General features: G+C 54.1%; 108 protein-coding genes and 3 tRNA genes (2 of these 111 running past the window's edge). 62 read left to right on the top strand and 49 right to left on the bottom strand.

What is annotated here, in order from left to right; translation table 11 throughout:
• The 3 genes in view from lgt to RG807_RS10675 are tightly spaced (at most 46 nt apart) and all read left to right on the top strand, a layout consistent with a single transcriptional unit that may run on beyond the window.
• Positions 1-85, top strand: the 3' end of a protein-coding gene (lgt, locus tag RG807_RS10685) for a prolipoprotein diacylglyceryl transferase (protein ID WP_309044903.1). The gene continues 704 nt to the left of window position 1, outside the view; the window shows 85 of its 789 coding nt (coding positions 705-789); its start codon lies beyond the left edge, outside the window; the stop codon is at positions 83-85.
• Positions 82-921, top strand: coding sequence for a thymidylate synthase (locus tag RG807_RS10680; protein ID WP_309044902.1), 840 nt, complete (start codon positions 82-84; stop codon positions 919-921). Before lgt ends, RG807_RS10680 begins: the two co-directional genes overlap by 4 nt.
• Positions 922-967: 46 nt before the next feature.
• Complete coding sequence (locus RG807_RS10675) at positions 968-1,483, top strand: dihydrofolate reductase (protein ID WP_309044901.1); 516 nt, start codon at positions 968-970, stop codon at positions 1,481-1,483.
• Here RG807_RS10675 and RG807_RS10670 read toward each other — a convergent pair.
• Complete coding sequence (locus tag RG807_RS10670; RefSeq protein WP_309044900.1) at positions 1,462-2,994, bottom strand: DEAD/DEAH box helicase; 1,533 nt, start codon at positions 2,992-2,994, stop codon at positions 1,462-1,464. The genes RG807_RS10675 and RG807_RS10670 overlap by 22 nt on opposite strands.
• A gap of 196 nt (positions 2,995-3,190) precedes the next feature.
• On the opposite strand from RG807_RS10670, the gene RG807_RS10665 reads away from it, so the two are divergent.
• Positions 3,191-3,979, top strand: coding sequence for an acyl-CoA thioesterase (locus RG807_RS10665; RefSeq protein ID WP_309044899.1), 789 nt, complete (start codon positions 3,191-3,193; stop codon positions 3,977-3,979).
• A 7-nt stretch (positions 3,980-3,986) separates the two neighbouring features.
• Here the strand turns inward: RG807_RS10665 and RG807_RS10660 are convergent, their stop codons facing one another.
• Both RG807_RS10660 and RG807_RS10655 read right to left on the bottom strand, forming a co-directional pair.
• Positions 3,987-4,886 carry a haloalkane dehalogenase gene (locus RG807_RS10660; protein WP_309044898.1) on the bottom strand — a complete coding sequence of 300 codons (900 nt, stop codon included), beginning with the start codon at positions 4,884-4,886 and terminating at the stop codon, positions 3,987-3,989.
• Between the two features lie 145 nt (positions 4,887-5,031).
• Complete coding sequence (locus RG807_RS10655; protein WP_309044897.1) at positions 5,032-5,385, bottom strand: hypothetical protein; 354 nt, start codon at positions 5,383-5,385, stop codon at positions 5,032-5,034.
• A gap of 115 nt (positions 5,386-5,500) precedes the next feature.
• Between RG807_RS10655 and RG807_RS10650 the strand changes: the two genes are divergently transcribed.
• Positions 5,501-6,580: an AI-2E family transporter gene (locus RG807_RS10650; protein WP_309044896.1), complete on the top strand. Its 1,080-nt coding sequence runs from the start codon at positions 5,501-5,503 to the stop codon at positions 6,578-6,580.
• Positions 6,581-6,703: 123 nt separating this feature from the next.
• Positions 6,704-7,096, top strand: a complete 393-nt coding sequence (locus tag RG807_RS10645; protein WP_309044945.1) for a peptidoglycan-binding domain-containing protein — start codon at positions 6,704-6,706, stop codon at positions 7,094-7,096.
• 82 nt (positions 7,097-7,178) lie between these two features.
• Here RG807_RS10645 and ilvD read toward each other — a convergent pair whose 3' ends face one another.
• Positions 7,179-9,014, bottom strand: a complete 1,836-nt coding sequence (gene ilvD, locus RG807_RS10640; RefSeq protein WP_309044895.1) for a dihydroxy-acid dehydratase — start codon at positions 9,012-9,014, stop codon at positions 7,179-7,181.
• A gap of 163 nt (positions 9,015-9,177) precedes the next feature.
• On the opposite strand from ilvD, the gene RG807_RS10635 reads away from it, so the two are divergent.
• Entirely contained in the window at positions 9,178-10,431 is a 1,254-nt protein-coding gene (locus RG807_RS10635; protein ID WP_309044894.1) for an HDOD domain-containing protein, read from the top strand.
• A complete protein-coding gene (locus tag RG807_RS10630; protein WP_309044893.1) occupies positions 10,428-11,006 on the top strand; it encodes an LON peptidase substrate-binding domain-containing protein in 579 nt (192 codons plus the stop codon). Before RG807_RS10635 ends, RG807_RS10630 begins: the two co-directional genes overlap by 4 nt.
• Positions 11,007-11,011: 5 nt before the next feature.
• On the opposite strand, the gene RG807_RS10625 is transcribed toward RG807_RS10630, so the two are convergent.
• Genes RG807_RS10625 through RG807_RS10615 form a run of 3 tightly spaced genes read right to left on the bottom strand, consistent with a single transcriptional unit; the run spans position 11,012 to position 14,471 of the window.
• On the bottom strand, positions 11,012-12,463 hold the full coding sequence (locus RG807_RS10625; RefSeq protein ID WP_309044892.1) for a bifunctional DedA family/phosphatase PAP2 family protein: 1,452 nt from the start codon (positions 12,461-12,463) through the stop codon (positions 11,012-11,014).
• Positions 12,460-13,458 (bottom strand): GGDEF domain-containing protein, encoded by a 999-nt coding sequence (locus RG807_RS10620; RefSeq protein WP_309044891.1) that lies wholly within the window; start codon positions 13,456-13,458, stop codon positions 12,460-12,462. Before RG807_RS10620 ends, RG807_RS10625 begins: the two co-directional genes overlap by 4 nt.
• Positions 13,455-14,471 carry a GGDEF domain-containing protein gene (locus RG807_RS10615; protein ID WP_309044890.1) on the bottom strand — a complete coding sequence of 339 codons (1,017 nt, stop codon included), beginning with the start codon at positions 14,469-14,471 and terminating at the stop codon, positions 13,455-13,457. Before RG807_RS10615 ends, RG807_RS10620 begins: the two co-directional genes overlap by 4 nt.
• A gap of 133 nt (positions 14,472-14,604) precedes the next feature.
• Here RG807_RS10615 and RG807_RS10610 point away from each other — a divergent pair, with 133 nt between their 5' ends.
• From RG807_RS10610 to lipB, 10 genes are all read left to right on the top strand, one after another.
• A complete protein-coding gene (locus RG807_RS10610; protein ID WP_309044889.1) occupies positions 14,605-15,861 on the top strand; it encodes a glutamate-5-semialdehyde dehydrogenase in 1,257 nt (418 codons plus the stop codon).
• A gap of 5 nt (positions 15,862-15,866) precedes the next feature.
• The gene (gene nadD / locus RG807_RS10605) at positions 15,867-16,517 is read left to right on the top strand and encodes a nicotinate-nucleotide adenylyltransferase (RefSeq protein ID WP_309044888.1); all 651 of its coding nucleotides are present in this window, start codon (positions 15,867-15,869) and stop codon (positions 16,515-16,517) included.
• 70 nt (positions 16,518-16,587) lie between these two features.
• Positions 16,588-16,938, top strand: coding sequence for a ribosome silencing factor (gene rsfS, locus RG807_RS10600; protein ID WP_200202042.1), 351 nt, complete (start codon positions 16,588-16,590; stop codon positions 16,936-16,938).
• A 2-nt stretch (positions 16,939-16,940) separates the two neighbouring features.
• On the top strand, positions 16,941-17,411 hold the full coding sequence (gene rlmH / locus RG807_RS10595) for a 23S rRNA (pseudouridine(1915)-N(3))-methyltransferase RlmH (RefSeq protein ID WP_309044887.1): 471 nt from the start codon (positions 16,941-16,943) through the stop codon (positions 17,409-17,411).
• Positions 17,412-17,420: 9 nt separating this feature from the next.
• Positions 17,421-19,316, top strand: a complete 1,896-nt coding sequence (mrdA, locus tag RG807_RS10590) for a penicillin-binding protein 2 (protein ID WP_309044886.1) — start codon at positions 17,421-17,423, stop codon at positions 19,314-19,316.
• Positions 19,316-20,458: a rod shape-determining protein RodA gene (gene rodA / locus RG807_RS10585; RefSeq protein ID WP_309044885.1), complete on the top strand. Its 1,143-nt coding sequence runs from the start codon at positions 19,316-19,318 to the stop codon at positions 20,456-20,458. Before mrdA ends, rodA begins: the two co-directional genes overlap by 1 nt.
• Positions 20,459-20,559: 101 nt before the next feature.
• A complete protein-coding gene (locus RG807_RS10580; protein WP_309044884.1) occupies positions 20,560-21,483 on the top strand; it encodes a septal ring lytic transglycosylase RlpA family protein in 924 nt (307 codons plus the stop codon).
• A 47-nt stretch (positions 21,484-21,530) separates the two neighbouring features.
• The gene (locus RG807_RS10575; protein WP_309044883.1) at positions 21,531-22,712 is read left to right on the top strand and encodes a D-alanyl-D-alanine carboxypeptidase family protein; all 1,182 of its coding nucleotides are present in this window, start codon (positions 21,531-21,533) and stop codon (positions 22,710-22,712) included.
• 29 nt (positions 22,713-22,741) lie between these two features.
• Positions 22,742-23,011 carry an HP0495 family protein gene (locus RG807_RS10570; RefSeq protein ID WP_298449728.1) on the top strand — a complete coding sequence of 90 codons (270 nt, stop codon included), beginning with the start codon at positions 22,742-22,744 and terminating at the stop codon, positions 23,009-23,011.
• 5 nt (positions 23,012-23,016) lie between these two features.
• Positions 23,017-23,679, top strand: a complete 663-nt coding sequence (lipB, locus tag RG807_RS10565) for a lipoyl(octanoyl) transferase LipB (RefSeq protein ID WP_309044882.1) — start codon at positions 23,017-23,019, stop codon at positions 23,677-23,679.
• Here the strand turns inward: lipB and RG807_RS10560 are convergent.
• Positions 23,658-24,752 carry a GGDEF domain-containing protein gene (locus RG807_RS10560; RefSeq protein WP_309044881.1) on the bottom strand — a complete coding sequence of 365 codons (1,095 nt, stop codon included), beginning with the start codon at positions 24,750-24,752 and terminating at the stop codon, positions 23,658-23,660. The two genes, lipB and RG807_RS10560, sit on opposite strands and share 22 nt — an antisense overlap.
• 344 nt (positions 24,753-25,096) lie before the next feature.
• On the opposite strand from RG807_RS10560, the gene RG807_RS10555 reads away from it, so the two are divergent.
• Positions 25,097-26,542 (top strand): ABC1 kinase family protein, encoded by a 1,446-nt coding sequence (locus tag RG807_RS10555; protein ID WP_309044880.1) that lies wholly within the window; start codon positions 25,097-25,099, stop codon positions 26,540-26,542.
• On the opposite strand, the gene RG807_RS10550 is transcribed toward RG807_RS10555, so the two are convergent.
• The gene (locus RG807_RS10550; RefSeq protein WP_309044879.1) at positions 26,482-26,925 is read right to left on the bottom strand and encodes a YqaA family protein; all 444 of its coding nucleotides are present in this window, start codon (positions 26,923-26,925) and stop codon (positions 26,482-26,484) included. The genes RG807_RS10555 and RG807_RS10550 overlap by 61 nt on opposite strands.
• 195 nt (positions 26,926-27,120) lie before the next feature.
• On the opposite strand from RG807_RS10550, the gene RG807_RS10545 reads away from it, so the two are divergent.
• Positions 27,121-27,372, top strand: a complete 252-nt coding sequence (locus RG807_RS10545; protein WP_298449736.1) for a GrxA family glutaredoxin — start codon at positions 27,121-27,123, stop codon at positions 27,370-27,372.
• Between the two features lie 84 nt (positions 27,373-27,456).
• On the opposite strand, the gene RG807_RS10540 is transcribed toward RG807_RS10545, so the two are convergent.
• Positions 27,457-28,719 (bottom strand): 6-phosphofructokinase, encoded by a 1,263-nt coding sequence (locus tag RG807_RS10540; protein WP_309044878.1) that lies wholly within the window; start codon positions 28,717-28,719, stop codon positions 27,457-27,459.
• A gap of 155 nt (positions 28,720-28,874) precedes the next feature.
• Here RG807_RS10540 and mpl point away from each other — a divergent pair, with 155 nt between their 5' ends.
• The 4 genes from mpl (at position 28,875) to RG807_RS10520 (ending at position 34,223) form a co-directional block, all read left to right on the top strand.
• Positions 28,875-30,269, top strand: coding sequence for a UDP-N-acetylmuramate:L-alanyl-gamma-D-glutamyl-meso-diaminopimelate ligase (gene mpl / locus RG807_RS10535; protein WP_309044877.1), 1,395 nt, complete (start codon positions 28,875-28,877; stop codon positions 30,267-30,269).
• 24 nt (positions 30,270-30,293) lie between these two features.
• Entirely contained in the window at positions 30,294-30,977 is a 684-nt protein-coding gene (locus tag RG807_RS10530) for a flavin prenyltransferase UbiX (RefSeq protein ID WP_410804884.1), read from the top strand.
• 85 nt (positions 30,978-31,062) lie between these two features.
• On the top strand, positions 31,063-32,202 hold the full coding sequence (locus RG807_RS10525) for an acyl-CoA dehydrogenase family protein (protein ID WP_298449742.1): 1,140 nt from the start codon (positions 31,063-31,065) through the stop codon (positions 32,200-32,202).
• Positions 32,203-32,345: 143 nt separating this feature from the next.
• Positions 32,346-34,223 (top strand): hypothetical protein, encoded by a 1,878-nt coding sequence (locus RG807_RS10520; protein WP_309044943.1) that lies wholly within the window; start codon positions 32,346-32,348, stop codon positions 34,221-34,223.
• Between the two features lie 98 nt (positions 34,224-34,321).
• Here RG807_RS10520 and RG807_RS10515 read toward each other — a convergent pair whose 3' ends face one another.
• Complete coding sequence (locus RG807_RS10515) at positions 34,322-36,691, bottom strand: arylsulfatase (protein WP_309044876.1); 2,370 nt, start codon at positions 36,689-36,691, stop codon at positions 34,322-34,324.
• A 160-nt stretch (positions 36,692-36,851) separates the two neighbouring features.
• Between RG807_RS10515 and RG807_RS10510 the strand changes: the two genes are divergently transcribed.
• Positions 36,852-39,176, top strand: a complete 2,325-nt coding sequence (locus RG807_RS10510; protein WP_309044875.1) for a tetratricopeptide repeat protein — start codon at positions 36,852-36,854, stop codon at positions 39,174-39,176.
• A gap of 201 nt (positions 39,177-39,377) precedes the next feature.
• Here the strand turns inward: RG807_RS10510 and RG807_RS10505 are convergent.
• Positions 39,378-39,464: transfer RNA gene (locus tag RG807_RS10505), tRNA-Leu, on the bottom strand.
• A 254-nt stretch (positions 39,465-39,718) separates the two neighbouring features.
• Here RG807_RS10505 and rnr point away from each other — a divergent pair.
• From rnr to alr, 8 genes are all read left to right on the top strand, one after another.
• Entirely contained in the window at positions 39,719-42,241 is a 2,523-nt protein-coding gene (gene rnr, locus RG807_RS10500) for a ribonuclease R (protein ID WP_309044874.1), read from the top strand.
• Positions 42,242-42,256: 15 nt separating this feature from the next.
• Complete coding sequence (gene rlmB / locus RG807_RS10495; protein WP_309044873.1) at positions 42,257-42,994, top strand: 23S rRNA (guanosine(2251)-2'-O)-methyltransferase RlmB; 738 nt, start codon at positions 42,257-42,259, stop codon at positions 42,992-42,994.
• A 228-nt stretch (positions 42,995-43,222) separates the two neighbouring features.
• Positions 43,223-43,666, top strand: a complete 444-nt coding sequence (gene rpsF / locus RG807_RS10490; protein ID WP_309044872.1) for a 30S ribosomal protein S6 — start codon at positions 43,223-43,225, stop codon at positions 43,664-43,666.
• Positions 43,667-43,691: 25 nt separating this feature from the next.
• A complete protein-coding gene (gene rpsR / locus RG807_RS10485) occupies positions 43,692-43,922 on the top strand; it encodes a 30S ribosomal protein S18 (protein WP_114613426.1) in 231 nt (76 codons plus the stop codon).
• 26 nt (positions 43,923-43,948) lie between these two features.
• Positions 43,949-44,815 (top strand): YybS family protein, encoded by an 867-nt coding sequence (locus tag RG807_RS10480; protein WP_309044871.1) that lies wholly within the window; start codon positions 43,949-43,951, stop codon positions 44,813-44,815.
• Between the two features lie 20 nt (positions 44,816-44,835).
• Positions 44,836-45,282 carry a 50S ribosomal protein L9 gene (gene rplI / locus RG807_RS10475; RefSeq protein ID WP_309044870.1) on the top strand — a complete coding sequence of 149 codons (447 nt, stop codon included), beginning with the start codon at positions 44,836-44,838 and terminating at the stop codon, positions 45,280-45,282.
• Positions 45,283-45,513: 231 nt separating this feature from the next.
• The gene (gene dnaB, locus RG807_RS10470; protein ID WP_298449762.1) at positions 45,514-46,920 is read left to right on the top strand and encodes a replicative DNA helicase; all 1,407 of its coding nucleotides are present in this window, start codon (positions 45,514-45,516) and stop codon (positions 46,918-46,920) included.
• Positions 46,920-47,996, top strand: a complete 1,077-nt coding sequence (gene alr / locus RG807_RS10465) for an alanine racemase (RefSeq protein ID WP_309044869.1) — start codon at positions 46,920-46,922, stop codon at positions 47,994-47,996. The genes dnaB and alr overlap by 1 nt, the downstream gene beginning before the upstream one ends.
• A 5-nt stretch (positions 47,997-48,001) precedes the next feature.
• On the opposite strand, the gene RG807_RS10460 is transcribed toward alr, so the two are convergent.
• The gene (locus tag RG807_RS10460) at positions 48,002-48,358 is read right to left on the bottom strand and encodes a hypothetical protein (RefSeq protein WP_298449767.1); all 357 of its coding nucleotides are present in this window, start codon (positions 48,356-48,358) and stop codon (positions 48,002-48,004) included.
• Between the two features lie 173 nt (positions 48,359-48,531).
• On the opposite strand from RG807_RS10460, the gene RG807_RS10455 reads away from it, so the two are divergent.
• Positions 48,532-49,410, top strand: a complete 879-nt coding sequence (locus RG807_RS10455) for an SDR family oxidoreductase (RefSeq protein WP_309044868.1) — start codon at positions 48,532-48,534, stop codon at positions 49,408-49,410.
• Between the two features lie 27 nt (positions 49,411-49,437).
• On the opposite strand, the gene fnr is transcribed toward RG807_RS10455, so the two are convergent.
• Positions 49,438-50,193 (bottom strand): fumarate/nitrate reduction transcriptional regulator Fnr, encoded by a 756-nt coding sequence (gene fnr, locus RG807_RS10450; RefSeq protein WP_309044867.1) that lies wholly within the window; start codon positions 50,191-50,193, stop codon positions 49,438-49,440.
• A 98-nt stretch (positions 50,194-50,291) separates the two neighbouring features.
• Positions 50,292-51,227: a ribosome biogenesis GTPase YlqF gene (gene ylqF / locus RG807_RS10445; protein ID WP_309044866.1), complete on the bottom strand. Its 936-nt coding sequence runs from the start codon at positions 51,225-51,227 to the stop codon at positions 50,292-50,294.
• Positions 51,228-51,441: 214 nt separating this feature from the next.
• On the opposite strand from ylqF, the gene RG807_RS10440 reads away from it, so the two are divergent.
• Entirely contained in the window at positions 51,442-51,888 is a 447-nt protein-coding gene (locus RG807_RS10440; RefSeq protein ID WP_309044865.1) for a Spy/CpxP family protein refolding chaperone, read from the top strand.
• Between the two features lie 86 nt (positions 51,889-51,974).
• Here the strand turns inward: RG807_RS10440 and RG807_RS10435 are convergent, their stop codons facing one another.
• The 3 genes from RG807_RS10435 to RG807_RS10425 all read right to left on the bottom strand — a co-directional run bounded on the left by RG807_RS10435 (position 51,975) and on the right by RG807_RS10425 (position 55,138).
• On the bottom strand, positions 51,975-52,484 hold the full coding sequence (locus RG807_RS10435; protein ID WP_309044864.1) for a hypothetical protein: 510 nt from the start codon (positions 52,482-52,484) through the stop codon (positions 51,975-51,977).
• Between the two features lie 178 nt (positions 52,485-52,662).
• On the bottom strand, positions 52,663-53,706 hold the full coding sequence (gene lipA, locus RG807_RS10430; RefSeq protein WP_309044863.1) for a lipoyl synthase: 1,044 nt from the start codon (positions 53,704-53,706) through the stop codon (positions 52,663-52,665).
• 154 nt (positions 53,707-53,860) lie between these two features.
• Positions 53,861-55,138, bottom strand: a complete 1,278-nt coding sequence (locus RG807_RS10425) for an O-acetylhomoserine aminocarboxypropyltransferase/cysteine synthase family protein (protein WP_309044862.1) — start codon at positions 55,136-55,138, stop codon at positions 53,861-53,863.
• 161 nt (positions 55,139-55,299) lie between these two features.
• Between RG807_RS10425 and RG807_RS10420 the strand changes: the two genes are divergently transcribed.
• Entirely contained in the window at positions 55,300-55,632 is a 333-nt protein-coding gene (locus RG807_RS10420) for a DMT family transporter (protein ID WP_298449783.1), read from the top strand.
• Here the strand turns inward: RG807_RS10420 and RG807_RS10415 are convergent.
• Both RG807_RS10415 and RG807_RS10410 read right to left on the bottom strand, forming a co-directional pair.
• Entirely contained in the window at positions 55,626-56,069 is a 444-nt protein-coding gene (locus RG807_RS10415; RefSeq protein WP_309044861.1) for a PACE efflux transporter, read from the bottom strand. The two genes, RG807_RS10420 and RG807_RS10415, sit on opposite strands and share 7 nt — an antisense overlap.
• 91 nt (positions 56,070-56,160) lie before the next feature.
• Positions 56,161-56,237, bottom strand: a tRNA-Met gene (locus RG807_RS10410).
• Between the two features lie 265 nt (positions 56,238-56,502).
• Here RG807_RS10410 and RG807_RS10405 point away from each other — a divergent pair.
• Both RG807_RS10405 and RG807_RS10400 read left to right on the top strand, forming a co-directional pair.
• Positions 56,503-56,886, top strand: coding sequence for a nuclear transport factor 2 family protein (locus RG807_RS10405; RefSeq protein WP_309044860.1), 384 nt, complete (start codon positions 56,503-56,505; stop codon positions 56,884-56,886).
• A gap of 10 nt (positions 56,887-56,896) precedes the next feature.
• Positions 56,897-57,673 (top strand): pseudouridine synthase, encoded by a 777-nt coding sequence (locus RG807_RS10400; protein ID WP_309044859.1) that lies wholly within the window; start codon positions 56,897-56,899, stop codon positions 57,671-57,673.
• On the opposite strand, the gene ychF is transcribed toward RG807_RS10400, so the two are convergent.
• The 8 genes from ychF to RG807_RS10360 all read right to left on the bottom strand — a co-directional run bounded on the left by ychF (position 57,663) and on the right by RG807_RS10360 (position 64,670).
• Positions 57,663-58,754 carry a redox-regulated ATPase YchF gene (ychF, locus tag RG807_RS10395; RefSeq protein WP_200202009.1) on the bottom strand — a complete coding sequence of 364 codons (1,092 nt, stop codon included), beginning with the start codon at positions 58,752-58,754 and terminating at the stop codon, positions 57,663-57,665. The genes RG807_RS10400 and ychF overlap by 11 nt on opposite strands.
• Before the next feature lie 114 nt (positions 58,755-58,868).
• A complete protein-coding gene (gene pth / locus RG807_RS10390) occupies positions 58,869-59,462 on the bottom strand; it encodes an aminoacyl-tRNA hydrolase (protein ID WP_309044858.1) in 594 nt (197 codons plus the stop codon).
• A 21-nt stretch (positions 59,463-59,483) separates the two neighbouring features.
• Positions 59,484-60,131 carry a 50S ribosomal protein L25/general stress protein Ctc gene (locus tag RG807_RS10385; protein WP_298450495.1) on the bottom strand — a complete coding sequence of 216 codons (648 nt, stop codon included), beginning with the start codon at positions 60,129-60,131 and terminating at the stop codon, positions 59,484-59,486.
• Positions 60,132-60,317: 186 nt separating this feature from the next.
• Positions 60,318-61,268: a ribose-phosphate pyrophosphokinase gene (locus RG807_RS10380; protein ID WP_309044857.1), complete on the bottom strand. Its 951-nt coding sequence runs from the start codon at positions 61,266-61,268 to the stop codon at positions 60,318-60,320.
• 52 nt (positions 61,269-61,320) lie between these two features.
• Positions 61,321-61,395: transfer RNA gene (locus RG807_RS10375), tRNA-Gln, on the bottom strand.
• Between the two features lie 19 nt (positions 61,396-61,414).
• Positions 61,415-62,278, bottom strand: a complete 864-nt coding sequence (gene ispE, locus RG807_RS10370; RefSeq protein WP_309044856.1) for a 4-(cytidine 5'-diphospho)-2-C-methyl-D-erythritol kinase — start codon at positions 62,276-62,278, stop codon at positions 61,415-61,417.
• Complete coding sequence (gene lolB, locus RG807_RS10365) at positions 62,275-62,910, bottom strand: lipoprotein insertase outer membrane protein LolB (RefSeq protein ID WP_309044855.1); 636 nt, start codon at positions 62,908-62,910, stop codon at positions 62,275-62,277. Before lolB ends, ispE begins: the two co-directional genes overlap by 4 nt.
• The gene (locus RG807_RS10360) at positions 62,910-64,670 is read right to left on the bottom strand and encodes a tetratricopeptide repeat protein (protein ID WP_309044854.1); all 1,761 of its coding nucleotides are present in this window, start codon (positions 64,668-64,670) and stop codon (positions 62,910-62,912) included. Before RG807_RS10360 ends, lolB begins: the two co-directional genes overlap by 1 nt.
• Positions 64,671-64,918: 248 nt before the next feature.
• Between RG807_RS10360 and hemA the strand changes: the two genes are divergently transcribed.
• Genes hemA through RG807_RS10340 form a run of 4 tightly spaced genes read left to right on the top strand, consistent with a single transcriptional unit; the run spans position 64,919 to position 68,888 of the window.
• Positions 64,919-66,208 carry a glutamyl-tRNA reductase gene (hemA, locus tag RG807_RS10355; RefSeq protein ID WP_309044853.1) on the top strand — a complete coding sequence of 430 codons (1,290 nt, stop codon included), beginning with the start codon at positions 64,919-64,921 and terminating at the stop codon, positions 66,206-66,208.
• Positions 66,205-67,293: a peptide chain release factor 1 gene (gene prfA / locus RG807_RS10350; protein WP_309044852.1), complete on the top strand. Its 1,089-nt coding sequence runs from the start codon at positions 66,205-66,207 to the stop codon at positions 67,291-67,293. Before hemA ends, prfA begins: the two co-directional genes overlap by 4 nt.
• Positions 67,283-68,149, top strand: a complete 867-nt coding sequence (gene prmC, locus RG807_RS10345) for a peptide chain release factor N(5)-glutamine methyltransferase (RefSeq protein ID WP_309044851.1) — start codon at positions 67,283-67,285, stop codon at positions 68,147-68,149. The genes prfA and prmC overlap by 11 nt, the downstream gene beginning before the upstream one ends.
• Positions 68,139-68,888, top strand: a complete 750-nt coding sequence (locus tag RG807_RS10340; RefSeq protein ID WP_309044850.1) for a HesA/MoeB/ThiF family protein — start codon at positions 68,139-68,141, stop codon at positions 68,886-68,888. Before prmC ends, RG807_RS10340 begins: the two co-directional genes overlap by 11 nt.
• 143 nt (positions 68,889-69,031) lie before the next feature.
• Here the strand turns inward: RG807_RS10340 and phrB are convergent, their stop codons facing one another.
• On the bottom strand, positions 69,032-70,438 hold the full coding sequence (gene phrB, locus RG807_RS10335) for a deoxyribodipyrimidine photo-lyase (RefSeq protein WP_309044849.1): 1,407 nt from the start codon (positions 70,436-70,438) through the stop codon (positions 69,032-69,034).
• Positions 70,439-70,594: 156 nt separating this feature from the next.
• On the opposite strand from phrB, the gene RG807_RS10330 reads away from it, so the two are divergent.
• From RG807_RS10330 to RG807_RS10305, 6 genes are read left to right on the top strand one after another with little or no spacing between them, the layout of a single operon-like run.
• Positions 70,595-71,404: a DUF432 domain-containing protein gene (locus tag RG807_RS10330; protein WP_309044848.1), complete on the top strand. Its 810-nt coding sequence runs from the start codon at positions 70,595-70,597 to the stop codon at positions 71,402-71,404.
• Between the two features lie 51 nt (positions 71,405-71,455).
• Positions 71,456-72,316 carry a mechanosensitive ion channel family protein gene (locus RG807_RS10325; RefSeq protein WP_309044942.1) on the top strand — a complete coding sequence of 287 codons (861 nt, stop codon included), beginning with the start codon at positions 71,456-71,458 and terminating at the stop codon, positions 72,314-72,316.
• Entirely contained in the window at positions 72,297-72,794 is a 498-nt protein-coding gene (locus RG807_RS10320; RefSeq protein ID WP_309044847.1) for an ATP-dependent zinc protease family protein, read from the top strand. The genes RG807_RS10325 and RG807_RS10320 overlap by 20 nt, the downstream gene beginning before the upstream one ends.
• Positions 72,791-73,696, top strand: a complete 906-nt coding sequence (rimK, locus tag RG807_RS10315) for a 30S ribosomal protein S6--L-glutamate ligase (RefSeq protein ID WP_298449807.1) — start codon at positions 72,791-72,793, stop codon at positions 73,694-73,696. Before RG807_RS10320 ends, rimK begins: the two co-directional genes overlap by 4 nt.
• Before the next feature lie 3 nt (positions 73,697-73,699).
• A complete protein-coding gene (locus RG807_RS10310; RefSeq protein ID WP_309044846.1) occupies positions 73,700-74,764 on the top strand; it encodes a succinylglutamate desuccinylase/aspartoacylase family protein in 1,065 nt (354 codons plus the stop codon).
• Between the two features lie 15 nt (positions 74,765-74,779).
• The gene (locus RG807_RS10305; RefSeq protein ID WP_309044845.1) at positions 74,780-75,205 is read left to right on the top strand and encodes a secondary thiamine-phosphate synthase enzyme YjbQ; all 426 of its coding nucleotides are present in this window, start codon (positions 74,780-74,782) and stop codon (positions 75,203-75,205) included.
• Positions 75,206-75,220: 15 nt separating this feature from the next.
• Here the strand turns inward: RG807_RS10305 and amn are convergent, their stop codons facing one another.
• From amn to betI, 10 genes are all read right to left on the bottom strand, one after another.
• Complete coding sequence (amn, locus tag RG807_RS10300) at positions 75,221-76,696, bottom strand: AMP nucleosidase (RefSeq protein WP_309044844.1); 1,476 nt, start codon at positions 76,694-76,696, stop codon at positions 75,221-75,223.
• Between the two features lie 8 nt (positions 76,697-76,704).
• On the bottom strand, positions 76,705-78,102 hold the full coding sequence (locus RG807_RS10295; protein ID WP_309044843.1) for an MFS transporter: 1,398 nt from the start codon (positions 78,100-78,102) through the stop codon (positions 76,705-76,707).
• 95 nt (positions 78,103-78,197) lie between these two features.
• Positions 78,198-79,634 (bottom strand): sensor domain-containing diguanylate cyclase, encoded by a 1,437-nt coding sequence (locus RG807_RS10290; RefSeq protein ID WP_309044842.1) that lies wholly within the window; start codon positions 79,632-79,634, stop codon positions 78,198-78,200.
• 239 nt (positions 79,635-79,873) lie between these two features.
• The gene (locus tag RG807_RS10285) at positions 79,874-81,505 is read right to left on the bottom strand and encodes an alkaline phosphatase (RefSeq protein WP_309044841.1); all 1,632 of its coding nucleotides are present in this window, start codon (positions 81,503-81,505) and stop codon (positions 79,874-79,876) included.
• Positions 81,506-81,563: 58 nt separating this feature from the next.
• Positions 81,564-82,745 (bottom strand): choline ABC transporter ATP-binding protein, encoded by a 1,182-nt coding sequence (gene choV, locus RG807_RS10280; protein ID WP_309044840.1) that lies wholly within the window; start codon positions 82,743-82,745, stop codon positions 81,564-81,566.
• A complete protein-coding gene (gene choW, locus RG807_RS10275; RefSeq protein ID WP_309044839.1) occupies positions 82,742-83,590 on the bottom strand; it encodes a choline ABC transporter permease subunit in 849 nt (282 codons plus the stop codon). Before choW ends, choV begins: the two co-directional genes overlap by 4 nt.
• A 100-nt stretch (positions 83,591-83,690) precedes the next feature.
• Positions 83,691-84,620, bottom strand: coding sequence for a choline ABC transporter substrate-binding protein (locus RG807_RS10270; RefSeq protein WP_298449832.1), 930 nt, complete (start codon positions 84,618-84,620; stop codon positions 83,691-83,693).
• Between the two features lie 34 nt (positions 84,621-84,654).
• A complete protein-coding gene (locus tag RG807_RS10265; RefSeq protein WP_309044838.1) occupies positions 84,655-86,322 on the bottom strand; it encodes a choline dehydrogenase in 1,668 nt (555 codons plus the stop codon).
• 63 nt (positions 86,323-86,385) lie between these two features.
• On the bottom strand, positions 86,386-87,849 hold the full coding sequence (betB, locus tag RG807_RS10260; RefSeq protein WP_309044837.1) for a betaine-aldehyde dehydrogenase: 1,464 nt from the start codon (positions 87,847-87,849) through the stop codon (positions 86,386-86,388).
• The gene (gene betI / locus RG807_RS10255) at positions 87,846-88,445 is read right to left on the bottom strand and encodes a transcriptional regulator BetI (RefSeq protein ID WP_309044836.1); all 600 of its coding nucleotides are present in this window, start codon (positions 88,443-88,445) and stop codon (positions 87,846-87,848) included. The genes betB and betI overlap by 4 nt, the downstream gene beginning before the upstream one ends.
• Positions 88,446-88,563: 118 nt before the next feature.
• On the opposite strand from betI, the gene RG807_RS10250 reads away from it, so the two are divergent.
• The 6 genes from RG807_RS10250 to RG807_RS10225 all read left to right on the top strand — a co-directional run bounded on the left by RG807_RS10250 (position 88,564) and on the right by RG807_RS10225 (position 97,231).
• Positions 88,564-88,842, top strand: a complete 279-nt coding sequence (locus tag RG807_RS10250) for a hypothetical protein (protein WP_309044835.1) — start codon at positions 88,564-88,566, stop codon at positions 88,840-88,842.
• Positions 88,843-88,868: 26 nt separating this feature from the next.
• A complete protein-coding gene (locus tag RG807_RS10245) occupies positions 88,869-89,846 on the top strand; it encodes a TAXI family TRAP transporter solute-binding subunit (protein ID WP_309044834.1) in 978 nt (325 codons plus the stop codon).
• A gap of 98 nt (positions 89,847-89,944) precedes the next feature.
• Positions 89,945-92,125 (top strand): TRAP transporter permease, encoded by a 2,181-nt coding sequence (locus tag RG807_RS10240; protein ID WP_309044833.1) that lies wholly within the window; start codon positions 89,945-89,947, stop codon positions 92,123-92,125.
• A gap of 85 nt (positions 92,126-92,210) precedes the next feature.
• Positions 92,211-94,025, top strand: a complete 1,815-nt coding sequence (locus tag RG807_RS10235) for a sensor histidine kinase (RefSeq protein WP_309044832.1) — start codon at positions 92,211-92,213, stop codon at positions 94,023-94,025.
• Positions 94,022-95,374, top strand: a complete 1,353-nt coding sequence (locus RG807_RS10230) for a sigma-54-dependent transcriptional regulator (RefSeq protein WP_309044831.1) — start codon at positions 94,022-94,024, stop codon at positions 95,372-95,374. The genes RG807_RS10235 and RG807_RS10230 overlap by 4 nt, the downstream gene beginning before the upstream one ends.
• 162 nt (positions 95,375-95,536) lie before the next feature.
• Positions 95,537-97,231, top strand: a complete 1,695-nt coding sequence (locus RG807_RS10225; protein ID WP_309044830.1) for a methyl-accepting chemotaxis protein — start codon at positions 95,537-95,539, stop codon at positions 97,229-97,231.
• Positions 97,232-97,284: 53 nt separating this feature from the next.
• On the opposite strand, the gene RG807_RS10220 is transcribed toward RG807_RS10225, so the two are convergent.
• The 3 genes from RG807_RS10220 to RG807_RS10210 form a co-directional block, all read right to left on the bottom strand.
• Positions 97,285-98,640 (bottom strand): PhoH family protein, encoded by a 1,356-nt coding sequence (locus tag RG807_RS10220; RefSeq protein ID WP_435404668.1) that lies wholly within the window; start codon positions 98,638-98,640, stop codon positions 97,285-97,287.
• A gap of 68 nt (positions 98,641-98,708) precedes the next feature.
• Positions 98,709-99,206 carry a CBS domain-containing protein gene (locus RG807_RS10215; protein WP_309044828.1) on the bottom strand — a complete coding sequence of 166 codons (498 nt, stop codon included), beginning with the start codon at positions 99,204-99,206 and terminating at the stop codon, positions 98,709-98,711.
• Between the two features lie 66 nt (positions 99,207-99,272).
• On the bottom strand, positions 99,273-100,013 hold the full coding sequence (locus RG807_RS10210; RefSeq protein ID WP_309044827.1) for an START domain-containing protein: 741 nt from the start codon (positions 100,011-100,013) through the stop codon (positions 99,273-99,275).
• Between the two features lie 136 nt (positions 100,014-100,149).
• On the opposite strand from RG807_RS10210, the gene RG807_RS10205 reads away from it, so the two are divergent.
• On the top strand, positions 100,150-101,157 hold the full coding sequence (locus tag RG807_RS10205) for a DUF2804 domain-containing protein (protein ID WP_309044826.1): 1,008 nt from the start codon (positions 100,150-100,152) through the stop codon (positions 101,155-101,157).
• A 66-nt stretch (positions 101,158-101,223) separates the two neighbouring features.
• Here the strand turns inward: RG807_RS10205 and minE are convergent, their stop codons facing one another.
• The 5 genes from minE to RG807_RS10180 form a co-directional block, all read right to left on the bottom strand.
• Positions 101,224-101,475, bottom strand: coding sequence for a cell division topological specificity factor MinE (gene minE, locus RG807_RS10200; protein ID WP_298449854.1), 252 nt, complete (start codon positions 101,473-101,475; stop codon positions 101,224-101,226).
• A gap of 3 nt (positions 101,476-101,478) precedes the next feature.
• Positions 101,479-102,291, bottom strand: coding sequence for a septum site-determining protein MinD (gene minD / locus RG807_RS10195; protein ID WP_298449855.1), 813 nt, complete (start codon positions 102,289-102,291; stop codon positions 101,479-101,481).
• Positions 102,292-102,371: 80 nt separating this feature from the next.
• Positions 102,372-103,121 (bottom strand): septum site-determining protein MinC, encoded by a 750-nt coding sequence (gene minC / locus RG807_RS10190; RefSeq protein WP_309044825.1) that lies wholly within the window; start codon positions 103,119-103,121, stop codon positions 102,372-102,374.
• Positions 103,118-103,504, bottom strand: a complete 387-nt coding sequence (locus RG807_RS10185; protein ID WP_309044824.1) for a HopJ type III effector protein — start codon at positions 103,502-103,504, stop codon at positions 103,118-103,120. The genes minC and RG807_RS10185 overlap by 4 nt, the downstream gene beginning before the upstream one ends.
• Positions 103,504-103,782: a DUF1244 domain-containing protein gene (locus RG807_RS10180; RefSeq protein WP_309044823.1), complete on the bottom strand. Its 279-nt coding sequence runs from the start codon at positions 103,780-103,782 to the stop codon at positions 103,504-103,506. Before RG807_RS10180 ends, RG807_RS10185 begins: the two co-directional genes overlap by 1 nt.
• Positions 103,783-103,897: 115 nt before the next feature.
• Here RG807_RS10180 and dinB point away from each other — a divergent pair, with 115 nt between their 5' ends.
• The gene (gene dinB, locus RG807_RS10175; protein WP_309044941.1) at positions 103,898-104,962 is read left to right on the top strand and encodes a DNA polymerase IV; all 1,065 of its coding nucleotides are present in this window, start codon (positions 103,898-103,900) and stop codon (positions 104,960-104,962) included.
• Positions 104,963-104,984: 22 nt separating this feature from the next.
• Here the strand turns inward: dinB and RG807_RS10170 are convergent, their stop codons facing one another.
• On the bottom strand, positions 104,985-105,536 hold the full coding sequence (locus tag RG807_RS10170; protein WP_309044822.1) for a phosphatase PAP2 family protein: 552 nt from the start codon (positions 105,534-105,536) through the stop codon (positions 104,985-104,987).
• Between the two features lie 217 nt (positions 105,537-105,753).
• On the opposite strand from RG807_RS10170, the gene RG807_RS10165 reads away from it, so the two are divergent.
• From RG807_RS10165 to RG807_RS10140, 6 genes are all read left to right on the top strand, one after another.
• Complete coding sequence (locus RG807_RS10165) at positions 105,754-106,791, top strand: NADP(H)-dependent aldo-keto reductase (RefSeq protein ID WP_309044821.1); 1,038 nt, start codon at positions 105,754-105,756, stop codon at positions 106,789-106,791.
• 244 nt (positions 106,792-107,035) lie between these two features.
• A complete protein-coding gene (locus tag RG807_RS10160; RefSeq protein ID WP_298449864.1) occupies positions 107,036-107,365 on the top strand; it encodes a hypothetical protein in 330 nt (109 codons plus the stop codon).
• 205 nt (positions 107,366-107,570) lie between these two features.
• Positions 107,571-109,781: an acetyl-CoA hydrolase/transferase C-terminal domain-containing protein gene (locus tag RG807_RS10155; protein WP_309044820.1), complete on the top strand. Its 2,211-nt coding sequence runs from the start codon at positions 107,571-107,573 to the stop codon at positions 109,779-109,781.
• A complete protein-coding gene (locus RG807_RS10150; protein WP_309044819.1) occupies positions 109,781-110,254 on the top strand; it encodes an FKBP-type peptidyl-prolyl cis-trans isomerase in 474 nt (157 codons plus the stop codon). Before RG807_RS10155 ends, RG807_RS10150 begins: the two co-directional genes overlap by 1 nt.
• Before the next feature lie 179 nt (positions 110,255-110,433).
• Entirely contained in the window at positions 110,434-111,162 is a 729-nt protein-coding gene (locus RG807_RS10145) for a response regulator (protein ID WP_309044818.1), read from the top strand.
• A 64-nt stretch (positions 111,163-111,226) separates the two neighbouring features.
• Positions 111,227-112,795, top strand: a complete 1,569-nt coding sequence (locus tag RG807_RS10140; protein WP_309044817.1) for an ATP-binding protein — start codon at positions 111,227-111,229, stop codon at positions 112,793-112,795.
• Between the two features lie 234 nt (positions 112,796-113,029).
• Here the strand turns inward: RG807_RS10140 and RG807_RS10135 are convergent, their stop codons facing one another.
• A protein-coding gene (locus tag RG807_RS10135) for an ABC transporter ATP-binding protein (RefSeq protein WP_309044816.1) crosses the window boundary here: on the bottom strand, positions 113,030-113,460 show its end. The gene runs 643 nt beyond the window's last position; 431 of the gene's 1,074 nt are visible here — the last part of the coding sequence; its start codon lies off the right edge, out of view — the gene reads right to left on this strand; its stop codon occupies positions 113,030-113,032.

The raw sequence follows: 113,460 nt of genomic DNA, 5'->3' as shown, positions 1-113,460 counted from the left end.
CACCATGGGGCAGGTGCTGTCCTTACCCATGCTTCTGGCCGGCCTGGCCTTGATGTTCATTGCTTACCGGAGAAACGCGGAATGAAAGCCTATCTCGACCTGATGCGCGACGTAGTGGACAACGGATTCGACAAAGGCGACCGCACCGGCGTTGGCACCCGCTCGGTTTTCGGACGCCAGATCCGCTTTAATCTCCAAGACGGCTTTCCCTTGGTCACCACCAAAAAAGTCCACCTGCGCAGCATCATCTATGAGCTACTCTGGTTCCTGAAAGGCTCCACAGACAACAATTGGCTGAAAGAGCGCAAAGTCTCCATCTGGAACGAGTGGGCACTGGAAAGCGGCGACCTCGGGCCGATTTACGGCAAGCAATGGCGAAGCTGGGAGTGCCCGGACGGCCGCGTGGTAGACCAGATCAGCGAAGTGATCGACCAGATCCGCAAAAAGCCAAACTCCCGCCGCCTGATCGTATCCGCCTGGAATCCGGCCGAGCTTCCGGATGAATCGATTGGCCCTCAGGAAAACGCCGAGAAAGGCCTGATGGCACTGGCACCCTGCCACTGCCTGTTCCAGTTCTACGTGCTCGACGGCAAGCTCTCTTGCCAGCTTTATCAGCGTAGTGCAGATCTTTTTTTGGGCGTACCCTTCAACATTGCGTCATACGCCTTGTTAACGCATATGATTGCGCAGCAGTGTGATCTGGAAGTTGGCGAGTTTGTGCATACCTTTGGCGATTGCCACCTGTATCAAAATCATCTCACCGATGACATCGTTTTCGAGCAGCTAAAGCGCGAGCCCAAAGCCCTGCCGAAGTTGGTTATCAAGCGTAAGCCAGATTCAATTTTTGACTACGAACTGGAAGACTTCGAGTTCGAAGGCTACGACCCTTACCCTGGCATCAAAGCGCCTATAGCTATTTAAGCTCGCCCGGTCCAAATGTAGGTGTACGAATTCGAGAGGAAAAGAAATGCGAAAAGCACTAATCGTCGCCATGTCCCGAAACCGCGTTATAGGCCGAAACAACAATCTGCCATGGTACCTACCGGGCGACCTGAAATACTTCAAGCAAGCCACCATGGGCAAACCCATCATTATGGGGCGCAAAACCTGGGACTCCATTGGCAGACCCCTGCCGGGCCGGATGAACGTCGTCATCTCCCGCAATCCAGATTGGGAAGCACCCGCAGGAACGGCAAGCTCGAAATCACTGAATGAAGCACTAATTAAAGCCGAAGCACAGGCAGAGCTGGACGGCGTCGATGAGGTAATGATTATCGGGGGAGGGCAAATCTATGCGGAAGCGCTACCCATGGTAGACCGCATCTATATCACTCAGGTGCACGCCGAAGTGGATGGCGATGCGTACTTCCCGGAAGTGAACTGGGATGAGTGGGAGGAAATCGGACGGGAGGATTTCTCCGCGTCCGATAACAATCCTTACGACTACAGCTTCGTTGTCTATCAGCGCTTGGCGTCAGATTGACGAGGAGGCCGCTTACCTGCCGGCTTGCCGCCTTTGCCGGGTGGCTTGCCACGGGCACCCGCGCCGCCAGGGCCGCCGCGTCCTTTGTAGCCACCTTTGGGTGGTCCTTTACGGAATTCACCCGGGCGGCCGCCACCACCTTTGCGATCACGGCGAGCAGGTGCAGAAGCAGACACTACTGGCAGGGCTTCTGGCTGTTCCAGAGGTAGCAAGCCAGGCTGCATTGCCTCCATCCAGCACGCCAAAGCGCCCGCAACCATGGCAATGTCCATCTCGTTGCGCTCAGCGATCTCATCCAGCAATGCCATAGACTTGGCGAGTTTCTTGTCCTCAGCAAAGCCCAACAGCTGGGTTTCGAATTGCTCTTCGCGCATTTTTTTCAGTTCAACCGGCGAAGGCAGCTCATAAGCCATCATAGGGGAGTTGGTCGCGCGCTCAAGAGTGCGCAGCCAGCTCCGCTCACGGGGAGTGACCAGAAGAATCGCTTTGCCTTCGCGCCCGGCGCGGCCGGTACGGCCCACTCGGTGAATGTAGGCTTCGCTGTCGTAGGGCACATCGTAATTGATAACGTGAGTGATTCTGGGTACGTCCAGACCACGAGCGGCAACGTCCGTTGCAACGATAATATCTTTCTTGCCGCGCTTCAGATCTTCAACAGTCTGCTCGCGCTGACGCTGGTTCAGATCACCGTTCAGAGGTGCTACTGCGTGCCCACGGGCACTGAGCTTCTCGGCCAGAAGAGTGGTTTCAGCCTTGGTGCGTACAAAAATAATTGCACCTTCGGTTGGCTCCACTTCCAGAATGCGGGTCAGAGCGTCGAGCTTACGTTCTGCATAAACCGGCAGAAAGTACTGGGAAATACGCTCAACGGTGCGGGTTTCGCTCTCGATTTTCACTTCTACTGCGTCGCGCAGGTAGGTTTGGGCAACCTTCTTGATCTGCGGTGGCATGGTGGCAGAGAACAATGCACGCTGACAGTCAGCTGGCGTTTTGGCCAGAATGGCTTCTACGTCATCAATGAAACCCATGCGCAGCATTTCGTCGGCTTCGTCCAGCACAAGTGCCTTCAGGTTGCCCAGGCGCAAGGTGCCTTTGCGCAGGTGGTCGAGCATACGACCCGGTGTGCCGACAATAACCTGCGCACCACGCTTGAGGCCTTTGATCTGGGGATAAAAGTCCTGACCGCCGTAAATTGGCAGTACGTGGAAATTGCGAAATTTTGTAGCGTAGGAGGTAAAAGCCTCCGCCACCTGGATGGCCAGCTCCCGGGTTGGGGCCAGAACCAGAATTTGAGGTTCAGTTATAGATGCATCAACTCTGCTTAGCAGCGGTAATGCGAAGGCGGCGGTTTTACCCGTGCCGGTCTGGGCAACGCCCAGTAGATGTTTGCCAGCGAGCAGTGCAGGAATGCACTGGGCCTGGATGGGCGTTGGGGTTTCGTAGCCAATAGCAGATACAGCTTCAAGTACGGCTGGATCAAGCCCCAGTTCGGCAAAGGACAATTCAGACATTGATTTACTCGGTATTCGGGAGGTAAAGCATTGCCGGGCAATGCATATGTGGCGATATTATAACCGCTTTTGGTCTAATTTAATACGTGAAATCTTTCATGCTGTGTAGGTAGTTGCCGGGGCACTGCCATTGCATTGTTTTCGTGTTTTGTGCAGGCTTTCATTTTGACTGGTAGGTTGCTAACAGGGAAGCGCTATGACCTTTGATGAACTGATTGCTGCTGGCCGTGCCGGCAAAGAGCTGGAGATGCCTGCAACCTGGGCCCAGGGGCGTGCAACCTTTGGTGGCTTGGTGGCTGCCCTGGTTTTTGATCGCATGGACCATGCGGTGGTAGATGGCAGGCCAATGAGGTCCATGAGCGTATCATTTGTCGGGCCGGTAGAGGCAGAAGTGCCAGCCGTTTTCGATGTTCAAATTTTACGTGAGGGGAGAGCTGTTACCCAGGTCGAGGGGAGAATTGTTCAGAACGGAGAGCCTCGGGTGGTGTGTATTGGTGCATTTGCCGGCCACCGGGAATCGATTGTGCGGCTGGAGGGTGAATCGGCTCCGGACGCGAATCCGGTAGATAAATGCCAGGAACTGCCTTTCATTGAAGGTGTGACCCCCGGGTTTATTAGACACATAGAGATGCGTTGGGCATATGGGGGCATGCCGTTCAGCGGTGTGGGTGGGCGTGAAATGGGAGGGTGGATGCGCTTCCGGAAAGAGCCTGAAGAGCTTACAGATGCTCATATAGTGGCGCTGGTTGATGCCTGGCCTCCAGCGATTCTCCAACATTTTAAATCGGCCGTACCAGCCAGTTCGCTAACCTGGGCGCTGGATATTATTCATCCCAGGCCGGCGCTGAAAGCGGACGACTGGCTTTTGTACAAGGCGACGATTGATCAGTCAGGAGACGGCTATTGCCATTGCGAAGCCCGGGTATGGACACCTCGGGGCGAGTTGCTGGCACTAAGCCGTCAAACGGTCGCCGTTTTTGGCTGATGGCAGCTCAGGCCGCCATCTCTGCCTTTAATGCGTCAATAATGATTCGCGCGAAATCTTCGGGGGAGTCTTCCTGCAAAAAGTGCCCTCCGCGCAGTGTAATGTGAGGTTGCCCCAATGCGCCAGGGATGCGACGTTGCATATAGCGGTCCCCACCCCGGGTGATGGGGTCGCCGCTGCTGAAGCAGGTTATGAAAGGCTTACGCCATTTTTCCAGAACTTTCCATGCGGCCTTGTTGGCGCTGCTTGCCGGATCGCCAGGCGATACAGGTACCAGTTTTGGAAATGCCCGCGCCCCTGCTTTGTACTCTGCTGAAGGGAAGGGGGCCTCGTAGGCTGCTAACTCGTGTTTGTTCAGGGTTCGCTCGGTGCCCAGTTGTACAATTCGGCCAACGGGAAACCAGGGGCTGTGGATAGCAAAGGCTTTCCACACGCTGAATGCTGCCGGCGCGCGGGTTTCTCCGGTTGGCAGCATGCCGTTACCTACAATAATGCGCTGGAATCGGTTTGGTAGTGCTGCAGCAAGGCGCAGGCCCAGAAGCGAACCCCAGTTTTGGCAAACCAGAGTGATATTCTGGAGATCCATAGCTTCCAGCCAGTGCGTGAGCCAAGCCAGGTGGCGTTCGTAAGTATAGTCGTCAACAGATGCTGGTTTGTCGGACTTTCCGAAACCTATCAGGTCAGGTGCCAGCACCCGGTGGCCCTCAGCCGCGACGATAGGGATCATATGGCGGTACAGATACGACCAGGATGGCTCTCCATGGAGCATAAGAACAGGCGAGGCGCCAGCTGGGCCTTCGTCAACGTAGTGCATGCGGAGGCCGGGCTCTACATCCATATAGTTGGGGGTGAACGGGTAATCCGGAAGACCTGCGAAACGGCTCTCATCGGTTCTCAGAATACGCATGCCATCGACTGTCCTGACTGATTGGTTGCGTGATCATTGCCGGCTTTGCTTATCCAGAGCCCGATCAACAATCTTCAATCACTAGGATAAATCAGTTCACAGGTTGCTGTGTTTGAGTTGCGTAACAGTGCGTTGTGGCTTTGAATCAGGAATTGTCCGGGGCCACTGCTGGGCGGCGGTTGGAGCGCTTGTCTTCCCAGCTGAGGTCTTTTGGGTCATACCAGCCGATTGCATCGAGCACTTTTTCCCGGGTTGAAGCTGATAGTGTTGGCCAGAGTTCCTGGAAATCATCCAGCCCCTGGTCCCGAAACCGCTGCTGTTTGCTTTGAAGCCGGTTGATGATGCGCGGCAATTGCAGAGCTTCGCCCAGTTGTCCTGGCACTATAACTTCCTGGCCCAGCACTTTTCTGCGATGGGTTCTGGCAGCGAGTACTCGGCGCAGTTCCGCCGCGGCGTCCAGAGCCGATTCTGTGGTAAAGGTTTCCAGATCCAACACCATAACCTGTTTAATAGTTGATCAACAACAGTCCACTATACCCTGAAGCATGCTTCAGTGGCCATGCGGTCGTGTTAGGCTATTATTCGACTGAATCTGCGAGGGATAAAACGGAATTATGTACGCAAAACTTGAGACACGAACTTTTCTTGCCATGCTGGTCGGTGTAACTCTTGCCTTCGTGTTGCTCATGAAGCCTTTTGTCGGGCCCATATTCTGGGCGATCGCCATTGCATTGATCTTTCATCCGTTTCAAATCTTTTTGGTGCGCCGGTTTGGTGACAGGCCAAATATAAATGCTTTGATAACTCTAATGGTTTGCATGCTGATCGTGGTTATACCGGTATTGTTGCTGGTGACGTCTCTGGTGAGTGAAGGGCTGGGGATCTATCAGCAAATTCAGGACGGAAATATAAAGCCTGGCGAATATATTGATCAGGTGAGTAAGTCTTTCCCGGGCATACAGACGTTCCTTGCGCAGTTTGATATCAACTTCGGCGAAATCCGGGATCGCGTGGTTAGCTTATTCGTGGGTGGTAGCCAGTTTCTCGCCAAGCAGGCTTTGGGTATTGGCCAGAACACCTTTCAATTTTTCCTCGGGTTGGCTCTGATGATGTACTTGTCGTTCTTTCTGCTGCGTGATGGAAGCAAGCTGATTGAGCTGATGATCCGCGCACTTCCTCTGGGTGATGAACGTGAGCGGTTGCTGTTTGCCAAGTTTGCTGAGGTAACGCGGGCAACCGTTAAAGGCAATCTTTTGATTGCTATTATTCAGGGCGCATTGGGCGGCATTATTTTTTGGGTTCTTGGTATTAGTGGCGCCTTGTTGTGGGGCGTGGTCATGGCCATCTTTTCACTACTTCCGGCAGTTGGCGCAGCCTTGGTATGGGTGCCTGCGGCGATTTATCTCGCTGCTGTAGGCGATATCGTTCCCGCCGTAGTGCTTACGATATTCGGTGTGGTCGTAATAGGGCTTGCGGATAATCTTTTGCGCCCGATTATGGTCGGCCGGGACACAAAATTGCCGGATTACATTGTGCTGCTCTCCACTCTGGGTGGCTTGGCCATGTTTGGTATTAATGGCTTTGTGATGGGGCCTTTGGTTGCCGCATTATTCATGGCGTTTTGGGGAATCTTTATTCGTGAGTTCAGCGAGGGGGCCCAAAAGGTCGAAACTACCGGGGACGATGTCGGTTAAGGCGACATGAGACAAAAGTATGTTAGGCTTTTACCAGTTCGCCTCAGCCTGTGGAGATTGGCACCACATAACAAGAAAGAAACGGATATCGTTGAGATATCAGGAGTAAAGCAGGTGAGTATCATGAAATACGCGACTACCCGTTTAGGCCGCTTTGTCGTTGCAGCTGGCACAACCGCAGTGCTGGGTTTCGCGCCCGCTGCGTTCGCTGATGAAACGGTTGCGCTCAAGAATGCCCTTCATGGCGCTGGGTACAATATTACCAATGTGAACCCTGGAATAGATAACAACACCCGGTCTGAGCTGTCTCGTTTCCAGAAGGAAAATGGGCTTCAGGCGAACGGTATTCTGGATGAGGCGACAAAAAAAGCGTTGGGAATGATCAGCGTTAATGTTGCCGCTAATACGACCGTAGCGGCGCCTGCGAAAGCCAAGGCAGCAGCGCCGAGCAATCCGGAGCCGGTTGAAGAAGAGGTTATTGAAGAAGAGGAAGATGGCGGCTGGTCACTGTTTTAAGACTGGCGCAACAAGCACATCAAAACGAAAAGCCCGCGCAGATAGCAAGTTCTGTGCGGGCTTTTTCGTGTAAGGCTCCAGATCAGCCGAGCTTTTCCAGATCCCTTACGGCGCCTTTATCAGCGCTGGTTGCTAGCAGTGCGTATGCTTTCAGGGCTGCGGATACAGCGCGGTCGCGGGGCTGTTCGGGTTTCCAGCCTTTGGCGTCGCGGGCTTCGCGACGGCGCTCCAGTTCCTGCTGATCCAGTTGCACATTGATGGATCGTCCTGGTATATCGATCAGGATGGTATCGCCGTCTTCGATCAGCCCTATTGCGCCACCTGCCGCAGCTTCGGGTGAGGCGTGTCCTATGGAAAGCCCGGAGGTGCCACCGGAGAAGCGGCCATCGGTGAGCAGTGCGCAGTCTTTACCGAGCCCTTTGGACTTCAGGTAGCTTGTTGGGTAAAGCATTTCCTGCATGCCGGGGCCGCCCTTGGGGCCTTCGTAGCGGATAATGACCACGTCGCCAGCCTTGACCTCGTCTTCCAGAATACCCGCCACCGCAGCGTCCTGGCTTTCGAATACTTTCGCCTTGCCTTCGAATACAAAAATGCTCTCGTCCACGCCAGCGGTTTTCACCACACAACCGTCAATAGCGATGTTGCCATAAAGAACGGCCAGGCCACCCTCGGCGCTGTAGGCGTGTTCAACGGAGCGGATGCAACCGGCTTCACGGTCGCCGTCCAGGCTGGGCCAGCGGGTGCTTTGGCTAAAGGCGGTCTGGGTAGGAATTCCGGCCGGCCCTGCTTTGTAGAACTCAACAACTTCGGGGGGAGGGGAGCGCATGATGTCCCAGGTTTCGAGGGCCTCTTTCATGGTTTTGCTGTGTACCGTTGGCAGATCGGTGTTGATCAGGCCGCCGCGCTCCAGTTCGCCAAGAATCCCCATAATGCCACCCGCACGGTGCACGTCTTCCATGTGGTATTTAGGTGAGTTGGGTGCCACTTTGCACAGCTGCGGAACCTTGCGGGAAAGCTGGTCAATCTCGTTCAGAGTAAACGGAACCCCACCTTCCTGAGCTGCTGCCAGCAAGTGCAGGATCGTGTTAGTGGATCCTCCCATGGCGATATCCATCACCATGGCGTTTTCGAATGCGGCCATGGACGCAATACTGCGAGGAAGAACGCTGGCGTCGTCCTGTTCGTAATAACGTTTGGTATTTTCCACAATCTGTCGACCGGCTTTCAGGAATAGCTGCTCGCGGTCGGCGTGGGTTGCAAGCATGGAGCCGTTGCCAGGTAGGGCCAGGCCAATGGCCTCTGCCAGGCAGTTCATGGAGTTGGCAGTGAACATGCCAGAGCAGGAGCCGCAGGTTGGGCAAGCGGAGCGCTCGTATTCTGCGACCTTTTCATCGTCGGCTGTGGGGTCGGCGGCTATCACCATTGCATCCACCAGGTCCAGCTTGTGTTCAGAAAGCTTGGTCTTGCCGGCTTCCATAGGGCCGCCAGATACGAAAATGGCGGGTATATTCAAACGCATGGCTGCCATTATCATGCCCGGGGTGATTTTGTCGCAGTTGGAGATGCACACCATTGCGTCGGCGCAGTGGGCATTCACCATGTATTCAACCGAATCGGCAATGATTTCGCGGGAGGGCAGGGAGTAAAGCATACCGTCGTGGCCCATGGCGATGCCGTCATCTACCGCGATGGTGTTGAATTCTTTGGCAACGCCACCCGCAGCCTCAATTTCGCGGCATACGAGCTGCCCCAGATCCTTGAGATGCACGTGCCCGGGCACAAACTGTGTGAAGGAGTTAACAACGGCAATAATCGGCTTGCCGAAATCATCGTCTTTCATGCCGGTGGCGCGCCAGAGCGCGCGGGCGCCGGCCATGTTACGGCCTGCGGTGGATGTCCGCGAACGATACTGAGGCATGGTGTTCTGGTCTCTCTCTGTGGGAATAGGGGGGCTGATGAAGGTGTAAAGGATACCAGATTAGACCCCAGGCGCATGGCTGTTTTGCGGCGTCATGGTTACAATCGTTAACAGATGTTATAAAGCACTATTTCCCGCTTTGAGCCAACTTAGGAGATTATCTATGGCTAGCCAGGAAAGCCTGCCGCTGCGCCGCCTGAAGGAGTTTCAGCCACTGAACCGACTAACTGATGATCAGTTGGTTGTGCTGGCCAGTCGTGCGGAGCGCAGATCTCACGGCCCTGGCCAGCGCGTGTTGGAACGTGGTGTGCGCGACGGCCTTGATTATTTTCTGGTAACGGGGAAAGTTGAGCTGGAGTCAGTAGATGGGCGCAAATCGGTTATTGAAGCTGAAACCGACCAGGCGTTGAATCCCATCGCCAGACTGCAGCCAAGAATGTACGACGTGACGGCAGTTAAAAATTGCGAGTTTCTCGTGGTGGAACAGGATGTACTCAACCAGCTATTGCGTTCGGCGCCAGTGGCACAGGTAGAGATGGATTCGGGCGAAAGCCAGGATGGCGAAAGTGAGGAACACCATCTATTGATGGAGTTTTACGCGGAGCTTCGCTCCAATCAGCTTAAATTGCCCAGTGTTCCCGATGTGGCCTGGAAAGTGCGGCGCCTGGTAGACCGGGATGACTCCACAGCCGACGAAGTGGCCACCGCAGTGTCTGCCGATCCGGCCATGGCGGCCAAGCTGGTGCGGGCCTGTAACAGCCCACTTTATCGGGGCTTCAGTGATGTGCGCAACGTGCGCGAGACTGTGGTGCGTTTGGGAATGCGAACAACCCGGCAGTTAGTGACGGTGTTTTCCATGCGGGAAGTGTTCAAAAGCCGGCACCCATCATTGCAAAAGGAAATGGAGAAGCTCTGGCGCCATTCCCGAGAGGTGGCAGCGCTTTGCTGGGTGTTGGCCGATCATGCAACTCGTTTGAACCCGGAAGAGGCACTGCTGGCGGGCTTGCTGCACGACATAGGTGTGGTGCCCGTTCTGGTGCAGGCGGAACATCACGTGAACCTGTTTGCTGACGATACCAACCTGAAGAATGCCATCAGCGAACTGCGGGCTGACGTGGGTACCGCAGTGTTGGGAAGCTGGTCGTTTCCGCCGGCCTTTGTCGAAGCTGTGCGTCATGCGGAAGACTGGGGGTACGAAAGCCGTGAGGCCGAGCCGCAACTGGTTGATGTGGTTATTGTTGCGCAGCTACACGCCATGATCGGATCAAGCCAGAACGAAGGTTTGCCTGCGTTCGATGACGTGCCGGCCTATCGCAGGTTGGGCAACCTTGAGCTGAATGCATCCCGCAGCCTTGAGCTTCTCACCGAAGCGCGAGCTCGAGTTGAAGAAGTGCAACAGCTGCTGTCGATTCGATGAAGGTACCTGTCTTCCCACTCAATTCCGTTGTTTTGCCTGGCGGCAGGATTCCCTTGCAGCTGTTCGAGCCGCGCTACATCGATATGCTGAGCCGTTGCATGAAAGAGGATCAAGGGTTTGTTATCAGTTTGCTGCGCAACGGCAATGAAGCCGGCCGCACGGCATCCTTCTATGAAACAGGCACCTATGTGCGCATTGTCGATTTCAAAAAGTTAGACAACGGGTTGCTGGGAATCACCGTTGAAGGCGATTCAAAGGTGACCATCACGGATTCCCGGCAACAGGATGATGGGCTGAATCTGGGTGAGGTGGAGTTTTTGCCGGCTGAACCCGGTACGGGCATTCCCACTGCATTTCATGAGTTGCCATCCGTGCTGCGCGCCCTGTTTCGACACCCCGTGATCGATGAGCTCGGCATGAGTGTTGATTATGAGGATGCCCGCGATGTCAGCTGGCGATTGACGGAGCTGCTGCCTTTGGACAAACAGGATAAGCAGCAGCTTTTGGAAATGCAGGATCCATTGGCGCGCCTTGCTCGACTGCAGGAGTTACTGGATGCTCTTGACGAGGGCTGAAAGCGTCAAAGGGCCGGCGCGTAATGCTGTATGGCTCCAGACCACATGAACCATATGTAGCCCCCGCAAAACAACAGCCAGGCTAGTGCTGCCCCTACGCTTAATACATCCAGAGAAATAGGCACCCGGTCAAACCGGCTGAAGCTGGCCCTTGTTGCGCCAGTGATCGCCAACCCGAGTAACAGTCCCCCTACAATATCGCTGAACCAGTGTACGCCCAAGTAAAGCCGGCTGATGGCGACAGGGATCAACGGTAGTGAAAACAGTATGTAGGTTTGCCAGCGCTTCCGGGTGTGCGTTTCTGCCGCTATGAAGCTGGCTAACATAGTGAAAAGCACTGTGATGCCTGTCGTGTGGCCGCTGGGAAAAGAGCCTGATGATGGCGGATTTACAACCTGGTCCGGACGCACTGAGCCAATGGCGTATTTAAGGCCCCATACCAGAAAAATTGTCAGAATTGCGGCTGAGAAAACATGCACAGACGCTGCATAGTGGCCCCTGAACGCCAATGCAGAGCACGCGAGGACGGCGGCAGCGATAAGAACAGGAGGGTCACCAAGCAGTGTGGCGGCAATGACCGGCGCATCCAGCAGTGGTTGGCGAAAATCACTAAACCAGTGCATCACCAGCTGATCGAACGGCGTGATCACGTCGGTCATCGTTGCGAGCTGGCCCCAGAGAATGAACAGGGCAAGAGCACCAAAAGCAAGCATAAGTGAAGCAAGGGGAAACTCGCTCTCTTTTGCTGGGCGTTCGTTGGAATAGAGGCGCCAAAAACGATGCGTTGTTTCATACTGTGCCATCTTTCGCTGAAGCCACAAGTAGAGGCGGCTATTATCGCCAAGGCCCAGTTGAAAGCGGAAGATAACCAGATAGATGATTGCCAGTGTTGCCAAGCTGATGCCGGTAACCAAATACACATGCGCTGGTGGCTGAAGTTCGCTGGCCAGTGCGCCGCCCACCAGAAAACCCGGCAAAATATAGGCCGGTGCCCAACCAATGGCTGAGCCAATGTTGAAGGCCAGAAAACGGCGCCAAGGCATCAGCAGAGCGCCCGCAACCAGGGGGATTATAGGGCGCAACGGCCCTACAAAACGCCCGATAATAACGCTCTTTCCGCCATGTAGAAGGAAGAAAGTCTCTGCTTTTCTGATGTGTTCCGGGTAATGGTTTAATGGCCATACACTTGCCAGACGTCCCTGAAACAGCCTGCCAATTGCAAAACTTACGGTGTCGCCGCTGACTGCGCCCAGCCAAGCCCAAACCAATACGGTCATAAGGGGCATGTCTATCTGAGCAGCCATAACCGAAAGGGTGAACAGGAAGGCAACGCCGGGCACAAGAATGCCGGCAATCGCCAGGGATTCAATAAATGCGGTGCTGAATAAAGCCAGAGATACCCAGCCGGGGTTGGCGCTAAGCCACGCAGTCAGATCTGAAAGCCAGGCGCTGCTCATGTGCGGAGCGTCTCTCCCGGGCTGAACCAGGCCGTATCAGCTCCGCGCTTGCGCGCTTCAAGCATGGCTTGATGGGCACGATTTCGGAGGGTGTCGGTGCGGGTATCGCTGCTCCCACGGGTCGTGCAGCCGAGACTCACTGTAGCCGTACCCGTTACCGGCCATTCGCTTTCGGAAATTGTGCGCCGGATGCGTTCTGCAATGACGCGTACACCTTCTTCAGGCGTGAAAGGCAAGATCAGGAAAAATTCGGAATCATTCAGTGTATACAGAGTGTCGCCAGCACGGATTACACCAAAAAGATGTTGGGTCATGTTGTAAAACAGCGCTTGCATGCCTGGCTCGCCATAGAGTTTAGAGGCCTCGTCGGCGTAATCAATGGTCAGGTTTATCACTGAGAGGTTGTGACCGGTGGCAATGGCCCGGCTGATTTCTTTCTGCAGGGTTTCGTCAAGGAAACGGGCATTGTGAGCGCCGGTAACTGGGTCAGTAATGGCAAGATCTTCTGCAGATTGCGCCATGTGGTCATACTGCCATATATAAAGTGCAGCAACCGTCAGGATGATGAATAAGCCACTGACAGCAGTAATCGCATCGGCTGCCGGCTGCTTTATAAACAGCAGAATCGACATTGGGATAAGCAGTAGCAGAGAAAGCATCAGGGCGTGGCGAAGGGGCAGTATGAGCAGATTGAGCAGCAGCAACGGCATTGCCCAGTGGGTAATGCTGGTGCTGCCGATTGTAAACATCGCTGCCAGGAGGCCGCTGTTCAGGCTTGCGAGAATAATCAGGTGGCCTGGTGCCGAGAGTTGGCGCCGGCGACTCACGAGTGTGTAGGCCATGCCGCCAAGGGTCAGGGCGGCCATGCCAGCGGCAAGGTAGAATAGCTCGTAGAAGCCGTATCGAAGATTTTGCAGAGCCAGGGTGAATATAAACAGGGTGGCAATGCCATAGCCAATGCTGTGAGTCCAGGTTCTCAGCCGGGTTTCGGTCATGGTACAGATCCCTCCGCACGAGGCTGGGTTGGGGGTGTAGTCGGTGACCGTGTGCTATATGCCTGAGTCCGGTTGCCTCCTTGTTGCTGTGCTCTGCGTAGAGCGTTAGCGGCGCTCTGCTGGAGACTGTCGGCGTTGTCCCCAATGTTCAGCCCGGCGATGCCAGTACTGACGGTCAGATTCATACCGTGGGTTTCCAGCAGTGTTCCCAGCCCTTTGCGGATTGATTCCGCCCTGAGAGTAGCCTCCTGAGTGGCTATGCCCGGCAATATCACCAGAAACTGCAGGTCTGCGGCCCGGTAGTAGGTATCAAAATCCCGCAGTTGAGAGTGCAGAAAGCGGCCAATTCTTGGGAGAATTGAACGGATGTCTTCGTCAGGATCGTTGTCGCTGGCATGGGCGTCAAGGCCGATCATAATGACCGACATGTCTGTACCCTCGCGCTCGCTGCGCTGAATTTCTTTGTGCAGATCGGCAGAAAGATATTCCCGGCTGGCGGCTTGAGTTAGTTCATCTGTGCGCCTCAGGGGTGCTAGCTGGCGGGTTTTATACTCGCGCAAAAATATGAACACGGCAGAAAGCAGTACCGTTAGCAGGAGGGCGCTGATCATCTGATGTCGGTCAGCTATGCCTTCTGCCCAATGGGCTGCGGTCACGGCAAGAGCTACTATTACAATGGTTGTGGGAGCTGCGATGCCGCGGGGTATCAGGGCAAATACAACCAGCGGGAGTCCGTAGAGCCAGTGACTGAGTGCCCAGGGGCCTGTCCAGAAGCTGCTCATCAGCAGGAGGATAAGCGCTACAAAAAACAGCCTTTGAACCATTGGCCATGGAGTGGTGCCTCGGCTGGGATGAAAGCTACGCCCGCAGATAATAACGCCCGCCGCAGCTGCGGCGCTTGCCGCGGTAAGCGGCTCGCCCAATAAGGCGCACAAAACAGCAATTGCCACAAAAACGGCGAGGCTGGCGCGTGATAACCGGTTCAGCAAAAACTTATCGGCCGTCTGGGCCATGGTATTCGTCCTTTTTCGGGGTTCCCGTTGTACCGCAACGGTATAATATCTGTTTGGGGTGCGTACTTGAAACGGGAAAGGTAAAGTTAACCTCTATTTACTGAATTCTGGCAAAAATACATAAGGTAAAGGGATGGATATTGCAGCTTATATGACCGAAGTCGGGCAGCAAGCCCGGGCAGCGGCGACACTCGTTGCCCGGTCTACCACTGAAGTGCGAAACCGGGCGCTTCTGGCAACGGCGGAGGCGCTGGATGCGGCGCGCAGTGAGCTGGCTGAGGCAAATGCTCGTGATCTTGCCGCCGGGAAAGAAAGTGGTCTGGACGCTGCTATGTTGGACAGGCTTGAGCTCACGCCTGCGCGGGTAGATGCCATGATTGAAGGCCTGCGACAGGTTGCCTCCTTGCCAGACCCTATTGGTGCAATTACCGACATGACCTACCGCCCATCCGGCATTCAAGTAGGCAAGATGCGTGTGCCCTTGGGGGTTATTGGCATTATTTACGAATCCCGGCCCAATGTGACGGTTGAGGCTGCCAGCTTATGCTTGAAGTCTGGCAACGCCACGATTTTGCGCGGTGGTTCCGAATCTATCCATTCCAACCAGGCCATTGCCTTGTGTTTGGCCCGGGGGCTTGCCGATGCAGGTTTGCCAGAAACAGCTGTGCAGGTCATCAGAACGACGGATCGGGCGGCTGTTGGTGAGCTGATTACCATGCCGGATTATGTGGATGTGATTGTACCCAGAGGCGGTAAGGGCCTGATTGAGCGAATCAGCCGGGACGCGCGGGTGCCCGTTATCAAACACCTGGATGGCGTGTGCCATGTGTACATCGATAGCCATGCTGATCCTGAAAAAGCATTGAATGTTGCGGTTAATGCGAAAACGCACCGGTATGGCACCTGCAATACAATGGAGACTCTGTTGGTGGATAAGGAAATTGCCGCTGATATGTTACCGCTGCTGAGCTCTGCGTTTATTGAGAAGGGTGTAGAACTTAGAGGGTGCGAGCAAACCCGGGAAATTATTCCGGAGATGAACTCCGCCACCGTGGCGGATTGGGAGGAGGAATATCTGGCACCTGTGTTGGCCATTCGAGTGGTGGACGGGTTGGATGGCGCGATTGCGCACATCAACCGTTACAGCTCCCAGCATACCGACAGCATTATCACAGAGAATTACACTCGCGCCCGGCGCTTTATCACCGAGGTGGATTCAAGCTCCGTGATGGTCAACGCATCCACCCGCTTTGCGGATGGCTTTGAGTACGGCTTGGGAGCTGAGATTGGAATCTCCACCGACAAAATACATGCCCGCGGGCCGGTTGGGCTTGAGGGGCTGACCTCGCAGAAGTATGTGGTGTTCGGCGATGGGCATATTCGGGCCTGATGCTGATGCATGTGATTTATGGTGGAACCTTCGATCCGATACACCATGGGCATCTGCGCCTGGCACTGGAGGTTAGCGAGCGGCTTCGAGGTGTGCCCGTAAGTCTGATGCCCTGCCATATTCCCCCGCATAAGGGTGAGACAGGAGCGACAGCCGAGCAACGGTTGCGCTTGCTTGAGTTGGCGATTGCCGGTGAGCCTCGCTTGAGTGTTGACGATCGCGAACTGCGCCGGGGAGGCGCGTCCTTCACGGCGGATACCTTGCGCCAACTGCGCAGCGAGTTGGGTGCCAAGGTGCCGCTGGCTATGGTTTTAGGTACAGATGCCTTTGCCGGCCTTGATCGCTGGAATGAGTGGCGGGAAATTCCTGAGTTGGCTCACATTATTGTTGTGCAGCGTCCGGGCATAGCGTTGGATCCGAAAGATGAGCCAGCCAGGCTGCTTGAGGAGCGCAGTGTTGGTAACGCCGAAGATCTATACCGCAGTGCCGCCGGGAAGATTCTTAACCTGAATCCGCCCTGGCTGGATATTTCAGCAACCGGCATCCGTGACCGGATTGGCCGTGGCCTGTCACCCCGTTATCTGGCTCCGGATGCGGTCTTGGCGGAGATTCAACGTATGGGGCTTTACGGGGCATGCCCCGTAAAGAACTTTTAGTGCTACAATCGCCATCGAAAATGACTTTTCGGGTGGCCATTCCGGCCGGCACCCGGACAACAGGGTAATTATGCAGGCAGAGCAACTCAAAGATCTGATAGTGAATGCACTTGAAGATGTGAAAGCAAAAGACATCAGCGTTGTTGATGTGCGGGACCGTACCAGCGTTACCGATTTTATGGTTCTGGCATCCGGAACATCCAATCGTCACGTTAAATCCCTTGCGGATTCGGTTGTCCTTGACGCCAAAGAGAAGGGCGTTCGAGTCAATAGCGTGGAAGGTGGTGGCGGCAGCGACTGGATTCTGGTGGATATGGGCGACGTGGTTGTACACCTGATGCTCCCCGCCACCCGTGAATTTTATGATCTGGAACGCTTCTGGCGTGACGCGCCGGATGTCGAGGCTGAGGGCAGCGAGTAATCATGCGACTGCGCCTGATCTGTGTGGGGCAAAAGATGCCCGACTGGGTCAGTAAGGGCTACGACGACTACGCTCGTCGTATGCCTCCGGAAATGCCTCTTGAGTTGGTAGAAATTGCCATGCCTCATCGTGGCAAGAACCCCGATATTTCCCGGCTGATGCAGCGTGAAAGCGACGCGATACTGGCAGCAACCGGTCCTAAAGACAGAGTGGTCGCGCTGGAAGTGACAGGGCGCCCTTGGTCTACCGAAAAGCTGGCCAGCCAGTTGGAAAGCTGGCAGCAAGACGGAAGGGATGTGAGCTTTCTTGTTGGTGGGCCTGATGGTTTGGCCGACCCTTGCCGTCAGCGCGCAGATCAGCAGTGGTCTCTTTCCCCTCTTACCTTGCCTCACCCCCTGGTTCGGATTCTGTTGGCAGAACAGTTATACAGAGCCTGGTCGATTACCCGTAACCACCCGTACCACCGGGCTTAGGAAACATCCATGCCGTGGGGTGAATTCAAGGATACTGCCGCCGAGCGCAGACTGTTCCAGCGTCGTGTCACTGTTATGCTGGTGGTGGTATTCCTCCTTTTGTCAGTGCTTGTTGCCCGTATGTATCAGCTCCAGATTGTCGAGCATGATATTTACACCACCCTCTCTGATAAAAACCGCGTGCAGGTCCAGTCTGTGCCGCCCCCCCGCGGTCTTGTATACGATCGTAACCAGGTTTTGCTGGCGGAAAATCGCCCCGTCTTCAGCGTAACTGTAGTGCCGGAACGTGTTGGCGATACAGGTGCTGCGCTTGAGCAGCTTGTCAGTATTCTTGATATATCCGACGAGGATTTGGAGCGGTTTCAACGCCGCTTGCGCGAGCCTCGCCGCCCGTTTCAGGAGATTCCGCTGCGCTACGACCTGACCGAAGATGAGATTGCTCGTCTGGCGGTACACCGGCACGAGCTGCCGGGCGTAGAGGTTGAGGCCGAACTGGTTCGATATTACCCCCATAGTGAACTGACGGCCCATGCGCTGGGGTTTGTCGGACGAATCAACCGTGACGAATTGCAGCGGATAGACCCGGTTAATTATGCTGGCACCAACTACATAGGGAAATCCGGGGTTGAGCGGTTTTACGAAGCGCTTTTGCACGGAAAGGTTGGCTACCAGCACGTAGAAACCAATGCGCGGGGTCGCACTCTGAGAGTTCTTGAGCGCGAAAATCCGGTGCCAGGTGAGGACCTGAAGCTGCATCTGGACTTGCGTTTGCAGGCGCGGGCCCATGAGCTCCTTGACGGTCGCCGGGGGGCTATCGTCGCCATCGAGCCTGCAACAGGTGGGATATTGGCATTGGCCAGCGTACCGGGCTTTGATGCCAACCAGTTTGTGACCGGAATCAGTGTGGCAGACTATCGTGAGCTGAGTGAGAGCAAAGACAAGCCCCTGTTTAATCGAGCTTTGCGAGGGCAGTACCCTCCAGGATCTACGCTTAAACCCATGCTGGCGATTGCGGCTCTGGATAGTGGGGCGGTCACAAGGGATCACACCATTTGGGATCCGGGGCACTTTCAAATCAATTCGGCAGGTCGCCGTTGGCGTGACTGGAAGCGGGGCGGCCACGGCTGGGTTGATCTGACCTATGCAATGGCGCAGTCCTGTGACGTCTATTTTTATGAAGCGGCTATCGAAATGGGTGTGGACACCATGGTCGATTATTTGGCTCGTTTCGGCTTTGGCGAGGATGCGACTCTCGATGTGTCTGGCGCTTTAAGCGGCATTTTGCCTTCCCCGGACTGGAAAAGAGGCACACGTAATGAGCCCTGGTATCCGGGAGACACGGTCAATCTAGGTATAGGGCAGGGCTTTATGTTGTCTACGCCACTGCAGTTGGCCACAGCCACTGCGCTGATTGCCAACCGTGGCGAGTGGGTAGAGCCAAGGTTGCTGAAAGATATCCAGGGTGACCGTTCCGCAGACGAGTTTTTGCCTTCCGAAACCCACGAGCCGTTACAGCTCAAAAACCCGAGTGACTGGGAATTCATAGCCGACTCCATGGCCGAAGTGATGCATGGAGTGAGGGGCACCGCCCGCGCTGCAGGCCGCGGAGCTCCTTACCGCATGGCCGGAAAAACCGGCACCGCCCAAGTATTCAGCCTTGCAGAAGATGAAGAGTACGACGCCGAGGAGGTGCGGGAACGATTGCGCGACCATGCTCTGTTTGTTGGTTTTGCGCCGGTCAAAAACCCACAGATTGCGGTTGCTGTGATTGTTGAAAACGGCGGGGGTGGCAGTAGCACCGCAGCCCCTGTGGCCCGGGCTCTGTTCGATGCCTGGATACTGGAGTTTTCTGCCGCTGCAGGTTCCCTCATCAGCAAAACCGATTCGCAAAGTGAGACACCTTGATGGCCCCCCGGGAAGTGTTCAGTTCAACCGCCAGCAATCCTCTTGGTCGCCCGAAAGGCCTGTGGTCTGCCCTGCATCTGGACCCGATTCTTCTCTTCCTGCTCATTGCCCTGATTTCCAGTGGCCTTTTCGTGCTGTATAGCGGAGCTGATCGGAACCTGGATGTTGTTAAAGCACAGGGCGTGCGCTTTGTCATCGCGTTTGTAGTGATGCTGGTTTTCGCTCAGCTTGATCCTTCTGTTTTCCGTCGCTGGGCGCCCTGGCTCTATATTCTCGGGCTCGCGGGCCTGGTTGCTGTTTTGTTCATGGGTGTGGGCGCGAAAGGTGCGCAGCGCTGGTTGGCACTACCGGGTTTGCCACGGTTTCAGCCATCTGAGTTGATGAAGCTGGTTGTCCCCATAATGGCCGCCTGGTATCTGTCTCGCCACTTCTTGCCACCGCGGCTGTCTCGAATTGGCGTCGGTCTGGTAATTGTGTTGCTCCCGATGCTTCTGATCGTGAGGCAGCCTGATCTCGGGACCTCGCTTCTTGTGGGAATGGCGGGGCTGTTCGTGGTGTTTTTTGCCGGCATGAGCTGGAAGCTCATAGGCGCATTTTTGGCCATGGTGTCTGTCGCGGCGCCCGTGATGTGGTTTTTCGGAATGCGCGATTACCAGAAGCAGCGAGTGCTGACGCTGCTGGACCCGCAGAGCGATCCGCTGGGTGCGGGCTGGAATATCATTCAATCCAAAACCGCTATTGGTTCGGGCGGTTTTGATGGCAAAGGCTGGCTTCAGGGCACCCAGTCGCATCTTGAGTTTCTTCCGGAAAGCCACACGGATTTTATAGTGGCAGTTCTGGCGGAGGAGTTCGGGTTTGTTGGGATTCTGCTGTTGCTCAGCGTGTACTTCCTGATTATTTTGCGCTGCCTTTTTATTTCCGTTACCGCTCAGGATTCGTTCAGCCGTCTTGTGGCGGGTGCGTTGACCATGACCTTCTTTATCTACGTGTTTGTCAATGTCGGCATGGTGAGTGGTCTGCTACCAGTGGTCGGGGTCCCTTTGCCGCTTGTGTCCTATGGTGGAACGTCAACCGTTACCCTGATGGCGGCGTTTGGTATTCTGATGTCCATACATACCCACCGCAGGATGATCTCGGCCTGATGTCAGGCCGGTAATGGTGATAGGGGCCGCGAACCCGTTACAATGATCGCGAGAGCTGTATCTTCTATTCGGCAGCGCATATTTCAGAGGGCATCTGTACAGTGACATTTTATCGCTCAGGGTTATGGCTGTTGGGCTTGGCGGCAGTAACTCTTGCCGGCTGCGCTTCAGCCCCAACGCCTGCGCCAAACGGCACCGATCATTCATCACGCTACACGATTACTCAGGACCGGGCGCCCACAGGAAACTTTGATGCCTCGGGCTTGTCAGATGCAGTGCCCGTATATCAGGCTCCCGTCAGGGCGGGGAACAAATCCCCTTATACAGTTTGGGGCAAACACTACACAGTAATGGACAGCAATGACGGCTATGTCGCTCGCGGAACCGCAAGCTGGTATGGCGAAAAATTCCATGGCCACAAAACGTCTAACGGCGAAACGTTTGATATGTACGAAATGTCTGCCGCCCATAAATCGCTGCGGATTCCGGGTTATGCAAAAGTGACCAATCTGGATAACGGCCAATCTGTGATTGTCCGGGTTAATGATCGGGGGCCGTTCCACGGCGACCGCCTCATTGATTTGTCTTACGCGGCGGCCAAGAAATTGGGTTATCAGTCTCGTGGGACGGCACGCGTAGAAGTAGCATCCATCACAGTGAAGCCAGACGGCAGGATGTTCCTGGCTGGTCAGCCCTTTGCGCTGGACGGGCAGCAGAGGCGCAGTCCAGTGCAAACACAAACTGCTGGCACCGCATTTGACGGGCAGGGCGGCGGACTGTTTGTTCAGCTCGGCTCCTTTAGCAGTCGCGACCCGGCAGAAAAGTTACAGACCCGCGCCATGGATATGCTCGGTAGCTCTTTGGGTGGTAACTCTGTGCGAGTGCGCGCAGTGGACACAGCCTCAGGGCGCTTTCACCGGGTTCAGGTTGGGCCGTTTCAGGATGAAGGCACAGCACGAAAAACACAGAGCCTTTTGGAAGCTGAAGGATTTGCGCAATCAATTGTGCTGACCGATTCTGACTAATCGTCAGATCACACAAAAAACACACTTAACGACGAACGAATGGACCCATGGCATTAAAATCAGTTTTTCGCTCACTCTCTTTTGTTTCAGCAATCTTTGCGTTTGTGCTGATGCTGACGGTATCAGGTCAGGCAGCTTCACAGACAGTACTGATTCCCTCGCCGCCGCAAATTGCTGGCAGTTCCTACGTGCTGATGGATCCGAAAAGTGGTCGAATCATCATGGAGGAGAACAGTAACGAGCGCTTACCGCCGGCCAGCCTGACCAAAATGATGACAGCGTACATTGTTGAGCGGGAGCTGGACGAAGGCCGGATCAGCATGTCCGACATGGTACCTATCAGCGTTAAGGCATGGAAAACCGAGGGCTCCCGTACGTTTATCAAGGAGGGCACCAGCGTATCCGTAGAGGATCTCCTCAAAGGCGTAATCATTCAGTCGGGCAACGATGCCTCTGTAGCGCTGGCGGAGTTTGTTGCCGGCAGTGAGGGTGCGTTCGTGGATATCATGAACCAGCAAGCTCAGCTCCTGGGCATGAAGGATACTCACTTCCAGAATGCCACTGGCCTGCCTGCCGCCGATCACTTTTCCACCGCTTATGATCTGGCTGTTCTGGCCCGTGCGATCATTAATGATTACCCGGAGAACTACCCGATATACGCGGAGAAGCACTTTACTTACAACAATATCCGTCAACCAAACCGCAACAGCCTGCTATGGCGCGATGAAAGTGTCGATGGGCTCAAAACCGGCCATACTGAAGAGGCAGGGTACTGTCTTGTTGCTTCAGCCAAGCGCAACGACACACGCTTTATTGCGACAGTGATGGGAACCAGCAGTTCTGAGGCGCGGTCTCAGGAAATTCAGAAAATGCTGAACTACGGGTTTCGCTACTATGAAAGCGAGCGCTTGTTCCGCGCTGGTCAAGAGCTGATTGAAGCCAAGGTATGGGGCGGTCAGTCGGACAAGCTTTCGGTGGGTATGCTTGAAGATGCCTACGTGACCATTCCCCGCGGGTCCCGCAACAGCCTGGAATCCAGCGTGGATCTGGATTCAGTGATCAAGGCACCAATTCGTGCCGGCGATGAGCTCGGGCGTGTGAAGGTGTCCTTTAATGGCGAAGTACTGATCGACCAACCAGTGCTCGCGCTGACGGAAGTTCCTGAAGGCGGTTTGTTCAAGCGCATCTGGGACGCCGTCAAATTGTTTTTTGTTCAGTTGTTCCAGTAAGGGCGAGTTAAGCCCGGGAGAAAAGCGGCATGAGCGAGCCGAAAGCGCCAAAAATAGAGTTTCCCTGTGATTACGGCATCAAAGTGATTGGCGATGCCGCACCGGATTTCAAAGAGTTTGTGGTAGCGGTTGTTGAGCAGCACGCTCCGGGAATCAAGGAAGAAGATGTCTCGGTAAAAGACAGCAGGGAAGGCCGGTTCTGCTCGGTACGGCTGAATATTCTGGCGACCGGCGAACCACAGCTAAAGGCCTTGTTTGAGGATCTCAAGGCCAGCGGCCGCGTTCACATGGTGTTGTAAGCGCCATGCCTGATCTGATTGTCAGGTCTTTAGGGCAACAGCCCTATCTGGAAACCTGGGAAGCCATGAAAAGCTTCACGGCGGAAAGAGGCGACGACTCGAATGACGAGCTTTGGTGCCTGGAACATCCCCGGGTGTACACTCAGGGTCAGGCCGGCAAGGCAGAACACATTCTGGCGCCGGGTGATATTCCGGTAATCCAGGTGGACCGTGGTGGACAGGTGACCTATCACGGACCTGGCCAGCTGGTGATTTACCTGATGATTGGGTTAACCCGTCGCAAGATAGGCGTGAGGGGGCTGGTCGACATTATTGAGCAGGGTATAGTGCGTACGCTTGCTGAGCTTGATATTGTCGCAAAACCTCGGTCGGATGCGCCGGGTGTCTACGTGGGTGATGCAAAAATTGCCTCCCTCGGATTGCGAGTTCGTCGTGGCTGTTCGTTCCACGGCTTGGCACTGAATGTGGATATGGACATGGAGCCGTTCCGGAGGATTAACCCCTGCGGTTATTCAGGTTTAGCCATGTGCCAAACCAGTGACTTTGCAGCCTCGGCGTCAATTGATGATATTGAGCAGCGGCTGGCAGCGCAGCTCGTTGCAGGGCTGGGCGATACTGCAGTGAGTTACCGGAAGGGCTGGGAGGATCAGGCTGGTTCGTGGGACTGATGAACGCAAACACGGTTGCGCCCGAGCTCTTTTGCACGATACAGGGCTTCGTCTGAACGCTGAAGAAGCTTGTCGATAGACTCCGCCCCCTTGATACTTGCGACGCCAATGCTGGCAGTGCAGTGCACTTCTGTGTGAGCCACCATCACAGCTTTTTCAGCGATTGCTTCACGAATCCTGTTGGCAATCTGCACCGCCCCATCTGCGTCGGTTTCTGGTAGTAATACCAGATATTCCTCGCCTCCCCAGCGAGCGGTAGTGTCCAGTTTTCGGGCTCCTTCATGTAATGTTCTAGCAACCAGCACAATCAGCTCATCACCTACATGGTGACCGTAAGTGTCGTTTACGCTCTTGAACAGGTCGATGTCCACCAGTAGCACGGAAAATGGCCTGCTGGTGCGAAGGTAACGCTCGTATTCCGCTTCCAGTTGCGCCAAAGCTTCTCGGCGGTTTGCCAGCCCTGTGAGCGTGTCATGTTTGGCGGCGTACTCGAACTCCTGGGCCAGCGCGAGCAAACCAAGTTTGCTGCGCCGCCGGCTCCGATCAAGGATGTAGCAAGTGATCATTTCAAAGCCGAGGGCTACAACCATAGTAATCCGGAAGCTGGTGCTATAGGGCAGATTCAGTAATTGGTCTGCAAGCGGGCTGAAGAACAGCAGCATAACCCCCGTAAATCCGAAGAGGCAGGCGCCAACACCAAACCGCGCATCGCTGATGTAAAAAATGATGGGTGGGTAGGCAAAAAGCCAGATAATCGCTGAGCCATTCTCTAACGCGCTGACTGACACATAGATAAATACGGTGGTGGTCAGACCAATAAACGCGCGTCGCTGAAAGGTTTTGTGGCGAAGCGCAGTGTAAATCAGCAGATTGGTGATCATCAGAACGGCAAATACTATGAGCAGACCCGCCGACAGGTGTTCGCCCTGCTCGACAGACCGAGAGGCAAAAAAAACAAGCAATGGCACTGCTGTAATACTCAGCCAGTTAATCAGAACCGGGACTGGAATTTCACCCGACACTCGGAGCTGAGAGTGCTCATTTGCAGGAGGATCAGGCGCAATATTCGACATAGAGTGAACTGGATCTTATTGATGATTATCAGCACGTTTGATTCCGTGTCCATCCAATAGTAGACCGTATTCAGAGCCGGAGTTGTGTCAAAACGTAAAACTAGCCAGAGGCTGACAGCAAACTACTTCGGCGATGGCCAGACTGTATGGGTATCAGAGCAGGTATAAACCGACGAGCATGGATGAACAATGGCCGGCAAGCCGCAAAACATGGGTCGAATCGGAGAGGTCGGGTGGCTGAAGTATCCGTATAATGACACGAGACACCCACTGCTGTTACGTTTAGAGTGCTAATCAGAGAGCCATTCAGGGTTAGTAAATTCTCAGATCCGGACAGGTCATACATGTCATCCAGACAGTCAGGTAATTCAGTCTCCCGTATCAAGACCGGCAGCTTTGAGCGCCGGCTGAGCCTAACTCGCGCCGGGCTCTTTGCCGGAACGCGTGTCGCTTCGCATATGGCTACAAACTGGTTCAGCAGCAAGGATAAGCGGGATGAACGCCACCGCGCCATGCTGTCCAAGCAAGCCCACCTTCTGGTGGAAGAGCTGGGGAGGCTGAAAGGCAGTGTGGTCAAAATTGGCCAGGTGATGGCGCTTTATGGCGAGCATTTTTTGCCCGAAGAGGTCACGGAAGCTTTACATACGCTGGAGGATCAGACTACCTCTCTGGAGTGGCCTGCTATTGAGCGGGTACTCAAAGCTGAGTTGGGCAGCGACAAGTTTGCTGAGCTGGATATAGACCCTGAGCCTATTGGGGCAGCATCTCTGGGGCAGGTGCACCGTGCTTTGCGGCGCAGCGATGGACTGGAGTTGGTGCTCAAGGTTCAGTATCCGGGTGTTGCCGATGCGGTTGATAGCGATTTAAATGCGGTGGCTCAGCTACTCAGAGTGGCTCGGTTGGTGAGCTTCGGGCCGGAGTTTGAGGACTGGCTGGAAGAGGTGCGACAGATGATGCACCGGGAGGTGGACTACCATCTCGAGGCGCGCACCACAGAGAAGTTTCGCCAAATGCTCAAGAGCGATCCTCGGTTTGTGGTTCCCCGGGTGTTGCCGGAGTATTCCAGCGCGCAGGTGATTGCGTCTACCTATGAGCATGGCCATTCGGTGAGTGCGGATGTGGTAAAGGAGCTGTCACTGGAGCGCCGTAGTGCGCTGGGAGAAGCCGCGCTTGAGCTGTTCTTCCGGGAGTTGTTTGTATGGGGTGAGATACAGACAGACCCCAACTTCGGCAACTACCGTATTCGCATTGCTGGAGAAAGCGGGGAAGGTGTGGAGCATGATCGAATCGTGTTGCTGGACTTTGGCGCGGTGCAATCCTACACCAGCGAATTTCTCGACCCGATTATCCAGATGATTCGTGCTTCCTATGAAAATGACCTGGAATCGGTGATCGATGGAGGGGTAAAACTGCGCTTCATGAGCACAGACTGGCCCAAAGAAGTTTTGGAGAAGTTTGGCGAAGTGTGTATGTCGGTACTGGAGCCCTTATCGAGTGATCACGTAAATTGGCCGGACTACGCAGTAAACAGTAAAGGCGAGTACCGCTGGAAACAAAGTGACCTGCCATCACGGGTAGCGCGGCAAGCAGCACGTTCCGCCATAAGCCGTTACTTCCGCGTGCCGCCTAAGGAATTCGTGTTCCTCAACCGTAAGCTTATCGGGGTGTACACCTTTATTGCTGTGCTGCACTCGGAGTTCAACGGCGAGCCCTTGTTGCGCAAGTACCTCTATGGCGGCGGTGATGATATGCCCGATGCTTCAGCGACCAACCAGATCACAAAGGCGTAACGTACACCTTTACCGATACCTACAAGCACAATGAAATTGAGCCAGGGCACTCGCATAATGCCGCCAACCAGCGTCAGTGCGTCACCGCCCAAGGGCAGCCAGCCCAAGAGTAAAGACCACTGGCCATAGCGGTTAAAACTGTTTCTGGCCTTGTGCAGCTGCGTTTCACTTAGGGGGAACCAACGCTTGTGTTTGAAACGATCCACCTGCCTGCCGATGATGCCGTTCACCACAGACCCCAATGTATTGCCCAGTGTGGCCCAGAACCACAGCCACCACATGGGATAACCCTGGACAACCAGCGTGCCTGTCAGTATCTCCGAATAGGCAGGCAACAGAGTGGCCGCTGCGAACGAGGTCAGAAATAACGTCAGGTAAACCACAGAGTTGTCCTTAAGGTGATGGGTGTTTGTGCTTTCGCCCTGTTAAACCCTACTAAGTATGAACCGTTACTATAGCGGTTATTTAGAGCTTCAATTTTTTAAATTCCCTCAATCATGTCATCATGAATTCAGGTTTATTTATACCCCTTGTAACTACCCTGGAGTCGTTCAGGGGTAACTTTTTTGGAGGCGTTTATGGAACAAGTAACAATATACGGCCGTTCAAGCTGCGGGTTTTGCGTGCGTGCAAGAAGCCTGTGTGAATCTCGCAATATGCCTTACATCTGGGTTGATATGATCGAGCATGAAATGACCAAGGAAGATATTGCCGACAAAATTGGCCGTGCCGTTCATACCGTGCCCCAAATTCTTGTGGGCGAAACCTACATTGGTGGTTATGACGAATTTTCGGCGTACGTACGTGAGTTGGAAGCGGGAAAGGTTTAGTAAGTCACGCTTCTGTTAATGAAAAAGGCTCTGCAGTTACCTGCAGAGCCTTTTTTTAACGGCACAGAATGGGCCGAGCATTAATCAGAGCTGAAAGTCGGTTTTCAGCTTCTTTTCCGCGAGAGTGTTCTTAAGCTTCGCAACCCGCGGCAGGCCGTTATCAAACGGAGGGAAGTTCTCGCCGGCGATCAGAGGTAGCAGGTAGTCGCGGCACTCTTGTGTAATGCCGAAGCCATCATCCGTAATGTAGTGGATCGGCATTTTCTTTTCCTGGTTAGCGACTTCACTAAGTGGAGCTTCACCAATCGACCATACGTATGGTTTTGCTTTCTCGCGAACAATTGTAGGCATAACCGCCTGCTTGCCAGCCAGAGCCATTTCCACAGCCGCTTTGCCAACCGCGTAAGCCTGCTCAACGTCGGTTGCAGAGGCAATGTGTCGAGCGCTGCGCTGAAGGTAATCTGCAACCGCCCAGTGGTACTTATGCCCCAGAGCCTGCCTGACCATGTTCGCCAGTGCTGGCGCTACGCCACCGAGTTGAGTGTGGCCGAAGGCATCTTTGGCGCCGGCATCCGCAAGGAAACGACCGTCTTCATACTGGGCGCCTTCTGACGCAACGACTACGCAGTAACCGTATTCTTTCACGCAGAAATCGACCCGCTCCAAAAATGCTTCGCGGTTAAACGGGATTTCAGGGAACAGAATAATGTGGGGCGGCTCACCTTCGCCCTGGCCAGCCAAACCACCGGAAGCTGCAATCCAGCCCGCATGGCGGCCCATTACTTCAAGAATGAATACCTTGGTGGACGTCTCGCACATGGACTTGATGTCCAGGCTGGCTTCCAGCGTAGATGTGGCAATGTACTTGGCTACAGAGCCAAAGCCCGGGCAGCAATCGGTAAACGGCAGGTCGTTGTCGACCGTTTTTGGCACACCGATGCAGGTAATGGGGTAACCCATCTTCTCGCCAATTTGTGAGACCTTGTAGGCGGTATCCTGGGAGTCTCCACCGCCGTTGTAGAAGAAGTAGCCGATATCGTGTGCACGGAATACTTCGATAAGACGCTCGTATTCCCGACGGTTTTCCGAGATGTTCTTCAGCTTGTGGCGGCAAGATCCGAATGCGCCGCCCGGGGTGTGGATCAACTCTTGAATGGCTTCATCACTTTCGAGGCTGGTATCGATCAGCTCTTCGTACAGCGCGCCCAGAATGCCGTTGCGACCGGCAAACACTTTGCCGATTTTGTCCGAATGCTTACGGGCGGTCTGGATGACCCCGCAGGCACTCGCGTTGATTACAGCGGTAACACCGCCAGACTGAGCGTAAAATGCGTTCTTGATGGCCATCTCGGGGTGGAGTCTCCAGTTGATTCAACAATGGTGCAGATGATACGTCAAATGCGCGCAATTTTCATGGCAGGAAGTGCGGATAGCAATGCGCTTGACGGCACCGAATGGATACGGGAGGCTTGTCGGGTTTCAACGCAGAGGACAGACGGCGAATGCACATTCATATACTGGGGATTTGTGGCACATTTATGGGAAGCCTTGCGGTATTGGCAAGGGAGCTCGGCCACACAGTTACCGGTTCCGATCAGGGTGTCTATCCACCCATGAGTACGCAGCTAGAGGCCCAGGGCATCAGCCTGATGGAAGGTTTCAGCCCGGAACACCTTGAACCCAAGCCGGACCTTGTATTGATCGGCAATGCCATGTCCCGGGGTAACCCTGAGGTTGAGGCAGTACTTAACCGTAATATCGATTATATGTCTGGCCCGGAGTGGCTGGCGAGAGAGGTCCTGCGGCATCGTTGGGTATTGGCGGTTGCCGGCACTCACGGCAAAACTACCACCACAGCTATGTTGCTCTGGGTTCTTGATCAGGCGGGGCTTGCACCCGGGTATCTGGTGGGCGGCGTGCCAAAAGATTTTCCGGTTTCAGCCAGTCTGGGTGATAGCGACTTTTTTGTTATTGAAGCTGATGAGTACGACAGTGCTTTCTTCGACAAACGATCCAAGTTTGTTCATTACCGCCCTCATACCCTGATCCTGAACAACCTTGAGTTTGATCACGCCGATATTTTTGAAAACGTAGAGGCGATTGAACGACAGTTTCATCATCTGGTTCGCACGGTTCCTTCCCAGGGCATGATTATTCGCCCAAGCCTGGATGAGCACCTGGATAAAGCCCTTGATATGGGATGCTGGAGCCCGGTTCAGGATATGGCTATCGGTAGCGAAACAGCCGCATCGGTTGATTGGCGTGCCGAACTGTTATCCGAGGATGGTAGCCGATTTATGGTGGTTCACCATGAGCAGCCCGTTGCGGTGGTGAAGTGGAATCAAACGGGTATGCATAATGTTCGTAACGCCCTCGCAGCCATTGCTGCTGCGAAGCATGTAGGGGTAACGCCCGATCATGCAGTGGCTGCACTCTGTCGCTTCTCTGGTGTAAAGCGTCGCATGGAGTTGCTGGCGGATATTAATGGCGTGAAGGTGTACGACGATTTTGCCCACCACCCAACAGCCATAGAAACAACGCTGGATGGGCTGCGTAATCAAGTGGGCGAGGAACCGATAATCGCTCTTATTGAGCCTCGCTCCAATACGATGAAGCAGGGTGTTCATCAGCATACGTTGCTGCCGAGTGCCGCTTTGGCCGACAAGATCTATTGGGCCAACCTGAACACTATGGACTGGTTGCCTGAGTTGGTATCAGAGTGGCAGTCCGGCAATCCTGAATCCGGAAAGCATCTTGTAGAATCCACCGTAGAGGGGTTGATTGAGCGTGTAATGGCAGATCTGCCCAGCCCTTGCCACATCGTTATCATGAGTAACGGTGGCTTTGGTGGTATTCATGGAAAGCTCGTAGCCGAAATCAAACGAGTCCATGGTTGACCCGGTGTATAAGGAGTTATTTCGTTGACCCAAAACATACCCGATAGTTTGTCGAAAGCTCGAACCATAAATCTGGCGTTCACCGGAGCCTCCGGTGCTCAGTATGGCCTGCGTTTGTTGCAATGCCTCGTGGCAGCGGGCTGCCGAGTGCATGTAATGATCAGCAAGGCAGCGCAAATTGTTATTGCGACTGAAACCGACCTGAAGCTACCGGGAAGCCCGTCCGCAATCCAAAAGGTGCTGACAGAATACGCGTCAGCAAAGCCGGGGCAAGTTTTGGTATTTGGGCGTGAAGACTGGTTTTCCCCGCCCGCTTCCGGCTCAGGAGAGAAAGCACCACTTGTGGTCTGCCCCTGTAGTACGGGAACGCTATCGGCACTTGCCACTGGAGCCAGTAACAACCTGATTGAGCGTGCTGGCGATGTGGCGCTTAAGGAGCGCCGCCAACTGATTCTGGTTACCCGCGAATCGCCATATTCGCAAGTTCATCTGGAAAACATGCTGAAGCTTACCCAAATGGGGGCAGTGATCATGCCGGCCAGCCCCGGGTTCTACCACCGTCCCGAATCTATAGAGGATCTTGTGGACTTTATCGTGGCTCGAATTCTTGATCATCTGGGGTTGCCGCAAGACTTGATGCCGCGCTGGGGGGAGGCTCGGGTGAGCGCCAAAATAAGTCGCAACGATGGTTTTGGCCAGCAGGATTGATGGTTTTAACCATTGAGCAAACCCGCCTGCAAGAAGAGACTTGGTGAACGTTAATTACAACATTGTTCACTGACCGAGGTTTACCATGATTCCACGCACGCTCTTCGACGCAGACCTTGACGGCTTCCGGGACTCTGTCCGGAAATTTCTTGAGCAAGAAGCCGCGCCATACCACGAGCAGTGGGAGAAAGACGGGCAGGTTAGCCGTGAACTATGGGAAAAAGCAGGTGCATTGGGCTTTTTGTGCCCGACCATGCCTGAGGAGTACGGCGGTGTTGGCGCCGACTTCCGATACAGCGCGGTAATTATGGAAGAAGTCTCCCGTGCCGGGCTTTCGGGCATTGGCTGGACGCTGCACTCCGATATCGTTGCACCCTACATTTTGAATCACGGTTCCGAAGAACAAAAAAAGCACTATCTGCCCAAGATGGCAACTGGTGAGATGATCACAGCGATCGCCATGAGCGAGCCCGGTGCGGGTTCTGATCTTCAGGGGGTGAAAACCACTGCTTTGAAGGATGGTGACAACTACATACTGAATGGCTCAAAAACCTTTATCACCAACGGGCAGATGGCTGATCTGGTGATCGTTGTCGCCAAAACGGATCCAAAGGAGGGCGCCAAAGGTATCAGTCTTCTGCTGGTCGAATCCGACTCGGAAGGGTTTCAGAAAGGCCAGAACCTGAACAAGGTTGGCATGAAGGCCCAGGACACCTCTGAGCTGTTTTTCCAGGATGTGAAAGTTCCGACCAAGAATCTGCTCGGCTCGATGGAAGGGCAGGGCTTTATGCAGTTGATGATGGAGCTTCCTGCCGAGCGCTTGCAGATTGGTATTACGGCAATTGCTGCCGCAGAAGCCGCCTGGCAGTGGACTCTGGACTATGTGACCGAGCGTAAAGCTTTCGGCAAGCCGGTGATCAAGTTCCAGAACACTCGCTTCAAAATGGCTGAGATGAAAGCAGAAATCACGGCTGCCCGAGTGTTCACCGACCGTTGCCTGGAACTTCACCTGGACAAAAAGCTGGATATACCAACAGCGGCTATGCTGAAGCAGTACACCACCGATCTGCAGTGCAGAGTAATGGATGAGTGTGTTCAGTTGCACGGTGGCTACGGTTATATGTGGGAATACCCGATTGCCCGCGCTTGGGCTGATTCACGGGTTCAACGCATTTACGGCGGAACCAACGAAATCATGAAAGAGATTGTTGCCCGCGCGTTTTAAATCAAGCTAAGGAAAGCCTCGGGCCAGTTCCCGGGGCTTTCTTGTTACTTAACTTTACAGATTGCCAAACCTATCAAGGTCTCCAGCCTTCACATCCCCTAAAGTAACGGCACAACCTCTAACAAGGATAAATGGTTGCCGTGATGAAGCCCCTTATTTTCCTGCCTGTTTCCGTACTTTTTCTCGCCATTGCCGGTTGCGGCAATGAATCCGATGAGCTGCCTGTCGATGGCCGTAATTTCGACGGTGTGCAATACAGCGATCCTGCACCCTATACCGGAAGGGTGATAGACGGTTACCTGAAAAATGCCCGGGTATGGTTGGATATGGACGGCGATAGCCAGTATACGCCGGGGCCCATGGAATATGAGCTTGCATCCGGCCGCATAGTTACCCTGCCTTCTGGAGAGCCTACCGTCATGAGTGGCGAAGATGGGCAGTTCTCGATTGATATCTCGGAACTGATGGTTGATCCAAAGATCGGCCCCAATATAGATTCTCGGGCTTTTCCTTTGTATGCGCTGGCGCTCCCCGGCAAGACAGTGGAGCAGACACGCATCGGAGACGTACCGGTTGCTCGCGCGTTCTTGCTATCTGCCGCGCCAGGTGTGAGTAATATCTCACCTCTGACGACTCTGGCACGCTATCGCAGGCTCACAACAGCGGGCTTGCTGTCGGGTTCCGGAAATAGCGTGTTATCGGGCTTCGAAGGTATCAACTTGCTGCGGGATTATGTCCTGGCTAAAGATGATAAGGCTCACGCATACGCGCAGGCCTTGGCGCGCTTCTCTGCTAGCCAATTCCCGGATGACTATAACGATGCACTGGCTCGGCCTGAAAGCGATGGCAAGGAGCGGCTGCTCAGCCCGCAGGGGGCTTACCTTCTTGGGATTTCCCTGTTGCAGAATGCCGGTGATGTCATTGCCGTTGTAGATTCGGCTGCTCAAGGCAACTACGCAAACGTGGACGTCGACCAGCTTGAATTACCCTTGGTGCCGTTGGAGTTAAGTGACCCGGTACTGCTGACAAGTCAGCGCATCTATGCTCAGCCCAGGCAATCGAATGAGCTCCCTACGAACAGTTCGAATTTGATGGTTTCCGCAGAACTGATGTTTGAATATAGCGAGGATGGGCGACTGCAAACTATTAGTTCAGAGGGGTGTCTTACGCCTTCGATGCAAGAGATTGCCAGGCTGATCAGTGTAAATGGGTATATGGCTCATCTCGGTACCCAGTGGTTGCCTTCAGCGTCGCTGTCGCCTCAGAGTAAAATTGCCTACGACAATCCAGGTGTCGATGAACGGTTGGTGTTTGACTGGGCGGCACGCAAAGCAACGTTTGAAACCGGTACCGCCTGTCACCAGCTTGAGGGGATTCAGGCGGGATCGACTGAGCTGGGGGGCGAGCCCGAGGTAGCGTATAGCTGGAGTTATAGTGGTGGGAAGTTGGCGCAGTTGGAGGCTAGGATTCCCCAGCAAAACGGCACGATTACCCGAACACTCACGCCAGAGCGGACTAATGCTCTTGAAGGCTTTCCTGGGTACCAACTAAAGGAAGAGGGGGTGGAGGTGGAGTCGTTGGTATACAGCGATGTTTTCCAAAGCTGTGCGATCGACGACAAAGTTGACCCTGTGACGGCCGCGCATGTGGTTACGGGGTTTCAAGACTATGACTTCTATGGCCATGAGCCCCAGCCTGCCGCATTTACAGGGCTTGCCTTGGAGTTTGATACCCGGGGTGAGCAGGTTCGGCTCCTGCGATACGGCTTCCTGGCGCCGGAAATGTCCGGGCTTGGTAACGTCGATGCCGATGGTGGTTTCGAGTGGACGATGTACTACCCGCCAAGATCCAGTGAAACCCCGCTCGGAGGTACACCAAATCTTATTCAGAAGGCTTATCTCAAAAACTACAGCCCTAACCAGGCCTGTGGTCGATCGTTCGAGGAATCGCTGTCGGGTGCTTATGCATGGATAGAGTATAAGTACAAAAACCTTTCTCAATACCTCGTGGATCAGCTGTAATAACGGATAGCTCGAAAGGTCGTGAAGAGTGAATTGGCATTCTCGTGTGCCGATATTAGAGCCACTGGTTCTGCACCAGTGGCTCTCTCTTTAGTTCGTTATTCAACTTCTACTACGATATCGTGAATTTTACCGGTGAAACGGGTTTCCTCTGGTCCGTAACCAATACCCAATGCGACGGGTGTCTGGTTATCCAAACCGACATCGGCCGTTTCATCGGCAGAGAATACATTCGGCTGGGTTTTTTCGATTCTGCCCTTGGCAACCTGCTTGCCATTGACCGACAAGGTTGCATTGCCTCCTTTGCCAAGACCGCCGCCGTCATAGTCAAAATCCAATACGATAGTTGCCTTACCCTCGGACAATGGCGTTTTGCTTTCCACGACATAGCGTTCGAGCCCGAGCCAGTTGTACTCGTAAGCTGGTTTGCCGTCACGCATATGCAGCGACCAACCACCATAGCGACTGCCCTGAACCAGCAGCGCACCTGAAGCACCGCCTTCCGGCACGTCAATATTGGCGGTAATGGTCAACGATCGGTTTTTTACGTTGAGGAAGGTGTTTTCCAGCATTCCGTCCATACCTTCGTACAGTGTCAGTGACTTTCGGTCGCCCATCAGGTCTGGACGCCCCGCAATTGCAGCATTCGTTCGCGCAATGGTTCTGTCGTCGATGGGCAATACATGGTACCTCTCCGCCTCAACCATAAACTCGTTTTGTAGCTCAGCAAGCTTTTCAGGGTTCGACGAGGCAATGTCAGTTGCCAGGCTGAAATCGTCGGGCACGTAGTAGAGCTCCCAGACGTCGTCCTCCAGAGGTGTAAGGTCAGAGGTTTGCCAAGGAGCACGGTGAATTGTGCGCGCCATCCAGCCGTCTTTATAGATGCCTCGATTGCCAAACATTTCAAAATACTGAACGGTGTGACGTTCTTTTGCCCCCGCATCGTTAAAGCTATAGAGCAAGCTGGTCCCCTCGATGGGCACCTGCTTTGTGCCGTTGACGCTTTTCGGTTCAGGTAAGCTGGCGGCTTCTAATATTGTTGGCGCAACATCGATCACATGGCTGAACTGGCTGCGCATCCCCCCTTTCTGTTTGATACCTTCAGGCCAGTGGACAACCATGCCATTACGTGTGCCACCAAAGTCACCCGCTACCTGCTTGGTCCACTTGAAGGGCGAGTCGAAAGCTACAGCCCAGGCTGCGGCCATGTGTGGGAACGTTTCCGGGCTGCCCCACTTGTCGATCAGCGGCAGCATATCTTCAACTTTTTCCTGCACACCATTGAAATAGGTCATTTCGTTATACATGCCAATCATGCCGCCCTCGGCACTGGTGCCGTTGTCTCCGGCGATATAGAAAACCAGAGTGTTGTCCAATTCGCCGATGGAATCGACGGCATCGATCAGCCGGCCTATGTTGTGATCGGTGTGCGCAACAAACCCTGCAAAGGTTTCAGCCTGTCGGCGAAACAGTCTTTTATGGTCGTCGGGTAGATCTTTCCAAGCGGACAGGTCCGATGGGAGGGGGGGGAGTTTGGTGCTTTCTGGTATCACCCCGGCTGCTTTCTGGCGCTCAAAAGTCGCCTGTCGTACAGCGTCCCAGCCGTCATCAAACTGGCCATGAAACTTCTCGATCCACGGCTTTGGCACATGATGTGGTGCATGGGTGGCGCCGGTGGCGAAGTACATGAAAAAGGGCTTGTCGGGGGTCATGGATTGCTGTGCCTTGACCCAGTTGATCGCCTGGTCCGTCATGTCTTCTGTGAAGTGATACCCCTCCCTTTTTGGCGGGACAACGCGTTTAGTACCATCAAAGATCAGAGGTGACCATTGGTCAGTTTCGCCACCAATGAAGCCGTAGAACTTGTCGAAGCCCTGGCGCGTTGGCCAGCGGTCAAAGGGGCCGGAGACGCTGGTTTCCCAAGCAGCTGTTTCATGCCACTTGCCAAAGGCACCGGTACTGTAGCCGTTGAGACGCAGCATCTCGGCCAAGGGTGCAACACGGTTCGGAATGCGGCCTGTATTACCAGGGTAGGCAGTGGCCGTTTCCATTATGGAGCCAGTGTTTGCGGTGTGATGGTTGCGTCCGGATTTTAGTGCAACGCGTGTTGGTGAACACAGCGATGTTGTATGGAAGTTATTATATCGCAGGCCACTCTGGGCGAGCTTGTCCAGCGTGGGTGTAGGAACAGGACCTCCGAATGTAGAGGTTGAGCCAAAACCGAGGTCATCAATCAGGACGATCAAAACATTCGGTGCGCTTTTGGGTGGCGTTACCTCCCACCGGGGTGGTGGCTGAGTGTTGCGCACATCCAGTTCAGTGTAGTGCTTTGGGTCTGGCTCTGATATGGGCAGGATAGTCCTGTCCAGTTGGTGACTTGCATTCTGCGAGGCAAATGAAATGCCGGGCAAGATAAAGCACGCCACTATCAATAGGGACTTCCATATGTTTCTATTATTATCTTGCACGGTCCTTCTCCTTTCTCCAATTATATTTAGAGCTTGGGAAGTATAGTCCACGTTAGTATTTGACAAGTAATTATGTTGTGTTTTACAGGTTTGCTTTTGCGGATTTGCGCCGGCGCCGCAGTTCTATTCAAATATGACAATTCTGTACCAGGCGATTTCAATGAAGAAGCAAAGCCGATCAGGGATGAAAACACTGCGTGTCCTTGCAGGATTATTCTGCTTTATTGTCATGGGTGCCGCAGTTTTTGCACATGCTACAACTGCTGAAGTTCGTTCAGCCCGGGCACCCGTAGTTTATGTTGGCGAGCCCGTCTGCAGTGGCTGTCATGCAAAGCAGTCTGTCACCTGGCAGACATCGCAGCACGCCCATGCGATGGCGCATGCAACTGAAAAGGCGGTGTTGGGAAATTTCGAAAACGTCAAATTTCACAACGCGGGCGTTACGACGACCTTCTTCCGCCGGAATGATGAGTTTTGGGTCAGCACGGATGGTGCTGATGGCGAGTTGGCAGACTTCAAGGTCAGCTACACGTTTGGTGTCTATCCGTTGCAGCAGTATTTGATCGAATTCCCTGATGGGCGCATGCAAGCTTTGTCGATTGCGTGGGATGCCCGGTTAAAAAAGGAAGGCGGTCAGCGCTGGTTCCACCTTTATCCAGATCAACGCATCGAAAGCAAAGATGAATTGCACTGGACCCGTAGCCAGCAAAACTGGAACTACATGTGTGCCGATTGTCATTCCACCAATCTCCGCCGTAACTACGATACCCATTCGAATACTTATGCGACCACCTGGAGTGATATCAGCGTAGCTTGTGAGAGTTGCCACGGCCCCGGATCTGCGCATGTGGAATGGGCTAAAGCAGTTGATGGCGCGCCGTCGGTGCCGTCCATGGGGTTGACGATCCCACTTGATGAGCGCAGAGGGGTTGTTTGGGTTGCGGATGCCGAGACAGGCACCGCGTCACGGAGCTCGCCAATGCAGAATCACCGGGAGGTTGAGACTTGCGCTGTTTGCCATTCGCGTCGAGGCTCGATCAGTACAAACCCAGGGCCCACTGGGAAATTGCTCGATACGCATAAACCATCGTTGTTGGTAGAAGGGTTGTATTTTGCAGACGGACAGCAAGAGGATGAGGTATACACCTATGGCTCATTCCTGCAATCGAAAATGTACGCCAAGGGTGTGACCTGCAGTGACTGTCACGATCCCCATACCGCCGAGTTGCGGGCACCGGGAAATACACTCTGCGCCCAGTGCCACACGCCTGCTAAATTCGACACGACAGCGCATACCCATCACGAGCCCGACAGCCCGGGTGCGCAGTGTGTAAGTTGTCACATGCCAACACGCGATTACATGGTGGTCGACCCTCGTCGTGACCATTCGTTACGCATCCCGCGGCCCGACCTCAGTGTCAAAATGGGGGCTCCAAATGCCTGCAATGATTGCCACACAAAACGCGGGCCAGAGTGGGCCGCCGCCACAATAGAGAACTGGTTCGGTCCCGATCGCAAGGGCTTCCAGATTTGGGGGCCAATCTTTGATGCGGCGCGTAAAGGCCAGGCCTATACGATAGAGGGGTTGGAGAGATTGTTTTCCAATCCGGAAATGCCTGGGATAGTGCGAGCTACCGCTTTGACTGAAATGCGACGGTTCCCCGGAGGGACTCTCTTCGCCGCTATCAATGAAGGTCTATACGACGATGATTCGTTGGTTCGGGTTGCGGCACTGGATGCGCTTACTGACTATCCTCCGGCGGCTCGAATAGCAGCGTTGCGAGCATCGACAAGCGGAGTGCCGGCCGTTAGTGCAGCAGCAGGTCGGGCGCTTGCCCCGGTCGACTTTGGTTCCTTGTCGGTACAAGAGCGAGCGGCAGTTGAGCTCAGTTTCATGAACTACGAAACGACCCAGTCAGCAGTATCGGAACGGCCAGAGGCGCATTTAAACCTTGGCCTCTTTCACGCTGATCGCGGCGATGCGGTTAGTTCCGAAGCTGAATACCGGCTGGCCATTCAGCGGGACCCCCAGTTTGCGCCGGCCTATGCGAATCTGGCCGATCTGTACCGTGCCACGAGTCGGGAAACGCAGGCGGAGCGAACTCTTGATGCAGGCTTGACTGCCGTACCTGACAATCCGAGCTTGTTGCACTCTTTGGGTTTAATGCGCATCCGTCAAGGACGCCAAGGTGAGGCGTTGGAGCTTTTGGCGCGCTCCCACAAGCTAGCGCCCAGTGACCCACGATTTGCTTACATATATGCAGTCGCATTACGCTCATACGGCAAGCCGGAACAGGCACTGCGAGCGCTCGACGCAGCATTAGCTGTGAATCCAAACGCTCCTGACTTGCTTTATGCGCGCCTTTCCTACGCCTTGGAAGATGGCGATGTTCCGACCGCACGAAAATACGCAAACCGGTTTGTTGCTGTAGCCCCGGAAGACGCCAGGACATCTCTATTGCTTCAGTCTATTGAACAGAGGTAGCCGGCATTGCATTCATGGCTCGTATTTTTTCCATGGGGTGCTTGCGCAGGGCTTTAACCGTGGATGGAAAGGAGTTGGATGTCGTTCAGAACGCGGGCGCAACAAAGAGTCGGGCCATAAGAAATCTGGCTCGTTACTGTTTTTGATAGAGAAGAGGTGTATGAGTTTAATTCAGATATTTCCATTTCTTGGGGAAAGAAATGGTGCCGAGGAGAGGACTTGAACCTCCACGGGGTTGCCCCCACTAGCACCTGAAGCTAGCGTGTCTACCAATTTCACCACCTCGGCAGGTGATTTGCAGAATTCCCGTTAGTTTGTTGAAAACTGGGCGTTTCTGCCTAAGATGAACGTGCAGTCTCATCTGATGGCGCGTACTTTAGTAATTCCGGCCTAAGCTGTCAAACATTTTTTCAGTAAATGCTTGGCAGGTAATTATGCCTATAAAAGGTGGGTTGTTAGGCAGTTGCTGCCTCCCAACGTATACTGTGTTGCAAATGAATACGAACAGCGCCGCTGTGGCGCCGCATTGAGCAAGGATTTTAATGGTTTCCAGAAATAAAAAACGCAAAGACCCACACGCCAGTCGTGAGGCCCAAAATTATGACAACCCGATCCAAAGCCGGGAATTCATAATTGCGCACTTGAAAGAGCGGGGGGCTCCGGCAACGCACGAAACATTGTGTTCAGAGCTTGGGCAAACAGACCCGGAAGGTATCGAAGCACTTCGGCGTCGTTTGATCGCCATGTGCCGCGACGGGCAGCTTATCTGCAACCGGCGTGATGCTTATCTGCCGATTGAAGAAGCCGACTTGGTAAGTGGTCGGGTTATTGGGCACAAAGATGGCTTCGGCTTTCTGGTGCCGGATGATGGCGGGTCAGATCTGTTTCTTACTGCCCGGCAAATGCGCCAAGTGTTTCACGGCGATCGGGTAGCCGCCCGGGTAGACAGGGTCGACGACCGTGGCCGGCGTGAAGGCGTTATTGTTGATGTAATTGAACATCGTACACAGCAAACGGTAGGGCGTTTCTTTAATGAAAGCGGCATTGCCTATGTGGTGCCGGAAAACGCCCGCATCAATCACGAAGTGTTGGTGCCGAAAGAGCATGTTGGTGAGGCGGTTCATGGTCAGTATGTCGTTGTCGATATCTTGCGCCAGCCCACCGTGCGTACCCAGCCTACCGGCAAGATAGTCGAGGTTTTGGGTGAACATATGGCGCCGGGGATGGAAATCGACGTGGCTATTCGCTCCTACGATATTCCCCATGAGTGGCCCACCGCAGTAGGCGAGCAAGCTGCTTCTATTGCTGCCGAGGTTGAAGAGAAGGATAAAAAGAATCGCGTCGATATTCGCAACATGCGTTTGGTGACCATCGATGATGAAACCGCCAGGGATTTTGATGATGCGATTTATTGCGAGCCCAGAGGTCGAGGTGGTTATCGACTCGTCGTTGCGATAGCAGACGTGTCTCACTATGTGCGCACTGGGTCGCCCCTTGACGAAGAGGCGTTGCGCCGGGGTAACTCTGTGTACTTCCCGGATCACGTGGTGCCCATGCTTCCGGAGAAGTTGTCCAACGGCCTGTGCTCCCTGAACCCGGATGTTGATCGCCTATGTATGGTTGCAGATATGACCATCAGCGCCGCTGGTAACATCAGTGGATATACGTTTTATCAGGCAGTTATGCGCAGCCATGCCCGACTGACGTATAACAAGGTCAGCGACATGCTTGAGCGGCCAGATACAGAGCCGGGATACCGCCTGTCTGCCCAGTATGCCGACGTGCTGCCACATCTGCATAACCTGTACGATTTGTACAAGTTGCTGCGCAAAGCGCGCACAGAGCGTGGCGCTATCGACTTCGAAACCACGGAAACCCGGATTGTGTTCGATGCTGAGCGCAAAATCGAAGAGATTGTGCCAGTGCACCGTAATGATGCGCACAAGATTGTTGAGGAGAGCATGCTGTGCGCTAACGTAGCCGCGGCGCGCTTCCTCAAGAAGCACAAAATGCCCGCCCTTTACCGGGTGCACGATGGCCCCTCGGAAGAGCGTCTTAATTCGGTGCGTTTGTTCCTGGGTGAGCTGGGTCTGCAGCTGGGTGGTGGCGATAGTCCAACGTCAGCGGATTACCAGGAGTTGTTATCCCAGATTGTCGACAGGCCAGATGCCAATGTGATCCAGACAGTTATGCTGCGGTCGCTGAGCCAGGCGGTTTATAGCCCGGATGAAAGTGGTCACTTCGGCTTGGGCTTCCCAAGTTACGCTCACTTTACCTCTCCAATTCGCCGCTACCCTGACCTGATCGTGCACCGCGCTATCAAATCACGGATTCATAATCCTGAAGTATCCAAGGATGTGGTGTCTCCAGCTGTACACGATGCAACACTGGTAGAGTATCCCTACGATTACGCCAAGATGGAGCAGCTGGGTGAGCATGTGTCGATGACTGAGCGACGCGCAGATGATGCGACCCGCGATGTTATGGCTTGGCTCAAGTGTGAGTTTCTGAGTGATCATGTGGGTGAAGAGTTTGACGGTGTGATTGCCGCTGTTGTGCCCTTTGGTTTCTTTGTTCAGCTCGCGGATGTGTATATCGAAGGTCTTGTGCATGTGTCCACCTTGAGTGGCGACTATTTTCATCACGATGCTGCCAAGCATCGCTTGATTGGCGAGCGCACGGCCATCAGCTTCCGCCTGGGCGACGAGTTGCGTGTACGTGTAATGCGGGTTGGCATGGAAGATCGAAAGATCGACCTGGAGTTGGTCAGTGAGCCGAAACGGCGGCAAGCAGATCGGGACGGGTTGGGGGTTGCCAAGCGGGATGCCCGTGGCAAGGACGGAAAGCGCGGCGACAAAGGCCGTGGTCTTGGCGGGGCGTCTGCGGGGCCAAAATCCGGTAAGAGTGGAAGCACTGGTAAATCCGGGCGTGGCAGCAAGCCTGCGACTGCAAAAGCGCAACTGGTTGCGGAAGCTGCCCGTGATGCTGGCAAAAAGCCCAAGAAGGGTGCGGCCAAGCCAGATGGTGTGAGTAAGCCGCGCAAACCCCGTAAGACAAGCAAATAACAGGAATCCAAACCAGTGTCCCAGGAATTTGTATTCGGTTGGCATGCGGTTGAGGCAGTCCTCAAGCGCGAGCCTGAAAGGTTGCAGCGTGTTTGGATTCAGACTGGCCGGCAGGACAAGCGAGTAAAGTCCATCACAGATGCCCTTGATGAGTTAGGGGTGAAGTGGGGTGTTGTCCATCGCCGTGAGTTGGATGAGCGCGTTGGCGGGGTTCACCAGGGTGTTGTTGCGGCAGTCAGTGAAAGCCGTGAGTGGACAGAAGACGACCTTCTGGCCCAGCTTGCGGCAAGCGACAAGCCTCCGTTTCTGTTAGTGCTGGATGGTGTAACCGATCCCCATAATCTGGGTGCGTGTATGCGCACCTGTGATGCGGTGGGTGTGCAGGCGGTTATCGTTCCTAAGGATAAATCCGCTTCGCTTACTCCAGTGGCCCGTAAAGTTGCTTGTGGTGCGGCCGAGACGGTGCCATTCGTGCGCGTGACGAATCTGGCTCGCTTTCTGCGCACTCTGCAGGATCAGGGTGTTTGGTTGATCGGCACGGCCGGTGAGGCGAAGACGACTCTGTATCAGGCTGACTTTAAAGGCCCGGTTGCGCTGGTGATGGGGGCGGAAGGCAAGGGTATGCGCCGCCTTACCCGTGAGCACTGCGATCAACTTATCCACATACCCATGCTTGGCCATGTGGATAGTCTCAACGTTTCTGTCGCTACTGGCGTTTGCCTGTATGAGGCTTTGCGTCAACGCATTGGTTAGCCCTTGCACAGAAGCTCCTGTACGCCTAGAATACGTGACCCCTTTTTTTAGGGGGAGGTTTGTATTGCTTCTAATCAGGTGTACAACACTTCGCTTTTGATTAAGGTTTTTTGTAAGGCCTTATTAATAAAGCACAAAACCGGCAGCTTAGGCTGTCACCTCCTTGCTTTCATGCTTCCCGGCCAGTCCGTGAATTAGAGAAAGCTGTTTAAACCGTAGGGAGAACTCATGCGTCACTACGAAATCGTATTTATGGTACACCCGGATCAGAGCGAGCAGGTGCCCGCGATGATCGAGCGTTATACCAGCCTCATCACTGAAGATGGCGGCAAGGTAGATCGTTTGGAAGATTGGGGCCGTCGTCATATGGCATACCCGATCAACAAGATTCACAAGGCTCACTATGTGCTGATGAACGTTGAATGTTCACAGGCTGCAATGGACGAGCTGACTCACAACTTCCGGTTTAACGATGCCATCATCCGTGACTTGATTCTGCGTCGCGATGAAGCTGTTACCGATATGTCTCCGATGAAAGCCGCTGAGTCCCGTGAGGACCGTCGTTCCGGCGGAGATGATCGTCCGCGTCGTTCGGCTGAATCTTCTGATGACCGTCAAGGCGAGCGCCAAGACGAAAAGCAGTCAGCGGATTCCCAGGACGAAGAAGAGTAATTAACCGGAGTTGAGGAGATACGTTATGGCTCGTTTTTTCAGACGTCGTAAATTCTGCCGCTTCACGGCAGAAGGTGTTAAAGAGATCGATTATAAAGATCTGGACACCTTGAAAGGTTATGTCACAGAAACCGGCAAAATCGTGCCTAGCCGTATTACAGGCACAAAAGCACGTTATCAGCGTCAGCTGGCTACCGCGATCAAGCGCGCCCGCTACCTGGCACTGCTGCCGTACTCGGATAGCCACGATAACTAAGTAACAGAAAGACAGGACTTGGGACCATGCGTGCACTGGCACAATTTGTAATGCGCGGTCCCCTGCAGGCCAGCGGGGTAGCAGCAGTAACAACTGCGGTGCCTTTGCTGTTCTGGATTGGCGCAGCGGTTGTTGGCCTGGTTATTCTCAGGCTTGGCATCAGTCAGGGGCTTAATATTGGCCTTTGGGCACTACTTCCGGCTCTTGGTTGGAGTGTGTTCGGGGGCGATCCTACAGCTCTGGCGGTGCTGCTGCAGGTGATGCTGATGGCATCCATGCTGAGAACAACGCTGTCCTGGGAAAGAGCCCTTCTCGGAGGGAGCTTTCTGGCGATCGTCATGGGGCTTATCTTGCCCATGGTGTATCCCGGTTTGATGGACGAACTCGTTCGCACCGGGGTCAGTTTTTACGAACAGTACAATGCTGAAGTGGCCCGTGCGCTTGGGAACGATCTCGAGACGGTTATACGGGACACCATGAACGCCAGTATGGCCGGTAGTTATCTGGCAATCGGCGTGGGCATGACAATGTTGGCAAGATCGTGGCAGTCGGGGTTGTATAATCCCGGCGGATTCCGCAAGGAATTCCATGATCTCAAGCTGTCACCCGCCGTTGCAGTGGTTCTTATCGCCACCATGGTTGTTGGCCCGTTTCTCGGGTTGAATGCTATGTTGCTGGTCTGGATAGCCGGAACGCCGATGTTTTTGGCGGGCCTGGCACTGATTCATGGCATTGTTGGTCGTAAAAATCTGAGTGGCCAGTGGCTTGCAATGTTTTACGTTGCACTGGTGCTTCTGGGCCCAAGCCTGATGATTCTGTTAGTGGTTCTGGCTTTTGTGGATAGCTGGCTGGATATCCGGAGGCGAATAAAGCCTGCCGGGCCGGCTGAATAAAGCACGAAGAGGTTAACGAGATGGAAGTTATTCTGCTCGAGAAAGTTGCAAACCTTGGCACCCTGGGCGACAAGGTAAAAGTTAAGTCCGGTTACGGCCGTAATTATCTGCTTCCGTACGGCAAGGCTGCGCCTGCCACCGAAGCAAACCTGAAGGCGTTCGAAGAGTGTCGTGCCGAGCTTGAGAAAGCAGCAGCCGAGAAGCTGGCAACAGCTCAGGCCCGCGCTGAGGCTCTGGAAGGTGCATCCTTCACAGTTACCTCCAAAGCAGGCGATGAAGGCAAATTGTTTGGCTCCATCGGTGTGCGTGATATTGCTGACGTAATCACTGCTGCAGGTACTGAAGTAGAGAAGAGCGAAGTTCGCTTGCCAGAAGGCCCGCTGCGGTCAACAGGCGAGTATGAGATCGAGCTTCACTTGCACTCTGATGTTGAAGTGACTGTTAAACTGGCGGTTGTTGCCGAGTAAGCTGTCTTCTTCGGAAGCAGTGCCGGGCTTATCCCGGCTTCGGTAACACGCTGGTGGCTGGTAGAGAGTTCTTCTGAGTTTTCGCCCGGCCAACCCAACAGGCCCGAACCGTTTAATACGGCTTTCGGGCCTGTTGCTTTCTGGTATGCTGTTAACTCCGGTAACCCCCTCCATTGCTGCGACCTTCCGCGTACACTGTCGTGGCTGTGATGTTCAACTGAAGATGTGTTCATGGCGAAGCCTAATCTGAAACCCGCAATTATCGATACCGAAACCAGCCGCATCAAGGTGCCACCTCATTCCGCAGAAGCGGAACAGGCAGTGCTGGGTGGTCTTATGCTGGACAACCGGCGATTTGATGAGATTACCGAGATAATCTCCGCTGCCGATTTTTATCGCCAGGATCACCGGCTGATCTTTGGTGCGGTGGAGCGCTTGGCTAGCGAAAATGAGCCGCTGGATGTTGTTACTCTGGCTGAGTTTCTGGAGCGTGCGGGCGATATTGAAGATGCCGGTGGGCTTTCTTATCTGGCGGAGCTGGCCGAGAAAACGCCCGGTGCTGCCAATATTCGAGCCTATGCCGAGATCGTCCGAGAGCGCTCAATCCTCCGGCAGCTCGTGGAAGTTTCAGGCACGATCACCGATTCGGCGTTTAATCCTCAAGGGCGCAACAGCAGCGAGATTCTGGATGAGGCGGAGCGTAATGTATTCAAAATTGCTGAGTCCAGGGTTAAAGAAGGCTCGGGTCCTCAGTCGATTAATCCGATTCTGACCAAAGCCCTGAGCCGTATTGAAGAATTGTTCGAATCTGGCGAACAGACTACCGGTTTGACGACAGGGTTCAGAGACCTGGATGAGCAAACATCTGGTATGCAGCCTGCCGATCTCATCATCGTGGCTGGACGACCCTCGATGGGTAAGACCACCTTCGCCATGAATATTGTCGAGAATGCCCTGATCAGCACGGGCACACCGGTTTTGGTATTCAGTATGGAGATGCCGGCAGATGCACTGGCCATGCGTATGCTGTCGTCTCTGGGTCGCATTGACCAAAGCAAGGTTCGTGGCGGAAAGCTTGAAGAGGACGATTGGCCAAGGCTTACCTCTGCTGTCAGCCTGCTTAAAGACAAGCCTTTGTATATTGATGATACACCGGGCCTTAGCCCCACTGATCTGCGCTCTCGCGCACGCCGGATTGCCCGTGAGAACGGGGGCAAAATCGGCTTGATCATGGTCGACTACCTGCAGTTGATGCGGGTGCCAGGCAATACTGAAGGCCGGACCGCGGAGATCTCGGAGATTTCCCGGTCTCTGAAAGGCATAGCAAAAGAACTTAGCTGCCCAGTGGTGGCGCTTTCGCAGCTTAACCGGAGCCTTGAGCAGCGCCCCAACAAACGCCCGATTAACTCTGACTTGCGAGAGTCTGGTGCGATTGAGCAAGACGCAGACGTCATCATGTTTGTTTATCGTGATGAAGTGTACAACGAAGATACGCCAGATAAGGGCGTTGCCGAGATTATCATCGGTAAGCAGCGTAATGGTCCTATTGGCACCATACGCCTCGCCTTCATTGGTAAATATACAAAATTTGAAGACCTCGCTAGCGGTGACTACGGGGATTATGGTGGAGAATACTAATGCCGCGCAGTACCGTCGCCCGCATTGATCTTGAAGCTTTGCGCACTAACTACCTCGCAGCTTGCGAGCGTTCAGGTGGCGCCAAAGTCATGGCCGTTGTGAAGGCTGATGGCTACGGCCATGGTATTGCCCGGGTTGCATCGGCACTGGCGGATATTGCGCCCAAGTTCGCCGTTGCCTGTATTGAAGAAGCTTGGGCTATTCGCGCGGCAGGCCATGCGCAGCCAGTGGTGTTGCTTCAGGGAGTGCATGCCGCGGGTGACCTGGCGGACTGCGTACACAGTAACTTTGAGCCGGTGGTGCACGGTGAGCACCAACTGGCGTGGATGGAGCACAGTGGCGTTGCGCCGACCTTCTGGTTGAAGGTTAACACTGGAATGAACCGTCTGGGCTTCCGGGGAGATGCTCTGCCTGCCGTGATGACCAAGCTCGAAAAAATGGGTGCTGCGCCCAAGCTTCAAGGGTTTGTTGGCCATTTCGCGTGCGCTGATGATGCCAGTAGCACAATGACACTTGCCCAGACTGCAAACTTTGAAACAGCAACGGCGCCCTGGCCCACACTGATGAAAAGCGTGGGGAATTCTGCAGCCCACTTTATTCCAGGCCAGCCTCTGTTTGACTGGAGTCGCCCGGGCATCATGCTCTATGGGGGCTCACCGATCATTGGGAAGACGGGCCCCCAACTCGGTCTTGAACCAGTGATGAGCCTTGAAGCGCCGCTTATCACCACGCGGGTTGTGAAAGCGGGGGAAAGTGTAGGCTATGGCGCAGGCTGGGTTGCTGAGCGCGACACCCGCATGGGTATGGTCGCCATCGGCTACGGAGACGGCTACCCTCGCCATGCCGGAACGGACACGCCGGCGGCTATTGCTGGCCGCCGTATCAGGCTGATCGGTCGGGTCTCCATGGATATGCTGGCAGTGGATTTGAGTAATGTGCCAGAGGCCAGGGAGGGAGATCTTGTTGAGTTGTGGGGGCGCACGGTTGGAATCGACGAGGTGGCAAGCTGTGCTGGAACCATCTCTTATGAGCTACTCACGGGGCTTACCAGCCGGGTTCCTCGAGTCTCCCAATAGCCTGCTCAGGTAGTTTCAGGCTCCTGGATGATTTCTTCAATGAAGTCGAGAATGGATGCCAAGCTGCGGTCGTCCAGCTTTTTAAGTACTTTGTGGACAACCATCTTACTGCCTTTGAGCATGCTGCTAATGCCTACTTTGGCCATGCTTAGCATCATCTTGCTGGCCCTCAGTCGTCGCAGAGGCTCGATAAAAAAGAAATCCAGGCCTGCGTCGGTCATGTCTACAATCAGGGCGTAGAGCTTGTCGATCGCTTCTTTGTCAGCTTTGCCGCGCCCGCGTAGCTCTTCTACGGTATATAGGGCCCGCATGCGCAATTCGTCTGGAATTGGGGCAACAATATGGCTCTGTTGTTTCAGCATGGTGATCCTGTTGTTGTATGCTTCTTGAAGGGATAGCAAGTGCAGTGCCGAGCAGGCTCGCCTGACGGCATCTTGAGTTGCGAATTATTCTACGAAACGGCAGCAGGAAGCCATTGGCCAAACAGGGCCCCCTGGCGCGTCATATCAGTAATATCCGGAGGCATTGAACCCTAGTGCATGTACTTGTTGTTCACGATTACGGCCCCTTGGGGAAGGTTCTGCTCGAGCGGCTCAGGAATACCTCTCTGCGTGTTAGCCCGTTGCTGGTCAGCGATCCGGCTGGTGCTAACCTGAGTGCCCTTGAGCGCTGGATCCCGGACGATACTGATCTTATTGTTAATGCGCTCTGGATGGCAGACCCTGAAGTAGCAGAGCGCGATCCTGAAGGCACCCACAAAGCTGCATTTTCACTTCCGGTGGCCATCGCGGAGTATGCCCGCGACAAAGGCATGGCGCTGTTCCAGCTATCGTCGTGCTACGTGTTTGATGGCCGTAAGCAAAGCGGCTATATAGCTTCTAACCCCGGCCAGCCGGTGAATGAACTTGGCAATTGGCAGTGGGAGTGTGAACAGGCATTGCGCACACTCTTGCCCCGGCACATTATTTTGCGTACCGGCTGGAGTTTGGGGCGCTTCATTCGCAAAGTACAGGCGAGCACGGCAGCGAATGAGACCCTGACCTTACCCGGGCGTTGTGTGGGCCAACCTGTGTCAGTGCAGGATCTCGCGAGGGTAATGACCGCTGTTATTCAGCAGCTGGATTGCGGTGCTGAGGTGTGGGGAACCTATCAGTACGCGGGCGCCGAAGAGATCAGTCTGTATGAGTTAGGCCTGGCCATTGCTGGCTTGCCGGGTATTCCGGAAGATATTCACGTTGTGGATGATATGCCGTTATGGGGCGCTCTTGAGCCACCCAACACAACGCTGATATGTACCAAAATCCGGAATACATTCGGAATCAAACAGCAGCCGTGGCGCTCCGGGTTAGCGAATGAGCTGACTATGCTGAAGGAAGGCGTGATGCGAACTGAAACTGGCATGCCGACCAAATAGTGGCGGCCAGTTTCAGTCAATAACGGTTTAGTGCTGACAGTTTTGGCGCGAGAACTCTCGGGTTACCAGCTGCAGTGCTTCAACATCCAGCAACTCGACTTCACGGCCGCGGGCGCGGATAAGGCCCTGGTTCTGGAAGCGAGTGAAAACACGGCTGACTGTTTCAACCGCTAGTCCAAGAAAGTTCGCAATATCATTTCTGGCCATAGGCAGGCTGAAGTTGGTTGGCGACATGCGCCGGCGCTGGAAACGGCTGGACAAAGACAGAAGCAGTGCTGCAATACGTTCTTCCGCCGTGTTTTTGCTAAGCAGCATGGCCAACTGATGACTGTTTTGAATTTCCTGGCTCATCAGGCGGTACATGTGGTGCTGTAAGTCCGGCAACTTGCCAGTCAGTTCTTCCAGCTTCTCAATCGGGAACTCGCATACGCTGGTACGCTCCAGCGCCTTGGCTGTGCACGCATAGAACTCGCCGCTCATGCTGTCCAGACCCACAAGCTCTCCGGGCATGAAAAAGCCGGTAACCTGCTCTTCACCACCTTCGGTGATGATCGACGTTTTGACCGATCCACTTTTTACAGCGAAGCAGGAGCGGAACGGTGTGCTTTGATCGAAGATATGTTCCCCACGATCATACATGCGCCCCTGTTGTACAATGTCTTCCAGGCTATCCAGGTCATTATCCTGAACGGCAAGTGGTAAGCACAGGTTGCTCAAGCTGCACTGCTGGCAGGATGCTTTCAGGGGCGAAGTTGCTTGGCGAAATCTGATTGCTTGAGCCATTTCTGGTAGACCGTCCGAATTGATGCAAATCAAAGGATCACTCTAATACGTGGGCACTGGTTTGCCAATGAGCAAATCTAAGGATATGCATATATCGCCTAATGTCGTCGGCCGGAGCGGGCTGCTTTGGCAGCAGCTTTCTTTTCGGAAAGCCTGGCTTCTTTTTCGGCTTCTGCCGCAGCAGCTATTTTTATCTCCCGCTCCACCATCTCGGGCGTCTCCAGAGAGATCCTCCCAAGCGTGCCAGCACGGAACTCATTGAGTAGCACTTCAGAAACTTTGTTCAAGTCCGGGACTCCGCCGCGGCCGAGGAACCGCCGCTTTTTGGCAATGCCGTCCATGAGGGCCAAGCCATCTGCCGGCAACTCGTTCAAGCCGTACCGGGCTTTCACAAGCTCAGGGTAGGCTTCTCGCAGGTAGTCCGCTTCAAACATCGCAATGTCTTCAAAATCCAGAACGGAGCTACGTATGGCTCCGGTAATCGCCAGCCGGTATCCACATTCTTCTGGTGAAAGCTTTGGCCACAGGAACCCCGGTGTGTCGTAAAGCAAAATGTTGTCCGGCAATTTGATGGTTTGCTGGGCCTTGGTAACCGCCGGCTCGTTGCCTGTTTTAGCAGCCGGGCGCCCGGCAAGGGTATTGATCAGCGTGGATTTACCTACGTTGGGAATGCCCAAAATCATTACCCGTAAAGCGCTTTTCTGGCGGTCATGATTGGGTGTCATTTCCCCGGCCAGCCGGAGTATATCCAGCGCCTCGCCACGTTGGTTGTGGGTGAGGGTGATGGTTCGTACGCCTCGCTCTCTTTCCAGCCAGGTCTGCCATTGCGCCGTAACGTCTGGATCAGCCAGGTCGCGCTTGTTAAGGACCCTCAGTAGTGGCGTGTCGCCGCGCAGGGCGGGCACCAGCGGGTTTTCGCTGCTAAAGGGGATGCGGGCGTCCAGTACCTCAATGATGAGATCCATCTGAGGCATGATTTGTTTGATCTCCTTGCGGGCTTTGTGCATGTGCCCTGGAAACCAGTTAATAGCCATCTGTTACGCTCCGGAAGTGTGTGAATAGGGGCATTATGAAGGGGAATGACCAAACTTTCACATTTGTTTCAATGCGCTAGTGTGGCGGGTTTTGAGCGGGCTTGGCTCACAACCTGTACAAAAAGAAGGGGTGTTGGGGTGAAAAGCAAGGGCGGGATGCTTTAGGCTGTGAAATCAGTTGATTAACCAAACCACATTGTTAACGGAGATTTCTATGAAGCTCGCAAAACTGTTCGGCACTGCTCTTGTGGCACTGAGCCTTTCGGCACCCGCATTAGCGCAGCAAGCGCCGGGTGGACAGCCGGATCAGGTAGATCAGCTGGCTCAGATGGTAGGGCTTTCCGAGGATCAGCAAAAAGAGATCCGCGGCATCCTTGATGAGATGCAAGGTGAAATTGGTACGCTGCGCGAAGAGGCTCGTGCCTTGCAAGAGCAAATGCAGGCTGAAATCAAAGCGGATTACGATGAAGGTGCCATTCGCAAGCAAGGAGAAAATCTGGGCGATGTAACCGGTGAAATTGCCACGCTTTCAGCTTTGATGCAGGCTAAGGTCGACAGCGTGTTCACTCAGGAGCAGCGTGATGAGCTGGATAAGAAGATGCAGGAAATGCGTCAGCAAATGCAGCAGCGCCAAATGATGATGCAGCAGCAAGGGCAGTAATACTGAGTTATCTTTCCTGTTTTTAGGGAGAGGTAGAAGAGAGGGCAGTGCGCAACCTGTGCGCACTGCCTGAGTTCAACTGGTAATTAGAAGTACAGGTTGAACATTACGTTGGCTGTGCCCAGTTCGATGGCGGTGTCGCAACCAGTGCAGCCGCGATCGCCAATTTCTGCACCAATCTGGCCGCTGATAGAGATGCCGTCAGTGATCATGGCTTCCGCACCAAAGAAGGCGCCAAGGCCAAATCCGGTGTCGGTCTCGTTATAGATGCCTAAAGCGCCACCTGCGAAGGGGCGAATACGGTTAGAGATGTCGCCCAAGTACAACCGTGCACCACCACCAATTCCAAACGCGGTGTCGGAGTTTCCGCCACGATCAGCAAGAGTAACATAGCCGTACGGCATCAGAGTTTCGCTAACCTTCAAACCGATCATGTAGTCCGGGGCGGTGGCGCTAATGTTTGAGCTGCCAAATGGGTTGAAGCCCATCATGATGTTGTTAGAGTTGGACTCTTCAGCAACAGCCATACCAGAAGACAAAATAGCGGTAGCAGCGGTAGCTGCAACCAGCTTGGATTTGAGAGAGAAAAGCTTCATTATCAGATTTCCATTCTTTGGTGTGTATTCAATAACCGGAGCAACCCTGAGGGTGCGAATTCATAGGTTCCGGGTGTTTGGTCGCGCAGAAAGGGCGACGCGGTGGATTTTCGTTGCTTTAGCTATGAAACGCAAGGCGGGTGCAGTTTAGCCCTGAGAAAAACCTTCAGGTTGTGCGCTATTCAACGTGTTTCACAGGAATCTGAATGGCGTTTGAGGCTGCAGGCACCTCGTGTACTGCAAGCCCCAGGTTATTCTTGTCGAATACCTTGTCTGCCCGGTAGCTAGAGCGCACCATGGGGCCTGAGGGTACTTCCATAAAGCCTTTCTCCAGGCCAATCTCACGGTACTGGTTGAACTCGTCTGGTGTTACGTAGCGCTCCACAGGTAAATGGTTTGGCGTTGGGCGCAAGTACTGGCCCAGAGTCAGAATGTCCACGCCAATTTCCCGTAGGTCGTCCATCGTTGCCAGGATTTCTTCGTGGGTCTCGCCCAAACCCAGCATCAGGCTGGTTTTGGTGAGCACGTCTGGTCGGTATTGTTTGGCATGAGCCAGTACGCTGAGCGTCTTCTCATAGCCTGCACGCGGGTCGCGCACCCGGCGTGTTAGCCGTTCTACCGTTTCAACGTTCTGCGCGAACACTTCAAGGCCGGAATCCAGTACCTTCTCTACATCGCTCATTACCGCATCGAAGTCTGGTGTCAGCGCCTCTACAGCAACTTCAGGTGTGCGCTTTTTGATGGCTGAAACACAGGCTGCGTAGTGGGCAGCACCGCCATCGGGCAGATCGTCCCGGTCTACAGAGGTAAGTACAATGTAGCGCAGCCCCATGAGTTCGACAGATTTTGCCGTGTTTTCCGGCTCGTCTTTGTCTAGCCAGCCATTAGGGTTGCCGGTATCTACGGCGCAGAAACGGCAGGCGCGGGTGCATACAGAGCCCATCACCATGATGGTTGCAGTACCAGCGGTCCAGCACTCACCAATATTGGGGCAGTGAGATTCCTGGCACACGGTACTCAGCCGGTTTTCAGTTACGTTTTTGCGCACAGCCTCAAAGCGTTCACCGCCGGGCATTTTGGCTCTCAGCCAGCGGGGCTTGCGCTCAACCGGTACAGGCTCCTGATTTGCCGAACGCTTCTGGCCATCTTTGATAGCTGAAAAGCCATGTTCGTTACGGAATTTGGAACCACTGGTGACGCGGGGCTTTGCGCTTTCGCTCATTGCAACCGGACTCTCATTAAGGCTTGGGGATCCTTAGAGAATAATCCGCTGGAGGGGCAGTTACAAGGCAGGTAAGGGCAATCACGGGGTGTTATAGGGGGATACCGGGCACGACTTTCGTCGTACCCGGTGGAGGATTATTGATTAGATGCGGTTAAGCCTGAGCTTTTTCCAGTGCTTGAGACACGTCGGCAAGAATGTCATCTATGTGTTCGATACCAATGGACAGGCGTACCAGATCTTCACTCACTCCCGCATTTTCGAGTTCTTCCGCGTTTAGCTGGCGGTGAGTGGTGGTGGCCGGGTGGCAAGCCAGTGACTTGGCATCACCAATGTTCACCAAGCGGTAGATCAGATCCAGCGCATCAATGAACTTGGCGCCTGCTTCACGTCCGCCTTTAATGCCGAAGCTCACAATGCCGGATGCTTTGCCGCCACAGATCTTGTCGCAAGTGGCTTTGTATGGGCTGTTTTCCAGCGCAGCGTAGTTCACCCATTCAACTGCTGGATGATTCTGCAGGAAGTTTGCAACCTTCTCAGCGTTCTCGCAGTGGCGCTCCATGCGCAAGCCCAGAGTTTCCAAACCTTGCATGATCAGGAATGAGTTAAAGGGCGAGAGGGCTGAGCCCGTGTTGCGCAGGGGCACAACGCGGCAGCGACCGATAAACGCCGCAGCGCCCAGAGCTTCGGTGTAGACCACACCGTGATAGGACGGGTCTGGCTCGTTCATCATCGGGAACCTGTCGCCGTTGGCTTTCCAGTCAAACTTGCCAGAATCCACAATAATGCCGGCTACGGTTGTGCCGTGTCCGCCAATGTACTTGGTGAGGGAGTGCACAACGATATCTGCGCCATGCTCGAAGGGGCGGCAAATGTAGGGCGTTGCAACGATATTATCTACGATCAATGGAATGCCATGCTTATGAGCGATTTCAGCCCAGCGTGCAATATCTACTACGTTGCCGGCCGGGTTGCCAATGGACTCGCAGAACAGGGCGCGAGTCTGGTCATCAATCGCCTTTTCAATAGCATCAAAGTCGTCATGGCGGACCATGCGGCATTCAATGCCCTGGTTCGGCAACGAGTGTGCAAACAGGTTGTAGGTGCCGCCATACAGCTGGCCGGTGCTGATGATGTTATTGCCAACCCGGCAGATGGTTTGTAGAGCGTAGGTAATGGCAGACATGCCAGAGGCAACGGCAAGGGAGCCTACACCGCCCTCAAGCGCAGTCATGCGCTCTTCTAGTACCGAGTTGGTCGGGTTCATGATTCGGGTGTAAATGTTGCCGGCAACCTTCAGGTTAAACAGATCCGCACCATGCTGGGTGTCGTCAAACGTGTAGGACGTGGTCTGGTAGATTGGCGTGGTTGCGGCTTTGGTGGTCGGATCGCCTTTGAATCCGGCGTGAAGGGCAATCGTCTCGAATTTCATAGTAACTTCCTTGCGAATGGATAGTTGGCGTTGTTGGTTTCGGGCGTCAGTATGCCATATAGATTTGGCGGGGTTTATACCGGTATGCAATCGTGACATGCCTGAACATAATATGCAGGCCTTTGAGGGCGATAAACCATTGAGAGTGAGGGGGATGGGTGATGAATAGTTGGGTGTTTCTGGGGGTAGCCATAGTGGCTGAAGTGATAGCTACCTCTGCGCTTAGAGCAAGCGAAGGGTTTACCCGGCTGGTGCCGTCTCTCATTGTTGTTCTGGGCTACGGCTTGGCATTTTACCTACTTGCGCTAGCCTTGCGGACGATTCCGGTCGGAATCGCTTACGCAATTTGGGCAGGTCTTGGCATCGTACTTATCGCAGCAGTGGGCTGGGTTGTATTTGGAGAGAAGCTGGATGCCTGGGGTCTGGTTGGTATGGGGTTGATTATTTCCGGCGTATTCGTGCTGAACGTTCTCTCCCGAACCGGCGTTCATTGATTGGAGGGGGGTTCGGATATGGCTGTGTCAGAGTCGGGAAACAGGGTGTCGTAACACCAGGTAAACACAAAGGCATACACCAGATAAAACAGCGCAAATGAGACATCCACCAGAAGTGCTTCCAGCAGCCCTATATCCATCCACCAGGCAATAATCGGAAGAAAGGCTACTAATAACCCCGACTCGAAACAAATGGCATGTATGAAGCGATGTTTCAGGGATTTGCGGGTTGAGCCGGTAAATCGTTTTAGTGTGTGGTCAAAACCAAGATTGAAAATGTAGTTCCACACTGTGGCTAGCGTAGCCCCAATCAGGCCAAGCACGCCGGTCTTTTCAAGTGAGTAACCAAAGGCGAAGGCTGCCAGGGGAACGGAAATGAGCAGCCCGATAACTTCAAAGGAAACCGCTTGCCGGATTCTGTCGCCAGTGGTTCTCATGAGAAGTCTCCACAGAAGCTGGGTGCTGGGCGCCTTTTCTGCCCGGAAATAAAAAAAGGCCGCGACGTGAATCGCGGCCTTTTTCGAATACTGGTAGCAAGGGGCGGAGTTGAACCGCCGACCCCAGCATTATGAGTGCTGTGCTCTAACCAACTGAGCTACCTTGCCATTGCTTCACCAAAGGAAGCGGCGCGTATATTATGAAGGGAGGGCTGAACTGTCAAGGGCTGACAGAAAATTCTGATCTAATAACTGTTCCTTCTCTAAGGTGATGCGAGCTTTAAGTGTTATTAAACATGAGCTTGAAGGTTTTTGTGAAAGGCAGAAGGTGTTCGGATATTACAGGCAGAGACTGGTTTCAGGTGGACCTGCATAATAACGTGTATCATTATGCAATTGTCAGACGTCCCCATATTGGAAGTGGAATCTAACTATGCAATCGAAAGAACTCGTGGCGCAATTCATCGCTGATATCCAGGCACAGCATTTTGAAGAGGCCAAGACCTTGCTCGCTACTGAAGGCTTTGAGTATGTTGGGCCGAACATGCGGTTCCTGAATCGTGATGACATGCTGTCCTACCAGTTTGGAATGGCTGCCATTCAGAAGGACTTGATTGTCCGTCAGCTCAGTGCCGATGGTGATCACGTGTTTGCAATCCTGGACTATCAGACTCACTTCCAGCCAATTGGGGATGTGCGGCTTGCGGTATGGTTCCGTGTTCGAGATGACAGGATCCAGACTGTTGAAGCTTTCTATAATGCGGCAGTGGTTGAGAATATGCTGGGGGGTAACTTGCCTTCAGCGAACCCTTTATAGAGGGTTTTTCGTGAAATCGAAGACTCACCGGCTGGACCGCTTTATTAGCCAGAATAGCGAGTTCTCGATTTCTGATACCCGCCTTTTAGTTGCCCAAAAAAGAATCATTCTGGATGGTCGTGCGGCTAATTCGGTTCAGCAGCGAGTGACTGAGTTCACCCATGTTGTGTTGGATGGCCAATGCTTAAATGATAGCCAGCCCGTTTACTTGATGCTCAATAAGCCCAAAGGGGTTGTTAGCGCGACCAAAGACTCTAAGCACCCTACCGTTCTGGATCTTATAGACCACCCACGCAAGAGCGAGCTGCACATTGTTGGGCGCCTGGACCTTAACACAACGGGGTTGGTGCTTCTGACCAACGATGGGGCATGGTCGCGCAAGATAAGCCTGCCTGAGACAAAACTCGAAAAAACCTATGAAGTGACTCTCTCCAGGCCTCTTGGTGAGAAGTATGTGGCTGCGTTTCGGGAGGGGATTTACTTTGCGTATGAAAACATTACAACGCGCCCGGCAAGCTTGGAGATACTTTCAGAGTACACCGCCAGGCTCTCGCTGGTTGAAGGCAAATATCATCAGGTAAAGCGGATGTTTGGTCATTTCCGAAACCAGGTGTTGGCGCTTCACCGGGTTTCTGTCGGGAGTATTACCCTTGAGGGGGCTGAGGGGCGACTTGCGGAGGGGGGTAGCAGGCCGCTAACAGCTGAAGAGTTCGGTAATGTGGGTATCAGGGCTGTCAAACATCCGTTCGACAGCCCCGCAGGCACATCAGATAGGGTTAAACATTAAAGCGGAAGTGAATGACGTCGCCGTCCTGAACAATGTATTCCTTGCCCTCAAGGCGCCATTTCCCAGCTTCTTTTGCTCCTGCTTCGCCGTTGTATTTCACGAAATCCTCATAGCCGATGATTTCAGCGCGGATAAATCCTCGCTCAAAGTCTGTATGAATCACTGCAGCGGCTTGTGGGGCCGTAGCGCCGATTCTAACGGTCCAGGCCCGTACTTCCTTTACACCGGCCGTAAAGTAGGTCTGCAGGCCTAACAGGCTGTAGCCGGCGCGGATAACCCGGTCGAGACCTGGCTCTTCCATTCCCATCTCACCCAGGAACATGCTCTTTTCGTCATCTTCCAGTTCTGAGATTTCGGCTTCAATCTTGTTGCAAATTGGCACTACAACGGCGTTTTCTTCTGCCGCGATTGCGCGCACTGTATCGAGGTACGGGTTGTTCTCGAAGCCGTCTTCGCTCACGTTGGCGATATACATGGTTGGCTTGATTGTGAGAAGACACAGTTCGCGGATCAGCAGGAGTTCGTCTTTATTCAGACCCATGCCGCGCACTGGCTTGCCTTCGTTCAACACAGGCAGAAGGCGTTCAAAGATTTCAATCTGAGCCTTGGCCTCTTTGTCGCCGCCTTTAGCAATACGCTGAACACGCTTGATGGCTTTTTCAACAGTGTCCATGTCGGCCAGGGCAAGCTCGGTATTGATGATCTCGATGTCTGCCGCCGGATCGATTTTGTTGGCGACGTGAATGACGTTGGGGTCGTCAAAGCAACGTACCACGTGTGCAATGGCTTCGGTCTGGCGAATGTTGGCAAGGAACTGGTTGCCCAGGCCTTCACCTTTGGAGGCGCCCTCAACCAGGCCGGCTATGTCCACAAACTCCATGGTTGTAGGGACAGTGCGCTGGGGCTTCACGATCTCCGCAAGTTTGTCGAGCCGGGGGTCGGGCATGGCGACGACGCCAGCGTTAGGCTCAATGGTGCAAAACGGGAAGTTTTCCGCGCCAATGCCTGCTTTGGTCAGTGCGTTGAACAGGGTGGATTTGCCGACGTTAGGTAGGCCGACGATGCCGCAGTTAAAACCCATGGAATGCCTCTGCTGGTACTGGAAAGTTTGGCCGGATTATACCGGTGTACGCCAAAGGGTGCGAGTGAGGGAAATCAGGGCTGGTAGATTAGCCTGAAGTGGTCTCTGGCAGGCTCAGGCGGTAGTTGGTTTGAAACTGTGTAAGCGGTTCATGGCGGCTGCGAGGTTGCCAGAAACTGCATCGGGTAGCACCCGCATGGTTTCATTGAACACCTCGTTCAGGTCTTCCGTTTCACGCTTGCCTAAACGGCCAAGGACGTAACCGGTAACCTTGCGGCTATCGCCAGGGTGGCCGATTCCAATTCGCAGTCTTTGAAATTCGTTGGTGCCCAGATGGGCTATGGTGTCTCTCAAACCGTTGTGGCCACCGTGTCCTCCGCCTTTTTTAAGCTTGGCGGTGCCGGGAGGGAGGTCCAGCTCGTCGTGAGCAATCAGTATCTGACCGGGAGAGATTTTGAAAAAGTCTGCGAGTGCTTTTACAGAAAGGCCGCTGCGATTCATGAAAGTAGCGGGATTCAGCAGGTGGAGCTCAAGGCCCTGCCACTGAATGCGGGCGTAGTGCCCGTGGTACTTCTTTTCGGGGCGGAGCGACTGACCCGCATCACGGGCCAGTGCTTCAACGAAGAGGGCGCCGGCATTATGGCGGGTATTCTCGTAGTCCGGACCGGGGTTACCCAGCCCAACCACCATGACAATATCCTGTGCCATCTGCCAACGCCTCCGGAGTACTTACTCCTTGTCTTCGCCTTCTTCGCCTTCAGCTGCTTCATCTTCTGCATCGTCAGACTTGACGCCTTTCGGCTTGCTGACAGACACAACAGCCTGGTCGTGTTCTGCGTCGTGCTGCAGAGCAGGAATGCGAACGCCTTCTGGCAGTACCAGGTCACTCATGTGAATAACCTGGTCCATCTCGACATCAGCCATATCGATGGCGATGAATTCAGGCAGGTTTTGCGGCAGACAAGCTACCTCAACTTCGGTCATCAGACGGAAGGCAACGCCACCAAAGGTCTTGATCGCAGGTGCTGTGTCTTCGTTCAACAGGTGTAGAGGAACGTGAACAAAGATTTCCTGGTCTTTCTCTACGCGCTGGAAGTCGGCGTGAGACAGCAGCAGCTTGTACGGGTGCCGCTGAAGGTCTTTGATGATAACGCTTTCTTTCTTGCCATTCAGTTCAATGGTCAGAATGTGAGAGAAGAAGGCTTCGTTTTCCAGAGCTTTTTTCAGCTCGTTGTGCCAAATGGAAATCGGAGTCGCTTCTTTACCAGCACCGTAAATGATGGCTGGAATTTTACGCTCTTCGCGACGCAGGCGGCGGCTCGCACCTTTCCCCTTGTCGTCACGAGGAAATGCTTCAATAACAAAGTCCTGAGACATGGTTTTTACCTCAATCGTCATCTGAACTGCCCGCGACCAGGCGTTTGGACAGATGATATTTTCGAAAAGCCGGATTTTTCCGGCTGACTAAAAGAGTCGGGAGCCTTGTAGGGCTCCCGACTCGGTATCTTGATGAAAGCTGCCAGTAACTTGCAGTTTATCAGCGCATTACGGCGAGCAATCTACTCAGGCGTTCTCAAACAGCGCGCTGATAGACTCTTCGTTGCTTACGCGACGAATGGACTCTGCGAGCAGTCCGGCCATGCTGAGGGGGCGGATTTTAGCACAGTTCTTCGCTTTGTCACCCAGCGGGATAGTGTCGCACACAACAACTTCGTCAATTACTGACCCGTTGATGTTTTCGATTGCGGGGCCAGAGAGAACCGGGTGGGTAATATACGCCACCACACGGGTTGCTCCACGCTCTTTCAAAGCATTAGCGGCCTTGCACAGGGTGCCTGCGGTATCGACAATGTCGTCCACAAGGATGCAGGTCTTATCTGCAACGTCACCGATAATGTGCATAACCTGAGATACGTTGGCCTTGGGGCGGCGCTTGTCAATAATGGCCAGGTCGGCGTCATCCAGTAGTTTGGCAATGGCGCGGGCCCGTACAACGCCGCCTACGTCTGGTGATACCACAACAAAATTCTCAAACCGCTGCTTTTCGATGTCATCAAGCAGAACAGGTGTGGCGTAGATGTTATCTACCGGTACATCGAAAAAGCCCTGAATCTGGTCAGCGTGCAGGTCTACCGTCAATACGCGATCGACGCCGATGCTGGAGACCATGTCGGCAACAACTTTGGCGCTGATGGCAACGCGGCTGGAGCGTACCCGGCGATCCTGGCGTGCATACCCGTAATAAGGGATAACTGCCGTGATGCGTGATGCAGAGGCGCGGCGCAGGGCGTCGGCCATCATGATCAGTTCCATCAGGTTGTCATTGGTTGGGTAGCACGTGGGCTGAATAATGAATACATCGTGACCACGAACGTTTTCGTTGATCTCGACGGTAGTTTCGCCATCGCTGAAACAGCCTACAGTGGCTTCCCCCATGGGGATGTGGAGTTTTTTTGCGATAGCGTGAGAAAGCTCGGGGTTGGCATTGCCAGTGAAAATCATCAATTTGGACACGACGGCATCCTTCTCGTTTTCGGAGGTTGAGTCAGAAGAAGCGGGAGAAAAATGGCTGGGGTGGCAGGATTCGAACCTGCGCATGACGGGATCAAAACCCGTTGCCTTACCACTTGGCGACACCCCAGTATCGTGCTTTTTCGGCATCATTCTAGCTCTGTCAGCTTTTGGTGAAGTGGTGATATGTTCACCCCTTTAGCTACGAACCCGGTGATGCCGGAAGGTTTGCTTTCCCAGATGATCCGGGCTGCGGATTCTGTAGGGAAACGTCCAAATATGCAAGCCCCGGTTCCGGTTAATCTTGCAGGTCCGAATTGTTTGAGCCAGTCCATGCTCTGCTTGACTTCAGGATATAGTTTTTTAACCACATCTTCACAGTCATTTCGGTACCTCGAGGCGTCTCCCTCAAAAGCGGGCGCTATTGTCATCTTCGGGGTGTTTCTTGTCAACCCTTGTTCTGAAAATATCTTTCCGGTGTTGATGTTGCATGTTGGTTTCAGAACCAAAAACCAGTCTTCTGGCGGGAAGGCAGGGGTTAGTCTTTCGCCAACGCCTTCGCCGAAGGCTGCATGGCCATGCACGAAAACGGGCACATCTGCGCCGAGGGTCAGGCCTATTTCTGCAAGCTCGTCTAAGCCCATTTGCAGTTTCCAGACGTGGTTTAGCCCCAAGAGGGTAGTGGCTGCGTTTGAGCTTCCCCCGCCGAGTCCGCCGCCCATCGGCAGGCGTTTTTTGATACTGATGCTGACGCCAGGAAGCTCGCCAGCCGCCTTGTGCGCTAGGGCGCGAGCTGCTTTGATGATCAGGTTGTCTTCATCCGGAACGCCGGTAATGGGGCTCTCAAGGCGAACTCCAGGATGTTCAGGTGTTACGCGGAGCGTTATATCGTCGCCGTAGTTGAGGAATTGAAACAGAGTCTCAAGCTCATGGTAGCCATCTGCGCGCCGGCCAACTATGTGGAGAAAGAGGTTCAGCTTGGCTGGGGAGGGCAGGGTTAACGTGTCGGTCACGGCGCCAGATCCTGCCAGTCGCTGACAACAACGCGCACTCGTTTGTTGTCCTTCAGTGCGGTGATTCTGGCAGGCAGGGCGGGGGTGCTGCCTTGCAGTTCGTGCCAACGATCGTAACGGATTTCCCAGCCGCCTTGGCGAATGATCGCTAACTCACCACGGGTATCAAACAGCAGCCGAAAATCACCCGCCGGTGCCGGCAGGCCGCGTATCCACCAAACCAGGCTTTCCAGAGGCAGTTGCCAGCCCGTGGCGGCCTCCATAAGCGCATCTGGATCTCCAGAGCGATAGGTTTCACCGTTGGAGAGGGTAAGTTCAATAAACCCCGGAGTGCCATTCAGCTTAGTGCTGCCCATTCCCAGAAATGAGGACGACAAGGCTAGATCATAGGCCTCGCCCTCCTGTATCCAGTGGTTAATGATGGCTGTGCCGCTGTCTGTTGGTTGGCGCACCGCCAATTTGCCTGATAACTGCCAGTGATCAAACTGCCTTAGTTTCGCAGAGCGGTCTTGCCAGTCGGCGGGAGGCTGATCTGTCATCCCCTCCGGTAATGGCTCCAGTTGAATGGTGGTGCAGGCGTTCAGGCTCACCATAAGCAGTACGGCTGCCCATAAGCGCATAGCCTTTAGCATCACTGTTCACCAGTGTTGGTCAGCCGGTCAATGGTTTCTCGCAGCACGTCGTGTTCCATGTCCAGCTCAAGCGCTTCTTTCCAGATTACTTGCGCCTGCTCTTCGGCACCGCTCATCCATAAGGCTTCTCCATAGTGGGCGGCCACTTCCGGATCAGGAAATGCTTCCCAGGCCCGGGACAGATAATCGAGTGCGGGTTCAATCTGACCTTCCTGAAGCAGAACCCATCCCATGCTGTCGAGAATGGCCGGGTTTTCCGGATCCAGCTCCAGGGCCTGCTCAATGTAGCCCCGGGCTTCGCTCAGGCGGTCAGTACGGGTGGCCAGTATGTAACCAAGGGCGTTAAGCGCGACGGCGTTTTTCGAGTCGTTTTCAATGATCAGCTTAAGGTCCGCCTCGGCCTTTTCGGGCTGGCCCAGTGCGTCGAACAGCATGGCCCGGGCATAGCGGATCTGAAGGTTTTCTGGATAGTCCTCAAGTGCGCTTGTAGCAACTTCTAACGCTTCTTGCTGGAGCTTTTGGTCAAGTAGCAGGTTGACCTCAAGCAGCCAGAAATTTTCAGCTTGTGCGGGGTTGGCGCTGCGCATGGAACGAATATCTTCCAATGCTTCGTTGATCCTCCCTTCTGCAGTTAGCAGGGCGCTGGCACGCGCAATAGCAGGGAAAAAGTAATTGCCTTCGTCCACGCTCTGGTAGTAACCGATAGCCTGCTCTGCATTACCTGCCTCGTCTTCTATCCTGCCCAGGTAATAGTTGGCTTCGCTGGTGTGGAGCCCCTGCTCGTTTAGTCGGTTAAGCTCTTTTTTTGCCAGCTCCAATTGCCCGTTTTCCAATGCAACAAGGGCGTGCGAAAGGCGTAGGCCGGGGTTGTCCGGATAGCGTTTTACCAGTCGGTTGAACTCGTCCTGGGCGGCTTGCAGCTCGCCTTCGCTGATCAGCATGCGTGCATATAGGGTGCCCATTTGCCGACTGGCGGGGAAGCGGCGGGTGTTGACCATCAAGTGCTCAAGCGCTTCGATTTCTCTGTCGCTCTGATAGAGGAGGTCACCCTTCAAGATAATGGCCGGCTGAAAGTTGGGCTCTTCCTTTAATAAGGGTTCTAGACGACCAAGTGCTGCTTGCGGGTTGCCGGCAATTTTCAACAGCAGGGCGATGCTGTATTCCAGCTCAGGTATGCCGGGATGGCGGTTTGCCATCTCATTGTATAAGGTCATCAGCTCTTGCTGTTGTTCGGGTGACAGGTTGCCCGCCATGGCCGCAAGGCTGTCGAAGTCTGCATCTTCCCCCTGGTTCAGGATTTGCTCCATGTACCCCAGAGCAGATTCGAGTTCATTGCGTTTTACTGCCTGAATGGCAGAGACCCTAAGTGCTTGAAGGTTGTTGGGGTCTACCTCAAGCCAGAGTTCAGCCAGCTGTTTCTGGGCGTTGTCACCATTGAGGGACTGGGCAATACGCATGGCCCGCTCAATTACGTTGGTGTCTCTGGACTGCTTGGCTGCCCGAAGGTAATTAACCAGGGTAACGTCATACCGGCCGCGCTGTGCTGCGATTTCAGCTGAAAGCAGTAAGTACAGTGTTTCCGGCTCAAAGTCCGCATACTCTATAGGCGGTTCGCTGTTGGCTTTTCTGGAATCTTCCTGCGTGTGCGTGGGGGCTTTTTCATCAACAACGGATGAATGGCCGGAACCGGTTATACTGGCGCAACCTGCCAGTGAGAGGCCAAACAGGCAGGTAATCAAAAGCGGTGCGGATTTGTACATGCAACTTCCCGTGATTTTTTGACTACGCACCCTGAATAGCTCGGAACTCTCTCTTTTTTTTGAGTTGAGCCGGGCCCGGCGTGCGCCGATTCCCTATAATGGCATAAGCTCCTGTTCTTGCCCAACCTGTCCGCACTTCCCGAAGCATGAACGGTTATGGGTGGCAGCTGAAGGCCCGGGCCGCTAAAATGCACGCACAATGGCGATCATGCACACCGTTTATTGCTAGAGGATTGTAGAACCAAGAAATGGCACTGCTAACGCTGGGAATCAATCATCGCACCGCCCCCATTGAATTAAGGGAGCGAGTTGCGTTTACGCCTGAGCGTATGTCAGAGGCGTTTGCAGAGTTGCGGGCGGCATCAGGTGCCAGCGAGGCTGCCATTCTTTCGACCTGCAATCGCACCGAGCTATATCTTGCGGGCGACGACGACTGCGCGTCGCTGGTATTGCGTTGGTTGGCGGGCTTTCACAATCTGGATGCTGCGGAGCTCGAAGAAGTGTTGTACATCCACCGCGATGCAGATGCTGTGCGACACATGATGCGCGTCGCTGCCGGATTGGATTCCATGGTATTGGGTGAGCCGCAGATTTTCGGCCAGTTGAAGGATGCCTATGCGCTGGCCCGGGAGCACGGCGGGAGTGGCTCTTTCCTCTCTCGCATGTTTGAGCAAACGTTCACCGTAGCAAAGCGTGTTCGTACACAAACTGCGATTGGCGAAAATCCTGTTTCTGTTGCTTATGCGGCAGTAAGCATGGCGAGTCGCATTTTTGCTGATATGTCGAAAAACACGGCACTGCTGATAGGTGCAGGCCAAACCATTGAGCTGGTTGCGCGTCATCTTGCAGATGCGGGCGTTAAAAACTTTATAGTAGCCAACCGCACCCTGGAGCGGGCTCAGGCACTGGCGGATTCCAGAGGTGGTCGGGGCATTCTGCTTTCAGAGATTCCGGATTATCTGGCAGATGTGGATATTATTATTTCATCTACAGCCAGCCCCCTGCCTATTCTTGGTAAGGGTGCGGTGGAGCGCTCGTTGAAGAAACGTAAGCACCGGCCATTTTTCATGGTAGACATCGCCGTACCCCGGGATATAGAGCCGGAAGTGGCATCCTTGGCGGATGTGTATCTGTACACCGTTGATGACCTGCGCCAGGTAATTGAAGAAAACATCCGTACCCGAGAGGGTGCTGCCCGTGAAGCAGAAAATCTCATAGCCGATGGCGTACAGGAATTTCTCAGCCAGCTCAGAGCGTTGGATGCTGTGTCCACGCTAAAACAGTTCCGCCAACGTGCGGAAGTGTTGAGAGACATAGAAACGGAAAAAGCCCTGCGCGCCTTGCGCAATGGCGGTGATCCCGAAACAGCATTGCGCAGTCTCGCGCGAGGCCTCACAAACAAACTCCTGCACGAACCTTCGATACAGGTTCGCAAGGCCACCACCGAAGGGCGAACCGAGGTGACCGAATGGCTGAGAGAGCTGCATCAGCTTGATGTGTTGGAAGTAGACGCGACCACCACCCCGGAAAAAATATGAAATCATCCATACAGTCCCGCCTCGAGCAGCTTGTTGAACGCTACGAGGAGGTGAGTGCTTTGCTCAGCGACCCTGCTACCATCGCCAAACAGGACAAGTTCCGGGAATTGTCGCGGGAGTATTCCGAGATTGAGCCGGTAGTGCAGTGCTTTCAAGCATGGAAGCGCTCACTGGGCGATATCGATGAGGCAAAAGAGCTGGCGAAAGACGGCGATGCCGAGATGCGCGATATGGCCGCAGAAGAGCTTGAGATTGCCGAGCAGAAAACCGAAGAGCTGGATGAAGAACTGCAGCGCCTGATGCTGCCAAAAGATCCGAACGACGGAAAAAACGTGTTCCTGGAAATCCGTGCAGGAACCGGTGGTGACGAAGCCGCCATTTTTGCCGGAGATTTGTTCCGCATGTACAGCCGCTATGCTGAGGGTCGCCGTTGGCAGATTGAAGTGCTGAGCCAGAACGAAGGCGAGCATGGAGGTTATAAGGAAATAATTGCCCGGGTTGCCGGCGATGCTGTCTACGGTGCACTGAAATTTGAATCCGGAGCTCACCGGGTTCAGCGGGTGCCGGAAACTGAATCCCAGGGCCGCATTCATACCTCTGCCTGTACCGTTGCGATCATGCCGGAAGCTGATGAGGCGGAAGCGGTTGAGATTAACAAGGGTGACCTGCGCGTGGACACTTTCCGCGCCTCGGGCGCTGGTGGCCAGCACGTAAACAAAACCGACTCGGCCATCCGGATTACTCACTTGCCCAGCGGCATAGTAGTGGAGTGCCAGGAAGAGCGATCGCAGCATAAAAACCGTGCCAAGGCCATGAGTCTTCTGGCCTCAAGACTGCAGAACGTTGAAACAGAGCGCCATCAGCAATCCATGGCAGAAACCCGCAAAAGCCTGGTGGGGAGCGGGGATCGTTCCGAGCGAATTCGAACCTATAACTTTCCTCAGGGCCGGGTAACCGACCATCGAATCAACCTCACACTGTACAAGCTTGATGATGTGATTGCGGGTGACCTGGATTCCGTAGTTGTGCCTCTTCAGCAAGAGCATCAGGCGGAGCTTCTGGCCTCGCTTTCCGATGACGAGTAAGCCTTCACTAACCTGCGAGGCGCTGCTGGGTGACGCAGCGCGCCGCATCGCCGGAGACACCTCCCGGCTTGATGCCGAATTGCTTCTTGACCATGTGACGGGTATTGGGCGTTCCGGCTTCCGTGCTTTTCCTGAGCGCGAAGTCGAGCCCCGGCTGGCAGCTCAATTCGAAGATCTTGTGGTGCAGCGTGTGCAGGGAATGCCCGTGGCCTACCTGTTGGGACATCAAGAATTCTGGTCACTCCCGCTAAACGTCAGCAAGAGCACTCTTATTCCACGCCCGGATACCGAATGTTTGGTGGAGCAAGCGCTGGAATTGCACTTGCCGGATGATGCCCGGGTTGTTGATCTTGGTACCGGCACTGGTGCCATCGCTCTGGCGCTTGCCAGCGAACGGCCGGGCTGGGTCGTTAGCGCCTGCGACCTGATGGACGATGCGGTGGCATTGGCGCAGGCAAATGCCAGCTCTTTGAAGTTACCTGTAGAGGTTTTTCAGAGCCGGTGGTTTGCGGGGTTGCCCGCTGGCAGTTTTGATCTGATTGTTTCCAATCCACCTTACATTGCATCCGGCGATAACCACCTGGCTGAAGGCGATGTTCGTTTTGAGCCGGCCTCTGCGCTGGTATCCGGAGCGGATGGCCTTGATGATATTCGCCTGATTGTCAGCGAGGCGCCTTTTTGGCTGAACCCTGAAGGCTGGCTACTTCTGGAGCACGGGTTTGATCAGGCTGAGGCTGTTCAAGGGCTGCTCGCTACTCGGGGGTTTGCTAAAGTGGAAAGCCGGAAAGACTACGGCGGCAACGATCGCATGACCCTGGGGCAATGGCCCCGACAAGGAGCCCTCCATGCTCAGTGATGAAGAACTCCTGCGCTTCAGTCGCCAGATTTTGATGCCCCGTTTTGATATTGCAGGGCAGCAGGCTCTGAAGTCCGCCCACATTGTGATTGTCGGATCTGGTGGCCTCGGCTGCCCGGTTGCACTTTACCTGGGTGCTGCCGGTGTTGGTCACATAACGCTGGTGGATGATGACGTTATCGAACTGGCCAATCTGCAGCGTCAGATAGCGTTCGAAACTGCACAGATTGGCGAACCCAAAGCGGAAACTCTGGCTGCACGCGTGCGCAGTATCAATCCAGGGGTGTCTATTTCTGTGGTTGACCGCCGCCTTGATCTGGATGGCTTTGCGCAGGAAGTGGCGGGAACCAACTTGGCTCTGGACTGCTCGGATAATTTTGCTACGAGGTTCGCACTTAATCGTGCTTGTGTGGCTGCGGGTGTTCCGCTGATTTCCGGTGCGGCGATCCGGGGCGAAGGTCAGGTTGGTGTGTACGACAGCCGGAATTCGGAATCTCCCTGTTACCACTGTTTATACCCTGAGCAGGGCAATGAAGACTTGACCTGTTCTGAAGCTGGTGTGATCGCGCCGTTGGTTGGGATGATTGGTTCGGTTCAGGCTATGGAGGCCATTAAGGTGCTTTCCGGCGTAGGCACTTCGCTTGTTGGCCGATTATTGATTCTGGATGCTTGGGAAATGCAGTGGCGGGAAATGAAGCTTGCAAGGGATCCTGATTGTCCGGTTTGTGGCTCTCGCTAAGTCTTGTTTGGCCGAAGCAGGCGTGGGAGGGGCTCTCCAAAACACGCTGTGAATACGTCCTTGTACGCTCGGCTCCGCCATCCATGGCTCCGCACGGTTTTGGAGAGCCCCTCCCACGCCTGCTTCTACATTGTGCGTCCGTCCTAGTCTTTTAGTGCCTGAAACTTCGCAATCGCCTCCTTCCTACTCTCTTTCAAATCAACAATCGGCCTTGGGTAACCACCAGGAATCACCCTACCTTTCGATGGATCGTGGATACGCTTGTTATCCAGCTTTGCCAGTTCAGGCACCCACTCGCGAATAAGTTCCCCCTTCGGATCAAAACGCTCGCTCTGCGTAACGGGGTTGAATACCCGGAAATAAGGCGCTGCGTCTGTGCCTGTAGATGCGCTCCACTGCCAGCCGCCGTTGTTGGACGCCAAAAACCCATCCACGAGTTTGGACATGAAATAAGCCTCGCCCAACCGCCAGTCGATAAAGAGGTTTTTCGTCAGAAACATCGCAGTAACCATACGCAACCGGTTGTGCATCCATCCGGTCTGGTTGAGTTGGCGCATGGCGGCGTCAACCAGGGGAATGCCGGTGTTGCCGGATTTCCATGCTTCGAAGTGTTCGCCTGGGTCGTTCCATTTTAGTGCTTCGGTTTCTGGTTTAAAGGCGCGATGCATACTCACTCGGGGGCAGTGGTACAAAGTATGGATATAGAAATCCCGCCAGGCGATTTCGTTTATCCAGGTCAGGAACCCTTCCTGATTGCCTCCCATACCTTGTGCTTGTTTTGCTGCGAACAGGCACTGGCGGCCGGAGAGTACGCCGTTAGCCAGGTAAGGGGAGAGCTGGCTGGTGCCGTCAAGAGCGGGGAAGTCTCGTTGCTCTTTGTAGGCACCGCCGTTTTCGTTGAGGAAACCTTCCAGTTGTGAGTGGGCAGCATCCTCTCCGGTTTCCACCAGTGCTGGCGGAGCGTTTTCAAAACCATCAGGAATGCGTGAGATGCGTTCCGGCTCAATAGCTTCGCCCAGAGCTGCAGGAATCGGGTATAGCCCTGGCTGGTTGTCATCAATCCAGGTGCGCCAGCGGCGGGAGAAGGGGGTGAAGACGGAATAAGGCTCACCCTGGCCGGTTAGTATTTCGCCCACCGGCGCCACGGTCTGGTCGCGGTACTTGCGGGTTATGATGCCCAATTCGTCAAAACGGTGCTTCACTGCTTTGTCGCGCTTGCGCTCGTTGATGCCATACTCTTCATTGAAGTGGAGTTGGCGTACGCCATGTTCACGGCAATGATTCTCCAGCGCGGTAATACTGTCAGTGAACTGATCGGCATGAATAAAGCAAAGCGGTATACCCAGCTTTCCCAGTTCCTCAGCCAGAGCATTGGCATGGGCGACAACAAACTGTACCCGTGCCGGTGACCAGTCGTGTTCCTGCCATTGCGCGGGTGTCAGGATGTAGCAGGCGCGAACGTTTGGATGACCTTCCGCTTTACAAGCAGAGGTAAGGGCGGGATGGTCTGCGATTCGGAGGTCATTCCTGAACCATACCAGTTGTGTCATTGGCTATTCCGTGTCGTGTTCCAGCATTTAGTGTAGGGGTAATTACATCGCACAGAGGCAATAAAATCACCTGGTTAGATATTCGCCCAAGACCCCTGATTGGATTATAGTCGTCACAACTTTAGTGGCCGTATTCGTGGGAGATTAGCAGCGATTATGGAGAATGAAACCGAAAGCTGGCGCGATGGCATTTGGGCGCAGCCGTATGAACTTTTGTCTGGCCAAACCCAGTACCACAAGCTTGGGCATGTGCGGCTGTGGGTAACCCTGCTGGATAATGAATGGCAGGTTCGCTCCGTAACGCGGGAGCCTGAAACAGACCCCGTGAGCTGGACGGAATCTATAGGGCATAAGCTACCACTGACAAGTGTTTCCCTGGAACGCTTTATCCGGGATGGGGATTCGCCAACGGTAACCTTTATACCGGCGGTGGCTAACCTTCCCACAGTAATCCGCCCGTTCCAGCCGTTGACCATTCCGGCAGGTGGTCGTTGCACAATTTATGTGGGAACGGTTGTGTGGATGAAGGTGTGTGCCGGGGCCAAACAGACCGTTCTGACCGAGGTTCCGCTGGCAGCCCCCTCTCTTACCTGGGTGGGCCGCAATACCATGGAAGGTGAGTTGTGCTATTCATCTTCCAGTTTTGCACGTTTGGTATTGGAGGCGGTTCCCAAGCGACCCTGGCGCGCAGTAACGCCGGTCACCATTATCAATCGACGGGCGGAACCATTGCTATTGGATCGCTTCAGCCTGCCCACGCCGTTGTTGTCACTGCACCAGAATGAGCGCGGACAGCTTTGGACACCGGGTGTGGTTGTTGAGGTCGAAACCGATATGAATTCAGCCAGCTTGCACGTGGATCAGAGCTTGCTCGTTGCGGCGGGCCCCTGTGAGCAGGTGGCTCCGGCCCGAGTGAAAGCGGCCAAGGGGCGCTTTGTACGAGCGTTCGACCGGGTGTTTGGCTGATGCCTTTTTTGCAGGTTAATTATTGTGGCTGAAGAGCTGAAGGCGGGTGCAATGCAGATGTTTACCGACATAGCATGGGGGCAGTGGATTAGTTCCGGCTTTATATTGGTGTTAGGTATTGTTCTGGCATCATTGGCGGCGCGGAGTGTGTCTCGCGTGATGTCCAAGCGCAGTTCCAGACACCACACGGTTATGATTCGACGGTTGGTATTTTACGTCATCTTTCTATTGTTTGGTGTGGCTGCGCTCCGGGAAGCCGGGTTTTCGCTGGACGTGGTGTTGGGTGCGGCCGGTATTCTGACGGTGGCCATTGGATTTGCGTCACAGACGTCCGCATCAAACATGATCAGCGGGTTATTCCTGCTTGTGGAAAAGCCCTTTGAAATTGGCGATGTCATTGAAGTGGAAAAGACTACGGGTGAAGTGGTGGGAATCGACATGCTCAGTGTAAAACTGCGCACCCGGGATAACCTCTATGTGCGCATTCCCAACGAAACCCTGATCAAGACCCCGGTTGTTAACCGCTCGCGCTTTCCTATTCGCAGAATCGACCTTCAGGTGGGTATTGCCTATGCTGAAGATGCAGAGAAGGTGGAAAAACTACTGTTGGAACTGGCTGAAAAGAACCCTGCCTGCCTGGAAGAGCCCAAAGCATTTGTGCTGGTTACAGCATTTGGCCCTTCATCGGTGGATTTGCAGTTCTCCTTCTGGGTACCGAAAGACAAGGTGTTGGAAGGCAAAAGCGGTATGCTCGTTGCTGTAAAGAAAGCTCTGGATAAGGCGGACATTGAGATACCGTTCCCCCATACCAGTATTTATGCTGGCAGCCACTCCGAGCCGTTCCGGGTGCAATTGATGGCGCCTGAAAAAGTCACTGAAAAGGAAGAGTTGGATGTCCAAAAAGACAGTTGAAGCCCTCAAGACCGTGGAGCCGATACCTGCTGAAAATAAAATCAGCCTGGGCTGGCGAGAATGGGCGGCGCTACCTGATCTGGATATTAACCGCATCAAAGCAAAAGTGGATTCCGGGGCGCGCACCTCGTGCTTGCATACTTTTCGGACGGAGCCCTACACACAGGATGGTGAGCGTCGAGTTCGGTTCTGGGTTCACCCGGTTCAGAACGATATGCACCAGGTTGTGGAGTGCGATGCTCGTGTGCTTGATGAGCGTGAAGTAACGGATTCCGGCGGCCACACAGAGTTGCGACTGGTGATTGAAACCACATTGGTGATTGGCGGCCAAAGTTGGCCCGTTGAGATGACGCTCACGAACCGCGATAGCATGCGGTTTCGCATGTTGATTGGGCGCACCGCGATGGAGGGTCGATCCATAATATACCCCGAAGCTTCCTATCTCGCCGGGGAACCGGCTTTAAGGCCTACAAAATGAAAATTGCAGTTCTATCCCGTAACCGGCATTTGTATTCAACCCGTCGTTTGGTGGAAGAAGGGGTCAATCGTGGTCATGAAGTGAAGGTGATTGATTGCCTGCACTGCTCCATGAACATCACATCCGCCAACCCGAAAATTCATTATCACGAAGAGGTTCTGGAGAATTTCGACGTGATCATTCCCCGTATCGGGGCGTCCGTTACTTTCTACGGCACAGCGGTTCTACGCCAGTTTGAAATGATGGGAACCTTCCCGGTAAACGAGTCTGTTGCCATCACTCGTTCACGGGATAAGCTGCGCTCCCTGCAGCTACTTGCTCGTAAAGGCGTGGGCATGCCGGTAACCGGCTTTGCCAATAAGCCGGATAACGTGCCTGAGCTGCTTAAAATGGTGGGCGGTGCGCCCGTGGTGATCAAGCTTTTGCAGGGCACCCAGGGTATTGGTGTTGTGCTGGCGGAAACCCGCACAGCGGCAGAAAGCGTGATTGAAGCGTTCATGGGCCTCAAAGCCGACATTCTTGTGCAAGAATTCATCAAAGAAGCCGGCGGTGCAGATATTCGCTGCTTCGTGATTGGCGATAAAGTCATCGCTGCTATGAAGCGACAGGGTGCCGAGGGCGAGTTCCGTTCCAATTTGCACCGTGGCGGTAGCGCCTCACTGGTTCGTATCACGCCGGAAGAGCGCAAAACGGCCATTACGGCAGCAAAAGCCATGGGTCTGAACGTGGCGGGGGTGGATTTGTTGCGCTCGAGCCGTGGGCCGCTGGTGATGGAAGTTAACTCCTCGCCGGGATTGGAAGGCATAGAGAACGCCACCGGCAAGAACGTCGCGGGTATGATTTTGAACTGGATTGAAAAAAATCACGCGCCCTGGCGCACCAAAACCAAAGGCAGAGGATAGTCGATGGCGCGCGCGCCCTTTGAGATGGCTGGAGTGCAAGTAAAACCTGGTACCCGGCAACAAGTAGAAATTCCAATTGCGAAGCTGTATACCCACACGCCGCTGCATATACCGGTGGAAATCGTGCACGGGCGCCGCGATGGCCCTGTGCTGATGGTGTGTGGCGCCATACACGGTGATGAAATCGCGGGTGTGGAAATTGTGCGCCGAGTGCTCACCAATTCAGCGCTTCGTAATCTGAGGGGTACCTTGATAGCGGTGCCCATCGTGAATATTTTTGGATTTGTGCACCGCACGCGCTATCTGCCTGACAGGCGCGACCTGAACCGCTGTTTTCCCGGCAACGAAAGAGGCTCTCTGGGCGGCCGTATTGCTTACCTTCTGCGCACCCAGATTATGGAGCATGTAACGCACATCATCGATTTGCACACGGGCGCTATTCACCGGTTCAACCTGCCGCAGGTGCGGGCCGAGCTGAAAAACCCTGAAACTGCACGCATGGCCGAAGCCTTTGCAGCGCCGGTGATTATTAATGCAGGCCTGCGGGAAGGCAGTCTGCGTGCCTACGCTGATTCGCTGGACATACCTGTCATCACCTACGAAGGTGGTGAGGCGTTGCGCTTTGACGACGTGGTTATCGGCAGTGGCGTAAAAGGCGTAATGCGAGTGATGCGCGAGCTGGAAATGGTTCCGCCACGGAAGGGCCGCGCAACATCGAAAAAGCGTTCTGAAATTGCAGCTAACTCCCAGTGGGTGAGGGCAGAGATTGATGGCATCATGCGGCCGGTTGCCAAACTTGGGCAGAAGGTACGCAAAGGCCAAAAGCTGGCCATGGTGGCAGATCCTTTCGGCGAATCCGAAACGGCGATTATGTCGCCTTGCTCGGGCATTGTTATCTGCGTGAATAATCTGCCGCTCGTTAACGAAGGCGAAGCCATCTACCACATAGCTCGATTCGATGAGCTTAACGAAGCAGAAAAAGCCATGGATTACTTTCGCAGCTCCTTTGAAACAGAGGTGAGCGAAGCAGTTGTGCCCATGCATCCTTGGGATGAACTTCAAAAATAAGCCACAGGAGCCGCCATGATCTGGGATCAGACATTCGTTGACCTTGCACCCTTGCCAAGGGGTTTTCATCTGGTAACCAATGAACTTCTCGCTCAGGCGCCGGAAATGACCAATTGCGAAGTGGGGCTGCTGCACCTGTTTATTCAGCACACCTCGGCGTCGCTGGCGGTAAATGAGAATGCTGACCCAAACGTACGCGGTGATCTCGAACGCCATTTCAACGTGATGGTGCCCGAGAGAGCGCCACACTACGAGCACGTACTAGAAGGGCCGGACGACATGCCGGCCCACATCAAGAATATCCTTATTGGCCCATCACTCACCCTACCAGTAAACCATGGCCGGCTTGCGCTAGGCACTTGGCAGGGCTTGTACCTCTGTGAACATAGAGACAACGCCGATGGTCGGCGGATTGTGGCTACGTTGCAGGGGAGATGGTAGCCGCGCCCGCTATAATCACCGGAACGGCGGCTCATCAAAGCTACGCAGTTTGCGCGAGTGTAAGGTGTAGCGCTCACTTCGCATCAGTTCCAGCGCGCGGATGCCGATATGCAAATGCTGGGTAACCGCGCTTTCGTAAAACGCCCCTGCCGCCCCGGGTAACTTGATCTCGCTGTGCAGGGGTTTGTCACTGACACATAGCAAGGTGCCATAAGGTACGCGAAACCGATACCCCTGCGCGGCGATGGTGCCACTCTCCATATCTACTGCGATGGCGCGGGCCAGATTAATTTGCGAGCGTTCCTGTGCCCAGCGTAGTTCCCAATTGCGATCATCGTAGGTCAATACAGTGCCGGTACGCAGTCGCCGCCGGAGCGTATCGCCCTCGTCGCCGGTAATCTCCGCAGCAGCCTGCTGCAGCACCTGTTGTACCTCGGCCAGTGCCGGCAGTGGGATATTTGGCGGCAACACCTTGTCCAGAATACCGTCGCGGCGCATGTAAGCATGGGCAAGCACATAATCGCCGATTACCTGGGATTGCCGCAGCCCGCCGCAGTGACCGATCATCAGCCAGCAGTGGGGCCGCAATACTGCAAGGTGGTCGGTGATGTTTTTGGCGTTGGAAGGCCCCACGCCGATGTTGACCAGTGTAATACCCTGGCCTTGCTCCTTGGCCTTCAGGTGGTAGGCTGGCATCTGGAATCTGTGCCAGACCACAGAGTCCACCAGTGTTTGCATTTCCTCTTCGCACATCCCTCGCTCAATCACCACATCGCCGGGTAAAACCATGCTCTGAAAACGGGAGCTGCCTTGCAACATATCCAGGCCGTGGCGAATAAACTGATCCACATACCGGTGGTAGTTCGTCAGCAATATCCATGGCTGTACATGTTTCCAATCACTACCGGTGTAATGCACCAGCCTGCGCAGTGAGAAATCGGTGCGCGATGCATCGAATAGAGACAGCGGCATCTCTTCAAGTTCTTGCCAGTCGTAAAGGCCATCGGCGGTGCCATCATCGGTGGCAGAAAGGTCCGTGCTGGGGAATACCCGTGAAAGCTCGCGGGCCGTAACGCCGGAAGCACCGAGTTCGTCGCCCTGCTCAACCACATAGGGGTAAGGAATGTTGACCTGGCTTGTGCCTACTTCCACGGCAACCGTGAAATCCCTCATGAGGAGTTTTAGCTGGCTTTCCAGATAGCGTCGGAAGGATGCTGGCTGGGTGACGGTAATGCTGTAAACGCCCGGGTCCTGAAGGCGCGCATAGGCGCGTATACTACTTGGTATTTCCCCCAGGACCCGATAAGTCAGGCGCAGCTCGGGGTAGCGAAATGCGGAGTGGGCGTTCGTTGGTAATTGGCGATCAACAAGGTACTGCTTTAGCGCTGCACGCAGTGAGCTGGTAGCTTCTTCGTAAAGGACGGCTAGCCGGTCAACGGCCGCTTCAGGCGTGGTTACTACAATATAATTATCATCACTGGATAGTGTCACGACATGCCTCAGAGTTGTTTTGCTGTTGTTATGGCAGCTTTCTGCGTACGTCGGGCCCGCAGGTCTTTAAAGGCCATGAATAATGCTAACAGAATGACCAGCATGATCGTCAGGAACCCAAGGCTCACTGCTGTGTGCCAGGAGCTCTGAGCTGTTACGGCGAACACAACGGCTGTGATCATGGCAATGCCAACAGATGTGCCAATGCGCTGGCCGGTTTGCATAATGGCACCGGAGCTACCTGCGTAGGTCAGTGGCACCTCAGCCAGTGTAAGTGCCTGGTTGGGGCTGATCACTGACCCATGGCCAAGGCCAAAAAAGGCCAGAGATAACAGCAACCACCATAGACTCAAGCCTGTGTGCTGGTGCAACTGCACCACGGCAATGCTGGACAGCAAACCGAATACCGCCAACATCAAGCCCCCGATGACAACCTTGCGGCCGTGCTGATTGACGCGCTTACCAGCCCAGTTGGCGGACCAGGCAGACAGCAATGCTGAAGGGACGCCGATCATCGCCGCTTCAAAAGCCGAAAACCCAACGCCTTGCTGAGCGTACACGGGCACCAGAACCCAAACACTGGTCATCCCAAGAAAATATAGAAACATGATGACACTGCCATTACGGTAGCTGGATATGGCGAAAATGGTCAGATCCACCATAGGGCTATAGCCACGCCGGGTATACCACCGCTCCCATTGAACCCAGAGGTAAAACAGCAACAGGCCTGTTGGAAGCAACAGCCAAACCATATCAGACGAGCCAGATTCAACAAAAGGATAGAGCACGGCTAACACCCCCAGGCCCAACAACAAAGCGCCCACTGGGTCAAGAGAACCGAGACCCTTGTCGGCTTGTTGTTTGGGTTTGTGTATTAACGGGCGGGGAAACCAGAGGAACGCCAACACCAGGGTTAGCAAGCCGATAGGCACATTAATAAGAAACGTGAGCCGCCAGCCTATATCTGCGCCACCCAATTGAATCAACAGCCCACCCAAAACAGGCCCGATTGCGACAGAAACCCCCACTGTGGTGCCGAAAAAGCCAAAGGCGCGGGCGCGATCTGGACCCTGAAAATACTGCTGGATCATGCCCATGCCCTGGGGGTTCAATAATCCAGAACCGACCCCCTGAACAAAGCGAGCCGTATTCAGCCAGTCCGCATCCGGTGCGAGCCCGGCGGCAACAGAGGCGAGGGTGAAAATGGTAACGCCCAGAATAAAAAAGCCGCCGCGCCCCATGAGATCCCCGGCACGCCCGGCGCTGACCAGCACCACGCCGAAAGTGAGCGCATAACCAGAGAGCACCCACTGGATATCAGACTGACTGGCAGCCAAAGCGTGCTTGATTGAGGGCAAGGCTACGTTGATCACACTCACGCCCATGAGCGACATAAAAATCGCCATGAGCAGCACGATAAGAATGCGCCAGCGGAGAGGGTCTTTGCTGGTGTCGGGGGTGGTGTTTTGCAGCGAACTTGTGATCCTGAAGGGCTCCCTGGTTACTGAAATGATGGTTGGCTGTATAGCCGGAAGCAGTTTTTCCCGCTCTTTTTGGCCGCATACATGGCTTTGTCTGCCTTGCTGATCAAGGTGTCTACATTTGCTCCATCTTTGGGATAGATAGCAATGCCAATGCTCGCACCTATGGTGGCTGCGCCGTTATCGAACTGAAAGGGTTTAGACATATTTTTGATGATACTTGAGGCAACTGCCCCTGCGTCTTTTTCGGAGATTCCACCATTCAACTGGATGATGAATTCATCACCGCCATAGCGCGCCACAAAATCCGCATCCCTAAGGCTGTTCTTCAATAGTTCACCAATCTTCTCAAGCGCTTGATCGCCGGCTCTATGGCCAAATGTGTCGTTAATAGCTTTGAATCCATCAATATCGACAAACAACAGCGCGATTGTTTCTGTATTTCTTTCTGCATTGGCGATCATGGAGGCACTTAATTTTTTGAACAGTCTCATGTTTGCGAGCCCTGTTAGCTCATCATAAATGGACTCTTCATAAAAAATATCCTTTTGCTCGTGTACCAGCCCAATCAGCACAGTAGAAATTATCGACATGGCGAAGATCAACTGAACTTCTAGCATTCCATAGAATGAGTAGCCAAATAGAACGTAAAAGGAAAGTGTTAACAGGTTTCCAATAAACGCATACATCAATCCAATGCCTAATCCCCATTTAACAGAGGTCCAGATAATGGGGATCAGAATCACGTAGTAGTAGCTTGAGTAGTTCTCGCTGAACTTGCCAAGAGATAAAACCAAAAATGATAGTAATATTATGATGAGGAACGCAACTAACTTGTCGGGCTTCAGAATATCTCGATGAATGGTGAGCTTTACATTGTTCCATCCGCAGGATCTAACATGAAGGAAAAATATAAATATCGGAAGTGCGGTCAGTGCGCCGGTTAGATTCCCGATAAAAAACAGGGGAACCTGCTCGCGCCATGACGAACTGAACGTACTACCTATAGTACTGGAGCCCATAACAAAAACGGCAGAAGCTAGAAGCGCAGTGATTATGAATATTAATATCAGTGTATAGTAGAATTTTGCGCTAACTGTATGTTTTTCAGGGTTTAGTTTTTTCAGTATTAGACCGGCGACGCCGTAAGTAAGAAACATTCTCAGGTCGGGAGCTAGCATTTCCAGGTTGTAGTTGAAAACATCCCGCTGTGGAAGACCGCCCAATATTATCGCAACAAGAAAAACAGGTAGGTATTTTGCTCCGAAAAGATAAATCAGCAGCATCGCAAACCCGGAGGGCGGGTAAAAGACGCTAATGCCTTCGGCAACCTCGAAGAGGTAAGCGATCTGGTTCAGGAACCAAAAAGAAAAAATAAAAAACAGTGCGTTTCGGAAGTGCAGCCTCGCCCCTGTCGGCCTAAAGGGAATGTTTGTTCTGTCCGACGAAACATCCATGAACGCTCCGGATCACACCGATTTTCAGGATTTTTATTTTCTGCCTGCACATGCGAAGGCTGAAAACGTCCAAGGCCTCAATTTCAATGCTTTTGAGAAGCATAAGTTAACCCGGTATAAAACGGTACCCCAAGGCTGAACCTTTGGTGCAATGTCCACTGCGGACGAGGTAGGTAGAGGGTTTTTCAGTAGGATACCGACCCTGCATGATTGCGGGGTCGGCGTTTTCGATTCGCCAGCTAGTCTTCCATCGCCTCCATGGCAAACTGACCAATATCCGTATGGTGCAGAATCTTGCCAAAAGGCTCCGCCACTTTAGCTGGCCCCTGGGTGAAGACCAGCACCGGAGTGTTGGTGTGAGTACCTGTAGACCAGACTACATTCTGCTGTTCAGCAACTTCGCGGGCCAGCAGGTTCTGGCGGTTGTCGTCTGTCTGGTACACGAAGAAGGCACCGTTTACGTCCATTTTTGGTACGGTTTTGGTGCTCAGGTACGAGTGGCCTTCGGTGTAGAAGGGGTTGTCTTCTGTGGCCAGTACCCGGGCCGCCTGTTCTTCGGTTATGTCGAACTGGGTTTCCGCGTTTACGATGCGCGCCAGGTTGGCGGGGGTTTGCTCATCTTCGCTCAAACCGTCGAATTGGCTGTAGAAGATGTCGCCATAGGATGAATTCTGCTCATACAGCTTGTCCAGAGTGGATACATCGCCAAAGTTGAAGCCTGGCTTGAACTGCTGTTCCTTGAACACATCGCCCGGCAGGTCACGGCCGTGGGGCAGGTCGTTGGCGGAGTAGCTGAAGCCGAAGCCGCCGGTTTCGTGGTCGGCAGTGACAACAACCAGCGTGTCATCCCGGCCTTCTGCCCAGTCCAGTACGTAGTTCAGGGTTTCGTTCATGCGCAGCATTTCATGCAGCATGGTACCTGTGTCGTTGTAATGGCCTGCCCAGTCAATCTGGCCGGCTTCAATCATCAGAAAGAAGCCCTTTTCGTTCTGTGACAGCGAGCCGATGGCTTTTTCCGACATTTCTTTCAATGTGGGAATGGTGCGGTTCGGGTCGTTTTTGGTCTGGTTCTCAACAATGGCGTTAGGCAATGAGGAATAGGCAAATAAACCGAGCATTTTGCCATCTGCCTGGTTCATCTGATCAAGATTGAACGCCAGGTCGTAGTTTTGTTGCTGCGCTTCGGCAACCAGATTGCGGTCGTCCTTGCGCTTGGATTTGATGCGCACAGAGCCTTCAGTCAATGCTTCCAGTTCCAGGCGCGCAGCGGATTGCTCATCATTGGCGGATGCTGGAATCCAGTAGCGCAGGCCACCAGACAACATCACGTCTACGTTGTTATTCAGCAGGTCCACGGCAATGTCATTTTCCAGGCTGCGGTGGCTCTGGTGGGCCGCAAAACCGGCGGGTGTGGCGTGGGTGATGCGGGTGTCAGACACCAGGCCGGTGGATTTGCCCAGCTTTTTCGCTTTCTCCAGAATGCTTTCCGCTGTGTTGCCGTCTTTGTCTGCGCCAATCATTTCGGCGCCAGCGAGTTTTCCGGTGGCCAGTTGGGTGGCAGAGGCCGCGGAGTCAACAACCAGGTTGTCATTGGCGTGGGTCATGGAGATGCCCATGGGGCCGTTTTCGGCAATACGGTCAAAGGCAGTGATGCCGTCGGTGATGACCGAGTTGGGCGCTTGCTTGGCATAAGCTAGCAGCAGGCCAATTTGTTGCGGGCCCATGCCGTCGCCAATAATCATGATGACGTTTTTGGCTTTTTCAGGCTCAGCCAATGCGGCTTGAGAGTCTGTTTGCAAGGGGGCACAGGCTGCCAGCAGGAGGGATGAAGCAAGCAGCCCCGCACCCGCCGTGATGTTTCGGATATTCATAGATGTCCTTTTTTAAAGGTTAGTCGTTTTATGATTATTGACCGGCGATAAAGCTCGCCTAGCTGTCGTCCAGATGCTTACCCAGCATGGCGTGGTAAAGCTCCCGGTCGCCTATGGCGCCGGTAATCTGGCCGCTTTCTTCCACCAGAAGGCTATGGCCGGTGAAATATCGAATCTCTACGGCATCCCGCAGAGGTGTATTCGGGGCGATGCGGGTGGGTTGTTTGGCCAGGCTTTCGATGGCTTGGCCTTCCTGCCAGGCTTGGGTCTGGAAGGTTTGGCCGCCACTGGTGACTACGGCTTTTTCTGCCACATCCGGTGTGTGTAGCCAGGTGTCGTAGCGCTTGTTGAGGCAGCGGTTGCCTCTGGAGTCTTCCTGTATCTGGCCAATGGGCAGTGCCAGGGAGCGTGCCGCCAGAACGTTCAGCGGGTTGGTGCTGGCAACGAAGCTTTTCACGTAATCGTTCGCAGGTTCCAGCACGATGGATTCCGGCTTGCCGTGCTGCACTATCTGGCCGTCTTTCATGATGGCGATGTGGGAGCCCAGCTTCAGGGCTTCGTCCAGGTCGTGGCTCACGAAAACGATGGTCTTTTGCAGCTCTTCCTGCAGGGTCAGCAGTTCGTCCTGAAGCTGATGGCGGATTAGCGGGTCAAGGGCAGAGAACGGCTCGTCCATCAGCAGTATTTCAGATTCTGTGGCCAGTGCCCGTGCCAGGCCCACTCGCTGGCGCATGCCGCCGGAGAGTTCATCAGGCCGGCGATTGGCCCAGCCTGAAAGGCCAACCAGTTCCAGTTGGCGGGCCACTTTCTTGCGGCGCTCGGCTTTGCCAAGGCCTTGCAACTCAAGGCCGAAAGCCACGTTGTCTTCCACGGTCAGCCAGGGCATCAGGGCGAAGCTCTGGAATACCATGGAAATGTGGCGCGTGCGTATGTCTCGCTGTAGCTTTTCGCTGGCCTGGGTGAAGTCCACCATGTAGTTGTCGTGCTTGATGCGAATGGCACCGCTGGTGACCTCGTTCAAGCCGTTTATACAGCGCAGCAGGCTCGACTTTCCGGAACCGGAGAGCCCCATCAGCACGCAGATTTCGCCTTTTTTCACACTCAGGTTGGCATTCTGTACGCCCACCACCAAACCGGTCTGATCACGAATCTCGGCGCGTTCCAGGCCCTGTTCAATCAGTGGCAAGGCTCGTTGGGGTTGCTTGCCGAACACAACGTTAACGTTATCGATTTCAATCATGCTGAGGTCTCCGCAGCGCCTTTCTGGCGGAAAAAACGGTCCATCCAGATGGCCAGTAATACAATGGCGAGGCCGGCTTCAAAGCCCTTGCCTATGTCGACGGTGTTCAGGGCGCGTACAACCGGGACACCCAAGCCATCAGCACCGACCAGCGCGGCAATAACAACCATGGAGAGCGATAGCATGATGCACTGGGTGATACCGGCACCAATGGAGCTCATGGCCGCGGGCAGTTCTACTTTGAATAGCAGTTGGCGGTTGGTGCAGCCGAAGGATTTACCGGCTTCAACCAGCTCGGTGGGTACCTGGGAAATGCCCAGATAGGTCAGCCTTACGGGGGCGGCGATGGCAAAAATCACGGTGGAGATAACACCGGGTACCACGCCCAGGCCAAACAGTGTGAGGGTGGGGATCAGGTACACAAACGGTGGAATGGTTTGCATAAGATCCAGCACCGGCTGCAGAAACCGGTAAAGCCAGGTGCTGTGGGCCGCGTATATGCCCAGGGGAATGCCAATCAGAATGCACAGCACGGTTGCGTAAAGCACCAGTGACAATGTGGCCATGGTGTCTTCCCAATAGCCGATGTTCAGAATTAACAGAAAGCTGACAGCGGTGAAGGCGGTGAGCCCCCAGCGGCGGTGACGAATGTGGGCGGCCGCAGTAAACAGGGCTACCAATGCAAGAGGTGGAACCCAGAGAAGCGCGTCGGTCAGGCCATGAATCATGCTTCTGAGAGTTTCGGAAACGGCGTCGAAAAAGCCGCTGAAATTGATCACCAGAAAATCAACAATGGCTTCCATGAAGTCGCCGAAGGGTAGTTGATGCTCAGTTATCCAGTTCATGGTTTTATGTCTTTTTGGGTGCGGGCCAGGGCCGGCACGGAAAATGAGTGAATCAGGCAGTGCATGGCAGGTGCCCGGGGTTGCCCCCGGGCACTAGAGGTTATTTAAGGGATGCTTTAACGGCGGGCAGAGCTTCTTTGCCGTCAAGGGTGGTCACGCCTTCAAGCCAGGCGTTGAGTACCTCGGGGTTGCTGGCCAGCCATGCCTTTGCAGCATCGTTTGGCTCTTCGCCGTCATTCAGGATGGCGCCCATCACTTCGTTCTCCATGGTCAGGGAGAAGGTGAGGTTGTTCAGCAGCTTGCCAACGTTCGGGCACTCGCTGGTGTAGTTCTTGCGAACGTTGGTGTGCACGGTTGCGCCACCGTAGTTGGGGCCGAAGAAGTCGTCGCCACCTTCAAGATACGCCAGCTCATGGTTAGCGTTCATCGGGTGCGGTTCCCAAGCCAGAAAAACAACCCAGTTGTTGCGACGGGTTGCGCGGCTTACCTGTGACAGCATGCCCGCTTCACTGGACTCGACCACACGGAAATCGCCCAGGCCGAAGGCATCTTCGTCTACCATCTGTTGGATCAGACGGTTGCCGTCGTTGCCCGGCTCGATGCCGTAGATGCGGCCATCAAACTCGTCGGAGTGCTTGGCGATGTCGGCAAAGCTGGTAACGCCTGCATCGTAAACATACTGGGGAACCGCCAGTGTGTATTTGGCGCCTTCCAGGTTGGTGATCACGGTTTCTACATCACCGCTTTCCAGGTAAGGGCGGACATCGCCTTCCATGGTGGGCATCCAGTTGCCCAGGAACACATCGATGTCCTTGTTTTTGAGTGAGCGGTAGGTCACTGGCACAGACAGGACTTTTGCCGTAGGGGTGTACCCCATGCCTTTCAGTACTTCGGATGCCAGCGCGGTAGTGGCGGTTATGTCGGTCCAGCCTACATCTGCAAAACGCACGGTTTCACATGCGGCGTTCGGGGCAGCGGTGGCAGCGCCACTGATCGCAAGGCCTGCACAGGCCATCATGAGTTTCTTCATTGGTTCTCTCCTTTCTTGGTTTTGTGTCACAGCGTTAGCGTTGTGCGTTTTTCCAGTCAGGGTGTTCCCATACCGGTGCGGGTGAGGGAGCGAGTGGCTCAAGGCCACGTATGTGGTCGGCACATTTTTCGGCCAGCATGATGGTGGGTGCATTCAGGTTGCCGCTTACCATGCTGGGCATGATGGAGGCATCCACCACACGAAGGTTGTTCACGCCATAAACCCGTGCCTGCTCGTCAACTACCGCCATGGGGTCATCGGCTGCGCCCATTTTGCAGGTGCATGAGGGGTGGTAGGCGCTGTCCGCGTATTTGCGGACGAACGCATCAATATCGTCGTCGGTAGTGGCGCTGGCACCCGGGCGCAGTTCTTCGCCCCGGAAAGGGTCAAACGCAGATTGGGCAAAGATTTCCCGGGTCAGTTTTATGCTTTGGCGCATTTCCCAGCGGTCACGTTCGGTGCTGAGCAGTTTGGGATCAATAATCGGGTGGTCGCTCGGATTGGCGGATTTCAGTTTAATGAATCCGCGACTGGTGGGGCGCATGGGGCCAACGTGGGCCTGATAGCCATGGCACTCAGCGTCTTTCCGGCCGTGATCAATTACCTGGGACGGCAGGAAGTGATATTGGATATCCGGGTGCTGAACGCCCGCTTCCGAACGAATAAAGCCGCCAGCTTCCAGGTGGGCGGTGCGGCAGGCGCCCCAATCGTTGTTGATAAACCACTTCATGCCGGCCAGGGTTTTGCCCGGCTGGGTGGTGTACTTGTACAAAGTGACCGGCTGGGTGGATTTGTGCTGAACGTAGATTTCCAGGTGGTCTTGAAGGTTTTTGCCGACACCAGGGCGGTCGGCCACTACAGGAATGTTGTGTTCTTTCAGCTCGTCTTCCGCGCCTATGCCTGACAACATCAATAGTTGCGGCGAGTTGATGGCACCGCCGCTTACGATGACTTCTTTGCGGGCCTTCACACGAAGGGCTTTCCCTTTCTGAATGTATTCCACGCCCACGGCGGTATCGCCTTCAAACAGAATGCGGGTGGTCATGGCGCCGGTTTCAGCGGTCAGGTTCGGGCGGTTCAGGGCGGGGCGCAGGTAGGCTTGAGCTGCGCTCCAGCGCCGACCTTTTTTGATAGTCATGTCCATCTCGCCAACGCCTTCCTGCTGGTAGCCGTTCATGTCTTTTGTATAGGGGTAGCCTGCCTGCTGGGAAGCCTCAAGAAAGGCGCCAAACAGGGGGTTGGGCTCGTCGCCGGTGTGTACGTTCAGCGGGCCATTGCCACCGCGGTAGTCGTCAGCGCCTTTTTCCCGGCTTTCGGCTTTGCGGAAGTAGGGCAGCACGTCCTGATAGCGCCAGCCTTTGGCACCTTCATCGTGCCAGCGGTCGTAGTCGTAGGCGTGGCCACGGATATACACCATGGCATTCAGGGTGGAACCGCCGCCCCAAACCTTGCCCCTGGGCCAATACAGCTTCCGGTTGTTCATGTATTCCTGGGGCTCGGTGTGGTAGTACCAGTTGTGCTTGTCGTCCATGAGGTTGAACATGAGCGCCGCGGGCATGTGAATTTTCCAGCCGTTGTCACGGCGCCCGGCTTCCAGAACCAGAACCTGGTCATTTCCACTTTCACTCAAGCGGTTCGCCAATACGCAGCCGGCGGAGCCGGTGCCGACAATCACATAGTCAAATTCATTATCAAACTGCAAAACGGTCTCCTTAATGCGAAGGCGGATAGGTCATCCGCAGAGGCTCTGGTTTGAAGGCGCGGGTTAAAATGGCGACTCAAGCGGGGCCATTCCAACGTAAACGGATTTGATCTGGGTGTAATGGGCGAGTGTTTCGCGACCATTCTCGCGGCCCAGTCCCGAGAGTTTGTAACCGCCCACAGGCATTTCCGCCGGCGAGGCACCAAAGCTGTTGATCCAGCAAATGCCTGCTTCAATTTGATGGATAACGCGGTGCGCGCGAATAATGTCTGCGGTGAACACTGCCGCTGCCAGGCCGTAGTCTGTGTTGTTGGCGCGCTGGATCACTTCTTCTTCAGTATCGAACGGCAGTACCGACATCACCGGGCCGAAAATTTCTTCCCGCACAATGGTCATGTCATCGGTGCAGTCGGCGAAGATTGTGGGCGCCACAAAATAGCCGCCTTCAAAACCAGTCGGTTGCAGGGTCTTGCCGCCGGTGAGCAAGCGCGCCCCTTCAGCTTTGGCACTGACGATGTACTTCATCACCAGGTCGCGATGCTTGGCGCTGATCAGGGAGCCAAAATTGGTGTCTGGGTGTTCCGGGTCGCCAGCGATGATGTTGTTCTCGGTTCTTCTTACCAGTTCCTCAAGGAAGGCGTTATAGATGGAACGTTGAACAAACACGCGGGTACCGTTGGTGCACACCTCGCCTTGGGTGTAGAAGTTGCCCAGCATGGCCGCTGAAACCGCCTGCTCCAGGTCGGTATCTTCAAAAACCATCAGCGGGGATTTGCCGCCCAGTTCCATGGTCACGGATTTGAGAGACGAGGCAGAATCGGCCATCACTGTGCGGCCGGTTTTCGCTTCGCCGGTAAACGAGACTTTTGCAATGGACGGTTCGGCGGTCAGCATCTGACCCACCCGGTAATCGCCTTGCACTACGTTGAATACACCAGCAGGCACGCCGGCTTCGATGTAAATCTCGGCAAGCTTGATGGCGCCCAGCGGGGTTTCTTCGGATGGCTTGAAGATCATGCTGTTGCCGCACGCCAGAGCGGGGGCAGACTTCCAGCAGGCAATCTGCAGAGGGTAGTTCCACGCGCCAATGCCAGCGCATACGCCCAGAGGTTCGCGGCGGGTATAGAAGAAATCCGGCCCCAGGTGCTGGCTTTCGCCGGTAATACTGGAAGCCTGACCGGCGAAATACTCTACAGAATCGGCACCGGTGACCACATCGACCACGCTGGCTTCCTGCCAGGGTTTGCCGGTATCCAGCACTTCGACCTTTGCCAGCTCATCATTCTGTTCACGCAGAATATTGGCGGCCCGGTTGAGAATACGCCCGCGCTCAAGCCCGCTCATGGCAGACCAGGTTTCGAAGCCTTCCCGGGCACTCTTGACCGCTGCTTGCATAACGAATTCATCAGCCTGTTCAACCTGATAAATCAGCTTGCCAGTGGCAGGGTTCACCACGTCGAAGCGTTCGCCACTCTGGTTTGCCAGTGGCTGGCCGTTAATAAAAGACTGGTACACGGGCAATGTCATTTGCTGGCTCCGTTATTCGCCTGGATGGCTTGGTCGATGTAGGTTTTGCAAAGGGCAACGGCCTGGTCGGGTTCAATCCGGCCCTCACTCATGGCGGCGCGCAGCCAGAAACCGTCGATCATGGCAGCGACTGTTTGCGCGGTTGCTTGCGCCGGCCCAGGGGGCATCAACTGGCGCAAATGGAAAATCAGGTTCGAAAGCAGGCGGCGCTCGTTCACCCGCTGAAGTCTCATCAACTCCGGGCTGTGCATGGCCTGGGTCCAGAACGCCAGCCAGGTTTTAGCCGACTGAGCGTGGGTCTGAACGCCGGAGAAGTTGGCGTCGACTATGGCCATCAAGCTCTCACGAGGGTTGCTGGGCCGGCTGGCCATCAATCTTGAGGCGTCCTGTTGCAGGCACGAGAGCAGGTATCGCATGGTGGCTTCCAGCAGGCCCTGCTTGCCGCCGAAATAATGGCTCACAATGCCCACCGACAACTCCGAAGCCGCTGCAATTTTCCCTATGGTTGCACCTTGGAAACCGTGGGTTTCGATAACGCTCAATGTTGCGTCGATCAGCTGTTGCCGCCTGATTGACTCAATTCCCGGTCGTGCCATGCGCCCTGTGACCTGCTGTGGATTGAATGAATGTTCAATTTGTTGAATGACTGTTCAATCGGTGCAGAATAATGGTTTGAATACTAAATATCAAACAGGTTAAAGCGGAGAGGTGCCCGTGAGTGGCCTGATATGGGCAGGAGATTTGGCGGATAGTACCTATAAAAAAGTATTTAGAAGGCGAATGATTGCGCCTGGGGTTGCAGCTGCTTTTGTGCTGGCGGAAGTTCACCCAATGCGGCGCGGTAATGGGTGGAAAGGTACCCAATTTCCTGGTCTTTTAAGCGTGGCATTTTTGGATGTTTATGTTTTATATGGGTTTCTTTCTAATGGCCCGCTATTTGCTATCTTTAAAGAGTTATCGCAGCCCCTTCGGGCTCCGTCGAGCACCCAATAAACAAAACGAATCAGGGAGCAGTCTCTATGAAGAACCAAGCCATTCTCGCGGCGGCATTCGCCTCTACTCTTGTTGTTGCAAGTCCCGTTGTTGCCCAGGATCGGGCCGGTTGGCCGGATAACTTTACCGTTGGTACAGCCAGTCAGGGCGGCACCTATTTCGCCTACGGCTCAGGTTGGGCTAACTTTGTTGCAGAAAATCTGGGCGTTTCGGGCGGTGCTGAAATTACTGGCGGGCCAATGCAGAATATGGCGTTAGTGCATACTGGCGATCTCAAGTTTGGCCTCACTACCATGGGCCCGGCTCGCGAATCCATGGATGGCAACAGCCCGCTGGCGCCAGGCATGAAGATGGACAACGTATGTGCCATGTTCCCCATGTACGAAACGCCTTTTTCGGTCACGGCGCTGACCAGCTCCGGAATCAAGTCTATTTCTGATATTCCAGATGGTGCCACCATTGGCTTCGGCCCGGCTGGCTCAACCTCCGACACCTATTTCCCGCGCATGATGGAAACCCTGGGTGTGAACTTCAAGCGTCGTAACGGCAGCTGGTCGGATCTTGGCGGACAGCTTCAGGACGGCCTGATTGATGTTGTCGCGTTTGCCGCAGGCATCCCCATTCCAGCCGTTAGCCAGCTGGAAGTTCAAACCGATGTGAACATCATTGGTATGACCGATGCCGAAGCCAAAAAGGTTACAGATAACTTCCCGGTGTCTGAGTTCATTATTCCAGCGGCCACCTACCAGTCCCTGGATGAGCCATCGCGCGTTGTATCCATGTGGAACTTTGCCATGGTGAATTGCGATATGCCGGAAAGCTTTGTGTATGAAATCACCAAGCTGACCATGGAGCAGAACGAACGGATGGTTTCTATTCACAAAGCTGCCCGCAACTCCATTCCTGAGAACTACAGCAAGAACAACGTGCTGCCTTGGCACAAAGGCGCCGCTCGCTGGTTCAACGAGAACGGCTACACCATCGAAGAAAGCAAGATCAAGTAAGACTGCTGATTTGAATGGTTGAAAGAAAGGGGTCGCAAGGCCCCTGAATAATAGCCGGCAGTTTTCCGGCTCCGATTTGCCTGCAGGCAGGACCCCCAATGACACTCGAACGACACCCCAAAGACTTTTCTGATATAGAGGTGGGCGAAGACCACGTGCTTGCCCACGACGTGGACAAAGAGCCAGTAGAAGCAAACCGCAGGCTGTTTGAAGGCAGGATGCTGAAGTTTGTAACATTACTGGCCATTGTTTACTCCTCTTTCCATCTCTATTCGCTGAATATTGCGCCTTTGGAAACCTGGTCGTTCCGGATTGTGCATATTGCCGGCGCGCTCGTTTTAGGTTTTGTTCTGTTCGCGGGTGCGCGCTTTGTCTCTGCTGAAGAAGGCTCCGCTCGCCACCGGTGGACAACATGGATCGGTGCTGTAGCGCTTTTACCTGCCTTTTATGTGTTGTATCAGACTTACTCGTTTTGGCAGATGGTTCAGAACGGAGCCATGCGGATTCCGGTCGATCTGGAAACCTGGCATTTTGGCTGGCCGTTGCTGGCGGCAACGGGTGTGGGCATTGTGCTGAGCTGGTTCCACCAGCGTGAACGCTCGCGCTTCAGCCTGCCGGATCTGGTGTTGATTGTGTGTTCGATCGCGGTTGCGGCCTATTTTCTTGTGGCTTTTAACACCTCCATGCGCATGTCCACGGGCACATCTTTCGCGCCGGTGGGCATTTCTTTTGCTGCAGTGGCGGGTACTGCGCTGATAATGGAACTTACGCGCCGGGTGGCCGGCTTGGCTCTGGTGATTATCGGGCTGGTGTTTTTGGTGTACGTATTTGCCGGGCCGTATCTGCCAGGTTTTCTGGGCTACCCCGGGCTTTCAGTGCAGCGTTTCTTCAGCCAAGTGTATACCGATGCAGGTATTCTTGGGCCCACCACAGCGGTGTCGTCTACCTACATTATTCTATTCATTATTTTTGCGGCATTTTTGCAGTCGTCCAAAGTGGGCGATTACTTCGTGAATTTCGCGTTCGCGGCGGCTGGCCGTTCACGGGGCGGCCCTGCGAAGGTCTCTATTTTTGCCTCTGGTCTGATGGGCATGATCAACGGCACCAGTGCCGGTAACGTTGTGTCTACCGGCTCGCTAACTATCCCGCTGATGAAAAAAGTGGGTTACAGCAAAAAATCCGCCGGCGCGGTAGAAGCAGCTGCGTCTACGGGTGGCCAGATCATGCCGCCGATTATGGGGGCAGGTGCCTTCATTATGGCCGAGATTACCGGTATCCCATATACCGAAATCGCCATTGCCGCCATTATTCCAGCGATTCTTTACTTCGCGTCTGTGTATTTTATGGTGGATTTTGAAGCGGCGAAAACCGGTATGCGTGGCATGCGGGAAGATGAGCTGCCCAAGCTGCGCACCATGGTTAAGCAGTGCTATCTGTTCCTGCCCATTATTATTTTGGTGGTAGCCCTGTTTATGGGCTATTCGGTGATACGAGCCGGTACGTTGGCGATGGTGTCTGCGGCGGTAGTTAGTTGGTTTTCACCCAACAAAATGGGCATTCGGCAGATTTTACACGCGCTGGAAACGGCCTCCTACATGGCCATACAGATTATTGTGGTGTGTGCGGCAGCGGGCGTTATTGTCGGTGTTATTTCCTTGACCGGGGTTGGAGCACGCTTCTCTGTGCTGTTACTTGATGTGGCCGAGGCAAGCCAATTGCTGGCGCTGATTTTCGCCATGTTTATCTCCATCTTGCTGGGCATGGGGATGCCCACGACGGCGGCCTATGCGGTGGCGGCTTCGGTAGTTGCGCCGGGCCTGGTGCAGCTGGGTATCGAACCTCTGACGGCGCACTTCTTCGTGTTCTACTTTGCGGTGGTTTCCGCCATTACTCCGCCGGTTGCCCTGGCTTCTTATGCGGCGGCAGGTATCTCCGGCGCCAACGCTATGGAAACCTCTGTGGCCTCTTTCAGAATTGGTATCGCGGCGTTTATCGTACCTTTCATGTTCTTCTATAACGGCGCTCTTTTGATGGAGGCTGGCTGGTTCGATATAGCACGGGCACTGGTTACGGCGCTCTTTGGCGTATACCTGCTCTCGGGCGGTGTACTGGGCTGGTTTGGAAACATCACAGCGTCCTGGATCGTCCGTATATTGCTGATTGGCGCCGCACTGATGATGATTGAAGGGGGGCTGGTATCTGATCTGGCTGGCATCGGGCTTGCCGCAATAGCGTTTGTGATGCAGCGTCAGCGCAAGGGTCGCCTGGCTGCTGCCTGAACTATGCCCTCGTCGCCCGGTCCTTGTCCTTCAAGGGGCCGGGCGATACTCTGGCGTCCTTTAACGGTATTTCGGGAACCGGGTTATGTCCTACCGGATAGGCGCTTTTGTTATATTCGCGATCACCCTTGCGGTCTCCTGGATCCTGGGTGGTTGGGTTGGTTACCAGCAGGTTGAACAGGATAGCCTCGAAGAATCTTTCCGCTACCGCCAACTCGTGGGGAACGAGCTTAACCGCTATCTGCCCATTCCGGAGCTGATGGCTGAACACCCATTGCTTGCGGCAGCCCTTAATGCTCCTGGCAATCCCGCCATTATTCACCAGGCCAACGAAGAAATGCAGCGTATGGCAACCATCGTTGGCAGTTCGGATGTGTATCTGATGGACACCGCCGGGCTGACGATTGCGGCCAATAACTACCAGCAGGCAGGCAGTTTTGTGGGGCGCAATTTCAGTTTTCGTCCCTATTTTTTTGAAGCTATAAAATCCGGCAGGTCTGCCATCTATTTCGCATTGGGTTCCACCTCCCGGGTCCGGGGGTTGTACTTTTCTCATCCGGTGCGCGGAGAGCAGGGCCAACTACTGGGTGTGGTGGTTGTGAAAGTGTTGGTGCACGAATTGGAATCCCAATGGCACAGGCCGGCTTCCGTGCGTGAGGCGGAAATGGTGGTATTGGATGAGGCTGGTGTCAGTTTTTTGGCCAGCAAGCCGTCGTGGTTGTACCGGGATTTCACAGGCTGTGCTGAAAAGGCGCCTGGTGAAGCATCTCGTCAACGGTATCCTGACCGGGATCTCAAACCTGTGTCACTGCAGTATCAGGGCAAGCCTTTTGGCTTGTCTGGCGCATCCGAGACGTTGCGCATCAGGGAGGATGGCAGTGCTCAGGAGTACCTGAGCGTGCGAACACCGCTGCCGAGACTCGACTGGACGTTGAGGGTAATGGTCAGTACATATTCGGTAGTGTGGACTCGCCTCGGGTTTGTAATGGGCGGTATCGCGATCTATTTTGGTGTTCTTCTGGCGTGGCTGTATCTGCGTGAGCGCTATCGTCGAGAGGCGGAGTTAGCTCTTAGAGGTGAACAGTTGGAGCTCAGTGTCACTGAACGAACGGCCGATCTGGAGCAATCCAACCGCAAACTCATTGATGAGATTCGGGAACGTGAACGCACTCAAAGCGAGTTACGGGAAACCCAGCAGGAGTTAATTCAGGCAGCCAAGCTGGCGGTGCTCGGGCAAATGTCCGCTGGGCTTAACCACGAAATGAGCCAACCGCTTACTGCAATCCAGACCTACGCCAGAAACAGCCGCCGCTTTCTGGAAAAGGGCGCCGCCGATATGGTGGATGAGAACCTCAGTGAAATTGTACTTCTGTGTGACAAAATGGCCGAACTGACTCGCCAGTTCAAGGTGTTTGCCCGGAAGTCCGAGGGGCCACCCACCATCGTGGATTTTCGCTTGTCTGTGGACGCCTCTTTGAAAATTATCGCAGCACAGAAAAGCAGCGCGGGCATTGATATTCGTTGGAGTCGCCCTGAGCAGCCAGTGCTATGTCACGGTGATCTGATCCGCATTGAGCAGGTTATGGTCAACTTGCTTGCCAATGCAGTGCAGGCTGTAGAAAGTCAGCAGCAGCCGATAGTCACTATTGATGTCGAGGAGAGGGGAGAATGCTGGCGCTGTTTTGTCCGGGATAACGGGACCGGACTGCCGGCGAACACCGAGCAGATTTTTGAGCCCTTTTTCACGACTAAATCGGTGAAACAGGGGCTTGGGCTGGGGTTGTCTATTTCAAGGCAGATTGCTGATGCTTTGGGTGGCCGGCTTACGGGGCGCAATCGCAGTGACGCGCCGGGTGCGGAATTTGAATTTACCCTGCAAAAAAGGGAGGCCACGGAATGACAGAACCCTCGGTTATTTTTGTTGATGATGACCCGCACATACGCAAGGCCATTGCCCAGGCATTGACTCTGGAAGACTTGCCTGTTCAGTGCTATGAAAGCGCCGAGGCAGGGCTGCAAGCTATTACACCTGAGTACAGTGGCGTAGTGCTGTGTGACTACAACATGCCGGGAATGGATGGGCTGGAAATGCTGGGCGCTGTTCAGACGCTGGATAAATCCATTCCTGTTATTATTCTGACCGGCCAGGGTGACATCAGCACAGCGGTTTCAGCCATGCAGCAGGGCGCCTATGATTTTATTGAAAAGCCCTTCAATCACGATGAGCTGATTGAGCTCCTGCGCCATGCCCTGGAGAAGCGTCACCTCGCCCTGGAAAACCGCCGGCTCAAGGCCCAGTTACGCCATTTGGCCCGGCCCGGCCCCAGGATACTGGGGGATACGCCTAGCATGCAGAAAGTGATGGATACCATCACACCGATTCTGGATATTTCCGCCAACACACTCTTGTTTGGCGAGACAGGCTCCGGCAAGGATGCGCTCGCCCGCTACATTCATGAAAACAGCCCACGGGGAGCCCATAATTTTGTGGCGATCAACTGCGGAGCTGTGCCGGAAAACCTCATTGAAAGCGAGCTGTTCGGGCACGAGGCGGGAGCATTTACCGGAGCTGACAAGCTACGAATTGGCAAAATAGAGCATGCTCACAGGGGTACCTTGTTTCTGGACGAGGTTGAGAGCATGCCAATGCCGCTGCAGATCAAGCTGCTGCGAGTTCTCGAAGAGCAAAAAGTGGAACGCCTTGGGAGTAATCAGGTACAGGATGTAGACGTTCGCATTATTGCGGCCACGAAAGCCGACCTGAAGGCGCTCAGCGATGAAGGGAGCTTCCGTGCGGATCTGTATTACCGGTTGAACGTGGTGAAAGTGGATATACCTCCTTTGCGAGAGCGCAAAGAAGATATCCCTATGCTGTTCCATCACTTCGTCCTGATTGCAGCTGCCCGTTATGATCGGGAGAGCATTCCTCTGGATGCCAGCCAGGCGGCACGGCTAATGCACCACAGTTGGCCAGGAAATGTGCGTGAGTTGCGTAATCTGGCGGAGCGGTATGTGTTGCTGGGGCCGGCAGCCCTTGATGACAGTGAGCCGGTAGCCAAAGCCGATGTGAGCGGGCGGCGAACCCTTGCCGAAATGATGGACAGCTTCGAACACTCGGTGCTGACCAGTGCCTTGAATGCGTGCCATGGCAGCATCAAAGACACCATGGTGCAGTTGGGCGTTGCCCGCAAAACCCTTTACGACAAGATGAAAAAGCACGGTTTGGATAAGGCTCAGTTCAAAGACTGAGCCGGGCATTTGATACGCAGACGCACGAACGTTTACACGCTGGATACAAAATACGCAGTACCCTCAATGATAATATCCGCGCCTATTCTGTAGCATCTCGCCTCCTTGCAATGGGTTAGACCTTCTGCCCACTCCTTCCAGCAGATACAAGATAAATTCGATATGAAAAATCTTACCATTCAGATGCGCGTGCTGTTGCTGGCACTTATCCCAGTGATCGTGCTTACCGCGTTCCTGACCACATACAATCTCAAACAAGCTCAAGGCATAGGCACTGAAGCAGTGGCGGGTTTCTCCTCAGATATGGAATCCAGCAAACGCCAGGAGCTCAAAAACTATATTGAGTTGGCGCGCACATCCATTGCCCATCTGTACAACCAGCCCGGTTCGGCGAACGACCCTGAAGTTCGGGAGAAAGCTTGGGACATACTGCGCCAACTGAGGTTTGATGATTCCGGCAGTCCGGGTTATGTGTTCGCCTATGACACCAGCGGTGTCAGTGTCATGCATGGCGTCAACCCGGCATTGGAGGGTAAGAACCTCTGGGGCTTTAAAGATCCTAACGGTAAATATTTGATTCGCGAGCTTGTAAAAGTAGCCCGCAACGGTGGAGGTTATGTTCCCTATCACTGGGAAAACGGCGATACCGGTGAGGCTGCTCCAAAGCTTGGTTACGCCGTGATGTTGCCGAAGTGGAATATCATGATCGGTACAGGGTTTTGGGTCGATGGTCTGGAAGACCAAGTCGCCGCCATGGACAGCAAAGTCGGCGGGGCATTGGGCAAAGCGGTCGTTGGCTCAGTAACTACCTCTCTAATTGCGTTAGCTATCATTGTGTTTTTTGCCCTGATCGTAGTCCGCAGCATCATTCGGCCTCTGAAATCGGCGGTGTCTGCAATGAGTGATATTGCCAATGGAGATGGTGACCTGACACGTCGATTGGAGGTGGGAAGCAAGGATGAATTAGGTCAGTTGGCGACGGCCTTCAACAGCTTTGCAGAACAAGTGCACGGGTTAGTTGAAGGGGTTCTTTCGTCCACCCGCACGCTGAATGAAGCGTCTGCGGAACTGAATCAGATTATGGATGAGGCGGGGCAAGGTGTAGAGCGTCAAAAATCCGAGAGTGATCAAGTCGCAACTGCCATGAATGAGATGACGGCCGCGGCTCAGGAAGTGGCAGGTAATGCCAGTGAAGCCTCCAACGCTGCAGATCATGCCACGGTTCAGGTATCCGATGCTCAGGGCTTGGTACATCAGACTATCGAAGTGATTGGTGGCTTGTCCGAGCAGGTCGAAGAGGGCGTTAAAGTTATTGAAAAGCTGGGCTCTGATTCCCACAAGATCGACAGCGTTCTGGAGGTTATCCGTGAGATAGCTGATCAGACGAACCTGCTTGCCCTGAACGCGGCCATCGAAGCGGCACGAGCCGGCGAAGCTGGTCGAGGCTTCGCCGTTGTGGCAGATGAAGTTCGTACGCTGGCGAGCAGGACTCAAAAGAGCACTCAGGAAATCCAGGAAACCATTGAGCGGCTGCAAACCGGTGCCGGCAATGCCGTGAAATTGATTGGCTCGATCAGTGAACGCAGTGAGGCCACTGTTACGGAAACGCGCAAGGTGAATGACGCGTTGCAGAGAATCAATCAGGCGGTTGGAACTATCAATGATATGAACAGCCAGATTGCCAGTGCCGCTGAAGAGCAGACCAGCGTTTCCGAGACCATCAATCAGAATGTTCATGAGATTGTTGCAATCACGGAGCAGACTGCTAAAGGGGCATCCCAGGCGGGCTTGGCAGCGCAGCGTCTCAAGGCACTGGCGGCCGATATGTCAGACCAGGTCAGTCGATACCGAGTGTAAGCTAAGCGCTGAAGCATCAAAAGCCGGGCCGTGACCCGGCTTTTGTAACTGTGTCAGAGGTTGGCTTCGGCAAACTCCGCCAGCAGTGAGCGAGGTACACCTTGCAGGTGTATATGGCCACCGTGGCTGAAGGTTTTGAAACGTTCGGTCATGTAAGTCAGGCCCGAGCTCAGGGCGCTCAGATACGGCGTATCAATCTGTGCCAGGTTGCCCAGACAGATCACCTTGGAGCCGTTGCCCGCTCGGGTAATGATGGTCTTGATCTGATGCGGAGTCAGGTTCTGGGACTCATCAATAATAATCAGACTGTGCTGAAAGCTGCGGCCACGAATGTAGTTCATGGATTTGAAGTGCAGAGGAACCTTGCTGAGAATGTAGTCCACACTGGCGGTCATGTTCTCGTCGTCTTCGTGCAGTGCTTCCAGGTTATCTACAATGGCCCCTAGCCACGGCTCCATTTTTTCCGCCTCGGTGCCAGGCAGGAAGCCAATATCTTCATCCAGTCCCTGGGTTGAACGCGTGGCAATAATCCGCTTGTAGAGCTTGCTGGCCACAGTCATTTCGATGCAAGCGGCCAGTGCCAGAATGGTTTTACCGGAGCCAGCTGACCCGGTCAGGTTCACCAGGTGAATGTCTGGATCGAGCAGCAGGTGCAGCGCCATGGCCTGATAGATATCCCGCGGCACCAAACCCCAGACTTCTTCGTTCATCAGATCGTGCTGATGCAGATCCCGGATGACTACCTGGGTGTCGTTAATGTTAACCACCCGGCCGATAAACCCCTGCTCATCAAGAACAAACTCGTTGATGTTCAGTTTGGCCAGCTCGCCTTCGCGTTTGAGAATGTGTTCTGTTATCCCGTCTCGCTGCAAAGTTTCTACTTTGGTAATGGTGTCCCAAAAAGAGTTCGGGAACTCGATATAGCCCTTGGGAAGCAGGTCAATGTCATCAACCAACTGGTCGTTCTGGTAGTCCTGAGCCTCAACACCAAACCCACGGGCTTTTAGCCGCATATTGATGTCTTTGCTTACGAGAATGATGTCCCGGGATGTGTGCCGCTCCTGAAGCGAAGCAAGGGTATTGATAATCTTGTTATCGTTCAGGTGCTCCGGCAATGAGTGGCCACTGGCGTGCTCGGTGCTCATCAGTATTGAGAGCGTGCCCAGAGGCTTTGCCATTTTGGCCCTTACTATCGGCACACCTTGTTCTATCTCTTTGGGGCTGGCATCACCGAGCAGTTTGTCGATGGTGCGGATTGCCTGGCGACAGTCGGCTGCGACACTTTGTTTGCCGGATTTAAGGCCGTCGAGTTCTTCAAGAACGGTCATCGGGATGATGACATCGTGTTCTTCAAAGTTGAGAAGGGCGTTGGGATCGTGGATCAGAACGTTGGTGTCGAGGACGTACATGGTTCTACGGGCTTGCGATGCACTTTCCGGTGTTCTGGGCATAGGGGGCGCTACCTCTGTGGTGGGTCTCAGCTGTTACTGGCGCAGCGTTTCGTAAGCTCCTCATTCGAGACGATTTTCAGCATATCATATGTAGTTACGATGCCGGTTATCCTGGTGTCTTTGGTGACAAAAATCCGGTGTAGATGTTCTTTCATCATGATGTTGGCTATGTCGCGCACCGGTGTGGTTTCGTCAACCGATAATACAATGGGGGTCATGATATCCCGTACTTCTACCGGTACTTTGCCCATTTCCTCGAAAAGTACCATGCGTAAGCGCCGGGCTTCCTGCTGCTCTTCTGCCGTGAGTTCATCCGCGGTGTTCGTATTGGAACGCTTGGCGTTCCAGCGGAACTCGGCGATATCCTTTAGGGTGGCGATGCCAATAATTTCACCGGATTCATCCGTAACAGGGCTGCCCGTGATTTCATTGTCGTTCAGAAATCTGGCGAGACGATCCATTGTCCAGGATTGAGGCACCGCCTTAATGCTAGGCGTCATTATTTCGTGTGCGAGCACTGTCATCAGGTGATCCCTGCTTTGCGAAGTCCTTTGCCAGAGCTTAGCGTTTCACACCTGGCTCGTCACCCCTCAGATGTCGCTGGTTTGCCTTACATCAATCAGGCGGCCGCTCTCGTCATAGATCAGGCTGAAGCCCTGATAGCGCTCTTTGCTTGCTACCCGTTCTAACTCTTCCAGAGAGCTCACCGGTATATCAACCAGAAGCGTGTTAACCAGCCAGCCGGGCAGGGCGCCATTGGGGTCTGTGTGCTGAAGCCAGATCATTCGGGTTTTGCCATTTTCAGGAATAAAACGATATTGGGTGTTTGATAACCCAACCCGTACGCGGTTGCTCACTTCTGCACGCATTTCAGGAACAGCGCTCATTTCCATAATGACTTCGCCGGAGGCTTGATTGCCCTTTGTGCTAATGCTGATTACGTAGTCCCGATCAGATACGGGCCAAGGCAGGTCATTGACGGAGTAGGCGTAGCGCTGATGAAAATTGCCTTTTCCGATCGCGTAAGATTCGGTGCAGTTGAGCAACCATTCCATGCAAGACGCGGGGTTCTGCATCACGGCCATAACAGATTCGATGGGGGCATCAATCAGGGCTTCGGCTTTAAATGCCTGAAAGCTGGAGTTGCTCTGGCTCATGGTGTAGATGCGTATGTCGCCGGATTCTTTGCGCAAGCTCCATACCTCGCTGTCTTCGCCTGGTAAACCGGCGCTAACAGTGGTGGTCGCCATTGCAGAAGCCAGCAGGGCGAACATTACACCACTGATGACTGAGGCCCAGTCTTTAAGGCTGTGGGCTTCGGTCTTGTTCATAAGCTACACTTCCTTGAAAAAATTGCGCAGAGTCTATCACGGGGTGACGGGCAGTATGAGCCCGAAGCAGGGGATTGTGAACCAGGTTGTTGCCCGGTGAAACAGTTCGATAAATTGGCCTGATTTGACGATTATTATGACGATAAAGAAACTGATTGATGGCAAGGGACGCTTTGCTCCCGGCGTACTGAGCCAGCCGGTCGAAGAAATAAACTATCTGGATTACGACCTGCGTACGGTAATGGATAAACCTCGCACCAGGTTCGCCCGGCGCTGGCGGTTTAACCAGTTCCAGTTTGTGAGTGCCACTGGCCCCGGGTGGGTGTTTGGTATGGCGCTGGTGGATTTAAAACTCGTGGGGAGTGGTTTTTTCTACCTCTACGATTTTGCATCCGGGCAGATGCTTGAGCAAAGCTTTATGAGCCCTTTGGCAATGGGAACCCAAATAGAACCTTTCCCTGAGCGTGGCCAGGCCTCGTTCAGAAAGGGCAAGGTTTCCATGCGCATACTGCCCTTCGCAGGCGGCAGGGCGATTTCGGTATCCGCCCCCGGTGGAATCCGTGTGGAGCTTGCGCTGAAAGAGGATAATGACCCACTCCGGCTGGTGTGCCGTGCGGGCTACAATGGCTGGGTGTTCACTCGGAAGTCGGCGGGCCTGCCGGTTGAGGGTGAGATTCGGTGGGGCAATCAAATTTGGCGCTGTGATGAAGGCACTCGCGGCGCTATTGATTGGAGTTGCGGCTTTATGCGCCGCGAAACGGCCTGGAACTGGGCGAGTCTGGCGGGGCAACTGCCAGGCGGCCGATCACTCGGGCTTAATTTAGCCGCGGGCGTTAACGAAACCGGCATGACAGAAAATGCTCTGTGGCTGGATGGGCAGTGCCAGACACTTGCAGCTGCCCGGTTTAGCTTTGATCGCTACAGTGCTGAAAGTGACTGGCATGTAACCACGGTAGATGGCCGGGTAGACCTGCGTTTTGTGCCGGCCACGGCTCGTAAGGAAAAGCTGAATGCAGGGGTACTGGCGTCCAACTTCCGGCAGTATGTAGGCACCTTCAATGGAACCGTCACCGATGAAAGTGGTAACAAGATTGAGGTTGAGGGTTTGCAGGGGTTTATGGAAGACCACTTCGCGCGGTGGTAACGGCAAAGAGCGCCAGCCTACAGAAAGCTGGCTGGCGCTCGCTCACATCACCGGGACTGAACTGGCTCAGCGTTCGGGCAGTGTGACATTCAGCTCCAGAACGGAGCAACTGCCATTACGGTCTACTTCTACCTGAACCATGTCATCGCTGATCTGCACGTATTTACGAATGACCGCCAGTATTTCTTGCTGCATTTCCGGCAAATAATCCGGCTGGTCGCGCTGCCCGCGTTCGTGGGCCACAATGATCTGCAAGCGCTCTTTTGCCACATTGGCAGAGCCTGATTTCTTGCCTCTGAAATAGTCGAGGAAACTCATCCGTTAGCCTCCCTTGAACATCCGTGAAAAGAAACCCTTTTTCTGGTTAGTCATGAAGCGCTGTTCGCGCTCCTCACCCAGAAGGCGTGCAACTGCGTCGTCGTAAGCCTGGCCAGCGTCGCTCTCGGTTTCGAGTATAACGGGCAACCCCTGGTTTGAGGCGTTGAGCACAACCTGGCTTTCGGGTATTACGCCGAGTAACGGAATGGCGAGAATCTCTTCGACATCTGCCACCGACAGCATCTCCCCTCGCTCGACCCGATCCGGGTTGTAGCGGGTTAGCAGCAGGTGCTCCTTAACCGGGTCTTCACCCATTTCGGCGCGCCGCGATTTGCTTTGCAGAATGCCAAGAATGCGGTCGGAATCTCGAACGGAGGAAACTTCCGGGTTGGTTACTACAACGGCCTCATCCGCATAGTACAGGGCCATAAGCGCCCCATGCTCAATCCCTGCGGGTGAGTCGCAAATGATGTAGTCGAAGGTCTCAGCAAGTTCGTTGATAACTTTTTCAACACCCTCTTTGGTAAGCGCCTCTTTTTCCCGGGTTTGTGAGGTCGGGAGTATGTAGAGGGTATCAACCCGCTTGTCACGGATCAGCGCCTGATTGAGCGTTGCATCACCCTGTATAACGTTTACAAAGTCATACACCACGCGGCGCTCGCAGTTCATGATCAGATCGAGGTTGCGCAGGCCTACATCAAAATCTACCACTACAGTTTTGTGGCCGCGTTTGGCAAGACCGGTGCTTATGGAGGCGCTGGTGGTGGTTTTACCAACGCCGCCCTTTCCTGAGGTTACGACAATAATTCTAGCCAAGGTTTATTTCCTGTATCTCGTGGATTCGTCGTGTCAGCCGGATGTGTCGCCCGGTCAAATTATTTTGCTCGATTCCAGTATCAGGCCTTGTCCAGTGGTGCTACCACCAGCAGGTCGTCCCTGAGCTGAATCTGCACAGCGCTTTTCCAGCCGTTATTTTGAAGATCTTCGGAGATTTTATAGTGTCCGGCGATGGACACAAGCTCTGCCTCAAGGGATTGGCAGAAAATTCTGGCAGATTCCGAGCCATGAATGCCCGCCAGAGCCCGGCCGCGCAATGGACCGTAAACATGAATGCTGCCCGCTGCCAGTACTTCTGCACCGGCTTGAACCGGTGCGAGAATAACCAGATCGCCCTCGGGTGCGTGAACCTGTTGGCCTGAACGCACCGGTTGGCTGATGATTTTTGCCGGAGCAGCTTCTTTTGCTGTCTGAGGTGCAGGCGCAGCAGGGGTGTCAGCTACCTCTGCTGTGGTTTCGTGGTCCTTGTCTCTTTGTCCGCTCCCGGGCATTAGTGCCAGAGAGGCTCCGCGAGCAAGACGGCGCTGATCGTCATTCCCGCCACGAACGCCAATCACATGAATGCTGTTGCGGCGGCAGGCGCCGATGATCTTGAAAAAATCCAGTTCACTGTCGAGGCCTTCGTACTTTTCCAGGCTTATGATCAGAGGGATATCCCGAAAGAAGCCGGGAGCCTGGCTGATTTTGTTCCTCAACGTTTCCTCAAACTCGTCGTTGTCGAAGTAATACAGTTCCAACGCTGTCATGGAAACGCTGGCGCTTTTCAGCTGGAATACCTGCTGTACCCCGGGTGCAGTGATGTTGCTCATGAATGGGTGTCTTCCTTGATGGTAGGCTCGGTCGGGCGGCGCAGGCGCAGCGGCGTATCTTCAAAGCGAATGCCAGACCAGCCGGTGCCAATGAATTGGCGAATGTTGCTGTGGCTTTCACTGGCAGGGTTGTCTAATACCTGCTGATAATGTTGAGCAAACAGTTTCAGCGTGTCTGCTTCATTCAGTGTGCAGTAAAGGCCGAGCCCAAACACTTTGCACGAACCTGCATTTTCACCGGCCGAATTAAATAAAGGTCCGTTCTGGAAACTGGCGGGTGTGTAATCAAAGTGCCGCTCTATCAAAGCGAGAGTGTCATCAAAATTGGCATGGCCACCGCCTATCGAAGCCAGGTGAATACGTACTGCTTCATTTACATTCATCACTTGTGATCCTGTTTCGGACCTGTTTGATGTAGGGCTTTCCACTCGTCGTACGGCATGCCGTAAATCTCTTCCCTGGCTGCCGGGTCTGAAATCTCAACGCCGAGCTCAGCGGCTTCAGCCCGATACCATTTGGAAAGGCAGTTGCGGCAGAATCCGGCCAGATTCATCAGATCAATGTTCTGAACCTCGGGGTTGTCTCCCAGGTGCTTAACCAGGCGGCGAAAAGCTGCAGCTTCGATTTCAGTGCGCTTGGAATCTGGAATAGGGTTCGACATGGTGCCTCGTTATGAGATTCTGTGGTTGTCTTGGAGATTCCTGACATTCTCAGCATCTTACTTTAAGATACAAGACTGTATAAATGTACAGAAACCCGACGCGAGCCCAATGATTATGCCTCAACGCAAGATCATCCACGTGGATTGTGACTGTTTTTATGCGGCAGTTGAGATGCGTGATGACCCAACGCTGCGTGAGGTGCCGCTGGCGGTAGGCGGCGAGGGTGGCCGTGGCGTGGTGACTACCTGTAATTATAAAGCCCGGGCTTTTGGTGTGCGCTCGGCGATGCCTGGCGGCGAAGCTCGGCGGCTATGCCCCGGCCTGGTTACCGTGCCGCCTGATATGGCCCGCTACAGAGTGGCATCACAAAAGGTGATGGGCATTCTGCGAGAGTTGACCGATCTGGTTGAGCCCCTGTCACTGGATGAAGCCTTTCTGGATGTTACTGATGTGACCGAGCATAAAGGGAGCGCCACATTAATGGCTCGCTACCTGCGGGAGCGTGTGGAAAAGGAAGTGGGGATTACGATTTCTGCCGGGGTCGCCCCCAATAAGTTTCTCGCCAAGATTGCCAGCGATTGGCGAAAACCAGACGGTTTGTTTGTGGTAAAGCCTGATGAGGTCGACGGTTTTGTGCGCGAGCTCAAGGTTGAGAAATTGTTTGGCGTTGGGCAGGTGACCGCGGCTAAATTACATGCGCTTGGTGTGAAAATATGTGGTGATTTGCAGGCACTGGGCGTTGATGTGTTGATCGAACGCTTTGGTAAACAGGGGTATCGGTTGCATGAAATGGCCCATGGCCGGGATGAGCGGCCGGTGGTGGTATCCAGAATTGCCAAATCTGTGAGCGTTGAGCGTACTTTTTCTCAGGATTTACCAGATATTGCCGCCTGTGAAACGGTTTTGGCATCACTGGCGACAGATCTTAATCTCCGCCTTACCCGCAAGGGTCGTGATAAGCCCATCCATAAGCTGTTTATAAAAATACGTTACAGCGATTTTTCCACCCACACATTGGAGCGGGTGCGGGAAAACATAAAAGAGCCAGGATATGAAGACTACCTTCCACTGCTTACCGAGTTGGTGAGTAATCGAGAGCGGCCGGTTCGGCTGCTGGGTCTAGGGGTGCGCTTTCGCAATGATGATGCACCGGTGACCCAGCTCAGATTGTTTGATTAATGTCAGCCCGAGAAAACGCACGCTAGGGGCTGAAAAAGCATGTCACCGATAGATACCCCATCAGGCCACCAATAAATGCGCCCGCGAGAACGTCAGAGGGATAGTGCAAACCCAGTACCACTCGGGATGCGGCCACGCTCAGTGTAAAGGGAGCGGTTGCCAGTGCCAGCTTTGGCATTGTCATGAACAAAATGGTCTGAAAACAGGCAGCGTGCAGGGTGTGGCCTGAAGGAAAGCTGTAGCGGTCCAATGGTGGGGTGCCGCAACTAATGGAGGGGAATGATATGAAGGGCCGTTCGCGGATCAGCCAACGCTTAAGTAATTTGTAGGTCAGGGTGCAGGTCAGCCCAGTCAGAGTCATTAGCAGTGCCAGGCCTTGGCCAGTCTCTCGCTTCAGGAAGGGGATGGCCAATATCAGTGCGTACCAGAACCAACCATCCCCCAGCCGACTTGCCAGTTGGAAATAGCGCATGATCGGCCGAAATTTGGCAATTTTGTTTATGTGCTGGCAAAAAGCGTATTCACGCTGATCTGCGAGCTCAAAGAAGCGGATCGCCTTGCTGCTTTCTGACATGGGTTAGATCCTTATCGTTCTCCACCCCGCGGCAACAATCGCCCTTGAGTGGCTATATAGATTGTATCCGGGTAGCTAGCTTGCCAGACTGGCTTGAATCATGACGTTCCCTCTGGTTTTTATTACTATGGCTCTACTATGGGAGCTTTGGGTGACGGGCACATGACACCCCTGTGACACTTTTATTACGCATTCAACAATCTTGAGCGGAGGCGCAATGCAAACCCGAAAGCTAGGCCGTACGGATCTTGAAGTCAGTCTTATCTGTCTGGGCACCATGACATGGGGGGAGCAAAACACCGAGCAGGAAGCTTTCGAGCAGCTGGACCATGCCACTTCTGAAGGTGTGAACTTTATCGATGCTGCGGAGATGTACCCTGTTCCTCCGCGGGCTGAGACTCAAGGTCTCACAGAGACTTATCTCGGGAACTGGCTGGCGCGGCGCGGCCGCCGAGACGATCTGGTGATCGCCTCCAAAGTCGCCGGGCCTGGGAATGGGCTCAGTTACTTGCGAAATGGCCCCCGACTTACCCGCGACCATATTATTGAAGCCTGTGATGCCAGCCTGAAGCGTCTGCAGACGGATTATATCGATCTCTATCAGGTGCACTGGCCGGATCGCAGCACCAATTTTTTCGGGGAGCTCGGCTATCGGCCAGACCCGAAAGAAAAGTCGACGCCAATTGAGGAAACCCTCGGCGCACTCAGTGAGCTGGTGGCGGTAGGGAAGGTTCGGCATATCGGGATTTCGAACGAGACGCCTTGGGGCACGATGGAGTATCTCCGCCTGGCAGGGGAGAATGGGTGGCCGCGCATTGCCAGTATTCAAAACCCTTACAACCTGCTGAACCGTTCTTTTGAAGTGGGGTTGGCGGAAATAGCTCATCGTGAGCAAACAGGCTTGCTGGCGTACTCCCCGCTGGCGTTTGGCATGCTGTCTGGCAAGTATATGGGTGGTAAGTGGCCGGAAAAGGCTCGCCTCACGCTTTATGAGAGGTTCAGCCGCTATACCAGTGAAAGAGGGGTTGATGCGACTCGAGCCTATGCAGAGCTTGCGAGGCACATAGGGCTATCTCCGGCTCAAATGGCGCTGGCGTATGTTAATAGCCGCAGTTTTGTAACCAGTAATATCATTGGTGCCACCAACATGGAGCAGCTCCGGGAAAATCTAGGGTCGTGCAGTGTGAAGCTTAGTCAGGATACGTTGGAGGCTATTGAAGCGATTCATAACGAATTTACCTACCCTTGCCCCTGAAGACTGTCGAAAATCTTTGGTTTCTCTTAAGCTGTTGATGCTAAAAGGAATTAGCTGGCTTTAGAGAAGGGGGTGTTACATTCTGAAATATTGACGATCATATATTGACAAAATGTGTGCGAAAGCGTGACAAAAAAGAGGCATGACTGCGCGCGATTTCACATCTTTTTGCCGCTAAGGGGTTAGACTTTAGTCAATGGGGTGAGTAAACTTCTAATCCGTTTAAAAGGTCGCTGTAAGTATCATGATTATCCGCATATTTGTCACACTGCTTGTTCTCAACGTCGCCGCGTTTGTGGTTCGCGCCGAGGCGTCTGAACGCGCGTTTGAGGCGACCAGCGAAACCATGACAGTAGAATATGTATATGAGCTTCAGCAGCGGATGTCCCGTGATTTTGAAGAAGACGATGCTGATGCGGTTGCCGTTGCCGAAATTGGTTCACGTTTGTTAAGTCTTTCTTTGGTGCGCGCGAACGATAACGGCAAGCACTACGCCTCGCAGCCGGCGCAGGCTGATCATGGAATCGCGCTGCTGAATGAAGGTGCATGCCTCAACCTGAAATGGAATTTCTGAATCTGTAGTCGCCCGGTTCTGGTTGCCTCCTTTGCTTCATATCGTTTTCCCGCTCATCTGATTCATCCTTTCGCTGTACTGGCTTTTTCCTGCAATACATTGGTTTAACGCCAGATTAATGATCTGGTGCATTGTCTGTCTGCATGTCTCATGTGATGATTCTCTGATAGTAGCCATATGTTGAATAATCAGTGGGGATCTCTTTATGGCGGTAAATAGCAGACAGCGCTCGAATAACGCGGAGCGTTGCGTGGATGATGTGATCCGCCGGGTGGGCAAGAATATTACCCTGGGGTTGCCACTAGGTCTTGGGAAGCCTGTCCGCTTCGTTAATGCGCTGTACCAGAGGGCGAAAGACGATCCTGAAATAAACCTGCATATTTTCACTGCACTTTCGTTACTTGCGCCTTCCGGCAGTTCATCCCTGGAAAAGCGCTTTATGGCGCCGTTTGCGGAGCGCCTCTATGGCGGCATTCCGACTCTCCAATATGCGCAGGATGTTAATAAGAACAGCCTCCCTTCCAATGTTCAGGTATCGGAGTTTTTCTTCAAAGCAGGGAGTTACCTCAATAACCGCAGTCAGCAGCGTCATTACGTGTCGACCAACTATACCCACGCCGTTCGTGACCTGATGGACCTGGGCGTTAATGTCGTGGCGCAAATGGTCGCTCCAGGCGAACTGTATGATGCGCCAGGAATGGTAAGCCTGAGTTGTAATCCCGATCTGAGCCTCGACTTGCTGCCTCTGCTGAGGGAGCGGGAAGCGTCTGGGACCCCGGTGGCTATTGTGGGTGAAATCAATCGCCAGATGCCTTGGTTCGGTCGCGATGCTGCTATTGCGGAAGACGAGTTTGATCTGGTGTTCGAGTATCAGGCGACCGAGTACCCATTGTTTTCGGCGCCTCAGATGGCTATTAGTCCCGCAGACCACTTGATCGGCTTTTACGCCAGCACCTTGCTTAAAGATGGTGGCACACTTCAGGTGGGTATTGGTTCGCTTGGGGCAGCGCTTGTGCACAGTGCCATATTACGCCACAGGAATAACGCGGCCTGGCGGGCTGTTTACGACAACTTGAATGTTGCGGAGCGATTCCCGCTGGCAGAAAAGGACGGTGGAACCGGCCCCTTTGAAAAAGGGCTCTATGGTTGCAGTGAGATGATGGTTGATGGCTTCCTGTACCTTATGGAAGCAGGGGTGTTGCGGCGTGAAGTATATGATCACGCGGACCTGCAAATACTGATCAACAACGGTGAAATTGAAGAGCAGATTTCTCTGGATACCCTTGATGTACTAAGGCAGGAAGGGCTGATTGACTCACCCATGCGGGCCCGGGACGTCACCTGGCTGAGACGGTACGGCATTCTCCGTGATGCGGTTGAGTTTAAAGGTGGCCGGTTGCGGATTGGAGATCATTCACTCATTGCCGATCTGGATGATCCAGAGGCGAGAGAGGCAATGAAGGCGCTGGCGATCGGTGAGCGGCTTACTGGCGGGGTTGCGATGCACGGGGGGTTCTATGTGGGTCCCCAGCAGTTCTACCAGTCCCTGCGCGAGCTTTCCGATGAGGATCGCGATCGCATTTGCATGACCAGCGTGAGCTTTATTAATCATCTTTATGATCATCGTTTCGGTAACCAGCGGCTCAAGGCGGCTCAGCGAATCCACAGCCGGTTTATCAACACGGCAATGATGTATACCCTTAGTGGCGCTGCGGTTTCCGACGGGCTTGAGGATGGCAGGGTGATCAGTGGTGTGGGTGGTCAGTACAATTTTGTCTCTATGGCGCACGAATTACCGGGGGCCCGCTCTATCATAGCCTTGCGCAGCACCCGTAATGCCAAGGGCTCAGTGGCGTCGAATATCGTGTTTAATTACGGCCACTGCACCATTCCCCGGCATTTGCGGGATGTAGTGATCACTGAGTACGGTATTGCAGATCTTCGTGGTCAATCGGATGAGCAGGTCTATCTGCGCTTGATCCGCATTGCGGATTCCCGCTTTCAGCAAGGCCTGCTCGATCAGGCGCAGAAGGCGGGTAAGGTGGATGCGAAGTTCCGATTGCCAACAAATTGGTTGAACAATACGCCAACTGCCGTCGCCAGTGCGTTCACTGGCACCGGCGATAAAGATTGGTTCCCGGCATTTCCATTTGGGCGGGATTTTACCGACCAGGAGCTGGTGCTGGGCAAAGCGCTGAAGCGGCTCAAGGCTGAAACGGCGACCCGTCGTGGTAAACTGTCGACCCTGCTACAGGCCTTGCGGGCGAAAGATGAGAAGGGCCGTTATGCAGAATTGTTGCAGCGAATGGACCTGAACCAGCCTTCAGGGCTGCGTGAAAAACTGGATCAGCGCCTTGTGATTCATGGTCTTACATTGATAGAACATTCATCGAATACGGGAAACTCGAAAGTCTGATGCAAGCTCCTCAAGAAAAGCCTGATGTTTTTACAGTTCACTATGTACTCAAGAACAAAATTGGCGAGTTGGTTGATACCTCGGAGGGTGGTGAGCCCCTACACTTCCTGTACGGCAGCCCTGATGTGATAGAGGGTATCCAGAAAGCGGTAAAGGAGCGCAATGCCGGAGACTGTCTGGAGGTTACGGTGCCTCCCTCGATGGCATATGGAGAGCACCGTGATGACCTGGTTCGGAAGGTGCCCCGGTCAATGTTTGAGGGGGTAGAAAAACTGCAGATTGGCATGAAGTTTCAAACCAACACTGGTGAAAATGCCCAGATTGTCCAGGTTATGGGATTTGACGGTAATCTTGTTCGAATTGATGCAAATCATCCACTTGCGGGTTTTACTCTGTATTTTGATCTGGAAATTATCGGGCGCCGCGAAGCGACTGATGATGAAGTCGCTCAAGGTCGACCGCTGTTCGAGTGAATTGGGTGGTTGCACGCCGAATTCGCTAGAGCTTAGAGGGTGTAACCGGGTGTAACCGCATGGCAGTTCCATGTATATTTCTGAATAGCATGTATAATTGCTGTTACATCAGGTTGTCTGTATCGTGAGATGCAGACGAAATAATGGACCCGGAAAAATAAAATAAGAGATGGACGCCTGTGGAACAGACGAATGAAAGTTGGCGAATTCTTATTGTCGAAGATGATGAGCGACTGGCTGAGTTAACCCGTGAATACCTCGAGAGTAACGGTTTGTCCGTGTCCCTCGAAACCCATGGTAGCCCAGCCGTTGAGCGAATCCGAAATGAACAGCCAGATCTTGTTGTGCTGGATCTGATGTTGCCCGGGGAAGATGGCCTGTCCATCTGTCGCCGCGTGCGGCCATTATATTCCGGCCCCATCATTATGCTCACCGCGCGCACTGACGATCTTGATCAGGTGTTGGGCCTTGAGATGGGTGCGGATGATTACATCAGCAAGCCTGTCAAACCTCGAGTGCTTCTTGCCAGGATCCGCGCGTTGCTGCGCCGCGTAACGGAAAATGCGCAAAACACCGCAGATGAAGCAAGCGCGGAAGAGCCTTCGCGCCTGCAGTTCAACAACCTGGTTGTTGATCGCTCCATGCGCGAAGCCTGGCTTAGCGAAGAAAGCATCGATCTGACCAGTGCCGAGTTTGATCTGCTGTGGCTACTGGCGAGTAATGCCGGCCGTGTCTTGAGCCGGGAAGAGATTTTTACTGCCTTGCGGGGCATAGAATACGATGGACAGGACAGGTCTATTGATGTCCGGGTCTCCCGGATCCGCCCGAAAATCGGCGATGACCCAGTCCACCCCCGCAGGATCAAGACCGTTCGAAGCAAAGGCTACCTGTTTGTGAAGGAAGTCTGACGATTCAGTCTTTGGCGTCGGCACGGGTATTCCGGCCGGCGTTTCCCTGCCAGGGTTCGTTGACATGCCCCTGAAGTTTTTCCTGAAACTCTATGCCCGCCTTGCCGGCCTCACAGCGCTGGTGATACTGCTCTGTAGTGTTTTGTTTGTCGGTATGAATTCCGTACGTTCACAATTCTGGCATGAGCGTTTTTCCGATCCGTTAATGCGCTGGCTTGCGTCTTCGCCTGCTCCCGAACAGCAGTACCACTGGCTGGCTTCCAGATACGATTTTCGGGTGGTTGGCACCGAGGAACTGTCGGGCTACCCCGTCGTGCGCGAGCGTCTGGGCTATGGCCAAGTGGTGGCGATTGAAGGTAGCTTGGGTTATCGCTTTTTGGTTACCGGGCTCCATGGTGAAGCGCTGCAATTCAGAGCGTCTCAGCCATATCGTGATATTGCTGAAGCATCCGCACAAATTCTGCGGATTCACCTTGATGTGGTGGACCCGGAAGAGCGCGAAGAAGCGGTCAGGCAGTTGGCAGACGGCTTGAACCTGAGCGTTCTGAGGATTCAAGGATCTTCGGCACTTCCAGATGATGAGGTTCTGGAGCGCGTGGCCAGTCAAGGCTCTGCGTTTTATAGCCGCAATGGGGTAGGGCGAGTGCTTGTTCAGTTATCTGATGGCGAGCTGATTCAGGCTAGCGTTCCCGCTCCCTTTAATCCGTGGGCATGGCCTGTCATCTTGTTGATGTTGGTAATTTCTGGAAGTGTATTGGCTTTGGCGTTGCTGTTTGTAGTTCGGAATCTGGATAACAATCTGCGCAAAGTCGAATCTGTGGCTGTGCGCATTGCGCGGGGTGAAATGGGGGCTCGTGTAGAGGCAGGGGAAAGCACCATCGTCGCCCGTTTATTTGCAGCGTTTAATGGCATGGCGGAGCACATCCAGCGTCTTGTGAACGTTCAACGTGAGATGATCCATGCGGTCTCCCATGAATTGAGAACCCCTGTCGCCCGTATACGCTTCGGTGTGCAGATGATTGAAGACTGCGAAAGCCAAGAGGCCCGGCAGAAGCAGTTGGATGGGATTGATGGTGACATTCAGGAGTTGGATGAGCTAATTGACGAAATCCTCACCTACGCGCGGCTCGAACAGGGCGGACCGGTTTTTTCCCTTGAAGAGGCCTCGGTAACCGACATTGTCAGGCAGGTTGTCGCCGAGCAGAAAATTGTGCGCCCAGCTCTGTGTATTGAAGGCGAGATTGATGAATCTACAGAGCTGCTTGCGATGGCAGACGTTGAGCCACGTTATATCCATCGTGCTGTCCAGAATCTGGTAGGCAACGCAGGGCGCTACGCATCGGGGAAGGTACTTGTTCGCTGTCATATTGATGAGGAGCATTGTCGGGTCGATGTAGAAGACGACGGACCTGGCATTCCGGAAGATGAATGGGAAAAGGTATTTACAGCCTTCGCACGGCTTGATGACAGCCGTACCCGAACCTCTGGTGGGTACGGGCTTGGCCTCTCTATCGTGCGGCGAATTCTTTATTGGCACAACGGGCAGGCATTCGTGAGCCGGAGTGACAGCCTTGGTGGCGCGCGCTTCAGCTTGGTTTGGCCCCGAAGAAAACCACTGGAACAGAACGAGTGAAGAAGGTCGAGAGCCAGCTCCCGGGCTCTCACCAGATGTTACAAAGCGACTACACAAGTACTACTGAATACCGGGATGGCTGAAGTAATAATTTAAAGCGTAAGGGATGACTTTTGAGGTTGTGGTTCTTACGAACTTTCCTTGTTTCATTCGTCATTTGAGGGTCGGTTTTCCGGCCCTTTTTTTTGCATTTTTTTTGATGAATTCAGTACTTTTCTCTGCGGTTCCTGTTGGTCAGACTCCACGCTCAAATGCTATCAGGTGGTCAGCTTCTACCCGCACAGGTACGGTTTCGCCCAGGTGGAAATCCAGATGGCTGCGGAACAGCGCCTCAAATTCCGTATCTTCAGAGCATCGGAAGCGATAAAGCGTGGAGGTGCCTGCGAAAGTTTTCTCCACAACTTTCGGGCGCAGATCGGACTCCGCATCGTAGACAATGTCATCAGGGCGGATAAGCACATCTACCAGAGTACCGGCAGGCCATTTGTAGGCCCGATTGCCGTGAATAATGCCCAGTTCGGACTCTATGATGTCTGGCCCCACGGCCTTTCCCGGTATAAACCCGCCTTGTCCCACAAAACTCGCCACAAAGCGGTTTACTGGCTCGTGGTAGAGATTGTACGGTACGTCCCACTGCTGGATTTTCCCGCTTTGCAGAACAGCTA

Origin of the sequence: Marinobacter sediminicola, from assembly GCF_031157525.1 — a bacterium.
Classification (GTDB): domain Bacteria; phylum Pseudomonadota; class Gammaproteobacteria; order Pseudomonadales; family Oleiphilaceae; genus Marinobacter; species Marinobacter sediminicola.
Note: the sequence above shows the minus strand (reverse complement) of the source record. Positions and strands in the feature narration are given on the sequence as shown.

What these genes read in the sequence shown, in the direction of transcription:
- RG807_RS10680 (WP_309044902.1), top strand. Translation starts at nt 82, where the DNA reads ATGAAAGCCTATCTCGACCTGATGCGCGACGTAGTGGACAACGGATTC.
- RG807_RS10675 (WP_309044901.1), top strand. Translation starts at nt 968, where the DNA reads ATGCGAAAAGCACTAATCGTCGCCATGTCCCGAAACCGCGTTATAGGC.
- RG807_RS10670 (WP_309044900.1), bottom strand. Translation starts at nt 2,994, where the DNA reads ATGTCTGAATTGTCCTTTGCCGAACTGGGGCTTGATCCAGCCGTACTT.
- RG807_RS10665 (WP_309044899.1), top strand. Translation starts at nt 3,191, where the DNA reads ATGACCTTTGATGAACTGATTGCTGCTGGCCGTGCCGGCAAAGAGCTG.
- RG807_RS10660 (WP_309044898.1), bottom strand. Translation starts at nt 4,886, where the DNA reads ATGCGTATTCTGAGAACCGATGAGAGCCGTTTCGCAGGTCTTCCGGAT.
- RG807_RS10655 (WP_309044897.1), bottom strand. Translation starts at nt 5,385, where the DNA reads ATGGTGTTGGATCTGGAAACCTTTACCACAGAATCGGCTCTGGACGCC.
- RG807_RS10650 (WP_309044896.1), top strand. Translation starts at nt 5,501, where the DNA reads ATGTACGCAAAACTTGAGACACGAACTTTTCTTGCCATGCTGGTCGGT.
- RG807_RS10645 (WP_309044945.1), top strand. Translation starts at nt 6,704, where the DNA reads ATGAAATACGCGACTACCCGTTTAGGCCGCTTTGTCGTTGCAGCTGGC.
- ilvD (WP_309044895.1), bottom strand. Translation starts at nt 9,014, where the DNA reads ATGCCTCAGTATCGTTCGCGGACATCCACCGCAGGCCGTAACATGGCC.
- RG807_RS10635 (WP_309044894.1), top strand. Translation starts at nt 9,178, where the DNA reads ATGGCTAGCCAGGAAAGCCTGCCGCTGCGCCGCCTGAAGGAGTTTCAG.
- RG807_RS10630 (WP_309044893.1), top strand. Translation starts at nt 10,428, where the DNA reads ATGAAGGTACCTGTCTTCCCACTCAATTCCGTTGTTTTGCCTGGCGGC.
- RG807_RS10625 (WP_309044892.1), bottom strand. Translation starts at nt 12,463, where the DNA reads ATGAGCAGCGCCTGGCTTTCAGATCTGACTGCGTGGCTTAGCGCCAAC.
- RG807_RS10620 (WP_309044891.1), bottom strand. Translation starts at nt 13,458, where the DNA reads ATGACCGAAACCCGGCTGAGAACCTGGACTCACAGCATTGGCTATGGC.
- RG807_RS10615 (WP_309044890.1), bottom strand. Translation starts at nt 14,471, where the DNA reads ATGGCCCAGACGGCCGATAAGTTTTTGCTGAACCGGTTATCACGCGCC.
- RG807_RS10610 (WP_309044889.1), top strand. Translation starts at nt 14,605, where the DNA reads ATGGATATTGCAGCTTATATGACCGAAGTCGGGCAGCAAGCCCGGGCA.
- nadD (WP_309044888.1), top strand. Translation starts at nt 15,867, where the DNA reads ATGCATGTGATTTATGGTGGAACCTTCGATCCGATACACCATGGGCAT.
- rsfS (WP_200202042.1), top strand. Translation starts at nt 16,588, where the DNA reads ATGCAGGCAGAGCAACTCAAAGATCTGATAGTGAATGCACTTGAAGAT.
- rlmH (WP_309044887.1), top strand. Translation starts at nt 16,941, where the DNA reads ATGCGACTGCGCCTGATCTGTGTGGGGCAAAAGATGCCCGACTGGGTC.
- mrdA (WP_309044886.1), top strand. Translation starts at nt 17,421, where the DNA reads ATGCCGTGGGGTGAATTCAAGGATACTGCCGCCGAGCGCAGACTGTTC.
- rodA (WP_309044885.1), top strand. Translation starts at nt 19,316, where the DNA reads ATGGCCCCCCGGGAAGTGTTCAGTTCAACCGCCAGCAATCCTCTTGGT.
- RG807_RS10575 (WP_309044883.1), top strand. Translation starts at nt 21,531, where the DNA reads ATGGCATTAAAATCAGTTTTTCGCTCACTCTCTTTTGTTTCAGCAATC.
- RG807_RS10570 (WP_298449728.1), top strand. Translation starts at nt 22,742, where the DNA reads ATGAGCGAGCCGAAAGCGCCAAAAATAGAGTTTCCCTGTGATTACGGC.
- lipB (WP_309044882.1), top strand. Translation starts at nt 23,017, where the DNA reads ATGCCTGATCTGATTGTCAGGTCTTTAGGGCAACAGCCCTATCTGGAA.
- RG807_RS10560 (WP_309044881.1), bottom strand. Translation starts at nt 24,752, where the DNA reads ATGTCGAATATTGCGCCTGATCCTCCTGCAAATGAGCACTCTCAGCTC.
- RG807_RS10555 (WP_309044880.1), top strand. Translation starts at nt 25,097, where the DNA reads ATGTCATCCAGACAGTCAGGTAATTCAGTCTCCCGTATCAAGACCGGC.
- RG807_RS10545 (WP_298449736.1), top strand. Translation starts at nt 27,121, where the DNA reads ATGGAACAAGTAACAATATACGGCCGTTCAAGCTGCGGGTTTTGCGTG.
- RG807_RS10540 (WP_309044878.1), bottom strand. Translation starts at nt 28,719, where the DNA reads ATGGCCATCAAGAACGCATTTTACGCTCAGTCTGGCGGTGTTACCGCT.
- mpl (WP_309044877.1), top strand. Translation starts at nt 28,875, where the DNA reads ATGCACATTCATATACTGGGGATTTGTGGCACATTTATGGGAAGCCTT.
- RG807_RS10525 (WP_298449742.1), top strand. Translation starts at nt 31,063, where the DNA reads ATGATTCCACGCACGCTCTTCGACGCAGACCTTGACGGCTTCCGGGAC.
- RG807_RS10520 (WP_309044943.1), top strand. Translation starts at nt 32,346, where the DNA reads ATGAAGCCCCTTATTTTCCTGCCTGTTTCCGTACTTTTTCTCGCCATT.
- RG807_RS10510 (WP_309044875.1), top strand. Translation starts at nt 36,852, where the DNA reads ATGAAGAAGCAAAGCCGATCAGGGATGAAAACACTGCGTGTCCTTGCA.
- rnr (WP_309044874.1), top strand. Translation starts at nt 39,719, where the DNA reads ATGGTTTCCAGAAATAAAAAACGCAAAGACCCACACGCCAGTCGTGAG.
- rpsF (WP_309044872.1), top strand. Translation starts at nt 43,223, where the DNA reads ATGCGTCACTACGAAATCGTATTTATGGTACACCCGGATCAGAGCGAG.
- rpsR (WP_114613426.1), top strand. Translation starts at nt 43,692, where the DNA reads ATGGCTCGTTTTTTCAGACGTCGTAAATTCTGCCGCTTCACGGCAGAA.
- RG807_RS10480 (WP_309044871.1), top strand. Translation starts at nt 43,949, where the DNA reads ATGCGTGCACTGGCACAATTTGTAATGCGCGGTCCCCTGCAGGCCAGC.
- rplI (WP_309044870.1), top strand. Translation starts at nt 44,836, where the DNA reads ATGGAAGTTATTCTGCTCGAGAAAGTTGCAAACCTTGGCACCCTGGGC.
- dnaB (WP_298449762.1), top strand. Translation starts at nt 45,514, where the DNA reads ATGGCGAAGCCTAATCTGAAACCCGCAATTATCGATACCGAAACCAGC.
- alr (WP_309044869.1), top strand. Translation starts at nt 46,920, where the DNA reads ATGCCGCGCAGTACCGTCGCCCGCATTGATCTTGAAGCTTTGCGCACT.
- RG807_RS10460 (WP_298449767.1), bottom strand. Translation starts at nt 48,358, where the DNA reads ATGCTGAAACAACAGAGCCATATTGTTGCCCCAATTCCAGACGAATTG.
- fnr (WP_309044867.1), bottom strand. Translation starts at nt 50,193, where the DNA reads ATGGCTCAAGCAATCAGATTTCGCCAAGCAACTTCGCCCCTGAAAGCA.
- ylqF (WP_309044866.1), bottom strand. Translation starts at nt 51,227, where the DNA reads ATGGCTATTAACTGGTTTCCAGGGCACATGCACAAAGCCCGCAAGGAG.
- RG807_RS10440 (WP_309044865.1), top strand. Translation starts at nt 51,442, where the DNA reads ATGAAGCTCGCAAAACTGTTCGGCACTGCTCTTGTGGCACTGAGCCTT.
- RG807_RS10435 (WP_309044864.1), bottom strand. Translation starts at nt 52,484, where the DNA reads ATGAAGCTTTTCTCTCTCAAATCCAAGCTGGTTGCAGCTACCGCTGCT.
- lipA (WP_309044863.1), bottom strand. Translation starts at nt 53,706, where the DNA reads ATGAGCGAAAGCGCAAAGCCCCGCGTCACCAGTGGTTCCAAATTCCGT.
- RG807_RS10425 (WP_309044862.1), bottom strand. Translation starts at nt 55,138, where the DNA reads ATGAAATTCGAGACGATTGCCCTTCACGCCGGATTCAAAGGCGATCCG.
- RG807_RS10420 (WP_298449783.1), top strand. Translation starts at nt 55,300, where the DNA reads ATGAATAGTTGGGTGTTTCTGGGGGTAGCCATAGTGGCTGAAGTGATA.
- RG807_RS10415 (WP_309044861.1), bottom strand. Translation starts at nt 56,069, where the DNA reads ATGAGAACCACTGGCGACAGAATCCGGCAAGCGGTTTCCTTTGAAGTT.
- RG807_RS10405 (WP_309044860.1), top strand. Translation starts at nt 56,503, where the DNA reads ATGCAATCGAAAGAACTCGTGGCGCAATTCATCGCTGATATCCAGGCA.
- ychF (WP_200202009.1), bottom strand. Translation starts at nt 58,754, where the DNA reads ATGGGTTTTAACTGCGGCATCGTCGGCCTACCTAACGTCGGCAAATCC.
- pth (WP_309044858.1), bottom strand. Translation starts at nt 59,462, where the DNA reads ATGGCACAGGATATTGTCATGGTGGTTGGGCTGGGTAACCCCGGTCCG.
- RG807_RS10385 (WP_298450495.1), bottom strand. Translation starts at nt 60,131, where the DNA reads ATGTCTCAGGACTTTGTTATTGAAGCATTTCCTCGTGACGACAAGGGG.
- lolB (WP_309044855.1), bottom strand. Translation starts at nt 62,910, where the DNA reads ATGCTAAAGGCTATGCGCTTATGGGCAGCCGTACTGCTTATGGTGAGC.
- RG807_RS10360 (WP_309044854.1), bottom strand. Translation starts at nt 64,670, where the DNA reads ATGTACAAATCCGCACCGCTTTTGATTACCTGCCTGTTTGGCCTCTCA.
- hemA (WP_309044853.1), top strand. Translation starts at nt 64,919, where the DNA reads ATGGCACTGCTAACGCTGGGAATCAATCATCGCACCGCCCCCATTGAA.
- prfA (WP_309044852.1), top strand. Translation starts at nt 66,205, where the DNA reads ATGAAATCATCCATACAGTCCCGCCTCGAGCAGCTTGTTGAACGCTAC.
- prmC (WP_309044851.1), top strand. Translation starts at nt 67,283, where the DNA reads ATGACGAGTAAGCCTTCACTAACCTGCGAGGCGCTGCTGGGTGACGCA.
- RG807_RS10340 (WP_309044850.1), top strand. Translation starts at nt 68,139, where the DNA reads ATGCTCAGTGATGAAGAACTCCTGCGCTTCAGTCGCCAGATTTTGATG.
- phrB (WP_309044849.1), bottom strand. Translation starts at nt 70,438, where the DNA reads ATGACACAACTGGTATGGTTCAGGAATGACCTCCGAATCGCAGACCAT.
- RG807_RS10330 (WP_309044848.1), top strand. Translation starts at nt 70,595, where the DNA reads ATGGAGAATGAAACCGAAAGCTGGCGCGATGGCATTTGGGCGCAGCCG.
- RG807_RS10325 (WP_309044942.1), top strand. Translation starts at nt 71,456, where the DNA reads ATGCAGATGTTTACCGACATAGCATGGGGGCAGTGGATTAGTTCCGGC.
- RG807_RS10320 (WP_309044847.1), top strand. Translation starts at nt 72,297, where the DNA reads ATGTCCAAAAAGACAGTTGAAGCCCTCAAGACCGTGGAGCCGATACCT.
- rimK (WP_298449807.1), top strand. Translation starts at nt 72,791, where the DNA reads ATGAAAATTGCAGTTCTATCCCGTAACCGGCATTTGTATTCAACCCGT.
- RG807_RS10310 (WP_309044846.1), top strand. Translation starts at nt 73,700, where the DNA reads ATGGCGCGCGCGCCCTTTGAGATGGCTGGAGTGCAAGTAAAACCTGGT.
- RG807_RS10305 (WP_309044845.1), top strand. Translation starts at nt 74,780, where the DNA reads ATGATCTGGGATCAGACATTCGTTGACCTTGCACCCTTGCCAAGGGGT.
- RG807_RS10295 (WP_309044843.1), bottom strand. Translation starts at nt 78,102, where the DNA reads ATGGCGATTTTTATGTCGCTCATGGGCGTGAGTGTGATCAACGTAGCC.
- RG807_RS10290 (WP_309044842.1), bottom strand. Translation starts at nt 79,634, where the DNA reads ATGGATGTTTCGTCGGACAGAACAAACATTCCCTTTAGGCCGACAGGG.
- RG807_RS10285 (WP_309044841.1), bottom strand. Translation starts at nt 81,505, where the DNA reads ATGAATATCCGAAACATCACGGCGGGTGCGGGGCTGCTTGCTTCATCC.
- choV (WP_309044840.1), bottom strand. Translation starts at nt 82,745, where the DNA reads ATGATTGAAATCGATAACGTTAACGTTGTGTTCGGCAAGCAACCCCAA.
- choW (WP_309044839.1), bottom strand. Translation starts at nt 83,590, where the DNA reads ATGAACTGGATAACTGAGCATCAACTACCCTTCGGCGACTTCATGGAA.
- RG807_RS10270 (WP_298449832.1), bottom strand. Translation starts at nt 84,620, where the DNA reads ATGAAGAAACTCATGATGGCCTGTGCAGGCCTTGCGATCAGTGGCGCT.
- betB (WP_309044837.1), bottom strand. Translation starts at nt 87,849, where the DNA reads ATGACATTGCCCGTGTACCAGTCTTTTATTAACGGCCAGCCACTGGCA.
- betI (WP_309044836.1), bottom strand. Translation starts at nt 88,445, where the DNA reads ATGGCACGACCGGGAATTGAGTCAATCAGGCGGCAACAGCTGATCGAC.
- RG807_RS10245 (WP_309044834.1), top strand. Translation starts at nt 88,869, where the DNA reads ATGAAGAACCAAGCCATTCTCGCGGCGGCATTCGCCTCTACTCTTGTT.
- RG807_RS10240 (WP_309044833.1), top strand. Translation starts at nt 89,945, where the DNA reads ATGACACTCGAACGACACCCCAAAGACTTTTCTGATATAGAGGTGGGC.
- RG807_RS10235 (WP_309044832.1), top strand. Translation starts at nt 92,211, where the DNA reads ATGTCCTACCGGATAGGCGCTTTTGTTATATTCGCGATCACCCTTGCG.
- RG807_RS10230 (WP_309044831.1), top strand. Translation starts at nt 94,022, where the DNA reads ATGACAGAACCCTCGGTTATTTTTGTTGATGATGACCCGCACATACGC.
- RG807_RS10225 (WP_309044830.1), top strand. Translation starts at nt 95,537, where the DNA reads ATGAAAAATCTTACCATTCAGATGCGCGTGCTGTTGCTGGCACTTATC.
- RG807_RS10220 (WP_435404668.1), bottom strand. Translation starts at nt 98,640, where the DNA reads ATGTACGTCCTCGACACCAACGTTCTGATCCACGATCCCAACGCCCTT.
- RG807_RS10215 (WP_309044828.1), bottom strand. Translation starts at nt 99,206, where the DNA reads ATGACAGTGCTCGCACACGAAATAATGACGCCTAGCATTAAGGCGGTG.
- RG807_RS10210 (WP_309044827.1), bottom strand. Translation starts at nt 100,013, where the DNA reads ATGAACAAGACCGAAGCCCACAGCCTTAAAGACTGGGCCTCAGTCATC.
- RG807_RS10205 (WP_309044826.1), top strand. Translation starts at nt 100,150, where the DNA reads ATGACGATAAAGAAACTGATTGATGGCAAGGGACGCTTTGCTCCCGGC.
- minE (WP_298449854.1), bottom strand. Translation starts at nt 101,475, where the DNA reads ATGAGTTTCCTCGACTATTTCAGAGGCAAGAAATCAGGCTCTGCCAAT.
- minC (WP_309044825.1), bottom strand. Translation starts at nt 103,121, where the DNA reads ATGAGCAACATCACTGCACCCGGGGTACAGCAGGTATTCCAGCTGAAA.
- RG807_RS10185 (WP_309044824.1), bottom strand. Translation starts at nt 103,504, where the DNA reads ATGAATGTAAATGAAGCAGTACGTATTCACCTGGCTTCGATAGGCGGT.
- RG807_RS10180 (WP_309044823.1), bottom strand. Translation starts at nt 103,782, where the DNA reads ATGTCGAACCCTATTCCAGATTCCAAGCGCACTGAAATCGAAGCTGCA.
- dinB (WP_309044941.1), top strand. Translation starts at nt 103,898, where the DNA reads ATGCCTCAACGCAAGATCATCCACGTGGATTGTGACTGTTTTTATGCG.
- RG807_RS10170 (WP_309044822.1), bottom strand. Translation starts at nt 105,536, where the DNA reads ATGTCAGAAAGCAGCAAGGCGATCCGCTTCTTTGAGCTCGCAGATCAG.
- RG807_RS10165 (WP_309044821.1), top strand. Translation starts at nt 105,754, where the DNA reads ATGCAAACCCGAAAGCTAGGCCGTACGGATCTTGAAGTCAGTCTTATC.
- RG807_RS10160 (WP_298449864.1), top strand. Translation starts at nt 107,036, where the DNA reads ATGATTATCCGCATATTTGTCACACTGCTTGTTCTCAACGTCGCCGCG.
- RG807_RS10155 (WP_309044820.1), top strand. Translation starts at nt 107,571, where the DNA reads ATGGCGGTAAATAGCAGACAGCGCTCGAATAACGCGGAGCGTTGCGTG.
- RG807_RS10150 (WP_309044819.1), top strand. Translation starts at nt 109,781, where the DNA reads ATGCAAGCTCCTCAAGAAAAGCCTGATGTTTTTACAGTTCACTATGTA.
- RG807_RS10140 (WP_309044817.1), top strand. Translation starts at nt 111,227, where the DNA reads ATGCCCCTGAAGTTTTTCCTGAAACTCTATGCCCGCCTTGCCGGCCTC.